General features: G+C 55.1%; 119 protein-coding genes and 2 pseudogenes (2 of these 121 cut by a window edge). 47 read left to right on the top strand and 74 right to left on the bottom strand.

Features of this window, described 5'->3' with window-relative positions; genetic code table 11:
* The 6 genes and pseudogenes from GNG27_RS09400 to GNG27_RS23865 all read right to left on the bottom strand — a co-directional run.
* Window positions 1-858, bottom strand: partial view of a phage portal protein gene (locus tag GNG27_RS09400; RefSeq protein ID WP_156263494.1) — the 5' portion only. 369 nt of this gene lie to the left of the window's left edge; 858 of the gene's 1,227 nt are visible here — the first part of the coding sequence; its start codon is at window positions 856-858; its stop codon lies off the left edge, out of view.
* Window positions 848-1,009 carry a hypothetical protein gene (locus GNG27_RS23480; RefSeq protein ID WP_032675082.1) on the bottom strand — a complete coding sequence of 54 codons (162 nt, stop codon included), beginning with the start codon at window positions 1,007-1,009 and terminating at the stop codon, window positions 848-850. The genes GNG27_RS09400 and GNG27_RS23480 overlap by 11 nt, the downstream gene beginning before the upstream one ends.
* Window positions 1,006-1,428: pseudogene (locus tag GNG27_RS09395) on the bottom strand (terminase TerL endonuclease subunit); the annotation flags it as partial. The pseudogene GNG27_RS09395 and the gene GNG27_RS23480, both read right to left, overlap by 4 nt.
* Before the next feature lie 55 nt (window positions 1,429-1,483).
* Window positions 1,484-1,903: a PerC family transcriptional regulator gene (locus GNG27_RS09390; RefSeq protein WP_156263493.1), complete on the bottom strand. Its 420-nt coding sequence runs from the start codon at window positions 1,901-1,903 to the stop codon at window positions 1,484-1,486.
* Window positions 1,904-1,918: 15 nt separating this feature from the next.
* On the bottom strand, window positions 1,919-2,464 hold the full coding sequence (locus tag GNG27_RS09385) for a replication protein P (protein WP_370462895.1): 546 nt from the start codon (window positions 2,462-2,464) through the stop codon (window positions 1,919-1,921).
* A complete protein-coding gene (locus GNG27_RS23865; RefSeq protein WP_370462889.1) occupies window positions 2,376-2,723 on the bottom strand; it encodes a helix-turn-helix domain-containing protein in 348 nt (115 codons plus the stop codon). The genes GNG27_RS09385 and GNG27_RS23865 overlap by 89 nt, the downstream gene beginning before the upstream one ends.
* A gap of 102 nt (window positions 2,724-2,825) precedes the next feature.
* Here GNG27_RS23865 and GNG27_RS09375 point away from each other — a divergent pair, with 102 nt between their 5' ends.
* The 6 genes from GNG27_RS09375 to GNG27_RS23640 all read left to right on the top strand — a co-directional run bounded on the left by GNG27_RS09375 (window position 2,826) and on the right by GNG27_RS23640 (window position 7,881).
* On the top strand, window positions 2,826-3,233 hold the full coding sequence (locus GNG27_RS09375) for a helix-turn-helix domain-containing protein (RefSeq protein ID WP_156263490.1): 408 nt from the start codon (window positions 2,826-2,828) through the stop codon (window positions 3,231-3,233).
* A gap of 282 nt (window positions 3,234-3,515) precedes the next feature.
* Window positions 3,516-3,638 carry a hypothetical protein gene (locus GNG27_RS23810; protein WP_255474660.1) on the top strand — a complete coding sequence of 41 codons (123 nt, stop codon included), beginning with the start codon at window positions 3,516-3,518 and terminating at the stop codon, window positions 3,636-3,638.
* The gene (locus GNG27_RS09370) at window positions 3,635-3,817 is read left to right on the top strand and encodes a DUF1482 family protein (RefSeq protein ID WP_156263489.1); all 183 of its coding nucleotides are present in this window, start codon (window positions 3,635-3,637) and stop codon (window positions 3,815-3,817) included. The genes GNG27_RS23810 and GNG27_RS09370 overlap by 4 nt, the downstream gene beginning before the upstream one ends.
* 165 nt (window positions 3,818-3,982) lie before the next feature.
* Window positions 3,983-4,318 (top strand): hypothetical protein, encoded by a 336-nt coding sequence (locus tag GNG27_RS09365; protein WP_156263488.1) that lies wholly within the window; start codon window positions 3,983-3,985, stop codon window positions 4,316-4,318.
* Window positions 4,319-4,321: 3 nt separating this feature from the next.
* Complete coding sequence (locus tag GNG27_RS09360) at window positions 4,322-4,663, top strand: Rrf2 family transcriptional regulator (protein WP_197090575.1); 342 nt, start codon at window positions 4,322-4,324, stop codon at window positions 4,661-4,663.
* Between the two features lie 137 nt (window positions 4,664-4,800).
* Window positions 4,801-7,881, top strand: coding sequence for a 3'-5' exoribonuclease domain-containing protein (locus GNG27_RS23640; protein WP_156263486.1), 3,081 nt, complete (start codon window positions 4,801-4,803; stop codon window positions 7,879-7,881).
* Between the two features lie 117 nt (window positions 7,882-7,998).
* Here the strand turns inward: GNG27_RS23640 and icd are convergent, their stop codons facing one another.
* Window positions 7,999-9,249, bottom strand: a complete 1,251-nt coding sequence (icd, locus tag GNG27_RS09350; RefSeq protein WP_142489119.1) for an NADP-dependent isocitrate dehydrogenase — start codon at window positions 9,247-9,249, stop codon at window positions 7,999-8,001.
* 117 nt (window positions 9,250-9,366) lie between these two features.
* On the opposite strand from icd, the gene rluE reads away from it, so the two are divergent.
* The 8 genes from rluE (at window position 9,367) to GNG27_RS09310 (ending at window position 17,172) form a co-directional block, all read left to right on the top strand.
* Window positions 9,367-10,038: a 23S rRNA pseudouridine(2457) synthase RluE gene (gene rluE / locus GNG27_RS09345; protein ID WP_156263485.1), complete on the top strand. Its 672-nt coding sequence runs from the start codon at window positions 9,367-9,369 to the stop codon at window positions 10,036-10,038.
* On the top strand, window positions 10,031-10,504 hold the full coding sequence (locus tag GNG27_RS09340; RefSeq protein ID WP_156263484.1) for an NUDIX hydrolase: 474 nt from the start codon (window positions 10,031-10,033) through the stop codon (window positions 10,502-10,504). Before rluE ends, GNG27_RS09340 begins: the two co-directional genes overlap by 8 nt.
* A gap of 41 nt (window positions 10,505-10,545) precedes the next feature.
* Window positions 10,546-11,655, top strand: a complete 1,110-nt coding sequence (mnmA, locus tag GNG27_RS09335) for a tRNA 2-thiouridine(34) synthase MnmA (RefSeq protein ID WP_142489116.1) — start codon at window positions 10,546-10,548, stop codon at window positions 11,653-11,655.
* Between the two features lie 27 nt (window positions 11,656-11,682).
* Window positions 11,683-12,312, top strand: a complete 630-nt coding sequence (hflD, locus tag GNG27_RS09330) for a high frequency lysogenization protein HflD (RefSeq protein ID WP_142489115.1) — start codon at window positions 11,683-11,685, stop codon at window positions 12,310-12,312.
* 19 nt (window positions 12,313-12,331) lie between these two features.
* Window positions 12,332-13,702 carry an adenylosuccinate lyase gene (gene purB / locus GNG27_RS09325; protein WP_142489114.1) on the top strand — a complete coding sequence of 457 codons (1,371 nt, stop codon included), beginning with the start codon at window positions 12,332-12,334 and terminating at the stop codon, window positions 13,700-13,702.
* Between the two features lie 123 nt (window positions 13,703-13,825).
* Window positions 13,826-14,497: a two-component system response regulator PhoP gene (gene phoP, locus GNG27_RS09320; RefSeq protein ID WP_032617646.1), complete on the top strand. Its 672-nt coding sequence runs from the start codon at window positions 13,826-13,828 to the stop codon at window positions 14,495-14,497.
* Window positions 14,498-15,961, top strand: coding sequence for a two-component system sensor histidine kinase PhoQ (phoQ, locus tag GNG27_RS09315; RefSeq protein WP_142489113.1), 1,464 nt, complete (start codon window positions 14,498-14,500; stop codon window positions 15,959-15,961).
* 89 nt (window positions 15,962-16,050) lie between these two features.
* Window positions 16,051-17,172, top strand: a complete 1,122-nt coding sequence (locus GNG27_RS09310) for a cupin domain-containing protein (protein ID WP_156263483.1) — start codon at window positions 16,051-16,053, stop codon at window positions 17,170-17,172.
* 93 nt (window positions 17,173-17,265) lie between these two features.
* Here GNG27_RS09310 and GNG27_RS09305 read toward each other — a convergent pair whose 3' ends face one another.
* Together GNG27_RS09305 and pepT are read right to left on the bottom strand one after the other, a co-directional pair.
* Window positions 17,266-17,757, bottom strand: coding sequence for a transposase (locus GNG27_RS09305; RefSeq protein ID WP_156263482.1), 492 nt, complete (start codon window positions 17,755-17,757; stop codon window positions 17,266-17,268).
* 92 nt (window positions 17,758-17,849) lie between these two features.
* Complete coding sequence (gene pepT, locus GNG27_RS09300; protein WP_197090574.1) at window positions 17,850-19,076, bottom strand: peptidase T; 1,227 nt, start codon at window positions 19,074-19,076, stop codon at window positions 17,850-17,852.
* Window positions 19,077-19,325: 249 nt separating this feature from the next.
* Here pepT and potA point away from each other — a divergent pair, with 249 nt between their 5' ends.
* From potA to potD, 4 genes are read left to right on the top strand one after another with little or no spacing between them, the layout of a single operon-like run.
* Window positions 19,326-20,462, top strand: a complete 1,137-nt coding sequence (potA, locus tag GNG27_RS09295) for a spermidine/putrescine ABC transporter ATP-binding protein PotA (protein WP_156263480.1) — start codon at window positions 19,326-19,328, stop codon at window positions 20,460-20,462.
* Window positions 20,446-21,303 carry a spermidine/putrescine ABC transporter permease PotB gene (gene potB / locus GNG27_RS09290; RefSeq protein WP_142489108.1) on the top strand — a complete coding sequence of 286 codons (858 nt, stop codon included), beginning with the start codon at window positions 20,446-20,448 and terminating at the stop codon, window positions 21,301-21,303. Before potA ends, potB begins: the two co-directional genes overlap by 17 nt.
* Entirely contained in the window at window positions 21,300-22,091 is a 792-nt protein-coding gene (gene potC, locus GNG27_RS09285) for a spermidine/putrescine ABC transporter permease PotC (protein ID WP_156263479.1), read from the top strand. The genes potB and potC overlap by 4 nt, the downstream gene beginning before the upstream one ends.
* Window positions 22,088-23,122 (top strand): spermidine/putrescine ABC transporter substrate-binding protein PotD, encoded by a 1,035-nt coding sequence (gene potD, locus GNG27_RS09280; RefSeq protein WP_156263478.1) that lies wholly within the window; start codon window positions 22,088-22,090, stop codon window positions 23,120-23,122. The genes potC and potD overlap by 4 nt, the downstream gene beginning before the upstream one ends.
* A 93-nt stretch (window positions 23,123-23,215) precedes the next feature.
* Here potD and cobB read toward each other — a convergent pair whose 3' ends face one another.
* The 5 genes from cobB to lolC are packed head-to-tail and all read right to left on the bottom strand — an operon-like array spanning window position 23,216 to window position 28,156.
* The gene (cobB, locus tag GNG27_RS09275; protein ID WP_156263477.1) at window positions 23,216-24,037 is read right to left on the bottom strand and encodes a Sir2 family NAD+-dependent deacetylase; all 822 of its coding nucleotides are present in this window, start codon (window positions 24,035-24,037) and stop codon (window positions 23,216-23,218) included.
* Window positions 24,038-24,052: 15 nt separating this feature from the next.
* Complete coding sequence (gene nagK, locus GNG27_RS09270; RefSeq protein ID WP_156263476.1) at window positions 24,053-24,964, bottom strand: N-acetylglucosamine kinase; 912 nt, start codon at window positions 24,962-24,964, stop codon at window positions 24,053-24,055.
* 54 nt (window positions 24,965-25,018) lie between these two features.
* A complete protein-coding gene (gene lolE, locus GNG27_RS09265) occupies window positions 25,019-26,263 on the bottom strand; it encodes a lipoprotein-releasing ABC transporter permease subunit LolE (protein WP_156263475.1) in 1,245 nt (414 codons plus the stop codon).
* The gene (gene lolD, locus GNG27_RS09260; RefSeq protein ID WP_142489102.1) at window positions 26,263-26,964 is read right to left on the bottom strand and encodes a lipoprotein-releasing ABC transporter ATP-binding protein LolD; all 702 of its coding nucleotides are present in this window, start codon (window positions 26,962-26,964) and stop codon (window positions 26,263-26,265) included. The genes lolE and lolD overlap by 1 nt, the downstream gene beginning before the upstream one ends.
* Window positions 26,957-28,156: a lipoprotein-releasing ABC transporter permease subunit LolC gene (gene lolC / locus GNG27_RS09255; protein WP_156263474.1), complete on the bottom strand. Its 1,200-nt coding sequence runs from the start codon at window positions 28,154-28,156 to the stop codon at window positions 26,957-26,959. The genes lolD and lolC overlap by 8 nt, the downstream gene beginning before the upstream one ends.
* A gap of 271 nt (window positions 28,157-28,427) precedes the next feature.
* Here lolC and GNG27_RS09250 point away from each other — a divergent pair, with 271 nt between their 5' ends.
* From GNG27_RS09250 to GNG27_RS09240, 3 genes are all read left to right on the top strand, one after another.
* The gene (locus tag GNG27_RS09250; protein WP_156263473.1) at window positions 28,428-29,501 is read left to right on the top strand and encodes an acyltransferase family protein; all 1,074 of its coding nucleotides are present in this window, start codon (window positions 28,428-28,430) and stop codon (window positions 29,499-29,501) included.
* Between the two features lie 119 nt (window positions 29,502-29,620).
* Complete coding sequence (gene mfd, locus GNG27_RS09245) at window positions 29,621-33,067, top strand: transcription-repair coupling factor (RefSeq protein ID WP_156263472.1); 3,447 nt, start codon at window positions 29,621-29,623, stop codon at window positions 33,065-33,067.
* A 152-nt stretch (window positions 33,068-33,219) separates the two neighbouring features.
* Entirely contained in the window at window positions 33,220-34,173 is a 954-nt protein-coding gene (locus tag GNG27_RS09240) for a L,D-transpeptidase family protein (protein WP_142489098.1), read from the top strand.
* Between the two features lie 78 nt (window positions 34,174-34,251).
* On the opposite strand, the gene bhsA is transcribed toward GNG27_RS09240, so the two are convergent.
* Window positions 34,252-34,509, bottom strand: a complete 258-nt coding sequence (gene bhsA / locus GNG27_RS09235; protein WP_142489097.1) for a multiple stress resistance protein BhsA — start codon at window positions 34,507-34,509, stop codon at window positions 34,252-34,254.
* Window positions 34,510-34,749: 240 nt separating this feature from the next.
* Here bhsA and GNG27_RS09230 point away from each other — a divergent pair, with 240 nt between their 5' ends.
* Complete coding sequence (locus tag GNG27_RS09230; RefSeq protein WP_156263471.1) at window positions 34,750-35,385, top strand: TetR/AcrR family transcriptional regulator; 636 nt, start codon at window positions 34,750-34,752, stop codon at window positions 35,383-35,385.
* Between the two features lie 481 nt (window positions 35,386-35,866).
* Here GNG27_RS09230 and GNG27_RS09225 read toward each other — a convergent pair whose 3' ends face one another.
* The 8 genes from GNG27_RS09225 to hinT form a co-directional block, all read right to left on the bottom strand.
* The gene (locus GNG27_RS09225) at window positions 35,867-36,406 is read right to left on the bottom strand and encodes a glycine zipper 2TM domain-containing protein (RefSeq protein ID WP_142489094.1); all 540 of its coding nucleotides are present in this window, start codon (window positions 36,404-36,406) and stop codon (window positions 35,867-35,869) included.
* Between the two features lie 197 nt (window positions 36,407-36,603).
* Window positions 36,604-37,908 (bottom strand): NAD(P)/FAD-dependent oxidoreductase, encoded by a 1,305-nt coding sequence (locus tag GNG27_RS09220; protein ID WP_156263470.1) that lies wholly within the window; start codon window positions 37,906-37,908, stop codon window positions 36,604-36,606.
* A 233-nt stretch (window positions 37,909-38,141) separates the two neighbouring features.
* The gene (gene ycfP / locus GNG27_RS09215) at window positions 38,142-38,684 is read right to left on the bottom strand and encodes an alpha/beta hydrolase YcfP (protein WP_103179108.1); all 543 of its coding nucleotides are present in this window, start codon (window positions 38,682-38,684) and stop codon (window positions 38,142-38,144) included.
* Window positions 38,685-38,718: 34 nt separating this feature from the next.
* Complete coding sequence (nagZ, locus tag GNG27_RS09210; RefSeq protein WP_156263469.1) at window positions 38,719-39,744, bottom strand: beta-N-acetylhexosaminidase; 1,026 nt, start codon at window positions 39,742-39,744, stop codon at window positions 38,719-38,721.
* A gap of 11 nt (window positions 39,745-39,755) precedes the next feature.
* The gene (thiK, locus tag GNG27_RS09205) at window positions 39,756-40,580 is read right to left on the bottom strand and encodes a thiamine kinase (RefSeq protein WP_156265096.1); all 825 of its coding nucleotides are present in this window, start codon (window positions 40,578-40,580) and stop codon (window positions 39,756-39,758) included.
* Complete coding sequence (gene lpoB / locus GNG27_RS09200; protein WP_156263468.1) at window positions 40,561-41,211, bottom strand: penicillin-binding protein activator LpoB; 651 nt, start codon at window positions 41,209-41,211, stop codon at window positions 40,561-40,563. Before lpoB ends, thiK begins: the two co-directional genes overlap by 20 nt.
* A 10-nt stretch (window positions 41,212-41,221) precedes the next feature.
* Window positions 41,222-41,596 (bottom strand): YcfL family protein, encoded by a 375-nt coding sequence (locus GNG27_RS09195; RefSeq protein ID WP_142489090.1) that lies wholly within the window; start codon window positions 41,594-41,596, stop codon window positions 41,222-41,224.
* A gap of 1 nt (window position 41,597) precedes the next feature.
* Window positions 41,598-41,957, bottom strand: coding sequence for a purine nucleoside phosphoramidase (gene hinT, locus GNG27_RS09190; RefSeq protein WP_142489089.1), 360 nt, complete (start codon window positions 41,955-41,957; stop codon window positions 41,598-41,600).
* 354 nt (window positions 41,958-42,311) lie between these two features.
* Here hinT and fhuE point away from each other — a divergent pair, with 354 nt between their 5' ends.
* Window positions 42,312-44,498 (top strand): ferric-rhodotorulic acid/ferric-coprogen receptor FhuE, encoded by a 2,187-nt coding sequence (gene fhuE, locus GNG27_RS09185; RefSeq protein WP_156263467.1) that lies wholly within the window; start codon window positions 42,312-42,314, stop codon window positions 44,496-44,498.
* 185 nt (window positions 44,499-44,683) lie between these two features.
* On the opposite strand, the gene ptsG is transcribed toward fhuE, so the two are convergent.
* From ptsG to yceD, 14 genes are all read right to left on the bottom strand, one after another.
* Complete coding sequence (gene ptsG, locus GNG27_RS09180; RefSeq protein WP_142489087.1) at window positions 44,684-46,117, bottom strand: PTS glucose transporter subunit IIBC; 1,434 nt, start codon at window positions 46,115-46,117, stop codon at window positions 44,684-44,686.
* 297 nt (window positions 46,118-46,414) lie between these two features.
* Window positions 46,415-47,209 (bottom strand): metal-dependent hydrolase, encoded by a 795-nt coding sequence (locus GNG27_RS09175; protein WP_156263466.1) that lies wholly within the window; start codon window positions 47,207-47,209, stop codon window positions 46,415-46,417.
* 10 nt (window positions 47,210-47,219) lie between these two features.
* Window positions 47,220-48,224 carry a DNA polymerase III subunit delta' gene (gene holB / locus GNG27_RS09170; RefSeq protein ID WP_156263465.1) on the bottom strand — a complete coding sequence of 335 codons (1,005 nt, stop codon included), beginning with the start codon at window positions 48,222-48,224 and terminating at the stop codon, window positions 47,220-47,222.
* A complete protein-coding gene (tmk, locus tag GNG27_RS09165) occupies window positions 48,221-48,862 on the bottom strand; it encodes a dTMP kinase (RefSeq protein WP_142489084.1) in 642 nt (213 codons plus the stop codon). Before tmk ends, holB begins: the two co-directional genes overlap by 4 nt.
* Window positions 48,852-49,874 (bottom strand): cell division protein YceG, encoded by a 1,023-nt coding sequence (gene yceG / locus GNG27_RS09160; RefSeq protein ID WP_156263464.1) that lies wholly within the window; start codon window positions 49,872-49,874, stop codon window positions 48,852-48,854. Before yceG ends, tmk begins: the two co-directional genes overlap by 11 nt.
* Before the next feature lie 2 nt (window positions 49,875-49,876).
* Window positions 49,877-50,686, bottom strand: coding sequence for an aminodeoxychorismate lyase (gene pabC, locus GNG27_RS09155; RefSeq protein ID WP_156263463.1), 810 nt, complete (start codon window positions 50,684-50,686; stop codon window positions 49,877-49,879).
* 141 nt (window positions 50,687-50,827) lie between these two features.
* Complete coding sequence (gene fabF, locus GNG27_RS09150; protein ID WP_142489081.1) at window positions 50,828-52,069, bottom strand: beta-ketoacyl-ACP synthase II; 1,242 nt, start codon at window positions 52,067-52,069, stop codon at window positions 50,828-50,830.
* Between the two features lie 90 nt (window positions 52,070-52,159).
* Window positions 52,160-52,396 carry an acyl carrier protein gene (acpP, locus tag GNG27_RS09145; protein ID WP_003857954.1) on the bottom strand — a complete coding sequence of 79 codons (237 nt, stop codon included), beginning with the start codon at window positions 52,394-52,396 and terminating at the stop codon, window positions 52,160-52,162.
* A gap of 154 nt (window positions 52,397-52,550) precedes the next feature.
* Window positions 52,551-53,285 (bottom strand): 3-oxoacyl-ACP reductase FabG, encoded by a 735-nt coding sequence (fabG, locus tag GNG27_RS09140; RefSeq protein ID WP_032617552.1) that lies wholly within the window; start codon window positions 53,283-53,285, stop codon window positions 52,551-52,553.
* Between the two features lie 13 nt (window positions 53,286-53,298).
* Window positions 53,299-54,228, bottom strand: a complete 930-nt coding sequence (gene fabD, locus GNG27_RS09135) for an ACP S-malonyltransferase (protein ID WP_142489080.1) — start codon at window positions 54,226-54,228, stop codon at window positions 53,299-53,301.
* A gap of 15 nt (window positions 54,229-54,243) precedes the next feature.
* Complete coding sequence (locus GNG27_RS09130; RefSeq protein WP_142489079.1) at window positions 54,244-55,197, bottom strand: beta-ketoacyl-ACP synthase III; 954 nt, start codon at window positions 55,195-55,197, stop codon at window positions 54,244-54,246.
* Between the two features lie 6 nt (window positions 55,198-55,203).
* Window positions 55,204-56,238, bottom strand: coding sequence for a phosphate acyltransferase PlsX (plsX, locus tag GNG27_RS09125; RefSeq protein WP_221888527.1), 1,035 nt, complete (start codon window positions 56,236-56,238; stop codon window positions 55,204-55,206).
* Between the two features lie 79 nt (window positions 56,239-56,317).
* The gene (gene rpmF / locus GNG27_RS09120) at window positions 56,318-56,491 is read right to left on the bottom strand and encodes a 50S ribosomal protein L32 (protein ID WP_055321340.1); all 174 of its coding nucleotides are present in this window, start codon (window positions 56,489-56,491) and stop codon (window positions 56,318-56,320) included.
* Window positions 56,492-56,507: 16 nt separating this feature from the next.
* On the bottom strand, window positions 56,508-57,029 hold the full coding sequence (gene yceD, locus GNG27_RS09115) for a 23S rRNA accumulation protein YceD (protein ID WP_142489077.1): 522 nt from the start codon (window positions 57,027-57,029) through the stop codon (window positions 56,508-56,510).
* 141 nt (window positions 57,030-57,170) lie between these two features.
* Here yceD and GNG27_RS09110 point away from each other — a divergent pair, with 141 nt between their 5' ends.
* Window positions 57,171-57,755, top strand: coding sequence for a nucleoside triphosphate pyrophosphatase (locus GNG27_RS09110; protein WP_142489076.1), 585 nt, complete (start codon window positions 57,171-57,173; stop codon window positions 57,753-57,755).
* A gap of 74 nt (window positions 57,756-57,829) precedes the next feature.
* Here GNG27_RS09110 and rluC read toward each other — a convergent pair whose 3' ends face one another.
* Window positions 57,830-58,777 carry a 23S rRNA pseudouridine(955/2504/2580) synthase RluC gene (gene rluC, locus GNG27_RS09105; RefSeq protein WP_142489075.1) on the bottom strand — a complete coding sequence of 316 codons (948 nt, stop codon included), beginning with the start codon at window positions 58,775-58,777 and terminating at the stop codon, window positions 57,830-57,832.
* Between the two features lie 571 nt (window positions 58,778-59,348).
* On the opposite strand from rluC, the gene rne reads away from it, so the two are divergent.
* Window positions 59,349-62,540: a ribonuclease E gene (rne, locus tag GNG27_RS09100; protein ID WP_156263462.1), complete on the top strand. Its 3,192-nt coding sequence runs from the start codon at window positions 59,349-59,351 to the stop codon at window positions 62,538-62,540.
* A gap of 40 nt (window positions 62,541-62,580) precedes the next feature.
* On the opposite strand, the gene GNG27_RS09095 is transcribed toward rne, so the two are convergent.
* A complete protein-coding gene (locus tag GNG27_RS09095; RefSeq protein ID WP_156263461.1) occupies window positions 62,581-63,519 on the bottom strand; it encodes a LysR family transcriptional regulator in 939 nt (312 codons plus the stop codon).
* A gap of 109 nt (window positions 63,520-63,628) precedes the next feature.
* Here GNG27_RS09095 and GNG27_RS09090 point away from each other — a divergent pair, with 109 nt between their 5' ends.
* A complete protein-coding gene (locus tag GNG27_RS09090) occupies window positions 63,629-64,843 on the top strand; it encodes an MFS transporter (RefSeq protein WP_156263460.1) in 1,215 nt (404 codons plus the stop codon).
* A gap of 80 nt (window positions 64,844-64,923) precedes the next feature.
* Here GNG27_RS09090 and flgL read toward each other — a convergent pair whose 3' ends face one another.
* From flgL to flgB, 11 genes are all read right to left on the bottom strand, one after another.
* A complete protein-coding gene (flgL, locus tag GNG27_RS09085; RefSeq protein ID WP_156263459.1) occupies window positions 64,924-65,877 on the bottom strand; it encodes a flagellar hook-associated protein FlgL in 954 nt (317 codons plus the stop codon).
* A 14-nt stretch (window positions 65,878-65,891) separates the two neighbouring features.
* Window positions 65,892-67,538, bottom strand: coding sequence for a flagellar hook-associated protein FlgK (flgK, locus tag GNG27_RS09080; RefSeq protein WP_156263458.1), 1,647 nt, complete (start codon window positions 67,536-67,538; stop codon window positions 65,892-65,894).
* A gap of 76 nt (window positions 67,539-67,614) precedes the next feature.
* Window positions 67,615-68,568: a flagellar assembly peptidoglycan hydrolase FlgJ gene (gene flgJ / locus GNG27_RS09075; protein ID WP_142489069.1), complete on the bottom strand. Its 954-nt coding sequence runs from the start codon at window positions 68,566-68,568 to the stop codon at window positions 67,615-67,617.
* On the bottom strand, window positions 68,568-69,665 hold the full coding sequence (locus tag GNG27_RS09070; protein ID WP_156263457.1) for a flagellar basal body P-ring protein FlgI: 1,098 nt from the start codon (window positions 69,663-69,665) through the stop codon (window positions 68,568-68,570). Before GNG27_RS09070 ends, flgJ begins: the two co-directional genes overlap by 1 nt.
* A 12-nt stretch (window positions 69,666-69,677) precedes the next feature.
* Window positions 69,678-70,376 (bottom strand): flagellar basal body L-ring protein FlgH, encoded by a 699-nt coding sequence (gene flgH / locus GNG27_RS09065; RefSeq protein WP_156263456.1) that lies wholly within the window; start codon window positions 70,374-70,376, stop codon window positions 69,678-69,680.
* A gap of 57 nt (window positions 70,377-70,433) precedes the next feature.
* Entirely contained in the window at window positions 70,434-71,216 is a 783-nt protein-coding gene (gene flgG / locus GNG27_RS09060; RefSeq protein ID WP_032617536.1) for a flagellar basal-body rod protein FlgG, read from the bottom strand.
* 11 nt (window positions 71,217-71,227) lie between these two features.
* A complete protein-coding gene (locus tag GNG27_RS09055) occupies window positions 71,228-71,983 on the bottom strand; it encodes a flagellar basal body rod protein FlgF (RefSeq protein WP_142489067.1) in 756 nt (251 codons plus the stop codon).
* A 20-nt stretch (window positions 71,984-72,003) separates the two neighbouring features.
* The gene (flgE, locus tag GNG27_RS09050; protein ID WP_156263455.1) at window positions 72,004-73,284 is read right to left on the bottom strand and encodes a flagellar hook protein FlgE; all 1,281 of its coding nucleotides are present in this window, start codon (window positions 73,282-73,284) and stop codon (window positions 72,004-72,006) included.
* 21 nt (window positions 73,285-73,305) lie between these two features.
* Window positions 73,306-74,010 carry a flagellar hook assembly protein FlgD gene (gene flgD / locus GNG27_RS09045; RefSeq protein ID WP_142489065.1) on the bottom strand — a complete coding sequence of 235 codons (705 nt, stop codon included), beginning with the start codon at window positions 74,008-74,010 and terminating at the stop codon, window positions 73,306-73,308.
* 11 nt (window positions 74,011-74,021) lie between these two features.
* A complete protein-coding gene (gene flgC / locus GNG27_RS09040) occupies window positions 74,022-74,426 on the bottom strand; it encodes a flagellar basal body rod protein FlgC (protein WP_142489064.1) in 405 nt (134 codons plus the stop codon).
* Window positions 74,427-74,428: 2 nt separating this feature from the next.
* The gene (gene flgB / locus GNG27_RS09035) at window positions 74,429-74,845 is read right to left on the bottom strand and encodes a flagellar basal body rod protein FlgB (RefSeq protein ID WP_142489063.1); all 417 of its coding nucleotides are present in this window, start codon (window positions 74,843-74,845) and stop codon (window positions 74,429-74,431) included.
* 161 nt (window positions 74,846-75,006) lie between these two features.
* Here flgB and flgA point away from each other — a divergent pair, with 161 nt between their 5' ends.
* From flgA to flgN, 3 genes are all read left to right on the top strand, one after another.
* Window positions 75,007-75,663 carry a flagellar basal body P-ring formation chaperone FlgA gene (flgA, locus tag GNG27_RS09030; RefSeq protein WP_156263454.1) on the top strand — a complete coding sequence of 219 codons (657 nt, stop codon included), beginning with the start codon at window positions 75,007-75,009 and terminating at the stop codon, window positions 75,661-75,663.
* Window positions 75,664-75,756: 93 nt separating this feature from the next.
* Window positions 75,757-76,044, top strand: a complete 288-nt coding sequence (flgM, locus tag GNG27_RS09025; protein WP_156263453.1) for a flagellar biosynthesis anti-sigma factor FlgM — start codon at window positions 75,757-75,759, stop codon at window positions 76,042-76,044.
* 7 nt (window positions 76,045-76,051) lie between these two features.
* Window positions 76,052-76,474 carry a flagella biosynthesis chaperone FlgN gene (flgN, locus tag GNG27_RS09020; protein ID WP_142489060.1) on the top strand — a complete coding sequence of 141 codons (423 nt, stop codon included), beginning with the start codon at window positions 76,052-76,054 and terminating at the stop codon, window positions 76,472-76,474.
* Between the two features lie 57 nt (window positions 76,475-76,531).
* Here flgN and murJ read toward each other — a convergent pair whose 3' ends face one another.
* From murJ to rimJ, 4 genes are all read right to left on the bottom strand, one after another.
* Window positions 76,532-78,067, bottom strand: coding sequence for a murein biosynthesis integral membrane protein MurJ (murJ, locus tag GNG27_RS09015; RefSeq protein WP_156263452.1), 1,536 nt, complete (start codon window positions 78,065-78,067; stop codon window positions 76,532-76,534).
* Between the two features lie 152 nt (window positions 78,068-78,219).
* A complete protein-coding gene (locus GNG27_RS09010; RefSeq protein ID WP_156263451.1) occupies window positions 78,220-79,143 on the bottom strand; it encodes a Gfo/Idh/MocA family protein in 924 nt (307 codons plus the stop codon).
* A gap of 2 nt (window positions 79,144-79,145) precedes the next feature.
* Window positions 79,146-79,796: a YceH family protein gene (locus GNG27_RS09005; RefSeq protein ID WP_156263450.1), complete on the bottom strand. Its 651-nt coding sequence runs from the start codon at window positions 79,794-79,796 to the stop codon at window positions 79,146-79,148.
* Window positions 79,797-79,805: 9 nt separating this feature from the next.
* Window positions 79,806-80,390 (bottom strand): ribosomal protein S5-alanine N-acetyltransferase, encoded by a 585-nt coding sequence (gene rimJ / locus GNG27_RS09000; RefSeq protein WP_039028904.1) that lies wholly within the window; start codon window positions 80,388-80,390, stop codon window positions 79,806-79,808.
* A 234-nt stretch (window positions 80,391-80,624) separates the two neighbouring features.
* Here rimJ and mdtH point away from each other — a divergent pair, with 234 nt between their 5' ends.
* The 9 genes from mdtH to GNG27_RS08955 all read left to right on the top strand — a co-directional run bounded on the left by mdtH (window position 80,625) and on the right by GNG27_RS08955 (window position 87,312).
* Window positions 80,625-81,833 carry a multidrug efflux MFS transporter MdtH gene (gene mdtH / locus GNG27_RS08995; protein WP_156263449.1) on the top strand — a complete coding sequence of 403 codons (1,209 nt, stop codon included), beginning with the start codon at window positions 80,625-80,627 and terminating at the stop codon, window positions 81,831-81,833.
* Window positions 81,834-81,938: 105 nt separating this feature from the next.
* Window positions 81,939-82,499 (top strand): lipoprotein, encoded by a 561-nt coding sequence (locus tag GNG27_RS08990; protein WP_156263448.1) that lies wholly within the window; start codon window positions 81,939-81,941, stop codon window positions 82,497-82,499.
* A 111-nt stretch (window positions 82,500-82,610) separates the two neighbouring features.
* A complete protein-coding gene (gene pyrC / locus GNG27_RS08985) occupies window positions 82,611-83,657 on the top strand; it encodes a dihydroorotase (RefSeq protein WP_156263447.1) in 1,047 nt (348 codons plus the stop codon).
* Window positions 83,658-83,731: 74 nt separating this feature from the next.
* On the top strand, window positions 83,732-83,977 hold the full coding sequence (gene dinI / locus GNG27_RS08980; protein WP_156263446.1) for a DNA damage-inducible protein I: 246 nt from the start codon (window positions 83,732-83,734) through the stop codon (window positions 83,975-83,977).
* Between the two features lie 269 nt (window positions 83,978-84,246).
* The gene (gene bssS / locus GNG27_RS08975) at window positions 84,247-84,501 is read left to right on the top strand and encodes a biofilm formation regulator BssS (RefSeq protein WP_142489051.1); all 255 of its coding nucleotides are present in this window, start codon (window positions 84,247-84,249) and stop codon (window positions 84,499-84,501) included.
* A 117-nt stretch (window positions 84,502-84,618) separates the two neighbouring features.
* Window positions 84,619-85,737, top strand: a complete 1,119-nt coding sequence (gene solA / locus GNG27_RS08970; protein WP_156263445.1) for an N-methyl-L-tryptophan oxidase — start codon at window positions 84,619-84,621, stop codon at window positions 85,735-85,737.
* Between the two features lie 56 nt (window positions 85,738-85,793).
* Entirely contained in the window at window positions 85,794-85,907 is a 114-nt protein-coding gene (locus tag GNG27_RS08965) for a YceO family protein (RefSeq protein WP_142489049.1), read from the top strand.
* A gap of 261 nt (window positions 85,908-86,168) precedes the next feature.
* The gene (locus GNG27_RS08960) at window positions 86,169-86,735 is read left to right on the top strand and encodes a cytochrome b (protein ID WP_156263444.1); all 567 of its coding nucleotides are present in this window, start codon (window positions 86,169-86,171) and stop codon (window positions 86,733-86,735) included.
* A gap of 1 nt (window position 86,736) precedes the next feature.
* Complete coding sequence (locus GNG27_RS08955) at window positions 86,737-87,312, top strand: YceI family protein (RefSeq protein WP_156263443.1); 576 nt, start codon at window positions 86,737-86,739, stop codon at window positions 87,310-87,312.
* 45 nt (window positions 87,313-87,357) lie between these two features.
* Here GNG27_RS08955 and GNG27_RS08950 read toward each other — a convergent pair whose 3' ends face one another.
* Window positions 87,358-88,407, bottom strand: a complete 1,050-nt coding sequence (locus GNG27_RS08950; protein WP_156263442.1) for a rhodanese-related sulfurtransferase — start codon at window positions 88,405-88,407, stop codon at window positions 87,358-87,360.
* Window positions 88,408-88,628: 221 nt separating this feature from the next.
* On the opposite strand from GNG27_RS08950, the gene GNG27_RS08945 reads away from it, so the two are divergent.
* The 3 genes from GNG27_RS08945 to GNG27_RS08935 all read left to right on the top strand — a co-directional run bounded on the left by GNG27_RS08945 (window position 88,629) and on the right by GNG27_RS08935 (window position 91,427).
* Complete coding sequence (locus GNG27_RS08945) at window positions 88,629-89,555, top strand: Kdo(2)-lipid IV(A) acyltransferase (protein WP_142489045.1); 927 nt, start codon at window positions 88,629-88,631, stop codon at window positions 89,553-89,555.
* Window positions 89,556-89,703: 148 nt separating this feature from the next.
* Window positions 89,704-90,954 (top strand): multidrug efflux MFS transporter MdtG, encoded by a 1,251-nt coding sequence (mdtG, locus tag GNG27_RS08940; RefSeq protein ID WP_156263441.1) that lies wholly within the window; start codon window positions 89,704-89,706, stop codon window positions 90,952-90,954.
* A gap of 98 nt (window positions 90,955-91,052) precedes the next feature.
* Window positions 91,053-91,427: a MysB family protein gene (locus tag GNG27_RS08935; protein ID WP_039032335.1), complete on the top strand. Its 375-nt coding sequence runs from the start codon at window positions 91,053-91,055 to the stop codon at window positions 91,425-91,427.
* Here the strand turns inward: GNG27_RS08935 and GNG27_RS08930 are convergent, their stop codons facing one another.
* The 3 genes from GNG27_RS08930 to mdoG all read right to left on the bottom strand — a co-directional run bounded on the left by GNG27_RS08930 (window position 91,428) and on the right by mdoG (window position 95,811).
* Window positions 91,428-91,655: a YceK/YidQ family lipoprotein gene (locus tag GNG27_RS08930; protein WP_114387444.1), complete on the bottom strand. Its 228-nt coding sequence runs from the start codon at window positions 91,653-91,655 to the stop codon at window positions 91,428-91,430.
* Between the two features lie 99 nt (window positions 91,656-91,754).
* A complete protein-coding gene (gene mdoH / locus GNG27_RS08925) occupies window positions 91,755-94,283 on the bottom strand; it encodes a glucans biosynthesis glucosyltransferase MdoH (protein ID WP_156263440.1) in 2,529 nt (842 codons plus the stop codon).
* A complete protein-coding gene (gene mdoG, locus GNG27_RS08920) occupies window positions 94,276-95,811 on the bottom strand; it encodes a glucans biosynthesis protein MdoG (RefSeq protein WP_142489042.1) in 1,536 nt (511 codons plus the stop codon). Before mdoG ends, mdoH begins: the two co-directional genes overlap by 8 nt.
* A 273-nt stretch (window positions 95,812-96,084) precedes the next feature.
* Here mdoG and mdoC point away from each other — a divergent pair, with 273 nt between their 5' ends.
* On the top strand, window positions 96,085-97,245 hold the full coding sequence (gene mdoC, locus GNG27_RS08915) for a glucans biosynthesis protein MdoC (RefSeq protein ID WP_156263439.1): 1,161 nt from the start codon (window positions 96,085-96,087) through the stop codon (window positions 97,243-97,245).
* 33 nt (window positions 97,246-97,278) lie between these two features.
* On the opposite strand, the gene GNG27_RS08910 is transcribed toward mdoC, so the two are convergent.
* The 6 genes from GNG27_RS08910 to csgB all read right to left on the bottom strand — a co-directional run bounded on the left by GNG27_RS08910 (window position 97,279) and on the right by csgB (window position 101,115).
* On the bottom strand, window positions 97,279-98,763 hold the full coding sequence (locus GNG27_RS08910; RefSeq protein WP_197090594.1) for a phospholipase D family protein: 1,485 nt from the start codon (window positions 98,761-98,763) through the stop codon (window positions 97,279-97,281).
* A complete protein-coding gene (gene ymdB / locus GNG27_RS08905) occupies window positions 98,699-99,241 on the bottom strand; it encodes an O-acetyl-ADP-ribose deacetylase (protein ID WP_156263437.1) in 543 nt (180 codons plus the stop codon). Before ymdB ends, GNG27_RS08910 begins: the two co-directional genes overlap by 65 nt.
* Window positions 99,242-99,325: 84 nt before the next feature.
* A complete protein-coding gene (locus GNG27_RS08900) occupies window positions 99,326-99,712 on the bottom strand; it encodes a type 1 fimbrial protein (RefSeq protein ID WP_231600438.1) in 387 nt (128 codons plus the stop codon).
* Between the two features lie 68 nt (window positions 99,713-99,780).
* On the bottom strand, window positions 99,781-100,107 hold the full coding sequence (gene csgC, locus GNG27_RS08895; RefSeq protein WP_142489038.1) for a curli assembly chaperone CsgC: 327 nt from the start codon (window positions 100,105-100,107) through the stop codon (window positions 99,781-99,783).
* 61 nt (window positions 100,108-100,168) lie between these two features.
* Window positions 100,169-100,624, bottom strand: a complete 456-nt coding sequence (csgA, locus tag GNG27_RS08890) for a curli major subunit CsgA (protein ID WP_142489037.1) — start codon at window positions 100,622-100,624, stop codon at window positions 100,169-100,171.
* Between the two features lie 41 nt (window positions 100,625-100,665).
* Window positions 100,666-101,115, bottom strand: coding sequence for a curli minor subunit CsgB (gene csgB, locus GNG27_RS08885; protein WP_142489036.1), 450 nt, complete (start codon window positions 101,113-101,115; stop codon window positions 100,666-100,668).
* A gap of 746 nt (window positions 101,116-101,861) precedes the next feature.
* On the opposite strand from csgB, the gene csgD reads away from it, so the two are divergent.
* Genes csgD through csgG form a run of 4 tightly spaced genes read left to right on the top strand, consistent with a single transcriptional unit; the run spans window position 101,862 to window position 104,196 of the window.
* The gene (csgD, locus tag GNG27_RS08880; protein WP_142489035.1) at window positions 101,862-102,512 is read left to right on the top strand and encodes a biofilm master transcriptional regulator CsgD; all 651 of its coding nucleotides are present in this window, start codon (window positions 101,862-101,864) and stop codon (window positions 102,510-102,512) included.
* A 4-nt stretch (window positions 102,513-102,516) separates the two neighbouring features.
* Complete coding sequence (csgE, locus tag GNG27_RS08875) at window positions 102,517-102,906, top strand: curli production assembly/transport protein CsgE (protein ID WP_142489034.1); 390 nt, start codon at window positions 102,517-102,519, stop codon at window positions 102,904-102,906.
* A gap of 13 nt (window positions 102,907-102,919) precedes the next feature.
* Window positions 102,920-103,336 (top strand): curli production assembly/transport protein CsgF, encoded by a 417-nt coding sequence (csgF, locus tag GNG27_RS08870; protein WP_142489033.1) that lies wholly within the window; start codon window positions 102,920-102,922, stop codon window positions 103,334-103,336.
* A gap of 26 nt (window positions 103,337-103,362) precedes the next feature.
* A complete protein-coding gene (gene csgG / locus GNG27_RS08865) occupies window positions 103,363-104,196 on the top strand; it encodes a curli production assembly/transport protein CsgG (protein ID WP_032617498.1) in 834 nt (277 codons plus the stop codon).
* Window positions 104,197-104,238: 42 nt separating this feature from the next.
* On the opposite strand, the gene GNG27_RS08860 is transcribed toward csgG, so the two are convergent.
* From GNG27_RS08860 to GNG27_RS08840, 5 genes and pseudogenes are all read right to left on the bottom strand, one after another.
* On the bottom strand, window positions 104,239-104,721 hold the full coding sequence (locus GNG27_RS08860) for a DUF1097 domain-containing protein (RefSeq protein ID WP_142489032.1): 483 nt from the start codon (window positions 104,719-104,721) through the stop codon (window positions 104,239-104,241).
* Window positions 104,722-104,820: 99 nt separating this feature from the next.
* A complete protein-coding gene (locus tag GNG27_RS08855) occupies window positions 104,821-105,372 on the bottom strand; it encodes a molecular chaperone (protein ID WP_156263436.1) in 552 nt (183 codons plus the stop codon).
* A 20-nt stretch (window positions 105,373-105,392) separates the two neighbouring features.
* Window positions 105,393-105,734 (bottom strand): annotated as a pseudogene (locus GNG27_RS08850) (phosphatase); the annotation flags it as partial.
* A gap of 123 nt (window positions 105,735-105,857) precedes the next feature.
* Window positions 105,858-106,136 (bottom strand): hypothetical protein, encoded by a 279-nt coding sequence (locus tag GNG27_RS08845; RefSeq protein ID WP_156263434.1) that lies wholly within the window; start codon window positions 106,134-106,136, stop codon window positions 105,858-105,860.
* A complete protein-coding gene (locus GNG27_RS08840) occupies window positions 106,133-106,579 on the bottom strand; it encodes a hypothetical protein (RefSeq protein WP_156263433.1) in 447 nt (148 codons plus the stop codon). Before GNG27_RS08840 ends, GNG27_RS08845 begins: the two co-directional genes overlap by 4 nt.
* Before the next feature lie 55 nt (window positions 106,580-106,634).
* On the opposite strand from GNG27_RS08840, the gene GNG27_RS08835 reads away from it, so the two are divergent.
* On the top strand, window positions 106,635-107,096 hold the full coding sequence (locus tag GNG27_RS08835; protein ID WP_156263432.1) for a glycoside hydrolase family protein: 462 nt from the start codon (window positions 106,635-106,637) through the stop codon (window positions 107,094-107,096).
* 18 nt (window positions 107,097-107,114) lie between these two features.
* Here GNG27_RS08835 and GNG27_RS08830 read toward each other — a convergent pair whose 3' ends face one another.
* The 5 genes in view from GNG27_RS08830 to GNG27_RS08815 are tightly spaced (at most 42 nt apart) and all read right to left on the bottom strand, a layout consistent with a single transcriptional unit that may run on beyond the window.
* A complete protein-coding gene (locus tag GNG27_RS08830; protein WP_156263431.1) occupies window positions 107,115-107,414 on the bottom strand; it encodes a hypothetical protein in 300 nt (99 codons plus the stop codon).
* Window positions 107,411-107,542, bottom strand: a complete 132-nt coding sequence (locus GNG27_RS23805) for a hypothetical protein (protein ID WP_255474656.1) — start codon at window positions 107,540-107,542, stop codon at window positions 107,411-107,413. The genes GNG27_RS08830 and GNG27_RS23805 overlap by 4 nt, the downstream gene beginning before the upstream one ends.
* A 42-nt stretch (window positions 107,543-107,584) precedes the next feature.
* A complete protein-coding gene (locus tag GNG27_RS08825) occupies window positions 107,585-107,908 on the bottom strand; it encodes a hypothetical protein (RefSeq protein WP_156263430.1) in 324 nt (107 codons plus the stop codon).
* Window positions 107,908-108,492, bottom strand: coding sequence for a hypothetical protein (locus GNG27_RS23465; RefSeq protein ID WP_197090573.1), 585 nt, complete (start codon window positions 108,490-108,492; stop codon window positions 107,908-107,910). The genes GNG27_RS08825 and GNG27_RS23465 overlap by 1 nt, the downstream gene beginning before the upstream one ends.
* 10 nt (window positions 108,493-108,502) lie before the next feature.
* Window positions 108,503-112,346 carry the 3' portion of a fibronectin type III domain-containing protein gene (locus GNG27_RS08815; protein WP_156263429.1) on the bottom strand. It continues 59 nt past the right edge of the window, so the window shows 3,844 of its 3,903 coding nt (coding positions 60-3,903); the start codon falls outside the window, past its right edge; the stop codon is at window positions 108,503-108,505.

Raw genomic sequence — 112,346 nt, 5'->3', positions numbered from 1 at the left:
ATTAATCATGTGCGCCGGCACGTTAAAGATCCCCGCAATCATCGAGCGGTTGAGCTTTGACATGTCGATGATCTGTGCGTCAATCGGCGACACGGTCAGCGCCTTGTAATCCAGATCTGCAGGCAGCAGCATGGTTTTGTTTTCCTGACTGCGTAACGCCTGCGATGCCTTCTGCCACTGTTCTTTAAGCCAGCCCCAGCTATCTTTGTTGAGCGCGCTTTTAACGGATACGATCCCGGCCGGGCGAGCATTTCCGCTGAAGAAGCTTTCCGTATACTTCTGCCCGCTCATGCCCATGCCGATTGTTTCGGCGTGCTGCATCACCGGACTGAGGCCCATTTTCTGGTTATTCCCCAGCGCCCGGATGTGGATCATGTCGTCGGGGCTGATGGCGAAAGCCCCCTCTTCGTTGTAGAGCCCGTAGGTATAGCGCCCGCCGGTATTAATCAGGGTTGTTTCCCACGGCATGCAGCAATCCATGGAGGTCACTTCACCGCGGCGGCTGCGCTTAACCCAAGTGTATCCGTTTCCCCAGCCGAGGATGTGACGTTGCTTCAGTTCGCGCCACTTATAGCTGGTCTGCCAGGTGTTCGGCTCATCGTGAACCAGATAAAACGCCGGGTGATCCCGCGCGGGCTCAACCTTGCCGTTGTGCTTTCGCATGACATGTAGCGGCATCTGGGCGAGGTTTGATGACAGGACGTATATGCAGGCATACACCGCCGCCAGCTTCATTGCCGTTTCAGGGCTTACGTATACATCCGCCCCGAATAGCCCCTCCATATCAACTGCATCACCCGTTATTGGCGTTCCGGGATTTTCGAGCGACTCACTTCTGAACAGAGAATCAAGCAGCACGCTTCCCCCTTCTGGCCATAACCAGTCCCGCCACCAGCAGGAGTCCGCCGGAGAACATCAGTGCCGGAGCCAACCCGAACTGCAGGTAAAATCCGGACGTGAGCAGGCCGTAACCGGCCAGCCCGATTACATCGGTGATAAGTGATTTCATAGAATTAAGAACTCTTCGTCTGGATCGAGAGATGAAAGGAAATCACCAGGCTCTTTGAGCATTGCCCGCCCGATAGCCATAATCAGCGCAACCGCGCCGTCGATTTTGTTTTCGTTCTGCTCTTTGATGGGTTTAACCACATCGTCATTGCCAGGCAGATACTTGCCGACGACGTTACTGATACACCAGCTCATGATCGGGTTACCGTCGTGATGAAAGCGGCCCGACTCAATGGCGGCTTCCAGCTCTTTCATCGGGTCAGACATATTGGTGTAGTTCTGGATGATGGTGACAGGGTTTAGCCCTTCATCGGCCAGATCGTGTGAAAGGCCGGTAGCGCCAAACGGGTCAATCGGTGACTCACTGACCGGGTTCAGCTTATTCGCCGCCTTCGCCTCTTCAAGGATGTAGCGGTAATCTCCCCGCCGTGCTGGATAGCGCGGATGATTGTCCAGAGGTTGTTGCTGGCCATCTTCACGCCCTCCTGGCCTGGCGCAGGCACTTTTCACGGCACTGTGCGAAGCGGGCCACCTCGAGCGAACTGCAGGCGATCGCCATCATGTCGGTATAAACCGTTGCAGCCCGGCGCCAGAGCCCTTTGCTCTCCAGCTCTTTGGCCTTCGTTTCAGCGGCAAGAATTTTCACCGGATCGCTTTTTTGCTCCATGCACGGCAGCACTTCATCAGGAATATCGGCGCGAGGATCCGCGGTGTAGCTGTACTGCGTACCGTTGTGGTTGCGGATAATGACGCCCTCTTCCGTCAGCGCGCGAAGATGTTTGCAGGCAGTGGTGCTGGCCATATCCAGCGCTTCAGCAACATCCTTGATGTCGCAGTTCGGCTGGTAGCGAACAAAGATCGCCACCTGGTCTTTCAGGGTTAGTGGTTTGGTCATTGGTCATCACTCGATTTAGTTGGTTAAACCTGCCGCTTTGCGGCGTTTGTACTCATCCATCAGCAGCTGCGCCGGAGTTGGCCCTGCCGGGTGCTGCGGTGCTGCCAGCTGGCGGCGAATCGGCGGTACCGAAAGGCCGTTACTGACGTGCTTGCTCCACTTGGTTAACAACTTCTCTGCCAGTTTCTTCAGTTCCCCCTCTGTCATCTGGCGCTCCACACCCGTTCTGCGCATCTCAACGCAGATGTGATACAGGACTGGTTGCGACCACGGATATTTATCGCTGCCTGAGTATCGATACGATTCGTTGCGCCAGCGACGGTACTCCGACATGACACATTCGGACGTCAGGCCGAAGTGGTTAGCGCCGCTCTCTGAAACGAGCGATACAAACTCAGCAAGATCCGGCGGCCATGTGTTTCCAACCGCGCAGCGCTCCATGCACTGCTGGCAAACAAGTTTGATCTGCGCCTCAGTCATCGAACCGATCTGAGCAATCCAGAGCGCCGACGGCTCGGCCCCATTCTTCTGCGTCCAACGGTTCGAGAATATTTCCCCCATGACCTGCCACAGGCGCCACGCCGTTTCCGTTGCCATCAAGTCCATTGCGACGTCTCCACTCTGCATGGGCTGACTGAATCTGCTGAACAGCCCTAGCTGCTGTAGGCTCTCCCCGAACTCCTGCATTGTCCTTACCTCCGGTTGGCGTTCTCAGATTCGATTCGTAGTTCGCCAAACGTGGTTGGTTCCAACCAATCTGTTGTGCAAGCGCCAGCTGGGAAATGTTTGCTTTTTTGCGATAGTGAGAAATTAGGTTCATCAGACTCTCCTGTAAGATGTGAACATTATTCACATATCGTGAATTGCATGTCAACATAATCGTGAATCGATAAAGATTCACTATGCGTGATAAAATCGAATCATGAAGACAATTGCAGAACAGATCGGCGAGCGTATTAGAACGCTGCGCATTCAAAAGGGATTGAGCCAGGCCCAAGCTGCAAAGTTATGCGGTTGGTCAGCTGCGTCTCGTCTCGCCAATTACGAATCCGGGTTGAGAAACGTTGGCGCTGACGATGCAATGGTTTTAGCCAGAATATTAGGCACTTCTCCTGGCGAACTGCTATTCGGTGAGCGCGGTGATGAAGATAAATGGCTTTCAGAAAAACAAAGAATAATGCTCAATTTGTTTAAACAATTACCTGAAACTGAGCAAGATAAAATGATTGATATCTTCCAGGTCAGGTTAAAAGAAATTGATGAATACGTTGAGAAGTACCTTCGCGGACGATTCAAGCCGATGGATGACCAGTCTGATACAAATAGCTAACTAACTCATACCATCCATAACCAGCCATCCGGCTGGTTTTTTTTCGTCCTTACACCCAAATCCTCACGTTATGTGAAAAATAAAATTCACTTTTTGTATTGACGAGATATTCACGCCATGTGAAACTTCGAGCACACCAAGCAGCAAGTAAGTCATCCAGGCAGGACGCCCACGTAGTAGCTGCCGGCGGCATATGAAACACCGGATGAGATGACAAAAACTATCGCGCAGCAGGCTTTACCGTTCCGTCGGCCAGACGTAAAGGGCAACAAGGAGATAACCATGATCGACTACGCACGTAACCCCGTTAAACAGCAGGCTATTCGCCTTAACATCGTTGAAGTCCTGATCCGCAAGTTCTGCTACTTCATGGCGCAGAAAGGTAATCCAGAGCTCAACGCATGAACTCGCTTTTCGCCTTAATCGTTACCGTCTGCGCCCTCACCGGGGAATGCTCAGACATCATGCTCGGGGTTTATAAGACCGAGACGGTTTGTGAAGCAGCTGCTGCAGAGCAGCACGTAAAAGGACAGTGTTACCCGTACAAATCGGCTGACGACCAACAGCCAGCGTTACATTTTTAATCGAGTTTCGACCAATGGCTGTTGCCAGCCTGATGCCAGGTGCACATGGCATCGTGATGGTAATCCCGCCATCAATACCAAACAGGAGACGAAGACCTGTTCTGGTTAAATTGGAAAAGTTCTCTTTGCCCGTCGCCCGTGGCGGGCCTTTTTTCCGGAGGATTTATGTCAGCGAACGAACTGGCATTGCGATTCAGCACCGCACCAGCCGAGAAGTTAATTGGCGTTCTGCCTGTTCTTGAAGTTAAAGAAGCGCTACGCGGTGAAGTTGAAGAAGACGTTATGGATGAGGTGTGGCAGGAGCACCAGTTTGAAATGGAGGCTATCGAGGAGCAAACCGAGGAAGCGAACCGCCTGGCGAGAAAGTTTGAGTTGGCAGCGGAGGAGCTTGGAACGGCGATCAAGCTGGCGCTGACCCTCCCATATGGTGAGGCGATCCAAGTGCTGCAGGATGCCATTGAAGATAACCCTGGCTACGGCCGGGATCCGGTGAAGGGATAGATCATGGAGTTTGGAATGAAACGAGTGATGGCATCCGTCCAGGCCGTTGCTGTTCTGGAAAGAATCTACTGCGGCAAGCCAGTGCCCCTCGCCACCCTGAGCAAAGAATCGAAGCTCTCGGTTTCCTACCTGGAGCAAATTTTTAAGCGGCTGCGCAGCGGCAAACTGGTTACCTCACACAGAGGGCCGGGCGGCGGATATAGTCTGCGCGAAGGTGATATCTCAGTTTTAGCAGTTATCCGCGCAGTGAGCAAGATCCCATCGAATACCACGTTCGACCCGGTTCTTGTTGCACTTGACGGAGTGCTTATCTCTCAGCTGGCGAACAAGCCCAGCGCCCAATAAGCACAAAACCCGCGCAAGGCGGGTTAAGTACCCGGTCAGCCGACCAAAGCTTTCCGGAATCGAGTTTTGACCAATGACCACTACCTAAGCAGCGCTCATTAGCTGTTGGGTATCTTACACCCAAAAGAGGCTCCACCATGGAATTTTTTTATCAGATTAAGGCAACCCAGAAATCAGGTAAGCAAGATGCAGTGATTTGGTTCACTGCGAAAAGCGAAGCGCGCGCCGCCCTGACGCTCGATGTTGCGCTGGAAGATGCTGGCATCGAAACTGGCCGCGGTAAGGACTACTCCAAACCTATCCGCACCGACATGCCAGTTATTAACGATCTGCCAGAGGAAGGTTCCGTCTGCTTTGAGTTCTGTAAGCGCTACGCTCTGGCCGACGACCAGCGCACCTGGAACGTGATCCCCAGCACTGCCCCACAGGATGAGACCGCCTCTACCCCGGCGACCACCAGCGATGCGGCTCTCCCCGCTACGACGGAAACTTCCACTGATACCGTGAATGCTGGCAAAACTTCCCTGCTGGAAAATCGGACCCCAGCTGTCCGCTTCGCCGTCCATCTGCTGGGTGACAAATACCTTTCTGAGATCAGCCAGGAGCAGCAAATCGTTGCCAACGAACTGGCGATCGATGAGGGTCATGCTTACTTCCAGAACCTGCTGCAGGCCAAAAATGACGTTGCTGATATTGGCGACCTCAGTCTGCATGCTGAGTGGAAACTGGTGCAGGCCGTCAAAGACGTTTTCCCGCAGGACAAAGAGCACGAACCCGCGCAGCTGGCCGCCTTCATGTCGAGCTGGATTGAAGCCGAAGCTGGCGATCGCAATCAGCTGGTTGATGACTGGAAGAGTGGAAAGCTCCCGGCTACTGCGGAGGACGAAGGTGGTACCACCTCCGAGAATGTCTGTGATGCAGTGAGAGAGTTCCGCGAACGTGAACTCCCGGCATTAACGACCGTTGCCACCCTGCCTTTCCGTCAGCGTCTTCTGGCGCAGTACATCGCCGACAAGAAGTATTTCTACCACGTCGACGAAGAGCAGAAGAAAGCCATTCTCGAGCTCGAACTGGATGTGGACAACAGCTACGTGCAGAACATGATTCTGGCCGCCGAAAATGTTGATGGCTTCAAGAAAGCTCATGAGCCCGACATCTGGAAAGTGGTCAATGCACTGAAAAATATCTTCCCAGTTGATGGAAAACGCACAGAGCTGTCTGTCGTCATCCAGTTCTTCAAAGCGTGGTTCAGCACTGAGCACATCGACCGCGGGATCCTGACGCGCGAATGGGCCGCCGGCAACCGCATCAGCAACGTACAGCGCACTGACGCCGGGACCAATGCCGATGGCGGGTACGTTACTGATCGCGGCGCTGACGCGCACCATACCCTGGACACCCTCGATCTGGAGATTGCCTGCGCCCTGCTGCCGATGGACTTCAACCATCGGGAAATCCCGGGCGGCATTCTCCGTCGTGCGAAAGAGATAGTGTCGAATAAAGAAGAAGACTGGAAGTGCTGGAGCAAAATCCTGCGCAACCAGCCTGGCGTTCTGGCAGTTAACCGCGCGGCCATCTTCAACCTGGTGCGTATCGCGCCGGAGAATATTCATCTGACGCCGGTTGCTCATCTGGAATTCGTGAACCATACGATGACGGCTGATTTCAATGCTGCAACCGAATTGCTACCACTGCCTGCGCCAGCTGCTGAAACTGAGGTACCGGCAGCACAGCCGGGCGGCGGCGGAAAAACCGATCGCCACCCGGGTTATACACACGATTTTGATACCCTTGACCGTGAAATCGCGTTAGCTATCCAGCCTGTGGGTTTTAATATTTACGATATTCCAAGTGAAGTACATCGTCGCTCAAAAGAGATCGTTGCAGCCCAAGAGAGTCCATTCAAAGAATGGTCTAAAGCATTGCGAGCAACGCCTGGCGTACTGGACTATTCACGCGCAGCCATCTTCGCGCTTATTCGAAGTGCTCACCCTGAGCACTACAAACAGCCTGGGCGTCTTGCCGGATACATCAACGCGAACCTGACCGAAACCGACCACGAGAATCCTACAGCGGAAATGCTGGCGGCGGCACGCCACACCCCTGAAGTGAGCTGGGAAAGTGAAGTTAACGAGCAAATCGAAGCGGAAAAGGCAGAGTTAGCCAGCCAGCCTCAGGTTGCGAACCTCGGCGGCGGAGTCTTCTCCATTGAGGGCCTGATGAACGAAAATCAACCAGAAAAAGATGACCGTTCACCGATTAATGAGGAGACCACCAGCAATGTGCAGATGGAAAAGATTGACCCGGCGGAAGGAGAAAATAGTGATGCGGTTTCACCAAGCGAAGGCGCTGATGCAGCTGCTGCGCAAACAGATGCCGTAGCGGGAACCATCTGCACTGGCTGTGGTACCGAAGGTGGCGGCGGTTGCCCTGACTGTGGCGCCGCGGTTGGCGATGCAACCTATGCAGTAATGGAAGCGGGTCTGAAAGAGGAACTGGAGGCGCTGGGGACTGATACCTCCAGCTCGGAAACCATGTTCACGCATCTGATGGTGGATCTCGAAACCATGGGCAATAAACCGGGTGCGCCGATCGTTTCAGTGGGGGCTGTATTCTTTGACCCGGCCAGCGGGAGAACCGGTGCTGAATACTATCAGGTGATTAGCCTGGAATCGTCGATGTCATTCGGGGCCAGGCCGGATGCCAGCACCATCCTCTGGTGGCTGAAACAATCGCCGGAAGCCCGATCTGCAATCGTGGTGGATGATACGGTCGGTCTGGTGGAAGCGCTGGAGCAATTCCTCGACTTCATCGCTGAAAACGCGGCTAACGGTTCGAAGAATGTTCAGCTCTGGGGGAATGGTAGTTCGTTTGATTGTTCTCTTCTGGAAGCGGCATTCGAGCTGGCCGACACACCATTCCCGATCCCGCACTGGAACTACCTAGTCCATTTTTTCAGGGCCACATCGCAAGCAGAGCGTGGTGCCCAGGTTAAAGCGAACACGCTCACAATGAATTTTAGTAAGGCCCGGGATAAGGCAGGGATCGACTGGAGGGAAGGAACGCCGGCGACATTCCATGAACAGCGATCGCTATCGGAACGTCTTTATAAGGAACAGGGAATTGACACTAAAAAGTTGCTCGGCCACAAGTCTCAGCAGCAGACCGATCGCTACAACGACGACCGCGGGAAGGATTGGACGACAATCGCAATTTAGGTTTTTGGGGTGGGGTTTTGATAACTTGTTTTGATAAACTTTTGATAACCGTTCGAAAGCTAATAATAAAAAACGGGAACCAACTGGCTCCCGTTCTCATACAACCCGAAAACCGGATTACATGTTTTCGATGATCGCGTCACCAAACTCTGAACATTTCAGCAGCTTAGCGCCTTCCATCAGACGTTCGAAATCGTAGGTTACGGTTTTGGCGTTAATCGCGCCTTCCATACCTTTAACGATCAGGTCTGCGGCTTCGAACCATTCCATATGACGCAGCATCATCTCTGCGGACAGGATGATAGAGCCTGGGTTCACTTTGTCCTGGCCTGCATACTTCGGTGCTGTACCGTGAGTCGCTTCGAACAGCGCGCACTCGTCACCGATGTTCGCGCCTGGTGCGATACCGATACCGCCAACCTGCGCCGCCAGGGCGTCGGAGATGTAGTCACCGTTCAGGTTCATACAGGCGATCACGTCGTATTCAGCCGGACGCAGCAGGATCTGCTGCAGGAACGCATCGGCGATCACATCTTTAATGATGATCTCTTTGCCGGTGTTCGGGTTCTTGATTTTCTGCCATGGGCCGCCATCGATCAGCTCACCACCAAACTCTTCCGTCGCCAACTGGTAGCCCCAGTCTTTGAAAGAACCTTCGGTGAACTTCATGATGTTGCCTTTGTGAACGATGGTCACAGAGTCACGGTCGTTGGTGATCGCGTACTCAATCGCTGCACGGACCAGGCGCTTGGTGCCTTCTTCGGAGCACGGCTTGATACCGATACCGCAATGTTCCGGGAAGCGAATTTTCTTCACGCCCATCTCTTCGCGCAGGAACTTGATTACTTTCTGTGCGTCAGCAGAGTCGGCTTTCCACTCAATACCCGCGTAGATATCTTCGGAGTTCTCACGGAAGATAACCATGTCGGTCAGTTCAGGGTGTTTAACCGGGCTTGGGGTGCCCTGGTAGTAACGTACCGGGCGCAGGCAGACGTAGAGGTCAAGTTCCTGACGCAGAGCAACGTTCAGGGAGCGAATACCGCCACCGACTGGGGTGGTCAGCGGGCCTTTGATGGCAACGCGGTAGTCACGGATCAGATCCAGCGTCTCCGCTGGCAGCCAGACGTCCTGGCCATAAACGTGGGTAGATTTTTCACCGGTGTAAATTTCCATCCAGGAAATTTTACGCTCGCCTTTATAGGCTTTCTCAACAGCGGCATCCACCACTTTCAGCATCGCTGGGGTTACGTCAACACCGATACCGTCACCTTCGATGAACGGGATAATCGGATTGTGTGGGACGTTCAGCTTACCGTCTTGCAGGGTGATCTTTTTACCTTCCGCCGGAACAACTACTTTGCTTTCCATTAACCTCTCCTTCGAGCGCTTCTGGTTGTTACTGATCTTATGTTAATAATTTGTAATGAGCCCATCGATAGTACCTGAATGTCTGGCGCCATGAAAGGCATTCGTTATTAGGCTATAATGCGGCAATTGATAACGTCTGAAAATACCATGCAGAAAACTTCTTTTAGAAATCACCGGGTTGAACGATTCAGCACGCGACAAGCGACCAAGCCGCGCAAGCAACGTGCGCCAACACGCGTCATTTTGTTCAATAAACCTTACGATGTCCTGCCGCAGTTCACCGACGAAGCCGGGCGCAGCACCTTGAAAGATTTTATCCCCGTTCAGGGGGTCTATGCTGCTGGCCGGCTCGATCGCGACAGCGAAGGGCTGATGGTGCTCACCAACGACGGCGAGTTGCAGGCAAAACTCACGCAGCCGGGAAAACGCACCGGTAAAATCTACTACGTGCAGGTTGAGGGCGTCCCGAACGACGAGGCGCTGGCGGCCTTGCGTCACGGCGTCACGCTGAACGACGGCCCGACCCTGCCCGCGGGCATTGAGCTGGTCAGCGAGCCTGAGTGGCTCTGGCCGCGCAATCCGCCGATCCGCGAGCGAAAGTCGATTCCCGTGTCGTGGATCAAAGTTACCCTTTATGAAGGCCGCAACCGCCAGGTGCGTCGCATGACGGCGCATGTCGGGCATCCGACATTACGTCTGATTCGCTACGCGATGGGCAGTTACACGCTGGATTCTCTCGCCAACGGTGAGTGGCGGGACGTTACCGATCAAGGAGAACCTCATGTTTAAGCCGCACGTTACGGTCGCCACCATTGTCCACGCCCAGGGCAAATTTTTAGTGGTGGAAGAGACCATCAACGGCAAAGCGTTATGGAACCAGCCGGCTGGCCATCTCGAAGCCGACGAGACGCTGGTTCAGGCCGCAAAGCGCGAGCTGTGGGAAGAGACCGGCATCCATGCCGAGCCGCAGCACTTCATCCGTTTACATCAGTGGATTGCCCCGGACAAAACGCCGTTCTTGCGTTTCCTGTTTGCCATTGAGCTTAGCGAAACGTGCGCCACTGAGCCGCACGACAGCGATATCGATCGCTGTCTGTGGGTGGATGCCGACACCATTCTGACCGCCACCAATCTGCGCTCGCCGCTGGTTGCGGAGAGCATTCGCAGCTACCTGACCGGCAATCGTCTGCCGCTGGAGACGATCGGCGAATTTAACTGGCCGTTTACAGAGGGTGTCAATGCCGGGGGCGCGTGATAGAATACGCCCCCTTGAAGTTCAATGTCGTGAGTATTCCAATGTCTGAAAGCCAAAAAAAAGTGATCGTCGGCATGTCCGGCGGCGTCGATTCTTCCGTCTCTGCCTGGCTGTTGCTGCAACAGGGCTATAAGGTTGAAGGCCTGTTCATGAAGAACTGGGAAGAGGACGATGGCGAGGAATACTGTACCGCTGCTGCGGATCTGGCTGATGCGCAGGCGGTTTGCGACAAGCTCGGCATTGAACTGCATACCGTCAATTTTGCCGCAGAGTACTGGGATAACGTGTTCGAGCATTTCCTGGAAGAATACAAAGCCGGCCGCACGCCGAACCCGGATATTCTGTGCAACAAAGAGATCAAATTTAAAGCCTTCCTCGAATTCGCCGCTGAAGATCTGGGTGCTGACTATATCGCGACCGGTCACTACGTGCGCCGCGCCGACGTTGACGGCAAAAGCCAGCTGCTGCGCGGTCTCGACGGCAACAAAGATCAGAGCTACTTCCTTTATACCCTCGGCCACGAACAGATTGCCCAGAGCCTGTTCCCGGTGGGCGAGCTGGAAAAACCGGAAGTGCGTAAAATCGCTGAAGAGCTGGATCTGATCACCGCGAAGAAAAAAGACTCTACCGGCATCTGCTTTATCGGTGAGCGCAAATTCCGTGAATTCCTTGGTCGCTATCTGCCTGCCCAGCCGGGCAAAATCGTCACCGTTGACGGCGACGTGATTGGCGAGCACCAGGGGCTGATGTACCACACCTTAGGCCAGCGTAAAGGGCTGGGGATCGGCGGTACCAAAGAGGGTAGCGAAGATCCGTGGTATGTCGTCGATAAAGACGTTGAAAACAATATCCTGATTGTGGCCCAGGGCCATGACCATCCGCGTCTGATGTCCGTCGGCCTGATTGCCCAGCAGCTACACTGGGTCGCCCGCGAGCCGCTGAAAGGCACGCTGCGCTGCACGGTGAAAACCCGTTATCGTCAGACCGATATCCCCTGCACCATTACCGCGCTGGACGACGAACGCATCGAAGTGCGTTTTGACGAGCCGGTCTCCGCCGTGACCCCGGGCCAGTCCGCTGTTTTTTACAGCGGTGAGATCTGCCTCGGCGGCGGTATTATCGAACAACGCCTGCCGCTGACTGCGGTTTAATGCGATTACACACAGAAAGGAGCCAGTGTGGCGAAGAACTTTTATGACATCACCCTGGCGCTGGCGGGAATTTGCCAGTCTGCCCGTCTGGTGCAACAGCTGGCACATCAGGGTCATTGTGACGCTGACGCGCTGCACGTTTCGCTCAACAGCGTCGTGGATCTGAACCCCAGTTCAACGCTCGGCGTCTTCGGTGGTAGCGAAGCGAATCTTCGCCTCGGTCTGGAAACCCTACTTGGTGTGTTAAATGCCAGCAGCCGTCAGGGGCTGAATGCGGAACTGACGCGCTATACCCTCAGCATGATGGTGCTGGAGCGCAAGCTGAACGCCGCCAAAGGAGCCATGGGTACCCTGGGCGATCGCATTTCGGGCCTGCAGCGTCAGCTTGATCATTTCGATTTACAGTCAGAGACCTTACTCAGCGCCATGGCCGGCATTTATGTGGATGTCATCAGTCCGCTGGGGCCGCGGATCCAGGTCACCGGCTCCCCTGCCGTCCTGCAAAGCCCGCAGGTACAGGCCAAAGTGCGCGCCTCGCTGCTGGCCGGTATTCGTGCCGCGGTGCTGTGGCATCAGGTCGGCGGTGGCCGCCTGCAGTTAATGTTTTATCGTAATCGCCTGACCACTCAGGCAAAACAAATTCTTGCTCATTGTTAACCTCCCGGAGTTGCGAATTATGGAATTATCCTCACTGACCGCCGTTTCCCCTGTCGATGGACGCTACGGCGATAAAGTCAGCGCGCTGCGCGGGATCTTCAGCGAATATGGTCTGCTGAAATTCCGTGTCCAGGTTGAAGTACGCTGGCTGCAAAAGCTGGCCGCACAGGCAGCGATCGCGGAAGTTCCTGCTTTTGACAGCCAGGCAAACGATTACCTTGATGCAATCGTCGCGCAGTTCAACGAAGAAGACGCCGCGCGCATTAAAACTATCGAGCGCACCACCAACCACGACGTGAAAGCGGTTGAGTATTTCCTGAAAGAGAAAGTGGCAAGCGTTCCTGCGCTGCACGCGGTATCTGAATTCATTCACTTCGCCTGCACGTCAGAAGATATTAACAACCTCTCCCACGCTCTGATGCTCTCTACCGCGCGTGAGGAAGTGGTGCTGCCGTACTGGCGCAAAATCATCGACGCGGTGAAAGCCCTGGCGGTAGAGTATCGCGATATCCCGCTGCTCTCCCGTACCCACGGTCAGCCAGCGACCCCGTCCACCATCGGTAAAGAGATGGCTAACGTCGCCTACCGTATGGAGCGTCAGTACCGTCAGCTGGAGCAGGTGGAGATCCTCGGCAAAATCAACGGTGCCGTCGGTAACTACAACGCCCACATCGCCGCTTACCCGGAAGTGGACTGGCACCAGTTCAGCGAAGAGTTTGTCACCTCTCTGGGCATTCAGTGGAACCCGTACACCACCCAGATCGAACCGCACGATTACATCGCCGAGCTGTTTGACTGCATCGCGCGCTTCAACACCATCCTGATCGACTTCGACCGTGATGTGTGGGGCTACATCGCCCTGAACCACTTCAAGCAGAAGACCATCGCCGGTGAAATCGGCTCGTCCACCATGCCGCACAAGGTGAACCCGATCGACTTCGAAAACTCCGAAGGCAACCTGGGTCTGGCGAACGCCATGCTGCAGCATATGGCCAGCAAACTGCCGGTATCCCGCTGGCAGCGCGACCTGACCGACTCCACCGTGCTGCGTAACCTCGGCGTAGGCATTGGCTACGCGCTGATTGCGTATCAGTCCACCCTGAAGGGCGTGAGCAAACTGGAAGTGAACCGCGAGCGTCTGCTTGACGAGCTGGATCACAACTGGGAAGTGCTGGCGGAGCCGATCCAGACCGTGATGCGCCGCTACGGCATCGAAAAGCCGTACGAAAAACTGAAAGAGCTGACCCGCGGCAAGCGCGTGGACGCCGAAGGCATGAAGCAGTTTATCGACGGTCTGGAACTGCCAGAAGACGAGAAAACCCGCCTGAAAGCGATGACCCCGGCCAACTATATCGGCCGCGCCATTGCGATGGTTGATGAGCTGAAATAACGCTTTAAGCCCTCTTTCCGCCCGGAAAGAGGGTTCCTTCCCTCCGGTTTACGAAATGTTTATCCCTGGCGCAACATAATCAGCTTAAACTATTCAGACCATTCATATTAGGGAGAAGCGATGATGCGCGTACTGGTTGTTGAGGATAATGCGTTGCTACGTCATCACCTGAAGGTCCAGCTTCAGGAAATGGGGCATCAGGTGGACGATGCCGAAGATGCAAAAGAAGCTGACTACTATCTCAATGAACACCTGCCCGATATCGCCATCGTTGACCTGGGTCTGCCTGATGAAGATGGCCTGTCGCTGATCCGTCGCTGGCGCAGCCACGATGTCTCCTTGCCGGTACTGGTCTTAACCGCCCGCGAAGGCTGGCAGGATAAGGTTGAAGTGCTGAGCGCCGGGGCGGATGACTACGTCACCAAACCCTTCCATATCGAAGAAGTTGCCGCCCGCATGCAGGCGTTGATGCGCCGCAACAGCGGCCTGGCCTCGCAGGTGATCTCCATTCCGCCGTTTCAGGTCGATCTCTCCCGCCGCGAACTCGCTATTCATGACGAGGTGATCAAGCTCACCGCCTTTGAATACACCATCATGGAGACGCTGATCCGCAACAGCGGCAAAGTGGTGAGCAAAGATTCCCTGATGCTCCAGCTCTATCCAGACGCGGAGCTGCGCGAAAGTCACACTATCGATGTCCTTATGGGGCGCCTGCGCAAGAAAATTCAGGCGCAGTACCCGGAGGATGTTATTACCACCGTGCGCGGTCAGGGCTATCTTTTCGAATTACGCTAAATGAAAAAACTCTTTCGCCACTTTCTGCCTCTGTCGCTGCGGTTTCGTTTTCTGCTGGCCACGGCGGTGGTGGTGCTGGTCCTGTCGCTGGCCTACGGGATGGTGGCGCTGGTGGGCTACAGCGTCAGCTTCGACAAGACCACCTTCCGTCTGCTGCGCGGGGAGAGCAACCTGTTCTATACCCTTGCGAACTGGCAAGACAATAAAATTACCATCGATATGCCGGAGCATCTGGATCGCCAGAGCCCAACCATGTCGCTGATTTATGATGAAAAAGGCAAGCTGCTGTGGGCCCAGCGTGATGTGCCCTGGCTGATTAAAAGCATCCGTCCTGAGTGGTTAAAATCCAACGGCTTTCACGAGCTGGAAGCGGACGTGGATGCCACCAGCGTGCTGGTGGGTAACGACCACAACATGCAGAAAGAGCTGGCCGAGATCCGCGAAGACGACGACGACAGCGAGCTGACCCACTCGGTGGCGGTCAATATCTACCCCGCCACCATGCAAATGCCGCAACTGACGATTGTGGTCATCGACACCATTCCGGTAGAGCTGAAACGCTCTTATACGGTGTGGAACTGGTTCGTGTACGTGCTGGCCGCCAACCTGCTGCTGGTGATCCCCCTTCTGTGGCTGGCCGCCTGGTGGAGCCTGCGGCCCATTCAGTCGCTGGCGAAGGAGGTGCGCGAGCTGGAAGAGCATCACCGGGAAAAGCTCAATCCTAACACCACGCGCGAACTTACCAGCCTGGTGCGTAACCTGAACCGGTTGCTGAAAAGCGAGCGTGAACGTTACGACAAATACCGCACCACCCTGACGGATCTGACCCACAGTCTGAAAACCCCGCTGGCGGTGATGCAAAGCACGATGCGCTCCTTACGCAGCGCAAAGCTGAGCGCCGATGAGGCGGAACCGGTGATGCTGGAGCAGATCAGCCGTATTTCCCAGCAGATCGGTTACTACCTGCACCGCGCCAGCATGCGAACCGGCAGCACACTGCTGAGCCGGGAGCTGCACCCCGTTGCCCCGCTGCTGGACAGCCTGACTTCGGCCCTGAATAAGGTTTATCAGCGTAAAGGGGTGAACATCACCCTCGATATCTCGCCTGAAATCAGCTTCGTGGGTGAAAAGAACGACTTTATGGAAGTGATGGGCAATCTGCTCGATAACGCCTGTAAATACTGCCTGGAGTTCGTCGAAGTGTCGGCCCGCCAGGGTGAAAATGAGCTGCACATTATCGTTGAGGACGACGGCCCGGGGATCCCGCAGGGCAAACGCGATCGGGTCTTCGATCGCGGGCAGCGCGCCGACACCTTACGCCCCGGTCAGGGGGTGGGCCTCTCCGTTGCGCGCGACATTGTTGAGCAGTACGACGGCCGGATCGACACCGGCGATAGTCTGCTCGGTGGCGCGCGCATGGAGGCGATTTTTGCCCGTCAGCATCTTACAAGCGACGAGAGTTAAGCTTCCGGGTGAAAAAAGCGTGATTCTCGCACGCAGGCCGCTGAGCTTCCGTTATAATCCGAGTCAGTAAAAGCCTGCGGAATATAAATATGGATTATCAATTAGCCCTTAACTGGCCCGACTTTATCGAACGCTACTGGCAAAAACGCCCTGTCGTTCTGAAACGCGGCATCACCAATTTCGTCGATCCGATCTCTCCCGATGAGCTTGCCGGCCTGGCCATGGAGAGCGAAGTCGACAGCCGCCTCGTCAGCCACAACGAGGGGAAATGGCAGGTCAGCCACGGCCCGTTTGAAAGCTTCGATCACCTGGGCGAAAGCAACTGGTCCCTGCTGGTGCAGGCGGTCAACCACTGGCACCAGCCCGCCGCAGCCCTGATGCAGCCATTCCGTGCCCTGCCCGACTGGCGAATGGACGATCTGATGATCTCCTTCTCCGTGCCGGGAGGCGGCGTTGGTCCGCATCTGGACCAGTACGACGTGTTTATCATTCAGGGTACCGGCCGCCGCCGCTGGCGCGTGGGCGAGAAGGTGCCGATGAAGCAGCACTGCCCGCATCCCGACCTGCTGCAGGTGGATCCTTTTGTCGGCATCATCGACGAGGAGCTGGAGCCGGGCGATATTCTCTATATTCCGCCGGGTTTCCCGCACGAGGGCTACTCCCTTGAGAACTCGATGAACTATTCGGTGGGCTTCCGCGCGCCAAGCGGCCGCGAGATGATCAGTGGGTTTGCCGATTACGTTCTGCAGCGCGAGCTGGGCAGCCATCGCTTCAGCGACCCGGACGTGCCGGCCCGTGAGCACCCGGCCGATATCCTGCCTGAAGAGCTGGATAAGCTGCGCGGGATGATGCTGGATATGATCAACCAGCCGCAGCATTTCAACCAGTGGTTCGGGGAGTTTATCAGCCAGTCCCGTCATGAGCTTGATGTCTCCTTGCCGGAGCCGCCGTATCAGCCCGATGAGATTTACGATGCATTGCAGCAGGGTGACAAGCTGGTGCGTCTGGGTGGCCTGCGCGTGTTACGCATTGGCGAAGAGGTGTACGTTAATGGCGAGCAGCTGGATTCCCCGCACCGTCCGGCGCTGGAATCCCTGGCCAGCCATACGGTGCTGACGGCCGACAAGTTTGGCGATGCGCTGGAAGATCCGTCGTTCCTCGCCATGCTGGCGGCGCTGGTTAACAGTGGGTACTGGTTCTTCGAGGACTGAGTCGGTTGTACTTTGCCGGGTGGCGGCTGCGCCTTACCCGGCCTACGGTATGGTTTTGTAGGCCCGGTAAGCGAAGCGCCACCGGGCGTTGTTTTACCGCCGCTCCCCGGCGTTAAAATCCCCCACCTCCCCCGCCCAATCTTCCGGGTATATCCCTTCCCGCACGTCACGATGAAACGTGGAATACGGCCACTCTTTAACGCGCGTCACGTAGCCATGTTTCAACGGGTTGATATGGATGTAATCCGTATGCCGCCGGAGGTCGTTTTCATCCCGAATGGTATGTTCCCAGAAGCGCGGCTGCCAGATGCCTGACATACCCAGCGCTCGGGTGAAGGTTTTTTTGATATCCCGCCAGCGGCCGGAGTAATCGGTGTCGTTTTCAGGCAACGTCCAGATGCAGTGCATATGTTCCGGCAGGATCACCCAGGCGTTAATCAGAAAGGGTTTTGTGCGTTTAACGCATTGCGTTGCCGCACGAAGCGTATCGATATGGCGGGTCAGCAGATCGCTGCGCCGGTTTTGCAGGTTAACGGTGAAAAACCAAGTTCCACCTGGCACATAATGACGACGGTAGTTTGACATATGAGGTTCCCTCCCCATTTGTGCAAGTGCCGGGCGGCACGTTGTTTGCCCGGCCTATGCGTAGGCCCGGTCAGCATCGCGCCACCGGGCAATTACTGCTGCTTCGCGGTAAGTTCGGCAATCCGCACAATCACCTGCACCGCTTTCTCCATCCCCTCGAGAGTCACGAACTCGTGCTTGCCATGGTAGTTGTAGCCGCCGGTAAACAGATTCGGGCACGGCAATCCCATAAAGGAGAGCTGCGCGCCGTCGGTGCCGCCGCGGATCGGTTTTAGCTGCGGTTCGACGCCGCAGTCGCGCATCGCCTGCTGGGCAACCTCGAGAATGTACGGATGCTCGATCACCTTTTCATGCATATTGTAATAGCTGTCCTCGATGATCAGCTCAATATAGCAATCCGGATGCAGCCCCTTGCCCACCTTTTTGGCGATATCCATCATCTTACGTTTACGCGCTTCAAACCCGTCGCGGTTAAAATCACGAATGATGTAGTGCATATCCGCGCGATCGACCGTCCCTTTGATGCTGGTGAGGTGGTAGAAGCCCTCATAGCCCTCGGTTTGCTCCGGGCTCTCATCTGCCGGGACTTCGGCATGAATGCGGGTCGCCAGCGACAGCGCGTTCACCATCACCCCTTTCGCCGTGCCCGGGTGGACGTTATTGCCGACGATGCGGATATTCACCGACGCCGCATTGAAATTCTCGAACTCAAGTTCACCCACGCCGCCGCCGTCAACGGTATAGGCCCAGCGGGCATCGAACGCCGCAACGTCGAAATGCTTCGCCCCTTTGCCCACCTCTTCATCCGGGGTGAAGGCGACACGGATATCCCCGTGCGGCACCTTGTTGTGCTTCAGCACCGCCAGCGCGGTCATGATCTCGGCCACCCCGGCTTTATCATCGGCCCCCAGCAGCGTTTTGCCGTCGGTAGTGATCAGCGTCTGCCCGAGCAGCTGGTGCAACACCGGGAACATCACCGGGGAGAGCACTTCGTCGCCAACCCCCAGCGCAATATCGCCGCCGCGATAGTTCTCAACAATCTGCGGATTCACGTTTTTACCGCTAAAATCCGGTGAGGTATCAACATGGGAAATAAAACCAATGGCCGGAATATCACCGCTCACGCTGGCCGGGAGCGTCCCCATCACCGTCCCTTTCTCACTTAACGTGACGTTGACCAGACCCAACTCTTCCAGTTGCGTCTTTAACAGCTGTAACAGTTTCCATTGTCCTTCGGTGCTCGGCACCTGGCGGACACCCGGTTTAGATTGGGTATCCAGCGATACGTACTGTAAAAAACGCTCAAGTAATTTATCCATGCAGTCACCTTCACTTTTTGTGACAACATTATCAGTAAGCATCAAAACCCAAATATTGCGTCAGGTCACTTTTATCCCGTAAACGAGAATATTTCCGTTTTATCGCAGCTTTCGCTAATAAATGTAGCTTATCAATGGGTAACAAGGATTGGCGATTACAGCGTATTCCCGTAGAATGTCCGCCCTCATTACGTTTCACCAAGGTGGCTAACCGCAAACCCCGCTGCGATAAGTCTCTGCAGCGTCGATATGGGACTGAATCAAAAATTGAATACACAACCAGCTTCACTGTCACCGTTGGTGCAACTGGCCGGAATTCGTAAAAGCTTTGACGGAAAAACCGTCATTTCCGACCTCGATTTGACCATCAACAACGGCGAATTTCTTACGCTGCTTGGCCCGTCGGGCTGCGGTAAAACGACAGTGCTTCGCCTTATCGCCGGGCTGGAAAACGTCGATCACGGCCATATTCATCATGAAAATCAGGATATTACTCAGGTTCCTGCTGAACACCGCCACGTCAATACCGTCTTTCAAAGCTACGCCCTGTTCCCCCACATGACGGTTTTCGAAAACGTCGCCTTTGGCCTGCGGATGCAAAAAACCCCGGCCAGTGAAATTACGCCCCGGGTCACCGATGCCCTGCGCATGGTACAGCTGGAGACGTTCGCCCAGCGCAAGCCGCACCAGCTGTCGGGTGGGCAACAGCAGCGCGTCGCCATCGCCCGCGCGGTGGTCAATAAGCCGCGGCTACTGCTGCTGGATGAGTCGCTTTCCGCGCTGGATTACAAGCTGCGTAAGCAGATGCAGAACGAGTTAAAGGCGCTGCAGCGCAAGCTCGGGATCACCTTTGTCTTTGTCACCCACGATCAGGAAGAGGCGTTGACCATGTCCGATCGCATCGTGGTGATGCGCGACGGCAAAATCGAGCAGGACGGCACCCCCCGTGAGATTTACGAAGAGCCGAAAAACCTGTTTGTCGCCAGCTTTATTGGCGAAATCAATATCTTCAGTGCTACCGTTATTGAACGCCTCGACGACCAGCGGGTGCTGGCTAATGTCGAAGGCCGCGCCTGCAACATCTTCGTCAACTTTGCCGTGGAACCCGGGCAACAGCTTAACGTCCTTCTGCGCCCGGAAGATCTGCGCGTCGATGAGATCCATGACGAGACCGAAGCGGAAGGGTTGATCGGCTATATCCGCGAGCGCAACTACAAAGGGATGACCCTCGAGTCGGTGGTCGAACTGGAAAACGGCAAGATGGTGATGGTCAGCGAGTTCTTTAACGAGGACGACCCTGATTTCGACCACTCGCTCAATCAGAAAATGGTTATTAACTGGGTAGAAAGCTGGGAGGTTGTGCTGGCTGATGAAGAACACAAGTAAGTTCCAGAATGTGGTGATCGCCACTATCGTCGGTTGGCTTGTGTTATTTGTCTTTTTACCCAACCTGATGATCATTGCCACCAGCTTTTTGACCCGCGACGACGCCCATTTCGTCTCGCTGGTCTTTACGCTGGATAACTACGCGCGCCTGCTCGATCCGCTCTATTTCCAGGTGCTGCTCCATTCGCTCAATATGGCGCTGATCGCTACCCTGGCCTGCCTGGTCCTCGGCTATCCCTTCGCCTGGTTTCTGGCAAAGCTGCCGCAGAAGGTGCGTCCGCTGCTGCTGTTTCTGCTGATTGTGCCCTTCTGGACTAACTCCCTGATCCGCATTTATGGCCTGAAGATCTTCCTCAGCACCAAAGGCTACCTGAATGCTTTTCTGCTGTGGCTGGGGGTGATCGACACCCCGATCCGCATTATGTTTACCCCCGGCGCGGTGATCGTCGGGCTGGTCTATATTCTGCTGCCGTTTATGGTCATGCCGCTCTACTCCAGCATTGAGAAGCTGGATAAACCCTTGCTGGAAGCGGCAAGAGATCTGGGTGCCAGCAAGCTGCAAACCTTTATCCGTATCATCATCCCGCTGACGATGCCGGGGATCATTGCCGGCTGCCTGCTGGTGATGCTCCCGGCGATGGGGCTGTTCTACGTCTCCGACCTGATGGGCGGCGCAAAGAACCTGCTGATTGGCAACGTCATCAAGAGCCAGTTCCTGAATATTCGCGACTGGCCGTTCGGCTCGGCCACCAGTATTACCCTGACCCTGGTCATGGGCCTGATGCTGCTGGTCTACTGGCGCGCCTCGCGCTTGCTTAATAATAAGGGTGAACTCGGATGATCGGTCGACTGCTTCGCGGCGGTTTTATGACCGCCATTTACGCGTATCTCTACATTCCGATCATTATTTTGATCGTCAATTCGTTTAACAGCTCGCGCTTTGGCATCAACTGGCTGGGGTTTACCACCCAGTGGTACAGCCTGCTGATGAACAACGACAGCCTGCTACAGGCGGCGCAGCACTCGCTGACGATGGCCATCTTCTCGGCCACTTTCGCCACCCTGATTGGCTCCCTGACCGCGGTGGCGCTCTACCGCTACCGTTTTCGCGGCAAGCCCTTCGTTAGCGGGATGCTGTTTGTGGTGATGATGTCCCCGGACATCGTGATGGCCATTTCGCTGCTGGTGCTGTTTATGCTGCTGGGGGTACAACTGGGCTTCTGGTCGCTGCTGTTCTCGCACATCACCTTCTGTCTGCCGTTTGTGGTGGTGACGGTTTACTCCCGTCTGAAGGGCTTTGATGTACGAATGCTGGAAGCGGCGAAAGATCTGGGTGCCAGCGAAATGACCATCCTGCGCAAAATTATCCTGCCGCTGGCGATGCCCGCCGTGGCTGCGGGATGGCTGCTCAGCTTTACCCTGTCGATGGATGACGTGGTGGTGTCGTCGTTCGTCACCGGACCCAGCTATGAAATTCTGCCGTTGAAGATCTATTCAATGGTGAAAGTCGGCGTCTCACCAGAGGTGAACGCGCTGGCGACCATTCTGTTGATGTTATCGCTGGTTCTGGTGATCGCCAGCCAGCTGGTTGCTCGTGATAAAACAAAATCTCAGGGGACAGTGAAATGAAAAAAATGCTTGCCGCCGCGGCACTGGTGCTCGGAATGGGCGCTGCCCACGCGGACGACAGTAAAACGCTCTACTTCTACAACTGGACCGAGTATGTGCCGCCTGGCCTGCTGGAGCAGTTCACCAAAGAGACCGGCATCAAGGTGATCTATTCCACCTACGAGTCGAATGAAACCATGTATGCCAAGCTCAAAACCTATAAAGATGGCGCCTACGATCTGGTGGTTCCGTCGACCTATTTCGTCGACAAGATGCGTAAAGAGGGCATGATCCAGAAGATCGACAAATCGAAGCTAACCAATTTTTCAAACCTCGATCCGGAGATGCTCAACAAGCCGTTTGATCCCAATAACGACTACTCCATCCCGTATATCTGGGGCGCTACAGCAATTGGGATCAACAGCGAGGCGATGGATCCTAAAACGGTCACCCGCTGGGCCGACCTGTGGAAACCGGAGTACAAAGGCGGTTTACTCCTGACCGATGACGCGCGCGAAGTGTTCCAGGTGGCGCTGCGTAAGCTGGGCTACTCCGGCAACACCACCGACCCGAAAGAGATCGAAGCGGCGTATCACGAGCTGCAAAAACTGATGCCAAACGTTGCGGCCTTTAACTCCGATAACCCGGCTAACCCGTATATGGAGGGGGAAGTCAACGTGGGGATGGTGTGGAACGGTTCGGCGTACGTGGCGCGTCAGGCCGGTACGCCGCTGGAAGTGGTGTGGCCTGAGGAGGGCGGGATCTTCTGGATGGACAGCCTCGCTATTCCGGCCAACGCCAAAAACGTGGACGGCGCGCTGAAGCTGATTAACTTCCTGCTGCGTCCCGATGTGGCAAAACAGGTGGCAGAAACCATCGGTTACCCGACACCAAACCTGGCTGCCCGCAAGCTGCTGAGTCCTGAGGTGGCGAACGACAAGTCGCTTTACCCGGATACGGCAACCGTCAGCAAAGGCGAGTGGCAGAATGATGTCGGCGATGCGAGCCGTCTGTATGAAGAGTATTACCAGAAGCTGAAAGCGGGACGTTAAGCCCGGCAACAACGCCCGGTGGCACTTCGCTTACCGGGCCTACAACGGCGTAAACCGTAGGCCGGGCAAACGCAGTGCCGCCCGGCGTTTTTTCTACAAACCTTTCAAAAGTTTATCCACAAACTCCGGCACCACTTCGCTCGCCAGTCCGTAGGTTTTTTCTTCAAACTCGCTGCCAACCTGGCTCGGCTCGAGGTTCAGCTCCACCGTGTGTGCCCCGTGCAGCTTCGCCTCGTGGACGAATCCCGCCGCCGGATAGACATGCCCGGAAGTGCCAATAGCGATAAACACATCCGCCATCGCCAGCGCGCTGTAGATTTCGTCCATCCCCAGCGGCATTTCGCCGAACCAGACCACGTGCGGACGCAGCGGGGACGGGAACTGGCAGCAGTGGCATTTGTCATCAAGAGTGACATCGCCGGTCCAGTTGAACACCTGGCCGCTGCCGGAACAGCGCACCTTCAGCAGTTCGCCGTGCATATGGATCACATTCTGGTTGCCCGCACGCTCGTGCAGGTTATCGATGTTCTGCGTGACCAGCAGAAAACGATCCCCCAGCGCCTCTTCCAGCTTTGCCAGCGCCAGATGCGCCGCGTTAGGAGTAATCTCCGGCGACTGCAGCTGTCGACGGCGGGCATTATAAAATTCCTGCACCAGCTGCGGATTACGGGCGAAGCCTTCCGGCGTCGCCACATCCTCTACGCGATGCTCCTCCCACAACCCGTCGGTGGCGCGGAAGGTTCGAATGCCCGACTCGGCGGAGATCCCCGCCCCGGTCAGGACCAACACTCTTGGTTTTTCCATCAATTCTGGCAGCGCCCCATCCTGAAAGAAAATTCGCTGGCGTAAGCGTTCACGCAAGCGGCGTTTGTTTTTGCGAAAACGAGTGAGTCGATGTGACCGGCGCGACAGCATAATAACCTCGAATGACTAACGGGTGAGATGGAGGAACGCGGCACCGCGCATCCCCCCGGCATCGCCATGTCGTGCGCGCTCAATGCGCGGCACGCGGGCGACCGGCAGCAGATGACGCGGCAACCGACCGGATAACCGCTCGGCGATGGCCGTAAAGTTCGATAATCCCCCGCCGATCACCAGCAGGTCAGGATCGACAATGGTCAGGATGTTGCCCAGACACACGGCAAGCAGATCGAGATAGCGCTCCACATGCTCAATGGCCTGTTCATCACCCTGCTCCCACAGCGTAATGATTTCTGGCGCCTGTCGTTTTTGATGATAGAAGTGTTCATAAAGCCACGCAAATCCGCCGCCTGAGAGGTAGTTTTCGATGCAGCCGTGCTGGCCGCAGCCGCAGCGGATTAGCGGGAAATCGCGCCCGACCACCTGCAGCGCATCCACCGGCAGGCGAATATGGCCGAACTCGCCGGTGATATAGCTGCGTCCGGTGATCGGTTTGCCGTCAACAACGATCCCGCCCCCAACGCCGGTGCCGAGGATCAACCCCATCACCAGCGGATACTGCTGGAACTCGTCATCCCAGGCTTCGGAGAGGGCAAAACAGTTGGCGTCGTTGTCGAGGCGCACGTCGCGCTCAAGGAGTCGCGACAGGTCGGCGCGCAGCGGCTTACCGCTGGCGGCAGGGACGTTGGCGGCATACAGCGTGCCGTCGTCGGTTTCCGGCATCCCCGGAATGCCAATGCCCACCGAACCCTTCACGCCGAAGCGCTCATCGGCCTGGGCCACCAGTGCGGCAATGGCGGTTAAGAATTCATCGTAGCTTTCGCGCGGGGTAGGAACCCGGGTTTCCCACTGCAATTTCAGGTTGGTATCAAATACGCCCAGCGCAATTTTGGTGCCGCCAATATCAAATCCATAATACATAGTGCATTCCTCTGTTTGATTCAGCGGCCAAAAAACCGCTAAACCATGACGTAATTACTGGCCACTTAATACCCTCGCCGGATCAATTCGGCTTGCGCGACGCGCCGGATACCAGCTTGCCAGCAGACTCAGTAAAAGTGCTGTAACCAGCACATAAAAAACGTCCAGCCAGTGCAGTTCAGACGGCAGGAAGTCAATAAAATAGATATCGCCCGACAGGAACTGATGGCCAATCAGGGCCTCAATGCCGTTGATAATTGGCGTCAGCTGCAGCGATACCACCACGCCGATGACCACGCCGCACAGGCTGCCAAACAGCCCCGCCAGCAGACCATACCAGACGAAAATGGCACGAATAAGACCGTCTTTTGCCCCCAGGGTACGCAGGACCGCGATGTCGCCACTCTTGTCTTTTACCGCCATCACCAGGGTAGAGACGATGTTGAAGCAGGCCACGCCGATCACCAGCACCATCGCCAGGTACATGATGGCGCGGATCATCTGGATATCACGATACATATAACCGTAAGTGCCAATCCAGCTCTTGATGTAGACATAGCTGTCGGTCACTTCCCCGGCGTCGCGCACCAGTTTGTTGGCGTTAAAGACGTCGTTTACCTTGATGGCGATCCCGGTGACGCTGCTGCCCATGTCCAGATACTGCCGCGCATCTTCCAGCGGCACCATGGCAAAGCTGTGATCCAGCTGGCCGCTGAGCTGCAGAATGCCGGCCACGTGCAGACGTACGCGCTTCGGCTGCTGCAGCTTATGATCGGCGCTGGCGTTCGGGATCATGATTGACACCCAGTCGCCCTGCTTCACTTTCAGCGCATCGGCCACGCCCTTACCGATAATGATCTGCTGATCGCCGGCTTTAAAGTTGGCCCAGGCATCCTTCTGGATAAACTGCGGCAGCGCGCTGAGTTTCTCTTCCTGACGCGGGTTGACCCCTTTCACCTGGATGGCGCGCAGGTTCGCCCCGCTCTCAACCAGCCCGGTAAAATTGATGTACGGCGCGGCGGCCGCAATACCCGGCACCTTTTCCACCTTGTTCAGCGCGTCATTCCAGTTATTCCACGGCTGGTTGACCGGCTCAATTTCACCGTGCGGCACCACCGCCAGAATACGGTTATTCAGCTCGCGCTCGAAGCCGTTCATGGCGCTGAGACCAACGATCAGCACCGCTACTCCCAGCGCAATGCCGATGGTGGAGATAACAGAGATCAGCGATACCATGCCGCCGCGACGGCGGCCCCGGCTGAAACGCAGGCCGATGAGTAACGATAACGGGGAAGCCATCAATCCGCTCCCATCAGGGTCAGCTCGGTATTCAGGTGCCCATCACGCATCTCCAGCTGGCGGGACATGCGTTTTGCCAGCTGCAGGTCGTGGGTCACCACCAGAAACGCTGTACCCTGGGAGGCGTTCAACTCCCCCAGCAGCTGGAAGATGCTGTCCGCGTTGCGGGCATCGAGGTTACCGGTCGGTTCATCCGCCAGCACCAGGCGCGGGTTGTTGACCAGCGCGCGGGCAATCGCCACACGCTGACGCTCGCCGCCGGAAAGTTCAGACGGACGATGATTACCGCGATGGCCGAGGCCGACCGCTTTCAGCATATCGCTGGCGCGGGCGTTAATTTCAGCCGGTTTCTTTTTGCCGATCAGCAGCGGCATCGCCACGTTTTCCAGCGCCGTAAAGTCCGGCAGCAGGTGGTGGAACTGGTAGATAAAGCCCAGAGAGCGGTTACGCAGATCGGCTTTGGCGCTCGATGACATCGTACTCAGCGGGGTGCCGGAGAAGACCACGTCGCCGGAAGTTGGTGTATCCAGCCCGCCGAGTAGGTGCAGTAAGGTACTTTTCCCGGAGCCGGAGGTGCCGACGATGGCCATCATCTCCCCTTCCCCGACGCTGAAGCTGACATTGTGCAGGACATCCGTCTGCACCGTGCCTTCCTGATAGCGTTTGCACAGGTTGTCGCATTGCAACAGGATCTTATTCATAACGTAAAGCCTCAGCGGGTTGGGTGGCGGCAGCGCGCCATGAAGGATAAAGCGTGGAGAGTAAGGCAATAACCATCGCCACCAGGGCGATGCCCACAACCTGCAGCGGCTCAATGGCGACCGGCAGCGCCGCGCCGTCGAGCAGCGCGCCGATGATCGGCATCAGATTGTTGAGCTGGCTGGCGAGCAGGGTGCCGAGTACCGCGCCAAGCAGCGCGCCGACAATCCCGGCGCTGGCGCCCTGGACCATAAATACCGCCATGATCTGCCGCGGCGTGAGGCCCTGGGTTTGCAGGATGGCCACTTCGCCCTGCTTCTCCATCACCATCAGGCCAAGCGAAGTAATAATGTTAAACGCGGCGACCGCCACAATCAGGCTCAGCAGCAGGCCCATCATGTTTTTTTCCATGCGCACGGCCTGGAACAGCTCGCCCTTACGTTCGCGCCAGTCCTGCCATTTGGTACCTTCCGGCAGGGTTTGCTGGCTCAGGACATCCACCTTCAGCGGTTCGTTGAGCCACAGACGCCAGCCGGTGATATTGCCGAGCGGGTAGCGCATCAGGCGCGACGCGTCCTGAATGTTGACCAGCATCTGGTAGCCGTCCACTTCGCTGTTGGCGGCGAAGGTGCCGATGACGTTAAACAGGCGCTGGCTTGGCAGACGCCCCATCGGGGTGAACTGGCTGGCGGAAGGGACCATCACCCGCAGCCGATCGCCGCGGTTAACGCCGAGCTGACCGGCAAGCTGTTCGCCAAGGATCACGTTGTACTGTCCGGGAGCCAGATCGCTCTGTTTGACGTTGACCAGATAAGGCGTGAGGGGATCTTTTTGCGCCGGGTCGATACCGAGCATCACCCCCACCGCCACGCTGCGCGCGCTCTGCAGCACCACGTCACCGGAGGTGATCGGCGCCACGCGGCTTACGCCCTGCAGCTTAACGGCGCTTTCTGGCAACTGCTGCGGGTTCACCGACCCGCTGCTGGATGAGAGGATAGCCTGCGGCATTAGCCCCAGAATGTTATTTTGCAGCTCGCGCTCAAAGCCGTTCATGACGGAGAGAACCGTCACCAGCGCCATCACGCCAAGCGTAATGCCAATGGTTGAAAGCCAGGAGACAAAGCGACCGAAACGGTCCGCGGCGCGCCCACGCATGTAACGTAAGCCTATGAAAAGTGCGACAGGTTGGTACATGAAATCCGTCTGTTTGCTGGTAGCAGACCCACGAGTATATAAGCGAATCCGCTAAGGGTAAATGACTGATACCCGACGCTTTGATAATCAATTATCCGAAAAAACAGGTTAAATCAATGCGGTAACCGCTGCCCGGCCCTCCCCTTCATTCCCATACCCTTTGCAGTTTTTCCGAAAATCGTCCGCTTACAGACTCTTACCCGTTACATCCCATCAGCCGCTCAACACACTTATCCCTTTCGATGACGATAAGTACAGGACCCGGTAAGCGATGAAACAAAAAGCACTATGGATTAACCAGATAAAGGGGCTGTGCATTTGCCTGGTGGTGATTTACCACTCGGTGATCACCTTTTATCCCCACCTTGAGGCGCTGCACGCCCCGCTTTCGGTGCTGCTCGCCAAATGCTGGGTGACGTTCAATCTTTATCTCGCCCCCTTCCGCATGCCGGTGTTCTTCTTTATCTCGGGGTATCTGGTCCGGCGCTATATTGACGAGGTTGAGTGGAAAACCTGCCTCGACAAACGGCTCTGGAGCATTATCTGGGTCCTGGCGCTGTGGGGTGTGTTGCAGTGGCAGGCCCTGACCCATCTCAACGCGTGGCTGGCGCCGGAGCGGGATCTCAATACCGCGTCGAACGCCGCCTATGCCGACTCGCTGAACGGCTTTATCACCGGGATGCTCACCGCCAGCACCAGCCTGTGGTATCTCTACGCCCTGGTGGTCTATTTTACCCTCTGCAAGCTGCTGAGCCGCTGGAAGCTGCTGCTTATCGGGCTGCTGGCGCTGGCCAGCATCGTGATCAACTTCCTGCCGCTGCCGTGGTGGGGGATGAACAGCGTGGTGCGCAATATGATTTATTACAGCCTCGGCGCCTGGTATGGCGTGCAGTTGATGGCGTGGATGCAGGCCCGGGTGTGGCGGCGTGATGCGCTGGCGGTGGCGGCGTTCGGAGTGGTCTCCGTCGTGCTGTGGTTCGTCGGCGTTCCCCTGCCGCTGTCGCTGCTGTCGATCCTGCTGATCATGGCCCTTTTCTACCGCCTTGAGCAGCGGTTTGCCGTCGGGCCTGATAACCTGCTGAACGTGGTGGGCTCGAACACCATTGCCATCTATACCACTCACCGCATCCTGATCGAAGGGGTCAGCCTGGTCATGATCCACCAGCTGAACAGCGGGGCATGGCCGGTATGGGCGGAGCTGACGCTGGTGCTGTTCTATCCCTTTGCCAGCCTGCTGGTCTGCACCCTCGTGGGGCTGGGGGCGCGTAAACTCTCCAGTGCGCTGACCGGGGATTTCTTCTTTACCCCGCCTGCCCGCCTGACGCCGGTTCAGGCCACGCGCTAGCGCCCCTGCGGGGGCCTCTTCACGCTGTGTGCGGTTACGATTTGCTAATGTAAAACGATCAAGGATAATAAAGACATTGTGTATCAGTGATATGCCCAATAAGAGATCCTGACAAAGCCATGCCTGAACAATATCGTTTTTCCCTGCCCGGCAAAGTGGGCGACCAACGCCAGTTGGGTGAACTGACCGGGGCAGCCTACGCCACGCTGGTTGCAGAAATTGCAGAGCGCCATCAGGGGCCGGTGGTGCTGGTCGCGCCGGACATGCAAAACGCCCTGCGCCTGCATGATGAGATCCGCCAGTTTACCGATCAGCTGGTCACCAGTCTCGCCGACTGGGAGACCCTGCCCTACGACAGCTTCTCCCCGCACCAGGAGATTATCTCCTCGCGCCTCTCCACGCTCTATCAGCTGCCCACCATGCAGCGCGGTGTGCTGATTGTGCCGGTCAATACCCTGATGCAGCGCGTCTGTCCGCACAGCTATCTGCACGGGCATGCGCTGGTGATGAAAAAGGGTCAGCGCCTGTCGCGGGATGCCCTGCGCGTCCAGCTCGACAGCGCCGGCTATCGCCATGTGGATCAGGTGATGGAGCACGGGGAGTATGCCACCCGCGGCGCCCTGCTCGATCTCTTCCCGATGGGCAGCGCGCTGCCCTATCGTCTGGATTTCTTCGATGACGAAATCGACAGCCTGCGCCTGTTTGACGCCGACACCCAGCGCACGCTGGAGGAAGTGGAGGCCATCAACCTGCTGCCAGCCCACGAGTTTCCGACTGACAAAACCGCTATCGAGCTGTTCCGCAGCCAGTGGCGCGATAAGTTTGAGGTCAAGCGCGACGCCGAGCATATCTATCAGCAGGTGAGCAAAGGCACCCTGCCGACGGGGATCGAGTACTGGCAGCCGCTGTTCTTCAGCGAGCCGCTCCCCGCCCTGTTCAGCTACTTCCCGGCTAATACCCTGGTGCTGAATACCGGCGATCTGGAGGCCAGCGCCCACCGTTTTGAGAGCGAAACCCGCGCCCGGTTTGAGAATCGCGGGGTGGATCCGATGCGCCCCCTGCTGGAGCCTGAGCTGCTGTGGCTGCGCACCGACGAGCTGTTCAGCGAGCTGAAACGCTGGCCGCGCATGCAGCTCAAAACCGAAAACCTGCCGGATAAAGCCGCTAATACCAATCTGGCGTATCAGCCGCTGCCGGACCTCGCGGTGCAGGCGCAGAATAAATCCCCGCTGGACAACCTGCGTAAATTCCTCGAAGCCTTTACCGGCCCGGTGATCTTCTCCGTCGAAAGCGAAGGCCGTCGCGAAGCGCTGGGCGAGCTGCTCAGCCGCATCAAAGTGGCGCCGAAGCGGATCCTGCGTCTGGACGAGGCCAGCGGCACCGGTCGCTATCTGATGATTGGTGCCGCCGAGCACGGCTTTATTGATACGCTCAATAACCTGGCGCTGATCTGCGAAAGCGACCTGCTGGGCGAGCGCGTGGCGCGCCGCCGCCAGGACAGCCGCCGCACCATCAACCCGGATACGCTGATCCGTAACCTGGCGGAGCTGCACCCCGGCCAGCCGATTGTCCATCTCGAGCATGGCGTGGGACGTTATGCGGGAATGACCACCCTGGAAGCCGGGGGCATCAAGGGCGAATACCTGATGCTGATGTACGCCAACGACGCCAAACTCTATGTGCCGGTGTCGTCCCTGCATCTAATCAGCCGCTACGCGGGCGGCGCGGAAGAGAATGCGCCTCTGCATAAACTTGGCGGTGACGCCTGGGCGCGGGCGCGGCAGAAAGCGGCGGAAAAAGTACGCGACGTGGCGGCAGAGCTGCTGGATATTTACGCCCAGCGCGCGGCCAAGTCCGGCTACGCCTTTAAACACGATAAAGAGCAGTACCAGCTGTTCTGCGACAGCTTCCCGTTTGAAACTACGCCGGACCAGGCCCAGGCGATCAATGCCGTGCTCAGCGACATGTGCCAGCCGCTGGCGATGGACCGGCTGGTGTGCGGCGACGTGGGCTTCGGGAAAACCGAAGTGGCGATGCGCGCCACCTTCCTCGCGGTTGAGAACAACAAGCAGGTGGCCGTGCTGGTGCCGACCACCCTGCTGGCGCAGCAGCACTACGATAACTTCCGCGACCGCTTTGCCAACTGGCCGGTGCGCATTGAGATGATGTCGCGTTTCCGCAGCGCCAAAGAGCAGGCGCAGATCCTGGAGCAGGCCAGCGAGGGCAAAATCGATATTCTCATCGGCACCCATAAGCTGCTGCAGAGCGACGTGAAGTGGAAAGATCTGGGGCTGTTAATTGTCGATGAAGAGCACCGCTTTGGCGTGCGCCACAAAGAGCGGATCAAAGCGATGCGTGCCGATGTCGACATCCTGACCCTCACCGCCACGCCGATCCCGCGCACCCTGAATATGGCAATGAGCGGCATGCGCGATCTGTCGATTATCGCCACCCCGCCGGCCCGTCGCCTGGCGGTGAAAACCTTTGTCCGTGAATACGATAACCTGGTGGTGCGCGAGGCGATCCTGCGTGAAGTCCTGCGCGGTGGCCAGGTCTATTATCTCTACAACGATGTGGAAAATATTCAGAAAGCGGCCGACCGGCTGGCAGAGCTGGTGCCGGAGGCGCGGATCGCCATCGGCCACGGGCAGATGCGCGAGCGCGAGCTGGAGCGGGTGATGAACGACTTCCACCACCAGCGGTTTAACGTGCTGGTGTGTACCACGATCATCGAAACCGGGATCGATATTCCTACCGCCAATACCATCATCATTGAGCGGGCGGATCACTTCGGCCTGGCGCAGCTCCACCAGCTGCGTGGTCGCGTCGGCCGTTCACACCATCAGGCCTATGCCTGGCTGATGACTCCACATCCGAAAGCGATGACTACCGATGCGCAAAAACGTCTCGAAGCCATCGCCTCGCTGGAAGATCTGGGGGCCGGCTTTGCGCTGGCGACGCACGATCTCGAGATCCGCGGCGCGGGTGAGCTGCTGGGTGAAGATCAGAGCGGATCGATGGAAACCATCGGCTTCCAGCTGTATATGGAGCTGCTGGAAAATGCCGTCGATGCACTGAAGGCGGGGCGCGAGCCGTCGCTGGAAGATCTCACCAGCCAGCAGACGGAGGTGGAGTTGCGGATGCCGGCCCTGCTGCCGGATGACTTTATCCCGGATGTTAATACGCGTCTGTCGTTCTATAAACGCATTGCCAGCGCCAGGGACGAAGCCAGCCTCGACGAGATTAAGGTGGAGCTGATTGACCGCTTTGGCCTGCTGCCGGATGCGGCGCGTAACCTGCTGGATATCGCCCGTTTACGCCAGCAGGCGCAGAAGCTGGGGATCCGCAAGCTGGAAGGGAATGACAAAGGCGGCATGATTGAGTTTGCCGAGAAGAATCATGTCGATCCGATGTGGCTGATTGGTCTGCTGCAGAAACAGCCTCAGCACTACCGTCTGGACGGTCCAACGCGTCTGAAATTTACCCAGGATCTGGCGGAACGGAAAACCCGCATGGACTGGGTACGTAACTTTATGCGACAGCTCGAAGAGAACGCCGTCGCCTGACCCACCGCCGGGCGGTCCTGCAATCGCCCGGCCTCGTTCCCCGTTAATTTACAACTCTTTGCAATACACCTGGATTTCCCGACACGTCCATTCGCCATAATTATCAATTAACTTTCAGATAATAATAATCTTTATTGCTATGGATTCTGGTGATGATAACGACTTCGCGTTTTACCCGTTGGATATCGTTGGTTGCGCTGCTCGCTACCCTGGCGCTTGCCCTACCTGCCCGGGCCAATACCTGGCCCCTTCCCCCGCCGGGCAGCCGTCTCGTGGGCGAGAACCGCTTTCACGTCGTGGAAAATGACGGCGGCTCGCTGGAAGCAATTGCCAAAAAATATAACGTCGGCTTTCTGGCGCTACTGCAGGCTAATCCCGGCGTGGATCCCTACGTTCCCCGCGCGGGCAGCGTGCTGACCATCCCGCTACAGACCCTGCTCCCCGATGCGCCGCGGGAAGGGATTGTCATTAACCTGGCCGAGCTGCGTCTTTACTATTACCCGCCGGGTAAAAATGAGGTCACGGTCTATCCGATCGGCATTGGTCAGTTGGGCGGTGATACCCTGACGCCAACCATGGTGACCACGGTGTCAGATAAGCGCGCCAACCCCACATGGACGCCAACTGCCAATATTCGCGCCCGTTATAAAGCCCAGGGCATCGATCTGCCTGCGGTGGTGCCCGCCGGACCGGAAAACCCGATGGGGCATCATGCGATCCGCCTTGCGGCCTACGGTGGGGTCTACCTGCTACACGGCACCAACGCCGATTTTGGCATCGGCATGCGCGTCAGCTCCGGTTGTATTCGCCTGCGTGACAATGACATCGAGACGCTGTTCCGCGTCATCCAGCCCGGCACCAAAGTGAATATCCTGAATACGCCGATCAAGGTGTCAGAGGAGCCCGGTGGCGTGCGGCTGGTGGAAGTACATCAACCGCTGTCGAAGCAGCTGAATGACGATCCTCAGACCCTGCCGATTGTGTTGAATGCCGCCCAGCAGGGCTTTAAAGCCAGCTCAGACGAAGCAGTGATGGAGCGCGCGATGGAAGCCCGCTCCGGCATGCCGGTGGACGTTACCCGTCATCCTGAAGCCCAGACGTTGTAAGCCGAAACGATAAAAAAAACGCTCTGCAATTGCAGAGCGTTTTTTTTCGCAGTGGCATTAATGAGGGTTAAGCCATGCTTATTTGTAGATCACCGCAGTACCGTGCAGGGTGTTCGGACCGCTAACGGAGGTGATACGGAAAGATTTTGCGCCCATTTCGTCCGCTTTTTGCGCTAGCTGGCTTTCCAGAGAACCCAGGTTAGTCCCACCATTTGCGGCGATAGTGCCCACTTTTTGTTGATCGGCAGGGGTAGACTGAACCTGTACAGCGGCGAAGCTGGCAAACGAGAGTGAGCTGAGTACAGCAGCGGCGATGAGCGTTTTTACGTTTTTCATTTTATGAACCTTATGCAAGTGACAGGTGGTCGTAAGCATTAACTTAACGATCGATAACTAAATGATAAATGTGATCTACATCACGGTCAAATTCTTTTTATAACGATCGTTAAAATAAATTTAAAATCTTTAAAATTCATATTGATATGATGAAAATAATTTTATGAATTCAGCGCTGGCTGCAAGAAGGGATTATTTTTATAATGGTCGTTCAACAAACCAACAGAGGTACAACGGCTCATGACAACCGATGACACGCGTTGCGCTAAAAAAAGCCGTGGCCGACCAAAAGTGTTCGACAGGGACGCGGCGCTGGATAAGGCCATGACGCTGTTCTGGCAGCATGGGTATGAAGCCACATCGCTGGCCGATCTGGTCGCAGCAACCGGGGCCAAAGCCCCTACGCTGTATGCAGAATTTACCAATAAAGAGGGGCTGTTCCGTGCGGTGCTGGATCGCTATATCAGCCGCTTCGCCGCCCGCCATGAAGCGCAGCTGTTCTGCGAAGAGAAGCGTGTTGAAGAGGCGCTGGAAGATTACTTCACCGCGGTGGCGACCTGCTTTACCAGCAAAGACACGCCTGCGGGCTGTTTTATGATTAATACTTCAGCGACGCTGGCGGCATCGTCAGAAGAGATCGCCCATACGGTCAAATCTCGCCATGCGATGCAGGAAGAGACGCTATGCCGGTTCTTAGAGCAGCGTCAGCAGCGCGGTGAGATCCCCGCCCAATGCGATCCGCAAAAACTTGCCCAGTATCTGAGCTGCATTTTGCAGGGGATGTCTATCAGCGCCCGGGAAGGCGCCAGCCTGGAAAAACTGCAGGCCATCACGCAAATCACCCTGCGCCTGTGGCCTGAGCTCCTTAAAGCCTGACCAGCAGGGCGGTAAACCGCCCTGCTCTCCCCGCCACTTTCAGACAAATCTGTTTAAAGATAGGTAAAAACTATCACCACCTCTCTGCCGCTTGCTATCCTTAACGAGTAATTATTGATGTGCTAATGATTAGGCGTATGAGTCATAACGGAGCTGTTCTGGCTATTCACATTCAGAAGGAGAATAAAATGATTTTGCTATTACCATTTTTTAAGGTGTTAATAGTCATTACATTGTTATTCGGTCTCTGGGTTTTATGTGGTGGGTCAGTTTTATTTGCTTTCCTTTCCGTACTGATAACAGGATTTATGTTACTCCGCCAGTATCACGAATTTGACCTGTAACCACTGTTACCTCGCAGTATCCCTGAGAAGACCTTAATCCCGACGCGAACGATGCGGGCGTTAAGGTCTTTTTTTATGGACAAAAAAAGCTCCCCAGCCTGAGCGAATGGGGAGCTAAATGCAGAGAACAGATTTTTTTATGCTTTGTTATTCAGTACCAGCTGACCATCGCTGTTGAGGGGGATTTGCGTGCCGGGATCTTTATCCATCCGGATCTTGCCCTGCTGATCGCCAATTTTGTATGTCACATCGTAGCCGAGCATTTTCTCTGATTTGTCATACACCGTTTTACAACGCTGCTGCGTGGAGGTGTAGGTGTCGCGCTCCTGCAGGGCTCCCTGCGCCTGATTGCCGGCATAACCACCGCCCAGCGCGCCCACGACCGTGGCAACATCTTTACCGCGCCCGCCACCAAACTGATGACCAATCACGCCGCCTGCAACCGCACCAAGCACGGAACCGGCAATGCGGTTTTCATCCTGCACCGGACGACGATGCGTCACGGTCACGTTATGGCACTCCTGACGCGGTGTTTTCACCGTCTCTTTAATCGGTGTCGCCGAAACTACCTGCGCGTATTGTGGGCCACGTTCAAAGACATTCAGACTGGCAACTGCCGCCACGCCTAACGCGGCAACCACGCCAATCCCTATACCTGCCACCATGGATTTATTCATGGGACAACCTCCTTTTTATTGCTATTGGTAACAATTTTGCAACTAAAGCGGCGTGTAAGCAAATCAGAGAAAGGATTAAAAATGTGGCGATAAACGCAAAACAGACGTGTTTAGGAGGACTCTTAGTCCGTCAGAGCGCGATTCACAGAAGGATATGCTGAAAAAGCCCCTCCGGCGAGTGCGGAGGGGCGCGGGTCTTAGTGCAGTTTCAGTCGCGGTCGGATCACGCGGTTGATGCTGCCTACCACCATCATTAGCCCGGTTTTGAAGTAACCGTGCAGCGCAACCTGATGCATACGGTACAGCGAGATGTAGACGAAGCGCGCAATACGCCCTTCCACCATCATCGAGCCACGCATCAGGTTGCCCATCAGGCTGCCGACGGTAGAGAAGTTAGAGAGCGACACCAGAGAACCATGGTCTTTATAGACATAGTTCTTCAGGGACTTTCCTTTCGCCTGCGCCAGAATATTATGCAGCGCCAGGCTGGCCATCTGGTGAGCGGCCTGAGCGCGCGGTGGTACGAATCCACCTTCCGGGCGGGCACAAGAGGCGCAGTCGCCAATCGCATAAATGTCCGGATCGCGGGTAGTTTGCAGCGTCGGCTCTACCACCAGCTGGTTGATGCGGTTGGTTTCCAGGCCGCCAATCTCTTTCATGAAATCAGGCGCTTTAATACCCGCCGCCCAGACCATCAGATCGGCTTTAATGTGTTCGCCATCTTTGGTGTGCAGGCCATGCTCATCGGCGCTGGTGACCATAGTCTGGGTCAGAACGCGTACGCCCAGTTTGGTCAGCTCACTGTGGGCTGCGCCAGAGATGCGCGGCGGCAGCGCAGGCAGAATACGCTCTCCCGCCTCCACCAGGGTCACGTTCAGCGCGTCGTTGGTTAACCCTTTGTAGCCGTAGCTGTGCAGCTGCTTCACCGCGTTATGCAGTTCGGCAGAGAGCTCAACGCCGGTCGCGCCGCCGCCGACGATGGCGATATTCACCTTGCCGCTTGCGCCGAGATTATTGGAGTACTTAAGGAACAGGTTAAGCATCTCCTGATGGAAACGACGCGCCTGATGCGGGTTGTCGAGGAAGATGCAGTTCTCTTTCACGCCCGGGGTATTGAAGTCGTTAGAGGTGCTGCCCAGCGCCATCACCAGCGTGTCATAAGCCAGCTTACGCTCCGGCACCAGCAGTTCGCCCTTCTCATCGCGCAGCTCGGCCAGGGTAATGGTTTTGCTTTCACGATTGATATCCATCACCGAGCCCAGCTGGAACTGGAACCCGTGGTTGCGCGCATGCGCCAGATAGCTCAGTGCGTCAACGCCTTCATCCAGAGAACCGGTAGCCACTTCGTGCAGCAGCGGTTTCCACAGGTGGCTGTGGTTGCGATCGACGAGCGTAACTTTAGCTTTTTTACCGCGTCCGAGCTTCTTACCCAGCTGCGTAGCCAGTTCCAGACCGCCAGCACCACCACCCACAATCACTATCTTTTTCAATGGTGTAGTCAACGTGACCCCCTAAATTATTAACCAATTGTTAACTAAAAGTTATGAAAATAACCTTTAGTTAACAACAAGTTACAGCACTGAAACCATTCAACGGACATGAGAATAACATGTTCGGTGCATTGGTCATACCAAAATTGATGTGCATCAAGTTTTGCCGCTTAAAATTCACACAAGCTTAGCAAAAAGAAAGCCCGGCTCACGTTACGTGGCCGGGCTCAGGATGAAATCAGGAATTAACCTAAAGTCTTGAACGCCTTAATGCGTTGCAGATGAGGGGCAATATTCTTGAACTTATGCGTCTGCTCTTCATCCCAGACAATTTCGTAGTAGTGGTGCAGCAGTTCCGCAGCGCGGGGGCTGTTCAGCGCCTCATCGTTGCGAGAAAGGATCACCAGACAGCGATCGCGGTTCTTTTCACGGAAGTTGCTTACGCACTTGGTGGCGATATCAACATACTCTTCCGGTCTGTCGATCTTGCCTTCCATATTCTCGTTCGGGAACAGGTTGGGGTTGAACACCACCTGGCGAATATCACACAAGAACCCAATGCGCTCCGCCCAGTACCCACCCAGGCCGACGCCGCAGATCAACGGACGCTCGTCAACATTCAGCTGCAACATTTTGTCCACTTCCTTCAGCAGATGCTGCATATCATGCTTCGGATGACGTGTGCTGTAGCTAATCAGCCGCACATCCGGATCGATAAACTGCAGCTGCAGTACTTTCTCGTGATTACCGGGACTGTTCGAATCAAAACCGTGCAAATAGATGATCATCGTATCCTCGCCACACTACGCTTGCCAGGAGGGGTTATTGCCCCGCTTTATGCGCTTGCCAGCGCTCATGAAGCGCCTCAAGCTGCGCATTCACGGTTTTCCAGCGTGCCGTATCCCGCAGCTCCTGACGGCTAAAAGAACCTTTATGATACAATTGTGTAACACGTTCAGCCTTGATCGGCGACAGGTTATCTAACACGCTGACTGCGCCTTTACGATTATTGCAGACCAGGATCATATCGCAACCCGCATCCAGCGATGCCTGACCGCGTTCCGCGTAGCTGCCCATGATCGCCGCCCCTTCCATCGATAGATCGTCAGAGAAAATCACGCCGTTGAAGCCCAGCTCCTGACGCAGCACGGTTTTTAGCCAGTGCGGCGAGCCGCTGGCCGGACGCGGATCAACATCGGTGTAGATCACATGCGCAGGCATAATGGCGTCGAGCTTGTTGTCACTGATAAGCGATTTGAAAATCGACATGTCCCGGGCGCGGATCTCTGCCTGTGGGCGTGGGTCGCGCGGGGTCTCTTTGTGGGAATCCGCCGTGACGGCACCATGCCCCGGGAAATGTTTGCCGGTGGTTTTCATTCCCGCCTCGTGCATCCCGTCGATAAAGCGGGTCGCCACCTGCAACGCTTTCTGCGGATCCTCATGATACGCGCGCTCACCGATGGCGGCACTGATATGGCCCACGTCCAGCACCGGCGCGAAGCTGATATCAATGTCCATAGCGATCATCTCGCTGGCCATCAGCCAGCCGGCCTCCTGCGCCAGTTTGCCACCCTCTTCCAGCCCGAGTAACGCTGCAAAGGACTGGGCTGCAGGCAGACGAGTAAAGCCTTCGCGAAAACGCTGCACGCGGCCGCCTTCCTGATCAACGGCTACCACCAGGCGGTGACGGGAAGCCTCGCGGATCTGGCGTACCAGCTCCCGCAGCTGCGCAGGATCGTGATAATTGCGCGTAAACAGGATCAGGCCACCCACCAGCGGATGCGCCAGAATCTCGCGCTCCTCCGCATCCAGCTCATAACCTTCCACATCCAACATGACCGGACCCACACGAACCTCTCTTATTCTGTCGTTTCTAACTGGCGCCAGATCTCATCGGCCAGCGCAATAAAATGTTTGTCTTGTGATTGTTGCCAGCGCAGCTCAAACCAGCCAGCCATCAGCATCAGCACCCAGGGGCGCCAGCGTTTCACCTGACGTTGCAGCCGGGACAGATCGAGCTGCGCGATCTCGCCGTAGGCGGCAAGCAGTTGCTGACGCTGGACTTCACTCTCAGTCCAGACGCTGGCCAGCTCCAGGGCAACGTCGCCGTCTCCGGCATATTCCCAGTCCAGCAGCCGACTGCCGGCAGGCGTGTGCACGATATTACCCGCATGAACGTCCATATGCAGCGGCACGAGGCGCAGCGGGCGCGGCTCGCCCCCTTTTTGCAGACGCTTATGCCAGCGCAGCCATAACGGTGTACGCCGGGACGGCGAGGCCTGCAACCAGTACTGCTCCAGCAGCGGGGCCAGGGTGATGCGCCAGCCGAACCTGGGCTGCTGATGCAGATGATACAGCATCGCGGCCAGCACGGGTGCGGCGGGTAACGTGGTTTTGACCTCACCCGCCAGATAATCGACCGCTATCCATCCAGGACTGTAAAAATGCGGCTGGGGAGCAATGTCGGCGGGAAGATGGCGTAGCGCATGGTACTGGCGGCGAAAATGGGCCGGCGTGGCCAGCGCGGCATGATACTGGCGCAGCACCAGCCGCTGCCCGGCGTGCTCAATAATGCAACTCGCGCCGCTCAACCCGGTTTGGGTCTGCGGCGCGATAAGGCGATACTGCGGGAAAAAGCGCGACAGCAATGTGTCGCGCGTCAGATTACTGTTGCTGAACTGCACCTTTACCCGACCAGATAATTTCACCTGTCTGAACCAGCATCAGCTGCATTTGCAGCGCTGGTGAGTTGACGTTGCCGGTCGCGCTGGAGTAGAGCACATACTGCGCCCCTACGTTGCGGGCAATGCCGATGGCTTTACTGCGCGAGCCCAGGCTGTCCTGCGGAGAAAGGCCCAACTGCTGCTTGGCCACGGAGAGCTGCTGCGCCGATACCAGGGTGAATTTGCCATTGTTCGCCAGCGCATTGCGTAGCGTTTCGGTGGCTTCCCCGGCATTCAGGCTGCCGTTCGTGCGGTTGTTGACGCTGTCCACCAGCAGCACGCTGCCTGCGGTAACGCCCTGAGCCTGCAACATTTTATTGACCATCGGCTGCATCGCGCCGTTCCAGTCGTAATGACGTTCACGCGGCGCAGGCTGAGCGCTTTCTTCCTGATGCTCGATAGGACCGGGTTGCGCAGGCACGGACGGCACGGTAGGCACGGTTGGTACAGGCTGTGTTGGCTGGACCGGCTGCTCTGCGCCCGGCTTCACCTCTTCGACCGGTGCAGGCGGCTGCTCAGTACGACTGATACAACCCGAGAGGAACAGTGCAAAAGCCGTGACCAGCGCGTAACGACTGAAATTTTTAATCAAGGATCACCCCTTACAGATAGAGATAAAGTCTGACCTTATGCGCACCCAGATAATTGGCGCTGCCGTAGAGCGTGACCGACGAATTCGCCGGGATGGTCACGCTGCGCGGCGCCTCAAGCGGGTGCATTTCCAGGCCTCTGGCGTCATACCAGAAAAAACGGTAATGGACGGTTATGGACTCTTGTCTTTCATTAAACAGCGTGGAGGAGGCAGACGGCTGGATCTCGCTGATGGTCAGCGACGGTTTATCGGCGGTAATGCCCGCCGCCAGTACAGATGACTCCATCACTAATGTTTGCTCATCATTGACGGGGATGGCGGGCTGAGATTTACATCCCGCCAGCAGCACCATCATGAACAGCATCGCAATCCGTCCACCGGGCATTTTAAAGACCTTTATGCGCAAGCATCGGCCCCAGCGGACGACCGCCGAGCAGATGCATATGAATATGATAAACTTCCTGACCACCGTGGCGGTTACAGTTCATGATCAAACGATAACCGTCTTCGGCCACGCCTTCCTGCTCAGCAATTTTCGCTGCTACTGTCAGCATACGGCCTAATGCCAGTTCATGCTCAGTTTTCACGTCATTTACTGTCGGAATCAGAATATTAGGAATAATGAGGATGTGGGTCGGCGCCTGCGGAGAGATGTCGCGAAAAGCGGTAACCAGCTCATCCTGATAGACGATATCCGCAGGTATCTCGCCGCGGATAATTTTACTGAAAATGGTTTCTTCAGCCATGGGGTTTTCCTTATTCATTAATCTGGCGACGTGCCCGGAGACAACCCACTCGGTGCAGGCGCATTCTTATGTGATACGACTCAAGAGTATGAGCGACTTTCTCTAATCCTTTCAACCTTATCCCTCGAATTCTTTCCTTATAGCGCAATTTATACGCAGCCGTTCCTCGCGCCCTGCCCTGAAATCTTAAAACATAATTTCATATACGGCTGAAACCCTTGTTTACAGGTTTAATCACAATGCGTATATTTCGCATTTGCATTTACATGCGCATTTTATACCTAGAAAACGACCTCAGACTGTGCTTACGGAACTGGGGCATAACATTCACACTTCACTCAGAAAGGTTTGTTGATGTCTTTCATGAATTATACCAGGGACGGGCAACGCCAGCCTGTCGCTAAACCCTCGCTGCTCGCAGCCTGTATTGCTTTCGCATTGACGCCCGTCGCCAGCTTCGCCGCCCCGGCCGAAGAGACGGTCATTGTTGAGGGTTCATCGCAGCCGGATGCCGCTGATGAAAGCCAGGACTACAGCGTAAAAACCACGACCGTGGGCACCAAAATGCAGATGGTCCAGCGTGACATTCCGCAATCGGTCACGATCGTCAGCGAACAACGCATGGAAGACCAACAGCTGCAAACCCTGGGCGACGTGATGGATAACACGATGGGGATCAGCAAAAGCACCACTGACTCCGATCGCAGCAACTTTTACTCCCGCGGGTTCGAAATCGACAACTACATGGTCGATGGCATTCCAACCTATTTCGAATCACGCTGGAACCTGGGTGATTCTCAGTCTGACACGGCCCTGTTTGAGCGGGTGGAAGTGGTGCGTGGCGCCAACGGTCTGATGACCGGCACAGGCAACCCGTCTGCGGCGATCAATATGGTGCGTAAGCATGCCACCAGCCGCGAATTCAAGGCCAATCTGTCGGCAGAATACGGCAGCTGGAACAAACAACGTTATGTCATGGACATGCAAAGCCCGCTGACGGAAGACGGCAATCTGCGCAGCCGCATCGTGGCGGGTTATCAGGACAGCGACTCCTGGCTCGATAACTACAATCAGAAGCGCACCTTCTTCTCCGGTATTCTGGACGCCGACCTGGGCACCAGCACCTCCCTGTCCGCCGGCTACGAATACCAGCGTATCGACATCAATAACCAGACCTGGGGTGGTTTGCCGCGCTGGAACACCGACGGCAGCACCAAACATTACGATCGCGCCCACAGCACGTCTCCAGACTGGGCTTACAACGACAAAGAGTTCAATAAGGTCTTCTTCACCCTGAAGCAGCGTTTTGCCGACGACTGGCAGGCCACCCTGAATGCGACCCATACCGAAGCGAAATTCGACAGCAAAGCGATGTACATCGATGCCTTTGTGAATAAGAGCACCGGCATGCTGGAAGGCCCTTATTCGAACTATGGTCCGGGCTTTGATTACATTGGCGGCACCGGCTGGAACAGCGGTAAACGTAAAGTGGATGCGGTGGATCTGTTTGCAGACGGGGGCTACGAGCTGCTGGGCCGTCAGCACACTATGATGGTGGGCGGCAGCTTCAGTCGTCAGACCAACCGTTACACCAACTCATGGGCTAACGTCTACCCGGATGAGTTCGGTAGCTTCTACGACTATAACGGTAACTTCCCGGAAACCAACTGGGGATCGCAGTCGCTGGCTCAGGATGACACCACCAATATGAAATCGCTGTACGCCGCGACGCGCATTTCACTGGCCGATCCTTTGCATTTAATTCTTGGCGCCCGTTATACCAACTGGAGTGTTAACACCCTGACCAGTGACATGGAGAAAAACCACACCACGCCTTACGCGGGTCTGGTTTACGACATCAATGACAACTGGTCTGCCTACGCCAGCTATACCTCCATCTTCCAGCCGCAAAACTACCGCGACAGCTCGGGCAAGTATCTTGACCCGATCACCGGGAATAACTACGAAGCGGGCCTGAAATCCGACTGGATGAACAGCCGTCTGACCACCACGCTCTCCGTGTTCCGCATTGAGCAGGATAATCTGGGGCAAAGCACCGGCCGGACCATTCAGGGTTCCACTGATGTGGCTTACGAGAGCGTTGACGGTACCGTGAGTAAAGGCGTTGAGTTTGAAATCAACGGCGCGCTGACGGATAACTGGCAGATGACCTTTGGTGCAACGCGCTACGTTGCGGAAGATAACGAAGGCAAGGCGGTAAACCCGCAACTGCCGCGTACTACCGTAAAACTGTTTACCAGCTACCGTCTGCCGGCTATGCCTGAGCTGACCGTTGGCGGCGGCGTTAACTGGCAAAACAGCGTCTATACTTATCAGGACACGCCTTACGGCACCTGGCGCGCATCACAGGGCAGCTACGCGCTGGTGGATCTCTTCACCCGTTACCAGGTCACGAAGAACTTCTCCCTGCAGGGTAATCTGAATAACCTCTTCGATAAGACTTACGACACCAACGTCGAAGGTGAAATTGTGTATGGCGAACCGCGTAACGTGAGCCTGACCGCAAGCTATCAGTTCTGATAAATCATCAGACGTCTAAGGGAGCCAAATGGCTCCCTTTTTTGTGCCGGGTGGCGCTACGCTTACCCGGCATACGGTCTGAGCTTTAGTAGGCCGGGTAAGGCGCAGCCGCCACCCGGCATTTCACAAACCATAGATATAAAAAAGGCAGCCATTCGGCTGCCTTAGTCTCCCCAGGTCACAACTTAGTTGCTGCGGATGTACTCATCCATTTCGGTTTTCAGGTTATCGGATTTAGTACCGAAGATAGCCTGTACACCGGAACCTGCAACAACTACGCCAGCTGCGCCCAGTTTTTTCAGACCCGGCTGGTCAACTTTCGCGATATCAGCAACGCTCACACGCAGACGAGTGATACACGCGTCCAGGTTGGTGATGTTCTCTTTACCGCCGAACGCTGCAACCAGTGCAGGAGCCATTTCGCTGGTCGCGCCAGCTTTAACGTCGTCTGTTGCATCTTCACGACCCGGAGTTTTCAGGTCCAGTGCTTTGATCAGCACGCGGAAGATGGTGTAGTACGCAACCGCGTAGCACGCACCAACGATTGGGAACAGCCACAGCTTGCTGCTGTTACCGGACAGAACGATAAAGTCGATCAGACCGTGCGAGAAGGAGGTACCGTCACGCATACCCAGCAGGATACAGATTGGGAACGCTAGGCCAGCCAGAACCGCGTGGATAATGTACAGAATCGGCGCAACGAACATGAAGGAGAACTCGATCGGCTCGGTGATACCGGTCAGGAACGAGGTCAGCGCTGCGGAGATCATGATACCGCCCACTTTGGCACGGTTCTCTGGTTTAGCAGAGTGCCAGATTGCAATCGCAGCAGCCGGCAGGCCGTACATTTTGAACAGGAAGCCGCCAGACAGTTTGCCTGCAGTTGGGTCGCCTGCCATGTAACGTGGGATATCGCCGTGGAAAACCTGACCTGCTGCGTTGGTGTATTCGCCGATCTGCATCTGGAAAGGAACGTTCCAGATGTGGTGCAGACCAAACGGCACCAGGCAACGCTCAATGAAGCCGTAGATACCGAACGCCACAACCGGGTTCTGGTATGCAGCCCACTGGGAGAAGGTCTGGATCGCAGAACCAATCGGAGGCCAGATGAAGGAGAGGATCACACCGGTGAAGATCGCCGCCAGACCAGAGATAATTGGAACGAAACGCTTACCTGCAAAGAAGCCCAGGTACTCAGGCAGCTTGATGCGATAGAAGCGGTTAAACATATATGCCGCAATTGCACCCGAGATGATACCGCCCAGAACCCCGGTATCAGCCAGGTGTTTAGCAGCGATCTCTTCCGGTGGTAAGTGCAGCACCAGAGGTGCAACCACAGCCATGGTTTTAACCATGATGCCGTAGGCAACTACAGCGGCCAGTGCAGATACGCCGTCGTTATTGGTGAAGCCAAGCGCAACGCCGATAGCGAAGATCAGTGGCATATTAGCAAAAACAGAACCGCCTGCTTCGGCCATCACATGAGAAACTACGGCTGGCAGCCAGCTGAAGTTTGCAGAACCGACGCCCAGCAGGATACCTGCGATAGGCAGTACGGATACTGGCAGCATCAGCGATTTACCGACCTTCTGCAGGTTAGCAAATGCATTCTTAAACATAATTGAGAGTGCTCCTGAGTATTTGTGCTTTTTTTACGTTTTCACGCATTGGCCCGGGGGGAGAACCGTGCCGTGGACAGGACATCTAAGCGCCCTTTATTTATTACACAGAGTAAAATAAATCCGCGTATCTTTGTTTGACGGCTATCACGTTTCAGCGCAAGGCAGCTGAAAAACTTTCAGACTTTTACAAAACAGATTGCCAAATGTTTCCATAACGGTCATCACCGCCCCAACCTGGGCGGTGAACTTTACTCTTTTCGGCTATTAATTACGAGCCATAAAAAAATAGATTAATCAGGCAGATTGCAGGCGGGAGGGATCGATGTGAAACAGGCTGGCAAAGTTGGTGGTGGTAATGCGTGCCAGTTCTTCAACGTCGACGCCTTTTAATACGGCCATGTACTCGGCCACATCCCGTACCATCGCGGGTTGATTTTCTTTACCGCGATGCGGTACCGGAGCCAGATAAGGGGAATCTGTTTCCACCAGCAGACGATCGAGCGGCACGTAGCGCGCAGCATCACGAAGCTGCTCGGCGTTACGGAACGTCACGATCCCGGAAAACGAGATATAAAAACCCAAATCCAGCAGCTTGCCCGCTGTTTCTCTGTCTTCTGTGAAACAGTGTAGTACGCCCCCGCAATCCGTCACGTTTTCTTCTGTCAGGATTGCCAGCGTATCGGCGCGCGCGTCGCGGGTGTGGACGATCACCGGTTTATTCAGTTCCCGGCCAATGCGGATATGGTCGCGGAAAGATTCCTGCTGGCGAGCTTTGGTTTCCGGAGTGTAGAAATAATCCAGCCCGGTTTCACCCATCGCCACCACGCCCTCTTCCGCCGCCAGACGGCGTAAATCTTCGACGTCGTAAGGTTCATCCTGGTTCAGCGGATGCACGCCGCAGGAGAACACCACATTGTCGCGGACGCCCACCAGCTCACGCATGGTGCGATAACCCGGTAACGTCGTGGCGACCGCCAGACAAAATTTCACATCGCGGGCGGCGGCTTTCGCCAGCACGTCATCGACGTTTTTATGCAGGGATTGATAATCCAGGCCATCGAGATGGCAGTGTGAGTCGACTAAAAACATAATGTCTCTCTCAGAGATGGGATACAGGCAACGTCGTGCCCGGTTGCAGGTAATGCTCAATAGTGAGTAACAGGTCGGTCAGGACAAGCTCCCGATTCAGCCCCGTTACGCTGAGTAGTTGTTCGCGGCACTGGCAGACATCATGAAGGATAGCCCGCAATGCCACGCCCGGCAGGCGTTGCGCCAGGGTATTCACGAGCGGCCAGGCATCAGCATTGCTAAGCAGAGTCGCTCCCTGCTGAATTTTAAGGGCATCCAGCAGCAGGGCTGCCAGCCAGTGCAGACGGTCTGGCACTTGCTCGTGGTTCAGAACCGGAAGCAGGCTCAGCCAGTCGCCGCTGTCCGGCACCGCGCCGAGCGCCTGACAGAGTTGTTCCCGTTGTGTCTGGACGTTGGGCTGCAGCAAGGCCAACGCCGCGGCAGGTGCTCCGCCGCACAGACGCAGCGCGCTCAGCGCAGCTTCTTGTGACGTTGTCACTTCTCGCGCCAGCCAGCTGAGAGCCCAGGCCTCCTGCGGCACGCTGAGATGATGCAAACGACAGCGGCTACGCAGGGTTGCCAGCAGCCGTCCGGGTTCACGACAGGCCATCAGGAACCAGGTATTTTCCGGTGGCTCTTCGAGGGTTTTTAACAAAGCGTTCGCCGCCGCCTCAGTAAGCTGAGCGGCATCCTTCAGCCAGACGACCTTCGCCCCGCCGAGCCGCGCACGCTCGTAGAGCTTTTCACTGACCGTACGCACCGCATCGATGCCCAGCGTGGTCTTGCCTTTCTCCGGCTCCAGCGCGTAATAATCCGGGTGCGTCTCCGCCTGCATCAGCTGACAGCTGCGGCATTGACCGCAGCTTTTATGCCCCTGCGGCTGCTGGCACATCAAAAAACGGCTGATGGCGTAAATCAGGGCCTCATCGCCCATGCCCGGCAGCGACTGGATCAGTAACGCATGATGCCCCCGACCGGACTGATAGCTGTTCACCAGCTGTTCAAAGTGCGGGCGCAACCATGGGTACCATTTCATGCCTGTTGTTCCTTCAGCCAGTCAGTGACCGTCTGGCGAATGTCGTTCATCACATCCTCCAGCGGCTGGGTTGCATCGATGGTGCGGATCGAACTGTCCTGGGCGGCCAGCTCGCGGTAACGCGCGCGGGTGCGGTTAAAGAAGTCCAGCGACTCCTGCTCGATACGATCCAGTTCGCCGCGGGCGCGGGCGCGTTTCAGACCCACTTCAGGCGTCACGTCGAGATAGAGCGTCAGGTTCGGGCGGAAATCACCGAGGACCGCATCGCGCAGCGTGCCGAGCATCTGCTGGTCAATACCACGTCCGCCGCCCTGATACGCCTGGGTCGAGAGATCGTGGCGGTCGCCAATCACCCAGCATCCCCGCGCCAGAGCAGGCTTGATGACGGTTTCGACCAGCTGGACGCGCGCGGCGTAAAACATCATCACTTCGGCTTTATCGGTGATGACTTCATCCCCGACCGATTTGATGTCCAGTACCAGGCTGCGCAGTTTTTCAGCCAGCTGGGTACCGCCCGGTTCACGGGTAAAGATCATCTCTTCGATACCACACTGTTTGAGCGTCTCGACCACTACATCACGTGCGGTCGTTTTCCCGGCGCCTTCCAGCCCCTCAATGACAATGTAATTACTGCGCATTTTTTTCCTTAAGTGCCTTCAGATAGTCCTGGACCGAACGATTATGACTGGCAAGATTGGTGTTAAAAGTATGTCCACCCTTTCCGTCGGCGACGAAATAGAGATACGGCGTCTTAGCCGGATGCGCGGCGGCATTCAACGATGCCTGACCCGGTGTGGCAATCGGCCCCGGGGGTAAACCGCTAATGACATAGGTATTATAATCGGTTGGGGTTTCCAGGTCTTTACGTGAAATTTTGCCCTTGTAATTCTCACCCATTCCGTAAATTACCGTCGGGTCGGTCTGCAAACGCATACCGGTGCGCAGGCGATTGATAAATACCGAGGCAACCTGATCCCGCTCACTCGCTACCGCCGTCTCTTTCTCGACGATCGAGGCCATGGTCACGAACTGGTTCTGATCTTTATACGGCAGGTTCTCCATCCGCCCTTCCCAGGCTTTATCCACCGCTTCAACCATCTTTTTATGCGCGCGTTGCAGCAACGCCACATCCGTGGTGCCTGCGGTATACATCCAGGTATCCGGCCAGAACCACCCTTCTACCCACTCCGGATGCTCAAACTTCAGGGCCTCGGCGACGGTGGCATAGCTGTCGTCTTTAAGAGTGTGTTTGATGTAAGGGGCGTCGCGGAGCTGCTTCAGGTAGTCGCTCAGGCGCATCCCTTCCACAAAACGCAGCGGGAACTGCGCCTCTTTGCCGCTCTCAAGCAGCTCCAGCATCTCTTTGACGGTCATCCCCGGCGTAAAACGGTAGGTACCGGCTTTAAAATGCGACAGTTCCGGCTGCACGCGTAATAACCACTGGAACACCCGCGGGCGGTTAATGATCTTCTCGCCATACAGCTGCTCACCCAGCGCCAGACGCCCGGTGCCCGGTTTCAGGGTGAAGACCGTCTCTTCGGCGATCAGAATTTGACTGCCCGCCAGCTGGCGAACTTTCCACATCCCCACGCCAGCGGCAATGCCCAGCACAACAAGGATGAGGAGAATAAAGCGCAACATTTTCTTCATGACTATCTGGTTTGCTCACACAGAGGGGCTAATAATGCGTACAACTCACGCGATAAAAAACGTTGAGAACCATACTGACGAACCGGCACAACGGGCATTAGCGCATTGCAGACCACCATCTCGTCGGCCTCAGCCAGCACAGCCTCTTGGGCATACACTTCGACAACGCGATACCCGGAGTGTGCCAGCTGTTGCAGACAAAACTGGCGCATCAGTCCATTAACGCCTGCCTGATCCAGCCGGGGAGTAAAAACCTCCTTCCCCTGACGCCAGAATAAATTCGCCGCACAGCATTCCGTAATGAACCCTTCGCTGTCAAGAACCAGCGCCTCGTCGGCACTGGTCTGTTCGAGATGGGTGCGGATCAGCACCTGTTCAAGACGGTTAAGGTGTTTTATCCCGGCCAGCTGCGGGTTACGTCCCAGCCGCACCGGGCTTAAGGCCAGCGCAATCCCCTCACGACGCCAGCCATCATAATGAGCGGGATACGCCGACACCGAGAGGAGTCGAACCGGATGCAGGCAGTTCGCCGGGCTGTATCCCCTGCCGCCGCTTCCCCGGCTGATAATGACCTTCAGCACGCCACGGTCATTCCCCTGGGCGAGCTCAACCATTTCACGTTCCAACTCTGCCCATGCCACATAGGGGATAAGCAGTTTTTCACAGGCTTTCTGCAAGCGTTGCAGATGGGCATCCAGCAGACAGACCTGGCCCGCAGCAATGCGTGCCGTCGTGAAGCAGCCGTCACCAAACTGAATAGCTCTGTCGCTCGCCGGCAATGTCTCCTGGGGTATGCCATTGATCAAGAACATGATGGCTCCTTTTAAATGGTCGAATAGTCTGGCAGGAAGGCGGGCCGCGGACAAGGGAATAAAACCGAATAAAAAAGGCCCGACAAGCGGACCTTTTTTATCGATGTGCCGGGAAGGCGTTAAACCGCCCGGCTGTCAGCCTCAGACCTTTTTAAAGATCAGAGAGCCGTTGGTGCCACCAAAGCCGAAGGAGTTACACAGGGTGTACTCCAGACCGCTGACCTGACGTGCTTCGTGCGGAACGAAGTCCAGATCGCAACCATCATCCGGGTTATCCAGGTTGATAGTCGGCGGAACTGCCTGATCGCGCAGCGCAAGGATAGAGTAGATTGATTCTACTGCACCCGCCGCACCCAACAGGTGGCCGGTCATGGATTTGGTGGAGCTGACCATCACGCGGCGGGATGCATCGCCAAACACAGACTTAACGGCCTGCGCTTCAGCTTTGTCGCCTGCTGGCGTGGAAGTACCGTGCGCGTTCACATAGCCAATCTGGCCCGGTTCGATACCCGCATCGCGGATCGCGTTAACCATTGCCAGCGCAGCACCTGCCCCGTCTTCCGGCGGAGAGGTCATGTGATAAGCGTCGCTGCTCATGCCGAAGCCAATGATTTCAGCATAAATTTTCGCGCCGCGCTTCTTCGCATGCTCGTACTCTTCCAGCACGACCATACCCGCACCGTCACCCAGCACGAAACCATCACGGTCTTTATCCCACGGACGGCTTGCCGCCTGAGGATTATCGTTGCGGGTAGACAGGGCACGCGCTGCACCGAAGCCACCCACACCCAGTGGGGTACTGGCTTTTTCTGCACCGCCTGCAACCATCGCATCAGCATCGCCATAAGCGATGATACGCGCCGCCTGGCCGATGTTATGCACGCCGGACGTACAGGCAGTAGCAATCGAGATGCTTGGACCACGCAGGCCAAACATGATGGTCAGGTGACCTGCCACCATGTTAACAATCGTTGACGGAACGAAGAACGGGCTAATTTTACGTGGGCCACCATTCACCAGAGAGGTGTGGTTTTCCTCAATCAGGCCAAGACCGCCAATCCCGGAGCCAATAGCGGCGCCAATACGGGTTGCGTTCTCTTCCGTAATTTCAAGGCCAGAATCCTGCATGGCCTGAACGCCAGCGACAATTCCATATTGAATGAAGGCATCCATCTTGCGCTGTTCTTTGCGCGAGATGATCTCTTCACAGTTAAAATCCTTTACTAAGCCAGCAAATTTCGTTGCATAGGCGCTAGTATCGAAATGGTCGATTAGGCTGATGCCACTCTGACCGGCAAGGAGAGCGTTCCAGGTAGACTCTACGGTATTGCCGACAGGAGATAACATGCCAAGTCCGGTCACAACTACACGACGCTTAGACACGCTTGTCCTCCAGGGAGGGATAAAAAAGAAAATCGAGGGACTACAAAAGAAAAAACACAGGCGGTCGAATGACCGCCTGGAGATGCTCACTTACGCCTGGTGACCGTTGATGTAATCAATGGCAGCCTGAACGGTGGTGATTTTCTCAGCTTCTTCGTCCGGAATCTCAGTATCAAACTCTTCTTCCAGAGCCATTACCAGCTCAACGGTGTCAAGAGAATCTGCGCCCAGGTCTTCAACGAAGGAAGCGGAGTTCACAACTTCTTCCTGCTTAACGCCCAGCTGTTCGCCAATAATTTTCTTAACGCGTTCTTCGATAGTGCTCATACTCTTAAATTTCCTATCAAAACTCGCTTTCGCGATGGTTTTCGTAGTGTATAAAATGTTGAAAAATTTGCAACTAAATCCCGGCAGGTCTTACCACGATTTTACGTTATTTTGAGGCCATTCGCCCTAATAACGCAAATATTTTCTAACGTGATTAAACCATGTACATTCCGCCGTTGACGTGGAGAGTTTCACCAGTGATGTAACTCGCTTCGTCAGAGGCTAAAAATGCAACCGCGCTGGCGATTTCTTTAGGGTCGCCTAAACGACCCGCCGGAACTGCCGCCAACGTACCCGCACGCTGCTCATCGGTCAGCGCACGCGTCATGTCCGTTTCAATAAAGCCCGGAGCAACAACGTTTACAGTAATTCCGCGGGACGCAACTTCGCGTGCCAGCGACTTACTGAAACCGATCAGACCTGCTTTCGCCGCAGCGTAGTTAGCCTGACCAGCATTTCCCATGGTACCAACCACAGAACCGATAGTGATAATACGCCCATGACGCTTCTTCATCATAGCTCGCATTACCGCTTTTGACAGACGGAACACAGATGACAGGTTGGTTTCGAGAATATCGCTCCACTCATCATCTTTCATTCGCATCAGTAAGTTGTCGCGAGTGATTCCGGCATTATTGACCAGAATATCCACTTCGCCAAATTCTGCGCGAATATTTCCCAGAACAGATTCGATAGATGCAGGATCGGTCACATTCAACATCAGACCTTTACCGTTCGCACCCAGGTACTCGCTGATCGCCTGCGCGCCGCTTTCGCTGGTCGCGGTGCCGATCACTTTCGCGCCGCGCGCGACGAGGGTCTCAGCGATAGCACGGCCAATACCGCGGCTTGCACCAGTGACCAGTGCGATTTTTCCTTCAAAACTCATGGTATTCCTCTTCTTACTGCGCGAGTGCCGCTGACAGTGCTTCTGGCTCATTAATGGCCGATGCGGTCAGGGTATCAACAATACGTTTGGTCAGACCGGTAAGAACTTTACCCGGGCCGACTTCATACAGGTGTTCAACGCCCTGGGATGCCATAAACTCAACCGTTTTGGTCCATTGAACCGGGCTGTACAGCTGGCGAACCAGCGCATGGCGGATGGCTTCTGGCGCGGTTTCGCACTGCACATCAACGTTATTCACCACCGCAATGGTCGGCGCGTTGAAGGTGATTTTTTCCAGCTCGACCGCCAGCTTCTCGGCAGCAGGCTTCATCAGCGCGCAGTGCGACGGTACGCTCACCGGCAGCGGCAGCGCACGTTTGGCGCCCGCAGCTTTACAGGCTGCGCCTGCACGTTCAACCGCTTCTTTATGACCGGCGATAACCACCTGGCCCGGCGAGTTGAAGTTAACCGGAGAAACCACCTGGCCTTCTGCCGATTCTTCACAGGCTTTGGCAATGGAAGCATCATCCAGACCAATAATGGCCGACATGCCGCCCGTACCTTCCGGCACCGCTTCCTGCATAAATTTGCCGCGCATTTCAACCAGACGCACGGCATCAGCAAACGCAATCACCCCTGCGCATACCAGCGCAGAATATTCACCCAGGCTGTGACCGGCCAGCAGCGCTGGCGCTTTGCCGCCCTGCTGTTGCCATACGCGCCACAATGCGACCGATGCGGTCAGCAGTGCAGGCTGGGTCTGCCAGGTTTTATTCAGCTCTTCGGCTGGCCCTTGCTGGGTCAGCGCCCAAAGATCGTAGCCCAGGGCATCCGACGCTTCACGGAAGGTCTCTTCGATGACCGGATACTGCTCCGCTAAGCCGGACAACATTCCAACGGCCTGAGAACCCTGACCGGGGAACACAAAAGCAAATTGCGTCATTTTTTTATCCTTATACTAGAAACGAACCAGCGCAGAACCCCAGGTGAAACCGCCCCCGAAGGCTTCGAGCAAGACCAGTTGGCCTCGTTGAATTCGTCCATCGCGTACCGCTTCGTCAAACGCGCAGGGCACTGATGCTGCAGACGTATTGCCATGACGATCCAGGGTCACCACAACGTTATCCATAGACATGCCAAGTTTCTTCGCCGTGGCGCTGATAATACGCAGGTTCGCCTGATGCGGCACCAGCCAGTCGAGGGCGGAACGCTCCAGATTGTTTGCTTCCAGCGTCTCGTCAACGATATGCGCCAGCTCTGTTACCGCCACCTTGAAAACTTCGTTGCCGGCCATGGTCAGGTAGATGGCATTGTCCGGATTAACACGATCGGCGTTTGGCAGCGTCAACAGTTCGCCGTAGCTACCGTCCGCATGCAAATGCGTTGAGATGATGCCTGGCTCTTCAGATTGTCCTAACAGGACAGCTCCTGCACCATCACCAAAAATAATGATCGTTCCGCGATCGGCTGGATCGCAGGTACGCGCCAGCACGTCAGCACCGATCACCAGCGCATGCTTCACTGCACCGGATTTCACGTATTGATCGGCGATGCTCAACGCATAGGTAAAGCCTGCGCAGGCAGCGGCAACGTCAAACGCCGGGCAGCCTTTAATGCCCAGCATGTTCTGAACCTGGCACGCTGCGCTTGGGAAAGCATGCGTGGCAGACGTAGTGGCAACGATAATCAGGCCGACGTCGTCTTTATCGACACCCGCCATCTCCAGCGCGCGCTGGGCGGCTTCATAGCCCATGGTGGAAACTGTTTCATCTGGCGCGGCAATACGACGTTCGCGGATACCTGTACGGGTGACGATCCACTCGTCAGACGTATCTACCATTTTTTCCAGATCGGCGTTGGTTCGCACTTGCTTTGGCAGATAGCTGCCGGTACCTAAAATCTTCGTATACATGTACGCTCAGTCACTTTTTGCTAATACAGATCCCAGGCGAGCGGCAATCCGCTGTGGGACTTGTCGCTGCACCGCCTGCACTGCCTGTTCAATCGCGACGGCAAACGCTCGCTGATTGGCCGCACCGTGACTCTTAATCACAATGCCGCGCAATCCTAACAGACAGGCGCCATTATACTGGTCGGGGTTGAGGTGACTGAATCGCCGCGCCAGGCTCTTTTGTAACCAACGCTTTAATAAAATCAGCCACCATGACCGTTTTTTCCCCTCTCCCTGCGATTTAAGCAGAGAAAGAAACATTCTCACCACCCCTTCCATGGTTTTTAATGTAACGTTTCCTGTAAACCCGTCACATACCAGTACATCCGTTTTTCCGGTCAATAATTCGTTGGCTTCGAGATATCCAATATAGTTGATGGATGGCTCATTTTTTAGCCGCTCGGCCGCCTCGCGGATGCTGTCGAGACCTTTGGTCTCTTCCTCACCTATATTCAGCAAAGCCACGCGGGGATGAGAGATCCCCACGACTTCCTCTGCCAGCACCGAGCCCATTACGGCAAACTGCGCCAGCATAACACTGTCGCAATCGACGTTGGCACCTAAATCCAGCACCACCGTTTTGCCCTTTTGCTGGTGGGGCAATACGGTCACCAGCGCCGGGCGCTCAATACCCTCAAGGGGTTTAAGCAGTAATTTTGCCAGCCCCATCAGCGCGCCGGTATTGCCGGCGCTGACGCACGCCTGCGCGCGCCCTTCTTTCACCAGCTCCAGCGCGATGCGCATTGAGCTTCCGCGACTGCTGCGGATCGCCTGTGAGGCCCGGACATCACTGGCAATAACTGACTGGGCAGGAATAATCTGCAGACGTGAACGTTGTTCGAAGTCAGCTTTTGCAAGTAATGGCGTGATAGCGTCGGGATTGCCGACTAAAAGGAGAGTGAGTTGCGAATTAGAGTTCAGTGCCTGCAATGCTGCAGGCACTGTCACGGAAGGGCCAAAATCTCCCCCCATGACATCTAACGCCAGGGTTAGACGTGTCAAGGTATCGTCGCAGCCTGGTTCGGTATATCCCCGTTTGCACGGGGAAACCCTCACTAAGCCTAATCACGCAAACGCGTGATTACTTAGTGATAACCTTGCGGCCGCGGTAGAAACCGTCAGCAGTGATGTGGTGACGCAGGTGTTTCTCACCAGAAGCCTTGTCTACAGACAGGCTGGTAACTGCAGTCAGCGCGTCATGGGAACGACGCATGCCACGTTTGGAACGGGTTGGTTTATTCTGTTGTACGGCCATGGACCTTACTCCTTAATTACTTACGCTTTAAACTGGCTAATACGGCAAATGGGTTTGGTTTTTGCGCTTCATCAGGCAGTTCCCCAAAGACCATGTCCGCCTCGGACACTTCACAGTGTTCAGAATCATGCACCGGAACTACAGGCAAGGTGAGGATGATTTCATCTTCAACCAGCGCCAGCAGATCGATTTCACCGAATTCGTTAACCTCAATCGGCTCATACGCTTCCGGGAGTGCTTCAGCCTGTTCGTCTGAACGAACCGGACTAAAACAATATGTTGTGTGAACATGAAGTGGGAACGGTTTCCCGCAACGCTGACATTCGAGCGTGACCGACACCTTTGCATCACCGGTAATAACGGCAAGGCGCTGGGGATCGATCTCAAACGACATGGAGCATTCCACATCACTGTCCACACTGACTACGGATTCGGCGACACGCTCAGCCTGATCACGAGTATAGATACCTTCGTAATCAAGGCGTTTTTGAGCCGTACGAACCGGATCAAGAGTCAGGGGTAATTTTACCTTTTGCATAGGGCGCGCATATTAACTTTGTAACGTCATAGAGTCAAAGAAAAAGGCAACCTCAGGCTGCCTTTTGCCATTTATTCGCACACATTGCGGCCCGTAGTTTAAAATGGCTGGCATCGATACGCTATATCTGGTGAAAAAAATATGCCAAATCTCATTCTCGCCTCCACATCACCCTACCGCCGCGTGTTGCTGGAAAAGCTGGGCGTCCCCTTCGAATGCGCCGCGCCGAACGTGGATGAAACCCCACAGCCCGGTGAATCGCCACGCCATCTGGTGGTCCGTCTGGCTCAGGAAAAGGCGAAAAGTCTGGCAGCGCGATTTCCTGACCATTTAATTATAGGTTCCGATCAGGTTTGCGTCCTGGATGGAATGATTACCGGTAAACCGCACACCGAAGAGAACGCCCGCCAGCAGCTGCTGAAAGCGCGCGGCAGTATTGTCACCTTCTACACCGGCCTGGCCCTTTATAATTCGTCTACGGGCCATTTACAGACGGAATGCGAGCCCTTTGACGTGCACTTCCGCCATCTCAGCGAACAGGAAATTGACGACTACGTGCGAAAAGAGCGGCCGCTAAACTGCGCGGGCAGCTTTAAAAGCGAGGGGCTGGGAATTGCATTGTTTGACAGGCTGGACGGGCGCGACCCGAACACGCTGGTGGGACTACCGCTGATTGCGCTGTGCCAGATGCTGCGCCGGGAGCATTACAACCCATTGATGGCGTAATTTATGCCGGCTGGCGCTACGCTTACCCGGCCTGCAAGACCGTAGGCCCGTGCAAGCGCAGCGCCGCCGGGCAACTACCCGCGCAGAACTTTCAGACAGCGCTTCAGCTGCTCATCCAGCGGGGCTTCGATACGCATCACTTCGCCGGTACCCGGGTGGGTAAACTTCAGCGCGGCGGCATGCAGGAACAGGCGGGACAAGCCTGTACCGGCCAGCTGCTTATCGAACTCACGGTCGCCATAGCGATCGTCGAAGGCAATTGGATGGCCAGCATGCTGTGTATGAACGCGGATCTGGTGGGTACGTCCGGTCACCGGGCTGCAGCGCACGAGGGTGGCAAATTCATAACGCTCTTCCACCTTGAACCGGGTTTCAGACGGTTTGCCTTCCTGACTCACTCGAACGATACGCTCACCGCTTTGCAGAATGTTTTTCAGCAGCGGCGCCTGCACCACTTTGACATGGGATTGCCACTGTCCGCGCACCAGCGCCAGATAATCCTTTTGCATTCCTTTCTCACGCAGCTGCTCGTGCAGCGAACGCAGCGCGGAACGCTTTTTGGCGACCAGCAGTACGCCGGAGGTGTCGCGGTCAAGGCGATGAACCAGCTCAAGGAAGCGGGCTTCCGGGCGCAGCGCGCGCAAACCTTCAATCACGCCGAAGCTCAACCCGCTGCCGCCGTGTACGGCTGTACCTGAGGGTTTGTTGAGCACCAGAATATGATCGTCTTCATATAAAATCACATTCGTCAGCGCGGCGACTTTATTCAGATGCGGCGACACCGCTTCCTCTTCCCGCTCGGCGACGCGCACCGGCGGGATGCGCACTTCATCACCCGCTTCAAGTTTGTATTCAGGTTTAATGCGCTTCTTATTTACCCGCACCTCACCCTTACGCAGGATGCGATAAATCATGCTCTTTGGCACGCCCTTCAGTTGGGTGCGCAAAAAGTTGTCGATGCGTTGCCCCGCTTCATCTTCGGTGATGGCAACCATTTTTACGGCTGGAGTCTCTGTTTTCATGGGGGGCGATTCTAATTATCGCCAGCCATTAGCGCCACTCATTTTTCTATGCTTATATTTACCTTTACCCGGTCAGGGTTTCGTTCACGCAATCGATTTGGTGGTTATTAAACCAATCATTCGAAAGAAGTGAAGAAACTGTGAGTAACCGGGTGATAATTGGTAAAAGTCATCTTGCTATAACCCGGTTAGCAATGGAATAATGCTGCTGTTTTCCGCGTTAAATCCGGGTTTTGTAAGGATATCGACGGAATGACCAATTTTGTCTGACCGATCATCCACGCAGCAATGGCGTAAGACGTATTGATCTTTCAGACAGTTAGCGGGCTGCGGGTTGCAGTACTTACCGGTAAATGGAATCTTCTCTGGAGAGTTTTACCCAGGCTATTCCCCTGATAATCGCGCTGTATTTCCGTATGAAATACAGGCAACCGACACTTTGCGCCTCTTAAGCGAGCGACAACCGTGAGGTTGGCGACGTGAATAGACACGAGGCCATCGGTTCATACCCCGGAAAGCGTCACCTTGCCCGCAGCTTAGTCGTCAATGTAAGAATAATGAGTAAGTTACGATGAAAAGAATGTTAATCAACGCAACTCAACAAGAAGAGTTGCGTGTCGCCCTTGTGGATGGGCAGCGTCTGTACGATCTGGATATCGAAAGTCCTGGACACGAACAGAAAAAAGCGAACATTTACAAAGGCAAAATCACCCGCATTGAACCCAGCCTTGAAGCCGCATTCGTTGACTACGGTGCCGAGCGTCATGGTTTCCTCCCCCTGAAAGAGATCGCTCGCGAGTACTTCCCTTCCAGCTATAACGCCCATGGCCGCCCAAACATCAAAGATGTGCTGCGTGAAGGCCAGGAAGTTATTGTTCAGATCGATAAAGAAGAGCGTGGCAATAAAGGCGCCGCGCTGACCACCTTTATCAGTCTGGCAGGCAGCTATCTGGTACTGATGCCAAACAACCCGCGCGCGGGTGGTATCTCACGCCGGATTGAAGGCGACGACCGTACCGAGCTGAAAGAAGCGCTGGCCAGTCTCGAACTGCCAGATGGCATGGGCCTGATTGTTCGTACCGCAGGCGTAGGCAAATCTGCCGAAGCGCTGCAGTGGGACCTCGGCTTCCGCCTTAAGCACTGGGAAGCCATTCAGAAAGCCGCTGAAAGCCGCCCTGCTCCATTCCTGATCCACCAGGAAAGCAACGTCATCGTGCGTGCCTTCCGCGACTATCTACGTCAGGACATCGGTGAAATTCTGATTGATAACCCGAAAGTGCTTGAGCTGGCTCGCCAGCACATTGCCGCGCTGGGTCGTCCGGATTTCACCAGCAAAATCAAACTGTACACCGGTGAAATCCCGCTGTTCAGCCACTACCAGATCGAATCGCAGATTGAATCCGCCTTCCAGCGTGAAGTGCGTCTGCCTTCCGGTGGCTCAATCGTTATCGACAGCACCGAGGCGCTGACCGCTATCGATATCAACTCCGCGCGTGCAACCCGCGGCGGCGATATCGAAGAAACGGCGTTCAACACCAACCTCGAAGCGGCCGATGAGATTGCGCGTCAGCTGCGTCTGCGTGACCTGGGCGGCCTGATCGTTATCGACTTCATCGACATGACGCCGGTACGTCACCAGCGTGCGGTAGAAAACCGCCTGCGTGAAGCAGTGCGTCAGGATCGTGCGCGTATCCAGATCAGCCATATCTCCCGTTTTGGTCTGCTGGAGATGTCCCGTCAGCGTCTGAGCCCGTCCCTCGGTGAATCCAGCCACCACGTCTGCCCACGCTGTAGCGGCACCGGCACCGTGCGTGACAACGAATCTCTGGCGCTTTCTATCCTGCGTCTTATCGAAGAAGAAGCGCTGAAAGAGAACACCAAAGAAGTACACGCCATTGTGCCTGTGCCGGTGGCCTCCTACCTGCTGAACGAAAAACGTGCCGCGGTAAGTGCGATCGAAGCCCGTCTGAGCGGCGTACGCTGCGTGATCGTGCCTAACGACCAGATGCAAACCCCGCACTACTCCGTGCTGCGCGTGCGCAAAGGCGAAGAGACATCCACCATCAGCTACATGCTGCCTAAGCTGCATGAAGAGGCGATGGCTCTGCCGTCCGAAGAAGAATACACCGAGCGTAAACTTCCGGAGCAGCCAGCGCTGGCGGCATTTGTCATGCCAGAAGCCCCACCTGCGCCTGCGCAGGAGAGCGTGGTAGCCCAACCAACAGCAGCTAAACCGGCAGTAGAAGTGAGCCAACCGGCTGCGCAGCCAGGTCTGCTGAGCCGCTTCTTCAGCGCGCTGAAGAAGATGTTTGCCGGCGAAGAGCCGCAGCCAGCCCCTGCGCCGGTTGAGAAGAAAGAAGAGAAACAAGAGCGTTCACCGGATCGTCGTAAGCGTCAGAACAACCGTCGTGACCGCAACGAGCGCCGCGATAACCGTTCCGAGAATAACGAAGGTCGTGAAGGCAGCGAAAGCCGTGACAATCGCGAAAGCCGTGATAATCGTGACAACCGCGAAGGTCGTGAACGCCGCGAAGGTCGTGACGATAACCGCCGCAACCGTCGCGAGAAGCCGCAGCAGAACGCGGAAGATCGTGAAATTCGCCAGCCGGTCAGCGAAGAGGCTGATAAAGGCAGACAGCGTGATGAGCAGCAGCCACGCCGCGAGCGCAACCGTCGTCGTAATGATGACAAGCGCCAGGCGCAGCAGGAAGTTAAAGCGCTGAATCGCGAAGAAGAGACCGTGCAGGATGGCGAGCAGGAAGAACGCGTTCAGGTCATGCCGCGCCGTAAGCAGCGTCAGCTGAACCAGAAAGTGCGTTTCGAGTCTCAGACCGAAGAAGCGGCTGTTGAAGCAGTAGCGCCGCAGGTTGAACCGGCCCAGAGCACCGAGCTGGCGAAGGTTGATCTGCCAGCGGTTATTGAAAATGCACCTGAGCAGGAAGAGACCAGCGAAGGCCGTGACAACGCCGGTATGCCGCGTCGTTCACGTCGCTCCCCGCGTCACCTGCGCGTAAGCGGTCAGCGTCGTCGCCGTTATCGTGACGAGCGTTACCCGCTGCAGTCACCGATGCCGCTGGCTATCGCCTGTGCGTCACCAGAAATGGCCTCCGGTAAAGCCTGGATCCGTTATCCGGTTGCTCGCCCTCAGGAGCAGCAGTTTGACGAGCAGAACGCTGCTGTCGAAGCGGTTGTCCCGGTAGCGCCGGTCGTTGATGAGGTTATCACCGAGGCTGCGGCAGTCGTTATCCCTGAGCCGCAGGTTGTTGAAGTTGAAACTTCACATCCGGAAGTGATTGCCGCGCCTGTAACCGAACAGCCGCAAATCATCGCCCCTGAAGACGTGGTTGTCGCAGAACAGGTTGTGGAAGACGTTAAGGCTGCCGAGCCGGTTGAAATCACCGTGGAAGCCGTTGAGCCACAGCCGGTAGTGGAAGTTGAAGTGGAAACTGACGTTCAACCTGAAGTTGAAATTGAGGTTGAACCTGTTGCTGAAGCTGAACCTGAAGTCGCTGAAGTGAAAGCGCCAGAAGTGAAGCCAGAGCCAGAAGTGAAGCCAGCGCCAGCTGCTCAGGTTAACGCGGATCTTCACCACGCCACTGCGCCAATGACCCGCGCGCCGGCTCCGGAATATGTTCCGGAAGCACCGCGTCACAGCGACTGGGTACGCCCGGCGTTTGATTTCGACGGTAAGGGCTCTGCGGGTGGTCACAGCGCCACCCACCAGGCCACCGCGCCTGCCACGCGTCCACAGTCGGCTGAATAAGCCCGCTTAAGCGCAAAAGCCGACCTTCGGGTCGGCTTTTTTATTGCTTCTGCTCAGGCCTGCGCATCCCCGCGATTTCAGGCATCACCTCTCGCATCATCTCCAGAAAGCGGCGCAGACGTGCCGGATAGTAGCGTGACCACGGATAGACCAGATGTACCGGCAACGCGGCCGGCTGCCAGTCGGGCAGCAGATGCACCAGCCTGCCCTCACGGATGTCGGCTTCCACCGTCCAGCTTGATACCACGGCAACGCCCAGTCCGGTTAATGCGCTTTTACGTGCCACGTACAGGCTGTCGGTACTGAGCCGGGGAGAAATAGCCACCCGCAACGGTTGCGACGCCCCCGTGCTGAACAACTCCACGTGCTGACGATAAAAGGTATTAAGTGCCACCCAGGGCAGCGCAGAGAGATCCTCCGGCTTCCCGACCGGCGCATAACGTTCGAGCAGTCCGGTCGAGGCAACGATACTGCGCGGAACCTCGGCCAGTAGCACCGACACCGTACCCGGGTCGATCTCCGCCCCGACCCGGATGGCGCAGTCGATATTATCGCTCATGAAATCGGCCGAGCGATCGTTAAGCATCCACTCCACATTCAGCCGGGGATAGCGCAGCAGAAACGCCGTTAACGGCTCCAGCAGCTGCTCCTGCCCGAAGGCATGGGGGGCGCGAACGCGAAGCACGCCTACCGGTTCATCTTCCGTCTGCCCGACTTCATCTTCCAGCGCATGCCAGCTATCGATCACCTTTCGGGCATGCTGATAGCAACGTTCCCCGTCATCGGTCAGCTTCATGGCATGGGTGGTGCGCAGGATCAGACGCACGCCGAGCAGTGTCTCCAGCGATTGCAGGCGGCGACTCACGGTGGCTTGGGTGGTTGCCATCTGCACGGCAGCGGCGGAGAGGGAGCCTGTCTCAATGATGCGCACGAAGGTTCGCATCAGCTCGACCCTGTCTATACGCTCTGAACGTTTCATGATTTATCCGGTTATACGTTACACGTATAAGTGTTTTAACACTGCCCCCGCTACCACCGCAAGCAGGGCTGGTAAAGAATAGCGACACACCCGAAATGAGGAACTGCATATGAACACCAGCACCCTAACCCCAACCGTCAGCCGTTGGGTCATTTTTATCCTCGCCATTGGCGCAGGATTTAGCGTCGCCTCCATCTATTATGCCCAGCCGCTGCTGCCGCTGATGGGTACCGATCTGCATCTCAGCATTGAAGGGATGGGGATGGTGCCTACGCTCACCCAGGCAGGCTATGCGCTGGGGATCCTGTTCCTCCTGCCGCTGGGCGATCGCTATGACCGTCGCACCCTGATAGTGGTAAAAAGTATCGCCCTGGCGGGGCTGCTGCTGGCCTGTAGCCTGACGGGGCAGATTCACTCCCTGCTGTTGGTCAGTCTGCTGATTGGGATGGCGGCCACCATGGCGCAGGATATCGTTCCGGCGGCGGCTATTCTTGCCCCGGCAGGCAAACAGGGGAAAACCGTCGGGACGGTCATGACCGGCCTGTTGCTGGGGATCCTCCTCTCCCGTACGGTAAGCGGCGTGGTGGGTGAAGCCTTCGGCTGGCGTGTGATGTATCAGCTGGCGGCAGTTAGCATTGCGATCCTTGCCGCAGTCATGTGGCTGATTCTGCCCCGCTTCGCGGTTCCTTCGAACCTGCGTTATCCGGAGCTGATGCGTTCCATGGCGCACCTGTGGCGTCGCTACCCGGCTCTGCGCCGTGCCGCCCTGGCTCAGGGCTTCCTTTCCGTCGCCTTCAGCGCCTTCTGGTCTACGCTGGCGGTAATGCTGATGGAACACTATGGGCTTGGCAGCGCAGTTGCCGGAGGATACGGCATTGCCGGTGCTGCAGGTGCCCTGGCCGCCCCGCTTGCAGGTGGTCTGGCCGACAAACTCGGTGCCGGTAAAGTCACCCAGCTTGGTGCCGCGCTGGTGACCGTTTCTTTCGCCCTGATGTTCCTGATGCCCGCTCTGGGTGTACAGGGCCAGTTAGTCCTGATTGCGGTCTCCGCGGTGGGCTTTGATCTCGGCCTGCAGTCAAGCCTGGTCGCTCACCAGAATCTGGTTTATGGTCTGGAGCCGCAGGCACGTGGCCGCCTCAATGCCCTGCTCTTCACCGGCGTGTTTATCGGGATGGCGCTGGGTTCAGCGCTGGGTAGTCAGCTGTATACGATGGCAGGCTGGCCGGGCGTGATTGCTCTTGCGACGGTGACGGCAGGCGTGGCGCTCGTTATTCGTCTCACCGAAAGCGCACGTACCCAAACCTCAGTAATGCAGAATTCCTGAAAAAAAATGCCCAATCCGCGAAAACGGGTTGGGCATACAGAACATAACCAGTTTCAAGTCATGTCCAAAGGTCAAGTCAGTTATTTATTAAGCTGGAACAGAGACATACCCTGCATATCGCTGAACGCTTTATAGGACGCCTGAAGCGCAGCCTGCTGCATCACATAGGATGAAATCGCTGAGTTCCAGTCAACGTCCACCAGGTCACTCATCTGCTGGGTAAGACCTAAAGCACGGTCGCTGCCCAGGGAATCGAGCGAACTAAGCTCGGTCAGTTTAGTTCCGAGATCGGCGCGCACGGTCAGCACATTGTCCAGTGAATTACGCAATCCGCGGTTTGCCTTATCAATATCCAACGTCATCTGATCGGCTTTATCCTGATCGCCTTCAACCGGGGTTTTCAGTGCAGCAATCACGTTATCCAGAATTTTAAACATATTTTTTTCTGGCGTAGCATCACCCGGTTCTGGTGCGGCATTACTGGTAAAGGATTCAAACACGTCGCTACCGGTATGGCTAATCTGCATGGTACGCGCAGAATCGACCTGCTGACTGATTGGCGTGTCGCCGCCAGCATACTCGCCGGTAGCTTGATCGAACGCCGCAGTATCGGTTTTATAGCCCGCAAAAATATAGCGGCCATTGCCGTCGGTACTGTTCGCCAGGTTTACCAGCTGATCGCGAATACCCTGCAGATCGGTGGCAAGCGAGTTGCGGTCGTTGTCACTCAGGGTGCCGTTGCCCGCATAGACAATCTTTTCCTGCGCCGATTGCAGCGCCGTGGTCACCTGGCCCAGCACGTTCTCTTCCAGGGATACCTTCTGCGTGGCAAAAGAGCGGGCCAGGGTGTACTGGCTGTTTTGCGCCTGTGACTGGGAAACAACTACCGCCTGCGACGCGGCAATCGGATCGTCTGAAGGACGGTTAACACGTTTGCCGGTGGACATCTGCTCACCATAACTCAGCCACTTGCTCTGGGATTCGGTAACCCCACGCATGTTCTGCTCATACATCATCTGGGTACTGATACGCATCGTTGACCTCGGCCTTAGCGGATATTAATTAACGCGTCGAAAAGCGTGCTGGCAGTTTGCAGCACCTGGGCATTAGCCAGGTAGTACTGCTGGAAACGCTGCAGGTTGCCATACTCTTCATCGAGGTTAACCCCGGAGATCGACTGCTGTTGGTTGCTCAGCTGCGTCGCCACGTTTGCCTGGGTGGTGCTGCTGGTTTTCAGCGTCGCGGTTTTGCTGCCAACGGTACTGACCAGAGAGGCATAGGAGTCGTTAAAGGTTTTGTTGCCGCCGACCACTTTGCTGCTTTGCAGATCCAGCAGTGCCTGCCCGTTGCGGTTATCACTTTCGCCACCTTCAGCGTCAGAGGCGAGAGCCAGTTTTGACTCATCGCTGATCGCCACGTCCATATTCACAATGGCGTTAACGACGGGCTTGATAACAAAGCTGTCTTTATTTTTTGCCGCACCCGATACGTTGACCGTCAGGCCATCGAAGGAGAGGTTCCCCTTACCGTCATTGGTGGCGGTGACCGTGGTTTTATCCGAGAGGCGAGTGATCTTCCAGCTGCTGCCGTCAAACTCCATCTTGTAGTCGGTGGCCTGTACTTTGGCGCTGTCTGCAACATTGACCTTCGCGGTGACGGAGGCCGAACCGGTATTTTTGGTGTTGCCCAGCACCGCCGGGGCACCGATATCAAATAATTCGCCGCCCGCTTTGCCTTCTGGATCAAAGCCCTTCTGGTGCTGGGTGTTCATCGCGTTAGCAAAAGAGAGCGCCAGCTGGTTAAGGGTGTTGCGCGCAGCGTCGAGTTCTTCGGCACGGAAGGTCAACATTCCGCCCAGCGAGCCGCTGGTCATCAGTTTTTCCGGGATCTCGACCGGGCCTGAGGTGCCATCAACAAACGCTACCGTGGTACGGGACGGATCGGCGCTGGACTTCACGGCCGCCAGCTGATTGGCGGTGCTGCCCTGGACCAGGTTGTAGCCATTACCGAAGGAGACGTTATAGGTGCCACTGTCCTGGACTGCGACTTCAACCCCCACGATCTGGTTCAGCTCGCTGACCAACTGGTCACGCTGATCGAGCAGGTTGTTCGGGGAGGCCCCGGCACCCACGCCGGTCAGGCGGGAAATCTGGTCATTCAGGTTGGCAATCTGCTTAGCGTAGTTGTTGATCTGATCAACGCTGGTGCCAATCGCGGTATTGATCTGCTTATCCTGATCGCGCAGGTACTGATCGTTCACCTTGAACTGGTTCACCAGGCCATCGGCCTTGCCCAGCACCGTCTGGCGCGCAGCCGGATCTTCGGCATTGCTGACCAGGGTCTGCAGGCTGCTGAAGAAGTCCTGCAGGGTGGTGGCGAGGCTGTTGGTGCTGCCGGACAGAATGTCGTCAATTTTGGACATCTGCTGGTAACGGGTAGTCAGGGCGCTGCTCTGGTTCTGTGCGGTGCGCAGCTGGTTGGTGATAAATGAATCATATTCGCGCTGTACCCCGGAGACATACACGCCGTTGCCAACCCAACCACCGCCGGTCAGGGTGCTGTTTGAGGCGCTCAGCACCGTGGTCTGACGGGTATAGCCCGCCACGTTGTAGCTTGAAATGTTATTACTGGCGGTATTCAGCGCAGCCTGTGCCGCGCTGAGGCCACTCATGGCGCTGTTGATCAAACTGGACATGGGGGTTCCTTTTATACTTTCAGACACGAGTCCTGCTGGAGATTATCGGCAGACCCCAGCCGGACTTGAGAACTTTTCAGAACAGATTTTCGATATCGTTGCTGTACGCTTTGCTGACTTTCTCACCCATCGCTTTAAGCTGCTGGATCATGCTGGTCAACTTGCGGGCGTACTGCGGATCGGTGGCGTAGCCCGCTTTCTGCAACGCTTGTGCGCCCTGCTCTGCCGTTGCGGCCTGGGTTACTGCCGCATAGCGTGGGTTACGACTCAGCACCCCGACATAGTCTGAAAGCGCTTCCAGATAGGAGCTGTAGACGCGGAACTTAGCCTTAACCTTCTTCGCTTCACCGTTTTCATATTCGGTGGTGGTGATCTCGGTGGTTGGCCCTTTCCAGCTTCCCGAAGCCTTCACGCCAAAGATGTTGAAGCTCGGATCGCCGTTTTCACGACGGATCTGCCGTTGCCCCCAGCCGGATTCCAGCGCCGCCTGGGCCAGAATCAGGTGATGCGGCACCCCGCTCTGCTGGCTGGCAAGACGCGCCGGCAGCGAGAGCTGAGCCAGGAAGTCTTTGCTGTCGCCGGTAAGCGGCTCATCGTTACTTTCTGGCGCTTTCGGCACGGCTTTACGCACCATCTGCGTCAGGGCCTGGTTTTGATAGCTGGTCACTTTTTCCAGATCGAACTTCATCGGCACCTGCTGCGGTGCCTCTTCCGGCGGCACGCCCTGGGCGGCCGCCATCTGCTTAACGATCACATCGGCCAGCCCCAGCCCTTTGCCGGAAGTCATCTGCTGCGCAATCTGCTGGTCATACATGCTGGTGTACAGACGCGTTGAGTCGCTGCTGAAGATACCGTCTTTCGGCAGCGCCTCACGCATGCTTTTCAGCATCATCTGGACAAACATCCCTTCCACCTGGCGGGCCACCGGGCGGATATTCCCCGCCGGATCTTTGCCCGCTTTGGACTTCAGTTCGTTGAGCGACTGGGTATCCCAGGCCGCGCTGCTCAGCAGTTTGCTATCGGTCAGCATCAGATAATTTCCACTTTGGCGCGCAGACAGCCCGCGCTCTGCATGGATTGCAGAATCGACATCAGATCGATCGGGGTTGCGCCCAGCGCATTCAGCGCCCGCACCACGTTGTTCAGGTTGGCGCTGGAGCGCACGCTCTGCAGCGAACCCCCGCTCTGACGCATATCAATCTGGGTCTGCGGCGTCACCACGGTTTCGCCCCCGCCAAACGGCGTGTCCGGCTGGCTGACGTTAGCCGTGCGGTTGACGGTCACCGAGAGGTTGCCCTGCGCGACGGCACAGTTATCCAGCGTCACTTCACGGTTCATCACCACAGAACCGGTACGGGAGTTGATGATGACTTTGGCATCCTGCGGCGTGACGTTCACCTCCATGTTCTGGATATCCGCCAGCAGGCGAACCTGATTGCTGCCTCCGGTGGAGACGCGGATCTGCACCGTGCGGGCATCCAGCGCCGTGGCGCTGCCATAGCCGCGGCCACGGTTAATGGTGTCAGCGATCTGCTGCGCCATGGTGAAGTCGTCCTGATTCAGCTGCAGGTTGATGGTGTTGCCGGACCCGAACTGAGTCGGCAGTTCACGCTCAATGATCGCCCCGTTGGTAATACGGCCGCCGTTAAGCTGGTTAACCTGCACGCTGCTGCCGCCTGCGGACGCACCTGCCCCGCCGACCAGAATGTTACCCTGGGCAAGAGCATATACCTGGCTGTCCACCCCTTTCAGCGGGGTCATCAGCAGCGTACCGCCGCGCAGGCTCTTGGCGTTACCCATGGAGGAGACCACCACGTCGATAGTCTGCCCCTGGCGGGAAAAGGCCGGGTAGGAGGCGGTGACCATCACCGCCGCCACGTTTTTCAGCTGCATGTTGGTCCCGGCCGGCACCGTGATGCCGAGCTGGGAGAGCATGTTGTTCAGGCTCTGAGTGGTGAACGGGGTCTGCGTCGTCTGGTCACCCGTGCCGTCCAGCCCCACCACCAGGCCGTAACCGATCAGTGAGTTTTCCCGCACGCCCTGTACGCTTGTGAGATCGCGGATACGGTCGGCCTGGGCAACGGTTGCCACCAGCACCAACAGGATCCCGAAGAGGGATTTAAACATAGGTCACCTCGCTTACATCGGTGATAAATTAAGGAAGAAACGCTGCAACCAGCCCATATTCTGCGCTTCATTGATATAGCCGTTGCCGACGTATTCGATGCGCGCATCGGCCACCTGGGTGGACGGTACGGTGTTGGAGCCGCTGATGGTGCGAGGGTTAACCACACCCGAGAAGCGAATGAACTCAGTGCCTTGATTGATGGCGATCTGTTTTTCACCCACGACATGTAAATTGCCGTTCGCCAGCACCTGGTCAACGGTCACCGTCAGGGTGCCGCTAAAGGTGTTGCTGGCATTGGCACCGCCTTTGCCGTTAAAGGAGTTGCCGCCAGAGGTCTCGACATCGGCGCGGGCATTACCGAAGAGACCTTCGAGGTAACGCGGCACAGTATCGAAGCCAAAATTGGTCTTCCCGTCGCGGCTGGCATTCGCGGACGAGCTCTTGCTGGCGCTGACGTTTTCCTGAAGCTGGATGGTCAGCGTGTCGCCGATATTACGCGGGCGACGGTCTTCAAACATCGGCTGATAACCGTAATTAATCGGCTGCGCTGTCTGGAAAATAGAGCCATTCGCGACCGGCGTCGGGCCAGGAACGGGTTGGGCGGAAGTCGCACCCTGCACCAGAGGTTGAGACGGTACCCAGGCGCAACCGGTAAGGGTAACGGCCAGGAGGGTCACTATCGGATAACGAATCGCCGCGAGTTTTTGCATTGCCTTCATCTTCGAAAACAGGGAGCCGGTACGGCGTGAACCGCACCGGACTACACCTTAGAGTTGCGTCAGTTTCTGCAGCATCTGGTCGGTCGTCGACACTGCTTTACTGTTAATTTCGTACGCACGCTGGACCTGGATCATATTCACCAGCTCTTCCGCGACGTTGACGTTTGAGGTTTCCACATACCCCTGATACAGCAGACCTGAACCGTTCAGACCCGGCGTACTCTCGTTCGGCGCACCGGAGGACTGGGTTTCGATGTACAGGTTCTCACCGATGCTTTCCAGACCGGTGTCGTTCATAAAGGTAGTCAGGTTAAGCTGGCCAACCTGTACCGGTGCAGCCTGGCCCTGCTGGGTCACGCTTACGATCCCGTCACGCCCGATGGTAATGCTCAGGGCGTTAGCCGGAATGGTGATCGCTGGCTGTACCTGGAAACCGCCCGCCGTCACCAGCTGGCCGTTCTGATCCACCTGGAACGAGCCGTCACGGGTGTAGGCCGAAGTACCGTCAGGCAGCTGCACCTGGAAGAAGCCCTGGCCTTTGATCGCCACGTCTTTGCTGTTGTTGGTCTGGGACAGGTTGCCCTGGCTGTGCAGACGCTCGGTCGCCACCGGACGAACACCGGTACCAATCTGCAGACCGGATGGCAGCGTGGTCTGTTCAGACGACTGCGCGCCCGGCTGGCGGATGGTCTGGTAAAGCAAATCTTCGAAAACTGCGCGCTGACGTTTAAACCCATTGGTGCTGACGTTCGCCAGGTTGTTGGCGATGACATCCATATTGGTTTGCTGCGCGTCGAGGCCCGTTTTCGCGATCCATAAAGAACTGATCATAAGAAGTCCTGTTAACTCATTGACAGCAGTTGGTTAGCTTTGCCCGCGTTTTCATCAACGCTGGAGATCACCTTCATCTGCATTTCAAAACGGCGCGCGCTGGCAATCATGTCGGTCATCGCCGCCACCGGCTTAACGTTACTGCCTTCCAGCACGCCAGACATGACGCGAATGCTCGGGTCAGCCTGTAAGGTCGCGCCACGGGTGGCCTGCGCCGCCTGGGTCAGACGGAACATACCGTCGTCGCCACGCTGCACTTCGCTGCCTTCAGCTTTGACCAGCTTCAGGCGGCCAACCGGTGCCACGGTGTTCGGCGGGTCGCCCGGGTTCAGGGCCGAGATGGTCCCGTCTGCCGCGATGGTGATCTCCGAGCCTTCCGGCACGGTGATGGGACCGCCTTCGCCGATAACCGGATGTCCCTGGATGGTCAGTTGCCCGACCGCATCCACCTGGATGTTCCCGTTACGGGTGTAGCCTTCACTGCCGTCGGCCGTTTGCACCGCCAGCCAGCCGTCCTGCTGCAGCGCCACGTCGAGCGGGCGCGAGGTGTAGTCCATCTGTCCTGGCGTCATGTCGGCGCCCGGCGTGGATGCCGTGACCAGCGTACGCGTCGGCAGGGAGAGCCCTTCCACCGGGACGGCGCGCATGGCATTGAGCTGCGCACGAAAACCCGGCGTCGAGGCGTTCGCCAGGTTGCTGGCGGTGACGGCCTGCTGATTGAGCGTCTGGCTGGCGGCGCCCATCGCGGTATATATTGCGTGATCCATTAAGCTATCCCGTCAGCCACTTAGCGGAGGTTAACCAGCGTGTTGAGGATCTGGTCCTGGGTTTTGATGGTCTGCGCGTTAGACTGATAGTTACGTTGCGCGACGATCATATTGACCAGCTCTTTACTCAGGTCGACGTTGGAGGCTTCCAGCGCGCCGTTGGTCAGGGTACCGAAGTTACCGGAGCCCGCGGTGCCCAGCAGCGCCACGCCCGAAGACTGGGTAGCAGACCAGACGTTGTTCCCTTCAGACTGCAGGCCTTCGTTGTTGGCGAAGTTCGCCATCACGATCTGACCCAGCACCTGGCTCTGTTCGTTGGAATAGTTACCTACCACGGTACCGTCATCGTTGATCTGATAGCTCACCAGGTCGCCCGGCTTGTAGCCGTTCTGGTTGGTCGCCACGATGTTGTTCGCCCCGGTGTTCTGCTGCATGGAGTTCAGGAAGCTCAGGGAGAAAGTAACCGGCACCGCGCCGCTCAGCGCTGCGGTGGTGATGTCGATAGACGGACTGGTATTTTGGTCGTCAGCCAGGTTCCAGGTTTCTGGCGTGGTATTCTGAGCGATGTAGTTAGTCACCCCTTGCAGGTTACCGTTGGGGTCGAAACTCATCTGCGCGGCTTTGCTGATCTTGCCATTTGCTACACTGCCGTCCTGGGTATAGAGATCCCATTTGTTGTCTGCCGTTTTCACGTAGTAGACATACATGTTGTGGGCGTTACCCTGGTTGTCGTAAACGGTGATGGTGCCTTTCTTGTTGAAGCTGTCTGAATCCGGGTTGGCGTTGGTGACGTCAAACGGAATGGTCGGCACGCTGTCGGTGGAGTTCAGGTTAATCTGCTGCGCAGCGGTGCTGGTGGCTTTTGCCGACATCAGGGTGTTTGGAATGTTGATCGCCTGCGGGTTGGCACCGGTCTGCACCGTTGGCGGGCTACCTGCTGCCGGATAGCCGGTCAGCTGCAGACCCTGCATGTTCACCAGGTTGCGGTTTTCGTCCATGCTGAACTGGCCGTTACGGCTGTAATAGACCGAACCGTTGCTGTCGAGCATGCGGAAGAAGCCGCTCTGGCTGATAGCCACATCCAGGCCACGCCCGGTGTTGGTGGTGGTACCGTCTGAAAAGTCCTGGGTGATCCCGGCGACTTTAACGCCCAGACCCACTTTGGAACCGGCGAACATATCTGCGAACGACGCGCTACCGGACTTAAAGCCATAGGTCGCGGAGTTGGCAATGTTGTTACCAATGACGTCGAGGTTAGTGGCTGCAGCATTCAGGCCGCTGACCGCTTGTGAAAAGGCCATGAGTTACTCCTGGTAATGGTTTTAAATAATCTGCCGAACTTCGTCGAGCGTGGTAGTACCGTATGTGCCGAGATCCAGCGTGTTACCGCTGCTGCTGCGGATCACGCCCTGCACCATGGCAAACTGCAGTGGCTGTGCCACCAGCTGCGTGCTGCCGCTACTGGCGGAAATGGCCACGTTGTAAGAACCGTTTGGTGCCGTGGTGCCGTCGGTCAGGGTCCCGTCCCAGGTAAAGGTGTGAACACCCGCTTTCAGCTCGCCAATATCAATGGTACGCACCACCGCACCGTTCTTATCGGTGATGGTGGCGGTTACTTTGTCCGCGCTCTGCTGCAGCTCCACACCAAACGGGGTGGTTGAGGTGGTCGTCGAGCCTTCGGCACCGCTGGTGCCTGCCAGAACGGTCGAGCCCGGGATCATCACGCCATGGCCAATCAGCGTGCTGGCCTGCATCGACTGGCTGCTGTCGATCTGCCCGGAAATGGAGCCCAGCGTGGTGTTGAGTTTCTCGATGCCGCTCACCGTACTGATCTGCGCAAGCTGCGTGGTCAGTTCGTTATTCTGCATCGGGTTGGTCGGATCCTGGTTTTTCAGCTGCGCAACCAGCAGCGTCAGAAAGCTGCCCTGGAGATCGGAAGCGTTGCTTCCGGTAAGCGAGCTGCTGCCGGTGGCGCCGCTGACGCCAGTAGCAGTCGATCTGTCATTAACATTTACGGCAATGGACATTGATCTCTCCTTTACTGGCCCAGAGTGAGCGTTTTAAGCATCATGGCCTTCACGGTGTTCAGGACTTCTACGTTGGCCTGGTAGCTGCGGGACGCCGACATGGTGTTCACCATCTCACCGACCACATCCACGTTTGGCATTTTGACGTAGCCACTGGCGTCGGCCAGCGGGTTGCCCGGCTCGTACACCAGTTTGTCCGGTGCCTGGCTCTCAATCACGCTGGCCACTTTGACCCCGCCGGTTTGCGCACCCGGTGCTGCATCCACCTGGAACACCACCTGTTTGGCGCGGTAAGGTTGACCGTCCGGGCCCGCCACGCTGTCAGCGTTCGCCATGTTACTGGCGGCGACGTTCAGACGTTGGGACTGCGCGGTCAGCGCGGAACCCGCGATATCAAAGATATTGAGTAAGGCCATTACTAGTTGCCTCCCTGCAGAACGTTCATCATGCCTTTAATCTGCCCGCCGAGAACGGTCAGTCCCATCTGGTACTTGAGGCTGTTATCGGCGAACTGCGTACGCTCCCGGTCCATATCGACGGTGTTGCCGTCGAGGGATGGCTGATCGGGGATGCGATAAAGTAAATCGGTATTCGGTGTCGTCACGGTCTCTGCCGGAATATGGCGTGCAGAGGTCAGCGCAAGGGCGACACCGCTATTTTCGGCCCGACCACGCTCCATCACTTTCTTTAATTCACTGGAAAAATCGATATCGCGCGCCTGAAACCCGGGGGTATCGGCGTTAGCGATATTGGCGGCCAGAATCTCCTGACGCTGGGCGCGTAAGTTGAGCGCTTCCTGCTGAAAACGTAGCGCGGCGTCGAGTTTATCGAGCATGTCTCCTCCGCTGATGGCAAAATTTCAGTGGATAGCTTAAATCTCAACCCGTCTCCGTCATCGACGGAATAAGCGCAAAATGCGTCGCTATTTATTGCGTTGATGCCCACCCGCTACAGGTAGAATCCTGCTCATTCTGTAATCCGACGGTAACGGGCGATATGGCACTTAAACGTGGTTTGACCGCAATCCTGCTCCTCTGGAGCGCCTCCACTCTGGCGCAGGATCTTGATGCCCAGCTGACGGCGTTTTTTGCCCAGCGTCTGGCAGGGTTCAGCGATGAGGTTTCGGTGCAGATCCGCACGCCTGCCACCATGCTGCCCTCCTGTGAAACACCCGAATTCAGCGTCCCTGGAAACACCAGGCAGTGGGGCAACGTCAGCGTCACGGCACGATGTGACAATGAAAAACGGTTTATACAGGTTGCAGTTCAGGCGACGGGCGATTATGTTGTCGCGTCCCGGAACATCCCACGTGGTGCGGCCTTGCAGCCGGGTAGCGTTGCGCTGAAGCGAGGCAGACTGGATCAGCTGCCTCCGCGCACGATGCTGGATATTAACCAGGCGCAGAATGCCATTAGCTTGCGCGATCTGGTGCCCGGGCAGCCTCTGCAACTGTCGATGCTGCGCCAGGCCTGGCTCATTAAAGCCGGACAGCGGGTAATGGTGATCGCCAGCGGCGAGGGCTTTAGCGTTAACAGCGAAGGACAGGCGCTGAACAATGCGGCCGTGGCGCAAAACGCCCGCGTCAGGATGACCTCAGGCCAGGTCGTGAGCGGCACCGTCGATTCTGATGGGAATATTCTGATTAACCTATAATCTTTTTAAAGATTATGCGGCGACTGCCGATAAATCATTAACAAGTGATAATGTCAGGCGCTAACGCCGCCAACCCTCGATGAGGACAACACAATGAGCATTGATCGTACATCGCCCCTGAAGCCGGTTAGCACTGTACAACCTCGCGAACTGAGTGAGACTGCGACGGCAAAACCGCGCCCGCAAAAATCGGCCGCGGCTAACAGCACCAGCGTTACGCTGAGCGATGCCCAGGCGAAACTGATGCAGCCGGGCAGCAACGATATCAACATGGAACGTGTTGAAGCGCTGAAAACCGCGATCCGTAACGGTGAGCTGAAAATGGACACCAGTAAAATCGCTGACGCGCTGATTCAGGAAGCGCAAAGTTTCTTAGAGTAATCGCCGTATGAGTCGTCTGACGGAAATTATGGATCAAATGACGGTCGTCTTAAACGACCTGAAAACGGTGATGGACGCCGAGCAACAACAGCTCTCTGCCGGGAATGTGAACGGCAGCGCGCTGCAGCGCATTACAGAAGATAAAAGCTCCCTGCTGGCAACTCTGGATTATCTGGAGCAGCAGCGCCGTACCGAACAGTCCGCGCGCCAGAGTGCCAATGATGATGTCGCCGATCGCTGGCAAACTATTACTGAAAAAACACAGCGTCTGCGCGATCTCAATCAGCATAACGGCTGGTTACTCGAGGGGCAAATCACCCGCAACCAGCAGGCGCTGGACGTGCTGAAGCCGCATCAGGAGCCGGCACTGTACGGTGCCGATGGCCAGACTTCCAGCTCACGCAGCGGCGGGAAGAAGTTTTCGATTTAATTGTTGTGAGACAGACAGAAAAAGGGGAGCACCGACAGGCGCTCCCCTTTTTTGGCTTTACGCCGTGCGGCGGGCGAACTCTTTCACCTTAAAGCCCAGCACCGCGAGAGTCGCGAAGTAGGCCACGACGCCCACCACCACCACCGCCATCAGGCGCAGCAGACGATAAGGCATGGTGCCCAGCGACCAGTCAGGCATCACGTACAGCATGCCCACCAGCGCTGCGGCCATCACCAGCACCGCGATCACCAGACGTAACAGGAAGCTCGCCCAGCCCGGCTGCGGGGTAAAAATCTGCTGCTTTCTCAGCTGCCAGTAGAGCAGCCCGGCATTCAGACAGGCTGCCAGACCGATGGAGAGCGACAGGCCGGCGTGCTTCATTGGGCCAATAAACGCCAGGTTCATCACCTGGGTCATGATCAGGGTCACGATGGCAATCTTCACCGGCGTCTTGATGTCCTGGCGCGAGTAGAAGCCCGGGGCCAGCACTTTCACCACAATCAACCCCATCAGCCCGACGGAATAGGCCACCAGCGCCCGCTGGGTCATCAGGGCATCGAAGGCGCTAAATTTACCGTACTGGAACAAGGACACCACCAGCGGTTTCGCGAGGATCCCCAGCGCCACCGCGCTCGGCAGCGCCAGCAGGAAGCAGAGGCGTAACCCCCAGTCCATCAGACGACAGTACTCATCCTGGTTGCCGCTGGCGAAGCTGCGTGAGAGCGACGGCAGCAAAATAGTGCCCAGTGCCACCCCGAGTACCCCGGACGGGAACTCCATCAGGCGGTCGGCGTAGTACATCCAGGAGACGGAACCGGAGACCAGGAAAGAGGCGAAGATGGTGTTGATGATCAGCGAAATCTGGCTCACCGAGACGCCAAGAATGGCCGGGCCCATCTGCTTCACCACCCGCATCGCCCCGGCATCGCGCAGGTTAATACGCGGCAGCACCAGCATGCCGATCTTTTTCAGGTGCGGCAGTTGATACGCCAGCTGCAGCACGCCGCCCACCGTCACCGCCCAGGCCAGCGCCAGCACCGGCGGATGGAAGTGCGGTGCGGCGAACAGCGCAAAGCCGATCATGCTGACGTTGAGGAACGTCGGCGCAAACGCCGGGACCGAGAAGCGGTTCCAGGTGTTAAGGATCGCCCCCGCCAGCGACGCCAGCGAGATCAGCAGAATATAGGGGAAGGTGATGCGCAGCAGCTGTGAGGTCAGGGCAAATTTGTCGGCGGTATCGGCAAAGCCGGGGGCGGTGACCATGATCACCCAGGGCGCCGCCAGCATCCCGATTACCGTGACGATCGCCAGGGCGAGGGTCAGCAATCCAGAGACGTAGGAGACAAACACTTTCGTCGCGTCTTCCCCCTGCTTGCTTTTGTATTCCGCCAGAATGGGGACAAAAGCCTGGGAGAACGCGCCTTCGGCAAAGATACGGCGCAGCAGGTTAGGCAGTTTAAAAGCAACAAAAAAGGCGTCAGTCGCCATCCCTGCGCCAAAGACCCTTGCCACAATGGCGTCGCGCGCAAAGCCCAGCACGCGCGAAAACATGGTCATTGAGCTGACGGCAGCCAGCGATTTTAATAGGTTCATTAACGTGAATTTCCACTACCAGACGGCAAAACGCCTGCAAAGCAGGCGTGATTCTCGCCGGGTGGCGCTGCGCTTACCCGGCCTACAAGACAATAAAAGCGCCTAGTCTACTCGTAAAAAAACGAATTGCTATGGGCAGATGTTACAGCGGGTTATTCGCTCATGGCATCGCGCCAGAGCTTCTCCACGATACGCTGGGCGCGGATCGCCTGTTCACCCGCGGTTTCAGGAACCGTCTGATTTTGCACGCATTCGATGAAGTGACGCGCGCAGCCCGCAAAGCCGCGCTGTTCAAGAGTACTCTGCCAGCCCGGGATGGCCGGCGTAACGACATCTGCGCCGCGCTCCTCACGCCACTCGCGCATGTCGGTGATGTCCAGCAGCGCGCCGTCCGTTACCGCCTGGATCCACTCGCGCTGGCTGCCCGCCCGGCGGTGCATGGAGGTGGTGATCTGCAGATTGCCCGCACTGAAATGGTGCTCGGCATAGACCATCGCCCCCTGCTCGTTGGTTTGCAGCGTGCCGCCGGTCAGTTGGACATTATCGCCCGCCAGCCACAGGGCAGTGTCCACCACGTGCAGATAATCATCCAGCAGGGTAAAGCGCAGATCGTTGGGCCCGATGCTGTCGGCGCGGTGTTTATCCATCCGCAGCGAGGCCGCATCGTTCAGCTGCGGTTTCAGCTGCTGGTAGAGCGGCGCGAAGCGGCGGTTAAAGCCGACCATCAGGGTGAGCTTCTTCCGCGCAGCGAGCTCAATCAGGCGCTCGGCGTCGGCCAGGTTGTCAGCCAGCGGTTTATCGACGCAAACATGAACACCGGCCTGCAGCAGCTCGCTGACCACCTGATAGTGGGTGACGGTGGAGGTGTGGACAAAGACCACATCACACTCCCGGGCCAGATCCTGTAACGATGAATAATAAGGCATGCGTACGGACTCGCAGATCCTTAGCGCCTTATCCCGCGACGGCGACCAGGCGCCCTGTAACGTCCAGTCTGTCGCGGCGCTCAGCACCGGCAACCAGGCTTTCTGCGCGATACCGCCCAGCCCTACAACGCCTACACGTAATTTTGCCACCGTTAATCCCCCAGATGTGCCAGCAGCGAATCGAGTCGCTGTTTCAATTCTTCGACTTCATTCTCCAGCGCCTCAACGCGGGCCAGCAAGGTTTCATCCGCAACCGGCGCTGCGGCCTCTGACGTCGCAACGGAGGTATCAACCTCGCCGCTGAAGAGGTGCATATAGCGGCTTTCGCGCTTGCCCGGCTCGCGCGCCAGACGCAGGACAAAGGGCCCATCTTCACGGGCAGCAAGCCCCTCAAGCGCCTGCTCTACCTCCTGCATATCGGCGAACTCGTGCATGCGCGCGGCTCGGGTGCGCAGCTCGCCGGGCGTCTGCGCCCCACGCAGTAGCAGAGTGGCGATCAGCGCCACTTCGGCAGAGTTCAGCTTCAGGGCGCCAAACTCGGAGTTGCAAAAACGCTGCTCATATTTGGTGACGCGATTGCCAAAGCCGCTGACGGTGCGCAGATAGTGGCGTTTAACCAGCGCATCAAGCTGATCCTGCACCTCATGCTCGGCGAGGTTCATCACCGGTTCACGGTTGGTTTTCTGATTACAGGCCAGGGTGACCGCATTCACCGAGAGCGGATACTGTTCCGGCGTGGTGACCTGCTTTTCCAGCAGACAGCCAATGACGCGCGCTTCTGTGGCGGTTAATTGGTATTTCATCTCTGTTCCTTAGCGCCCCGCGCTCCACTCTTTGGTTGTCAGCGCCGTCAGGACATGATCGCGCCATTCGCCATCAATCAGCAGATAGTCTTTGGCGTAGCCCTCTTTTTCGAACCCGAGGCGCGCCAGCAGATCCCCGCTGCGCTGATTGTGCGGCATGTAGTTGGCCATAATGCGGTGCATATGCTGGGTACGCTGCATATAGCGGATTGCCGAGGTTAAGGCCTCAAACATCAGCCCCTGCCCCTGCCATTTTTGTCCGATGGAGTAGCCCAGATAGCAGGCGTGAAACGATCCCCGCACCACGTTAGAAAAGTTGGCGATCCCAATGATCTCTTTCTCATCAGGATCGAGCAGGGCAAAATAGAACGCCGAACCCTGCTTGTGGAACTCGGCAATCATGCTCAGCCGGGCCTGCCAGCCGGAAGGATAACAGTGGCTTTCATCCCGCACGGGTTCCCAGGGTTTTAAAAACTGACGATTCTCGGCGTAGTAGTCCGCCAGACGCCAGGCATCACGCTCATGAACCAGACGAACCACCAGCCGGTCAGTCGTGAGGCGCACTTTCGGCACATTACTGCGATAGCCAAACATGGATACAACTCCTTCCTGTTACAACCTTGACCCGTTAGCTTTACTATACCTGCGCCGTTGCCGTCTGGGAAAACAGTGACATACCATTTTGAAGACTTTTCACATTTTTCGATGAAAAGCCTCAATCAAAGTACCCTTTTGATAAAAAAATATTGTCGCCTGCGCTGTGGGAAAAACTCCGGCGAAACCGCAGAATATTAGCGCGCTTATCATCTTTATTCCCCTGGAGGGGAAATGTCCCGTATCTCACAGGCCCGGAGTCTGGGTAAGTACTTCCTGCTCGTCGATAACATGCTGGTTGTGCTCGGCTTTTTTGTCGTTTTCCCGCTTATTTCGATTCGCTTTGTCGATCAGATGGGCTGGGCGGCGCTGATGGTCGGCATTGCCCTGGGGCTGCGCCAGTTCGTTCAGCAGGGGCTGGGGGTGTTTGGCGGCGCAATTGCCGACCGCTTCGGCGCTAAACCGATGATCGTCACCGGCATGCTGCTGCGGGCGGCGGGGTTTGCCACCATGGCGATCGCCCATGAACCATGGCTGCTGTGGGTCTCCTGCTTTATCTCCGGTCTTGGCGGCACGCTGTTCGACCCACCGCGCACGGCCTTAGTGGTCAAACTGATCCGCCCTCAGCATCGCGGACGTTTTTTCTCCCTGCTAATGATGCAGGACAGCGCCGGGGCGGTGGTGGGCGCGCTGCTGGGCAGCTGGCTGCTGCAGTATGATTTTCGTCTGGTCTGCGCCACGGGCGCGGTGCTGTTTATCCTCTGCGCGGCCTTCAACGCCTGGCTGCTGCCCGCCTGGAAACTCTCCACCGTCAAAGCGCCGGTGCGTGAGGGATCGGATCGGGTCTGGCGCGATAAACGCTTTATCACCTATGTGCTGACCCTGGCGGGCTATTACATGCTGGGAGTACAGGTGATGCTGATGCTGCCGATCATGGTTAACGATGTGGCGGGCTCCCCGGCGGCGGTCAAATGGATGTACGCCATTGAGGCCTGTCTCTCCCTGACCCTGCTCTACCCCATTGCCCGCTGGAGCGAAAAACGCTTCCGCCTTGAGCACCGCCTGATGGCGGGCCTGCTGCTGATGTCCCTGAGCATGCTGCCCATCGGGATGGTGGGCTCCCTGCAGCAGCTGTTTATGCTGATCTGCACCTTCTATATCGGCTCAATTATCGCCGAACCGGCCCGCGAAACCCTGAGCGCCGAGCTGGCCGACCCGCGTGCGCGGGGCAGCTATATGGGTTTCAGCCGACTCGGGCTGGCGATTGGCGGTGCGCTGGGGTATGCCGGGGGCGGCTGGTTGTTCGATGCCGGAAAAGCCTTCCACCAGCCTGAGCTGCCGTGGGTGATGCTGGCGTTAATCGGCGTGATCACCTTCTTTGCGCTGGGCTGGCAGTTCAGCCATAAACGCCGCGTGCCCGGCATCCTGGAGCCTGGCGCCTGATCGATACCGCAGACGGATATCAGTTTTTTCTGCTGGTCTGACTCACTCTCCCCTGACATACTGGCGCGTCAGGATTGAAGCGCTGACATTATGTCGAGGAAAACCATGAAGAAGATCGTTATTGCCACTGCGTTGATCGTCAGCGGCCTGCTGGTTGGTTGTAATCAGCTCACCCAGTACACCGTCAGTGAACAGGAGATCAACCAGGCACTGCAAAAGCGCAATAACTTTGCGAAAGATATTGGCGTTCCGGGCGTGGCGGATGCGCATATTGTCCTGAGCAACCTTGCCAGCCAGATTGGCCGCGAGGAGCCGAATAAAGTGATGCTCTCCGGGGATGCCAGCCTGGACATGAACTCGCTGTTCGGCAGCCAGAAAGCCAATATCAAACTGAAATTAAAAGCGCTGCCGGTCTTCAATAAAGATCAGGGCGCCATCTATCTGCAGCAGATGGAGATCACCGACGCCGTAGTGTCGCCGGACAAGATGAAGCCGGTTCTGCAAACCCTGATGCCCTACCTGAACCAGTCACTGCAGAATTACTTTAATCATCAGCCGGCCTACATCCTGAGCGAAGATAACAGCAAGGGTGAAGCGCTGGCGAAAAAATACGCTAAAGGCATCGAAGTGAAGCCGGGTGAGATTGTTATCCCCTTCGTCGATTAACCTCCAGGGCGCTCCGGCGCCCTTTTTTTTGCGGAAAAGAGTGCAAACGAAAACGTTTCCCCCTATCCTTTGTGTCCGGCAAAAATCATCTCACTCAGCCGGAGCCTATCCATGACTGCACCATCCCAGGTTTTGAAAATTCGCCGCCCAGACGACTGGCATATCCATCTTCGCGATGGCGATATGCTGAATACCGTCGTGCCTTATACCAGTGAAATCTATGGCCGCGCGATTGTTATGCCAAACCTGGTGCCGCCCGTCACCACGGTCGATGCGGCGATTGCCTATCGCCAGCGCATTCTTGATGCCGTGCCTGCCGGTCAAGATTTTACCCCGCTGATGACCTGTTATCTTACCGACACGCTCGATCCTAATGAGATTGAACGCGGCTTTAACGAAGGGGTCTTTACTGCCGCCAAACTCTACCCGGCTAACGCCACCACTAACTCCAGCCACGGCGTGACCAGCATTGATGCCATTATGCCGGTGCTGGAGCGTATGGAGAAACTGGGGATGCCGCTGCTGGTGCATGGCGAAGTGACCCATGCCGAGATCGATATCTTCGACCGTGAGGCGCGCTTTATCGACACCGTGATGGAGCCGCTGCGTCAGCGCCTGCCGGGTCTGAAAGTGGTGTTTGAACACATCACCACCAAAGATGCAGCCGAGTACGTGCGCGATGGCAACGAGCTTCTGGCTGCCACCATCACCCCTCAGCACCTGATGTTCAACCGCAACCACATGCTGGTGGGCGGCGTGCGCCCTCACCTCTACTGCCTGCCCATCCTCAAACGCAATATCCACCAGCAGGCGCTGCGTGAACTGGTCGCCAGCGGCTTTGAGCGCGCCTTCCTCGGCACCGACTCCGCCCCGCACGCCCGTCATCGCAAAGAGGCTAGCTGCGGCTGTGCAGGCTGCTTTAACGCCCCTACGGCGCTGGCCAGCTATGCCCAGGTGTTTGACGAGATGAACGCCCTGCAGCATTTTGAGGCCTTCTGCTCCCTGAACGGCCCTCGCTTCTACGGCCTGCCGGTCAATGAAACCTTCGTTGAACTGGTGCGCGAAGAGAGCAGCGTGGTGGATTCTATTGCGCTGACGGATGACACCCTGATCCCGTTCCTCGCGGGTGAAACCGTGCACTGGACGGTAAAACGCTAAAAATTGTTGGCCCCCTGTTGTAAGTTCAATAATATAACTGTATAAATAACCAGTATATTACACAGGGGGCAACTATGCGTATCGAAGTGACCATTGCCAGAACAACTGCTTTGCCTGCCGGCGCGCTGGATGCGCTGGCGGGTGAATTATCCCGCCGTATAAATGATTCCTTCCCCGAACGCGAAGGTGCTGTCACCGTGCGTTATGCCGGGTCAAACAATCTGTCGGTCATCGGTGGCGCCAAAGAAGATAAAGCGCGCATCAGCGAAATTTTACAGGAAACCTGGGAGAGCGCTGACGACTGGTTTATTACCGATTAATTTTATCCCTCTTTGTTTTTTTTGCCGGGTCGCCCCGGCTTTTTTTCGTCTGTTCAACGTTAGTACGAATAATCTGACTAACTTCCTCAAAAATCATCAGCAAGATGATGTTTTAATGTTCAAACAATCCTAAAACGCACAAATTTGTTGTGCTGCCTGTTTCTTTTTCCCTTCAGAAGCCTTATTTATTGATATACTGAAATTGCTTCAGAAAAACACGCATTGAACCTCACAGTCGTTGTCTTTTAACACGTATTCAGGGGGTTATGATGGAAAAGAATAATGAAGTCATCCAGACACATCCGCTTGTTGGCTGGGATATCAGCACTGTAGATAGCTACGACGCACTGATGCTGCGTTTGCATTACCAGACCCCAAATCACCCTGACACCGAAGAAGCGGAAGTTGGGCAAACGCTATGGTTAACAACAGACGTTGCACGTCAGTTTATTTCTATTTTAGAAGCCGGTATTGCAAAAATAGAATCCAGTGACTACCAGGCAAATGAGTACCGGCGACATTAATGTCATGTCTAAACCTCACCCAAAAAGGCACCTTACGGTGCCTCATTTATTTCGCCCTTGTATAACCGTCACGTCTTAATTACCCTGCTAAGCAACGAAACGCGTAAAGAGAATCTGATGAAATACGATTTAATTATTATTGGCAGCGGATCTGTCGGTGCAGCGGCAGGTTATTACGCAACACGCGCCGGTCAAAACGTCCTGATGATTGATGCCCATATGCCGCCCCACACCGAAGGAAGCCATCACGGCGACACCCGCCTGATGCGTCACGCTTACGGGGAAGGTGAACGCTATGTGCCGCTGGTTTTACGCGCGCAGGCGCTGTGGGATGAGCTGGCCGACATCAGCGGCGAACCGCTCTTCGAACGCACGGGGGTGGTCAATCTGGGACCGTCGGATTCCTCTTTCCTGGCAACCGTTGAGCAGAGCGCCCGCCAGTTCAATCTTAATCTTGAGCGTCTGGACGCGGCGGCGGTGATGAAGCGCTGGCCTGAAATCCAGGTTCCTGAGGGTTATATCGGTCTGTTTGAGGCCGAGTCCGGGGTCCTGCGTAGCGAGCTGGCGATCAAAACCTGGATTGCGCTGGCAAAAGAGGCGGGCTGCGCGCAGCTGTTTAACTGCCCGGTCACCGCGATTTCCCATCAGGACGACGGCGTCACCGTCGAAACCCCGGAGGGTCCGTATCGTGCGGATCGCCTGCTGGTAAGCGCCGGTACCTGGGTATCGCGTCTGGTGCCCGGCCTGCCGATCCAGCCGGTGCGCAAGGTCTTCTCCTGGTTCCAGTCCGACGGGCGTTACAGTCATCAGAATCGCTTCCCGGCCTTCACTGGCGAACTGCCAGATGGAGATCAGTTCTACGGCTTCCCGTCAGAGAAAGATGCGCTGAAGATCGGTAAACACAACGGCGGGCAGGTTATCAACTCCCCGGAAGAGCGCAAACCGTTCGGTGCCTGGCCTGGCGACGGCTCTGAAGCATTCAAATTCCTGCGCAACGTGCTGCCGGGTATCGGCGGCCTGTTATACGGGGCAGCCTGCACCTATGACAACACGCCGGACGAAGACTTCATCATCGATACCCTGCCGGGCCATGATAATACGCTGCTGATCGCCGGCCTGAGCGGCCACGGGTTCAAATTTGCCAGCGTGCTGGGTGAGATTGCCGCGCAATTCTCACAGCAGATCGCCCCGCCGTTTGATCTCACGCCTTTCTCCCTGTCGCGCTTTAGCCGATAATGCTGTCAGGCTTCGGGTTGCCGAAGCCTTTCATCATCTCCATTACCGGTACCCTCATGCGTCGTATTGTTAATTATGTGGTCAATAATATTCGCGAGCATCTGATGCTCTATATTGTGCTGTGGTCGTTACTGGCGATCCTCGATATTCTGTACATTGTATTTTTCTGATGAGACATATTGACAAAAACTGACGATTCTTAAGATAACTATAATTTCACAATAAATTATTTGAACATCATTAAATCGTCATAACCCGCCTTAAATCAGCCTATATCACAAAGCATTAACAGCCACATTGACCATCTTTACTTATTTTTATTCGAAATAATTGAACGAATAAAATTAATAATGAATATCTGTAAATATCATTTGCATTAATGTTTCCTCCACGCCATTTTGAGCGCTTACTTATTAATGACGGTATTCTCAATGCAGGTGCGTAATTCCCCCACACGCTATGGCGTTATTTCCATGAGTTTACACTGGCTGATGGCTATTGCGGTGTATGGCATGTTTGGCCTTGGATTATGGATGGTGACCCTCAGCTATTACGATGGTTGGTATCACCAGGCACCAGAGCTGCACAAAAGCATCGGTTTTATGCTGATGCTGGCGCTGGTAGTGCGTCTGCTGTGGCGCCGTTTTTCCCCGGTGCCGCCTGCGCTGAAAAGCCAGTCGCGCGTCACGCGTCTGAGCGCCGCCGCCGCGCATTTTGCCCTGTATGCGGTGCTGTTCGCCATTCTCATCAGCGGCTATTTAATTTCCACCGCCGACGGCAAGCCGATCAGCGTCTTTGGCCTGTTTGACGTCCCTGCCCTGCTGGCGGATGCCGGGGCGCAGGCCGATCTGGCCGGGACCGTCCACCTGTGGCTGGCCTGGGGCGTGGTCTCGTTATCTGCACTGCATGGTCTTGCGGCCATCAAACACCACTTTATCGACAAAGACGCCACCCTGACACGAATGTTGGGTAAAGCGTCACCTGACTCTGGAGCGTAAAATGAAAAAAAGCCTGCTGGGATTAACCTTAAGTTCTCTGCTGTTCACCACCGGCGCGGCGGTGGCAGCCGACTACAAAATTGATAAACAAGGTCAGCACGCCTTTGTGAATTTCCGCATCCAGCATCTGGGCTACAGCTGGCTGTATGGCACCTTCAAGGATTTCGACGGCTCCTTCACCTTTGATGAGGGTAATCCGGCGGCCGATAAGGTCAACGTGACCCTGAATACCAACAGCCTGGATACCAACCACGCCGAGCGCGATAAGCACCTGCGCAGCGCAGATTTCCTCAACGTGGCGAAATACCCGCAGGCGACCTTTACCTCGACCGAGGTGAAGAAGGATGGCGAGGGTCTGGATATCACTGGCGATCTGACGCTGAACGGCGTAACCAAGCCGGTTAAGCTGGATGCAAAACTGATTGGTCAGGGTGATGACCCGTGGGGCGGCAAACGTGCCGGGTTTGAAGCGACAGGCAAAATCCACCTCAAAGACTTTAACATCACCACCGATCTGGGCCCGGCGTCGCAGGACGTGGAGCTGATTATTTCGGTGGAAGGGGTACAGCAGAAGTAATGCCCTCGCCCGGTCAGCATGGCGCGACCGGGCAAGGTTACAGGGTTATTCCGGGTCAGGAATACCCAGGCGGGTGTTCAGACGCCCACGCGATTTATTAAAGATCTTATTGCCGTTCTCGCGGCCCGCACGGCGGCGGCGCTGCTCCTCTTCCGGCAACATACTCTCCTCGCTACACAGCTCGCTGCAGCAGCCGTTGAACTTCTCAGCGCAGGCAGGACACTGAATAAACAGCAGGTGACAGCCGTCGTTTTTGCAGTTGGTATGGGTGTCGCAGGCAGTGCCGCACTGATGGCAATGGGCGATCACATCGTCAGAGATACGCTCCCCCATCCGCTCGTCAAAGACGAAGTTCTTGCCGATAAAACGCACCGGCAGCCCCTGTTCACGCGCGCGACGGGCATACTCAATGATCCCGCCCTCGATATGCCAGACTTTATTGAAGCCCTGATGCTTCATGTATGCGCTGGCTTTTTCGCAGCGGATCCCCCCGGTGCAGTACATGACAATTTTCTTGTCCTTATGCTCCTGCATCATCTCAACCGCTTTCGGCAACTGCTCGCGGAAGGTATCTGCCGGGATTTCAAGCGCGTTTTCAAAATGGCCCACTTCATATTCGTAGTGGTTACGCATATCGATAAACACGGCGTCGGGATCGTCGAGCATGGCGTTAACGTCGGCCGCTTTCAGGTACTCACCCACATCGCTGGCGTCAAACGTCGGGTCGTCAATGCCGTCGGCCACAATGCGTTCGCGCACTTTCAGGCGCAGCACCCAGAAAGATTTGCCGTCATCGTCGAGGGCAACGTTCAGGCGCAGGCCGTCCAGCGCCGGGTCAAAGGCGTACAGGAAGTCACGCAGGGCCTCGACGTTGCTTTCAGGCACGCTGATCTGCGCATTGATACCTTCGTGCGCCAGATAGATGCGGCCAAAGACGTTCAGGGCAGTTAACGCCTTATACAGTGCGTCACGCGTGGCCTGTGAGTTAACGACGGTGAAATATTTATAGAACGAGATCGTCGTGCGCGGCTCGGTTTCAGCCAACATGCGCGCTTTCAGCTCTTCGTTCGAAATGAGGTTGTGTAACACTGGCATGGTGTACGGTTCCTGCAATCGTAGTGAGAATGAAAATCGGGCGGCATCATATAGCAAACAATGAGAATTTACATCCCTTCATTTTGCGCTACATTTCATACCTCTTAATGCCCGGGCAATAACATTTGACGTTTTTATGAACATTCCGTTGTCATCCGTTTTGGATATGAAACGAATAATGCGACAATCTGCCGACAGGACGTATTAAAAACAGGAACGACATGACTCAATTACCTAAATTTTCCACTGCGCTATTACATCCTCGTTACTGGCTGACCTGGGCTGGCATCGGTTTATTATGGTTACTGGTGCAGCTGCCCTACCCGCTGATCTACCGTCTCGGCTGCGGCCTGGGTCGCCTGGCGATGCGCTTTATGTCCCGCCGCGCCTGGATCGCCCGACGCAATCTGGAACTCTGTTTTCCTGAGATGAGCGAGCAAGAGCGTCACGACATGGTGGTCAAAAACTTTGAATCCGTCGGCATGGGGCTGATGGAGACCGGGATGGCCTGGTTCTGGTCCGATAAACGCATGGCGCGCTGGACCGAAGTGACCGGCACCGGCATGGAGCCCGTGCATCAGCTCCAGGCGCAGAAAACCGGCGTACTGCTGATTGGCGTCCATTTTCTGACCCTGGAGATCGGCGCGCGGATGTTCGGCATGCAGGCCCCCGGCATCGGCGTCTATCGCCCGAACGACAATCCGGTGATCGACTGGCTGCAAACCTGGGGCCGGATGCGCTCCAACAAGAGCATGATCGACCGTAAAGATCTCAAGGGGATGATCCGGGCGCTGAAATCCGGCGAGGTGATCTGGTATGCGCCGGACCATGACTACGGCCCTGGCGCCAGCGTCTTCGTTCCGTTCTTTGCCGTCGATGAAGCGGCCACTACCACAGGTACCTGGACGCTGGCCCGTCTGTCGCAGGCGGCAATTGTGCCCTTCGTACCGCGCCGCAAATCCAACGGTAAGGGCTATGAGCTGATGATGCTGGAACCAGAGTGTTCCCCACCGCTGGACGATGCGAAAACCACCGCCGCGTGGATGAATGAGGTGGTTGAGAAGTGCATCCTGCTGGCACCGGAACAGTATATGTGGCTGCATCGCCGCTTCAAAACCCGCCCTGAAGGCGTACCTTCCCGCTATTAACGTTCTGCCCTGCGGCCTCTCCGGCCGCACCACCCTTTTGACTTATCATGCTTTCCCGCATTGCAGCAACCATCACCCAGGCGCATAATTAGCAGGCTTATTACTTCTTTAAATGATGATGCCGCTGCGCATCATAATGCGGATAGCTATGTCTCCCTCAGAAACGCCAATTAACTGGAAGCGGAACCTCATGGTGGCCTGGCTGGGCTGCTTTCTCACCGGGGCCGCCTTTAGCCTGGTCATGCCTTTCCTGCCGCTGTATGTCGAACAGCTGGGCGTCAGCGGCCACAGCGCCCTCAACATGTGGTCGGGACTGGTCTTCAGCATCACCTTCCTCTTCTCCGCCATCGCGTCTCCGTTCTGGGGTGGGCTGGCCGATCGCAAGGGGCGTAAGATTATGCTGCTGCGCTCGGCGCTGGGGATGGCGATTATCATGCTGCTGATGGGGATGGCGCAAAACATCTGGCAATTTCTGATCTTACGCGCCGTGCTGGGGCTGCTGGGCGGGTTTGTGCCCAATGCCAACGCGCTTATCGCCACGCAAATTCCTCGCCATAAAAGCGGCTGGGCGTTAGGCACCCTCTCCACCGGTGCGGTGAGCGGCGCTCTGCTCGGCCCGTTGGCCGGCGGGCTTCTGGCGGACAGCTACGGTCTGCGCCCGGTCTTTTTCATCACCGCGGGCGTCCTGTTTGCCTGCTTCCTGCTGACCTTTTTCTGCATTCGGGAAAATTTTACTCCGGTGCCCAAAAAAGAGATGCTGCATGCCCGCCAGGTGTTCGCCTCGCTGAAAAACCCCCGACTGGTAATCAGCCTGTTTGTCACCACCATGATCATTCAGGTAGCGACCGGGTCCATCGCGCCGATCCTGACCCTGTATGTACGCGACCTCGCCGGCCACGTCAGCAATATCGCCTTTATCAGCGGCTTAATCGCCTCGGTGCCGGGCGTGGCCGCGCTGATCAGCGCCCCGCGGCTGGGAAAACTGGGGGATCGTATCGGCCCGGAAAGGATCCTGATTGTCGCCCTGGCGATCTCCGTCCTGCTGCTTATCCCGATGTCCTTCGTGCAATCGCCGTGGCAGCTGGGCGTACTGCGCTTTTTACTCGGGGCGGCCGATGGTGCCCTGCTGCCTGCGGTCCAGACCCTGCTGGTCTATAACTCCACCAATCAGATTGCCGGCCGTATCTTCAGCTATAACCAGTCGTTCCGTGATATCGGCAACGTCACCGGCCCGCTTCTCGGGGCCGGTATCGCGGCCAGCTACGGTTTTCGCGCGGTGTTTATTGTGACCGCCTGCGTGGTGATGTTTAACGTCTTTTACTCCTGGGTAAGTCTGTCGCGGGCCGTTCGCCAGCCGCGGTCTGTCCACGAGCCGGATAGGGTATCTGCGACAGATTAAGACAACTTCGTGAATGCTTTTACGGCTTTCATACTTGCAATTATGGAGAATCAGCTATTCTTTCCCTGAACACCATGTCAAATCACAGGGAGACGCCGATGACTATGTTTGCCACTCTAGAGGAAGCGATTGATGCCGCGCGCGAGGAGTTCCTCGCTGATAATCCCGGCATTGAGGAAGATGACGCGAATATTGAGCAACTCAATATCCAGAAATATGTCATGCAGGATGGGGACATTATGTGGCAGGCCGAATTTTTTGCCGATGACGGCGAAGACGGCGAATGTCTGCCGGTGCTGAGCGGTGAAGCGGCTCAGGCAGTGTTTGATGGCGATTATGACGAAATTGAGCTCCGTCAGGAGTGGCTGGAAGAGAACACCCTGCATGAATGGGATGAGGGTGAATTCCAGCTTGAGCCGCCGCTGGATACCGAAGAGGGCCAAACCGCAGCGGATGAGTGGGATGAGCGTTAGTTACTCATAGGGCCCATGCTGAGCGTCGATGGGCAGCAGCAGGGTATCGAAAACCAGCGAGAATGGCAGATCCAGCACCGTCAGGTAACGCCACGCGGAGTCGCGAACGTCCCACTGCACGCCCGGATAGTATTGATTGCCGTGTCCCTGCCCCGGGATGGTCCGGCTGATAATACTCCCGCAGCCGCTCAGTAATAACGCCATCGTAATGACGATGAAAAATCGCATTTAATACCTCAAAGATAAAAATACCGGCCCTGGAGCCGGTATTTATTTGCCGGGTGGCGCTACGCTTACCCGGCCTACACGTCATGCAACACTGACGGCTTATTTGGTCTTCAACGCCTGCGGGTTCATCTTCAACGTCTGATAATGGTTCACCCATGAAGAGTATTTCTCCGGGGCGGACCAGACACGATAATGCAGGCGCGACAGGGTGACCGGGTCGCTCAGCAACACCAGACGACGATCGCGGTTCAGCTTCTCCGGGGTCTCGTTCAGCGCCTGCTCAACGTGACGATCGCGGGCGATCTCCAGCACATGGCTGGCACGGTGACGGGCAGTCGCCATGGCGGTGGCCAGCGCGTTGAACGATGGGTTAAACACGGCGTGCATAAAACCATCTTCCAGCGAACGGCTGCGGTTGAGCTCCAGATACCTGTCGGTATCCACCAGCACCTGCGGCGGGGAATACTCTTCCGGGATCAGGAACAGCTTCCAGCGTTTGGTGCGCAGACCCACGGTCGACCGGCTGGAGATCACCGACACGAACGGCGACAGGATCAGCGAGAAGACAATCGGTGCCAGCCAGAACAGGAAGCGCAGATCCAGCCACGCCATCCCTACGGCCCACACCAGGCCAAGCAGCATCTGCGAGCCGTGGCGCATAAAGGCTTCACTCCACGGGGTGGAGTCATCGTCACGCTGCGGTGAGTTCCAGACCACTTCCCAGCCGAGGAACGCGCTGACCACGAAGACGGTGTGGAACAGCATACGCACCGGTGCCAGCAGTACCGAGAACAGCACTTCCAGCAGCAGGGAGAGCGTTACGCGGAAGAAACCGCCGTACTCTTTCGAGCCCTTACACCAGATCAGCACGATACTAAGCAGCTTCGGCAGGAACAGCAGCACCATCGTCGAGGCAAAGAGCGCGATCGCCAGCTCGGGACGCCACTGCGGCCACACCGGGAACAGCTGGCGCGGTTGCAGGAAGTACTGCGGCTCGGTCAGGGCGTGCACCACCTGCAGCGCGGTCGACAGGGCCAGGAACATAAACCACAGCGGCGCGGAGAGGTAGGACATCACGCCGGTCAGGAACACGGCACGGTGTACCGGGTGCATCCCTTTGACGAGGAACAGGCGGAAGTTCATCAGGTTACCGTGACACCAGCGGCGGTCACGCTTCAGCTCATCCAGCAGGTTCGGCGGCAGCTCTTCATAGGAGCCCGGGAGGTCGTAGGCAATCCACACCCCCCAACCAGCACGACGCATCAGCGCGGCTTCCACGAAGTCATGCGACAGGATCGAGCCCGCAAAGGAGCCTTCGCCCGGCAGCGGCGCCAGGGCACAGTGCTCGATGAACGGCTTCACACGGATGATGGCGTTATGCCCCCAGTAGTGGGATTCACCCAGCTGCCAGAAGTGCAGACCGGCGGTAAAGAGCGGCCCGTACACGCGCGTCGCAAACTGCTGGCAGCGCGCATACAGCGTGTCCATGCCCGACGCTTTTGGCGAAGACTGGATGATCCCGGCGTTGGGGTTGGCTTCCATCAGGCGCACGAGACCCGTCAGGCAGTCACCGGTCATCACCGAGTCCGCATCCAGCACCACCATGTAGCTGTACTGGTTGCCCCAGCGACGGCAGAAGTCATCGATGTTGCCGCTTTTACGCTTCACGCGACGACGGCGACGACGGTAGAAGATCTGCCCTTCGCCCTGCACTTCGGCGATCAGCTCCATCCAGGCTTTCTGTTCCGCCACGCAAATGTCGGGGTTGTAGCTGTCACTCAGGATGTAAACGTCGAAGTGTTCGCCGTTACCGGTAGCTTTCACCGACTCCCAGGTAGCGCGCAGGCCGGCGAAGACGCGATCGACGTCTTCGTTACAGATAGGCATGATCAGCGCCGTGCGGTGCTCAGGGTTGATAGGTTCATCCCCCACCGTCGACGCAGAGATGCTGTATTTGTCACGGCCGATCAACAGCTGCAGGAAGCCCATCAGCGCGGTCCAGAAACCGGCCGATACCCAGCAGAAGAGAATGGCGAACAGCAGCAGGATGCCGCTCTGCAGAATATACGGCAGCAGCTGCATAAACGAGACCAGCAGATCCTGGCCGAACATATCGGCCGGATTGATCAGCGCCCAGCCCTGGTAAGGCAGAATGGTCTTCATATACCAGGTGGCGACGACGGTCTGCGCGATGGTCAGCAGCAGCAGGATGTAGCGGCGAATACTGCCGACGGTGCGCCATTTTTCCTCGCTGGCCTGCTGCTCTTTGGTCAGGCGAGAGAGGTAGCGCGGGGTCACGTCGCGGCCACGCAGGCGATCCCAGAAACGGCCCACCGGGTTGGTGCGCCAGGGATCCGGGAACATTGAGGAGCGCGTCGCTTTCGGCATCGCCTCAAGCTGGGTACGCCCTTCGTCATCGCGAATCAGCTGGCCTTCGGCCAGTGAGTCGGGCCAGGCCTGCTCAAGGCGGCTTTTAACCGAGCCCAGCGGGGTATCATCTTCACGGGTAAACGGATGATGATCGGCATCCAGCGCGGTATGCACCGAGCTGATGTCACCCTTCGGCAGTGCCGCCTTCTCGATATCGGTCAGCGGCATGGCATCGATATACTCAGTTGTCTTATTCATTGGCAGGTAGCTGATAGCTCCAGGTTTCACTCAGCGGCTGGTCAGCGTTCACCAGAGAGGCACGCATCTCAGTCGGTTGTTTCGCGTCTTTCAGTTTCACACGCAGGGTTAAACGCCAGCCTTTAGTGACCGGGTTATAACGCACGTTGTTTTCAACGATTTCACCGTTATCACCGATGCTTGCCTGCGCGGTGACCGGGGTTTCCGGCGCCAGTTTAGCCATCTCCTGACCGGTGAAGTCCACCACGAACGCGATAGTGCCATCCGGCTGACGGATAAGATTCGACTGCTTCACGTCACCGGTTGAACGGCGCGTCTGCAGCACATACGCGTTTTCTGGCGCATGCAGTTTGTCTTCATCGCGGCTCATGGTGATGGAGTAGTTGAAGTTCATCTCTTTCCCGGCTTCCGGAAGCTGATCCGGCGTCCAGTACGCGACGATGTTGTCGTTGGTTTCGTCGTTGGTCGGGATCTCTACCAGCTCAACTTTACCTTTGCCCCACTCGCCTTTCGGGGTGATCCAGGCGCTTGGGCGCAGATCGTAACGATCGTCCAGATCTTCAAAGCGAGAGAACTGACGACCGCGCTGCAGCAGGCCGAACCCCTGTGGGTTTTCCATGCTGAAGCTGCTTACCGCCAGATGTTTCGGGTTGTTCAGCGGACGCCAGATCCACTCGCCGTTCCCGGCAAGAATCGACAGACCGTTAGAGTCATGCAGTTCCGGGCGGAAGTTGGTGGCGGACGACGGCTGGTTAGGCCCGAACAGGAACATACTGGTTAATGGCGCAACGCCCAGCTTGCCGACTTTATCGCGCAGATAGACTTTTGACTGCACGTCAACCACGGTGTCTCGGCCCGGAATAATGACGAAACGATAGGCACCGGTCGCACGCGGAGAATCCAGCAGGGCATAGATAGTCAGGCGTTTGTCGGTCGGTTTTGGACGCTCAATCCAGAACTCGCGAAAACGAGGGAACTCTTCCCCGGAAGGCAGGGCGGTATCGATCGCCAGACCACGCGCAGAGAGGCCGTACACCTGGCCGCCGCCGATCACGCGGAAATAGCTCGCCCCCAGCATGCTGACAATTTCGTCGTTCTTATCTTTACTGTTGATAGGATAAAGCACTTTAAAGCCCGCAAAGCCCAGATCTTTCACGGTGTCTTTATCGTGTTGCACATTGCCGAAATTAAAATAATCCGGGCTGTATTTGATCTTACGTACCGCATTGGCTGTCACTTCATTAATAGTAACAGGCGTGTCGAAGTACATCCCCTGATGATAAAATTCAAGCTTGAATGGGGTCTTAATCTTATTCCAGTACGCTTTATCGTGATTAAACTGGATCTGCTGATAGTCCGCATATTTCATGTCGCGGAAAACGGAGGGCAAGTTACTTTTTGGCGCTTCGTACCCTTTACCCGCCATCGATTTTGCCTGTTTTGCGACGTCGTCGATGGTAAAGGCCAGGGCCGATGAGGTATACAGAGACAACAAGACGGCTGCCCCTAACCAACGCATTTTCATCATATGTGGTGTATGTTTCATAATAAGTAAGCACTTCCCCCTTTGTGTGCTTATATCGATCCGATCCATTTTAATGGAAAATCAGGCATTCCGACAACATAATCACCGCTTTGTTCAGCGTGCTGGCTCATGGATTAAGCAAATGAAAGTAACCCGTTTTCACTTTGCGTGCTTATCCTGGAGACAGTATGTCGGACTTCGTGTAGGGTTGGCCCCGAATGTAACCACTATTGGTCTTAGGGATAAGGCGATAAGTCTGAGAATGCGCAACGTCATATGAGTACCGTACCCGCACAACGCGAATATTTCCTTGATTCTATTCGGGCCTGGCTCATGCTGCTGGGGATCCCATTTCACATCTCATTGATCTATTCGAGCCACGTCTGGCACGTCAATAGCGCCGAGTCCTCGTGGTGGCTGACGCTATTCAACGATTTTATCCATTCCTTCCGGATGCAGGTCTTTTTCGTTATTTCGGGCTATTTTTCCTACATGCTTTTTCTGCGCTACCCGCTTAAACGGTGGTGGAAAGTGCGCGTCGAGCGCGTCGGCATCCCGATGCTCACCGCTATTCCCCTGCTCACGCTGCCGCAATTTATTATGCTGCAGTACGTAAAAGGCAAAGCGGATACCTGGCACAACCTGTCGCTGTACGAAAAATATAACACCCTCGCCTGGGAACTGATCTCGCACCTGTGGTTCCTGCTGGTGCTGGTGGTGATGACCACGATCTGCCTGTGGCTGTTCAGCCGCATGCGCCGCCATCTCAGTACCCGGACGGAGACGTTTTTTGCCAACATCAGCTGGGGCAAACTGTCGATTCTGTTTTTACTGCTGGGCATTGCCTATGCCGCGCTGCGCCGCACGCTGTTAATGGTTTACTCGCCGATCCTCAGCGACGGTCTGTTTAATTTTGTGGTGATGCAGACGCTCTTCTATCTTCCTTTCTTTATGATTGGCGCGCTGGCATTTGTGCATCCCAAACTGAAAGCCCTGTTCACTACCCCATCGCGCGGCTGCACCCTCGGGGCGGCGCTGGCGTTTGTCGCCTATCTGCTGAATCAGCGTTATGGCAGCGGTGATGCGTGGATGTATGAAACCGAAAGCGTGATCACCATGCTGCTGGGGCTGTGGATGGTAAATGTGGTCTTTGCCCTGGGGCACCGCCTGCTGAACTTTAAATCCGCGCGCGTGACCTATTTTGTCAACGCCTCGCTGTTTATCTATCTGGTGCATCACCCGTTGACGCTGTTCTTTGGCGCTTATATCACGCCGCATATCAGCTCAAATCTGCTGGGCTTTATCTGCGGGCTGGTGTTCGTGGTCGGTATTGCGATTGCGCTGTATGAAATTCATCTGCGTATTCCGCTGCTGCGCTTCTTATTTTCCGGTAAACCGGCCAGCAAACCCAATAACACCCCGCAGGCCACCAGCTAAATGTTGTGCGCCGGTCACTGAACCGGCGCCGCTTTACAGCAGCCACTCTACGGGTAGCCAATAGGCCAGCCGCACCAGCATCCGCTGCCAGAAACGGGTTTTGGGTTCCTTTGTGTGCACAATTTCCTGTCCATCCTTGCGCTCAATCCAGTTCAGTCGTCCCAGACTGTCCAGCTTTATCTGCCAGGCCTCATGGCGTTGACTGCGGACAAAACGGGTATGGATCAGTCTCGCCAGCACCTCGCTTTCAATGACAAAGCCCATCTCGGTATTGAGCATGGTTGACCGGGGATCAAAATTAAGCGAACCAATAAACACTTTCTCACCGTCGATACTGAACGTCTTGGCATGCAGGCTGGAACCGGAGTTCCCGGTAATACCGCGGTCGTGCACCACCGGTACGCCATCCTGGGTCGGCTTAAGTTCGTACAGTTCAATGCCGTGGCGCAACAGCTTCTTGCGCCAGCGGGCATAGCCTGCATGCACCACGGCGACATCGTTAGCCGCCAGGGAATTGGTCATAATGGCGACTTTTACCCCTTTACGTACCATCTGCAGCAGCAGGGCTACCCCCGCCCGGGTCGGAACAAAATAGGCGGAGATAATCGCAATTTGCTCCACCGGCGAGCCCATGACGTCCAGCAAACGCTGCGGCAGCAGCGAATGGCGTTTTGCCCTGCCCTGCCCTTTACGCGGATCGTCACTGAGCAACCGGGTTTTCGCCCAGATCAGCGGCAAATTACCGGCCTCGAGGCGGGTAATAAACTCGCTGGACTGGAGTTTATCCAGATAGCGGCGGGTGATATCGTCCCGATACCACTCTTCAGGCGGGTGAATTTTATCCTCGATCTCGGTCTCCGACAGCTCCAGCACCTGCTGGAGCGTGGAAACCGAGGCGCAGTTCCAGTAGCGTTCAAAATCATCGGCCACGTCCTGAACTACCGGACCTGTTGCCATCACATCCAGATCGGAGAATAAAGGCTCCTCGCCCGCGCCAAAATAGGCATCTCCGATATTTCTGCCACCAACAATAGTGACCTCCCCATCCACGGTAAAACTCTTGTTATGCATTCGCCGGTTGAGTCGGGCGAAGTCCGTGAGGTAACCAAGGGCGCGCAGGGTACGAAATGAGAAAGGGTTAAACAGACGAACGGAGAAATTGGGATGCGCGTCCAGCAGGCGCAGGATAGCGTCCAGCCCCTGCGTATTGTTGTCATCCAGCAGCAGACGCACCCGCACGCCGCGCATGGCGGCGGAGAGCAACACGGAAAACAACAGTCTTCCGGACATGTCATCTTCCCAGATGTAGTACTGCACATCGAGGGTCTTTTCCGCCATCTCCGCCAGCCGGTAACGGCAGGCGAAGGCGTCAAGACTGTTATCAAGAGGGAGAAGACCACAAAGGCCAGGATGAGCAGAGCTGACCGGCGCAATAGCGCGCCCAAGTCGCGTGTTATGCGTCGGTTTCCTGTCCTCGTTGGGTAAGCAGTCGCTTGTATAGCCGGGCATTTTCTTCATCATAGCAGACAAAGTATACCCGCTCCGGCAGAGGCTTGCGGGTGAGATAATCCGAAACCGTATTAACGGCGATTTCTGCCGCTGCGGCACGCGGATAACCGTACACGCCGGTGCTGATTGCCGGGAATGCGAGGGTGTGATAGCCGTTGGCTGCCGCCAGGTTCAGGCTGTTGCGATAAGCCTCTTCCAGGATCCGGGCTTCATGACGATCGCCTCCATGCCAGACGGGGCCAACGGTGTGGATCACCGCTTTGGCTGGCAGGTCGCCTGCCAGCGTAATGACCGCCTGGCCCGGCGCGCATTCGCCCTGCTGCTGACGTACCACCTTGCAGGCCTCCAGCAGTGCGGGCCCGGCCGCCCGGTGAATGGCGCCATCCACGCCGCCACCGCCCATCAACGAGGGATTGGCGGCATTGACCACCACATCGACGTGCAGGGTGGTGATATCACCGAGAAAAACTTCAATACGCGAGTTCATAATCAACCTCTGCTGACGTTTTTTTCTTAAGTGTATCGCAGAGGATGGGGTGTGTAAGCCCTGCAATCAGAAAACCGCCCCGCCTTAGCGGTAATCCACCTGAACAATAGCCAACGATTTTTCAGGGTTAATGTATTTCATACTGATGGCCGCGCGATCCGTTACAGCAGCCTCATATAAGGCATCTGAATAGCTCACCTGTTGGGTATGCATTTTTGTATTCTGCGGACAGGTCACCGAAATGGTGTGCGACGCCGGGGAGATCACGCAGGGATCTTCGACAACCTGTCCGGTGAAATGGATGACTGTCGCGGCATAAGCCGGGGTGAACGTCACCGCCATCACGAGCGCGGCGGAAAGTTTGATACGGGACGAGATCATCGGTGCGATCCTTAATGAAAATCGTCCTTGATGATAATAAGACAGGCCCCGGGCTGGGCTGTCGACTGGCATCGACGATGCCAGCAACATCAGAATAACCACACACAAACATTTACGCTACATTAATCAATCCATTGATTTCATGAATATTTTACCCATTATGCTTTTGACGGCGGCCACTGCTGCGACAGGTGCAGTGATTTGCCATCCGACACCGTAACAATGACATTCACTTTGTCGTTGGGTCCCGAGTTAACGGTCATTCGGGAAAGATTGACCGTTTTATTAGCCGGTAATGAGACGGTATTTTGCTGCCGCGAGGTACTCTGCCCACCGGGTCCGCTGCGCGAGGTGAGGATCTGCACCTGGCATAAACAGGGTTCGGTCACCGTTACCTGAGGAATAATGGTCAACATTTCGCCTTCAGTGGCCGTCTGAAAGGTAATCTGGCTGGTGAGCGCAGCAAGCAGTAAAAGTGTATTCATGATCTTCTCCCAAAAAAAAACAGGGCCTCAGCCCTGTTTTTTCGTCGTACGGACGTCAGCGTTAGTACTGGCCAGCTGTAACGGTGTTGCCGAAGCCAACCTGAGTGATGTTAGCGGTAGCACCGTTAGAGGTCTGATTCAGACTCACTTCGTTACGACCACCAGACTGACGAACGTTAGCGGTGAGGTCACGACCACTCCACTGGCTGATGGTCGCTTCGTTACCCTGGCCACGCTGGTTCAGGTCGATTTCGCTGTTATCAGCGCCCTGTGACAGGTCAGCATCGTTACCGAAACCGTTCTGAGTTACGGTGATTTCAGACCCACGAGCGTCGCTCTGCAAAGCGTCTACGTTGTTACGACCACCGTACTGATAAACAGTCAGGGTTTCTGGGCTAACGTTATTTCCACCATTGTTGCCGCCGCCATGATTATTGCCCCATTGTGGAATGGAGCCAGCCATAGCACTGCCAGAAACCACGATTGCTGCAATTACTGCCACTTTTAAAAGTTTCATTGTAAAGCCCCCATCGGATTGATTAATTCATCACTCAATAGCTAGCGTTGGATTACGCGAATCGCCATTTGTGACTGTCTCTGCACTACAACTGCCGTTTTTTGCGTACCGTACTGCGTAATATTCGCTCTGTTACCAGAACCTTTCTGAATAATCATTGCGGTATTACCATATGCACCTTGATTAATACTCGCACTGTTCGAGTTCCCTTTTTGATCAACGTAGGCAAGGTTATAACTGCCTGATTGTTCAATGTTCGCCCGATTATTTCCGCCTTCCTGGGAAACGACAGATAACAATTTCGTGCCCTGCTGGAGAACAGTTGCGTTATTATTAACGCCCTGCTGTCCAATAATAGCGGCCTGGTTATAGGATGATTTACTCAATTCATTAACCGCAAAATTGTATTCTGAAGCTGCCAAATCAGGGGTAGCGAAAACAAATCCAGGTGCACCCAGTAATGTAAACATCAATAACAACTTGTTCTTCATGTTATCACCCTGGACCTGGTGGTAAAATAACTTGCGTTAACAAGGTGAAATATTTTGTTAACCCGGCGTTACGATGAAGAGTATGTCTGCCGAAACAATTTTAATATCTCACCCGCCAGTTGTATTTTTATTTTCATCGTCACCCCAAAGTATTAAAAAAAATTAAACACCCCGGTGATACAGCGGTTTGACAGGCCTTTTAAAAAGCGCATATACAGATTTCGGAAATGGATAGCGGTGAAAATGCTGATTTGCCGTTTCGCCTGCCTTGCAGGGGAGTTTGACGATATATCCATGAATGCGTGACAAACTCCGTGATTTCTTAAGACGTTTACACATTGTAAAAATAGGCTTAGCGTTTTGACCAGGCTCATACCTTATCCTTAACAGTGCCTTAAATATATATCTCTTAATAATCAATAAGATAATATAATTTGTATGATTTTTAAAATGTGTGCATCAATATGTTTGTGTACAACTTTTTGATGAAGTCTCATCAATTCATGAACTCAAATTTTACAATTTAATATTGATTTTTACATCTTGTTACACGTTTAACACTTGCTTTAAAAATCGTAATAGCTAGATTGAAAACAGAAGTTCGGCATTGTTATTTTATTTTCCCTTACTTCAAGGGATATGGTCTTTCTTCTACACACAGCAGTGCAACATCTGTCAGTGCTTCTGGTGCCCCCAATAATATTATTGGGGGCAGCTGCCAGATGTTTCAAAAAAGGGGTTTCATCATGTTTAATGAAGTCCAAAGCTTTCATGGTCAGACATTATTGTTAGTGACCAAGCCTTCTTTACAGGCGACAGCCTTACTACAGCATTTAAAGCAAAGTCTTACATTGAGCGGAAAATTGCATAGCATTCAACGCTCTTTCGATGACATTGCGCCTGGCAGTATTATTCTTTTCGATATGATGGAAGCGGATAAAAAACTTATCCAATACTGGCAAGATATTTTAAGCAGAAAAAACAACAATATCCGTGTTCTATTGTTGAATACGCCTGAAGAGTATCCTTTCAGGGATATTGAAAGCTGGCCGCATATCAATGGTGTCTTTTATGTCAACGAGGACGAGACGCGCGTGGTTGATGGCCTGCAGGGCGTTCTGCGTGGTGAATGCTACTTTTCGCAAAAACTTGCCAGCTACCTCATAACGCATTCCGGAAATTATCGCTATAACAGTTCAGAGTCTGCGTTGCTGACCCATCGCGAAAAAGAGATTCTGAATAAATTACGCATCGGAGCTTCAAATATTGAAATCGCCCGTTCGTTATTTATCAGCGAAAATACGGTTAAGACCCATCTTTATAATCTTTTCAAGAAGATAGCTGTTAAAAACCGGACGCAGGCGGTTTCATGGGCGAACGATAACCTCAGGCGTTAACAGTATGAAACGCACAATGAGTTGGATTGCCGCAGCAGGCTTTTGGCTTGCTGCCGGGAATCTGCATGCGGTTGAAGTTGAGGTTCCAGGATTGTTAACCGACCACACTGTCTCGGCAGTTGGACACGCTTTTTATCGCGAGTTCAGCGACAAATGGGAAAGTGACTATCCTGGGAACTTAACGATTAATGAACGGCCCAGTGCGCGATGGGGAAGTTGGATCACCATAACGGTCAATCAGGACGTTATATTCCAGACATTTTTATTCCCAACGAAAAAAGACCTCGATCAAAACGTGGTCTTCGCTCTGGCTCAAACCGAAGAAGCAATAAATCGTCTGCAGATCGATAAAGCTCTGCTCAGTACCGGCGATTTAGCGAAAGACGAATTTTAATTCGGAGGCATTCATGCGTGTTGTCCATGCAGCTATTGCTTTAATGCTCATTCCATCGTTGAGCTGGGCCGGAAATATGACCTTCCAGTTCCGGAACCCTAACTTCGGTGGTAACCCCAATAACGGCTCTTTTCTTTTAAACTCGGCCCAGGCGCAAAATTCCTATAAGGATCCGAGCGCCGACGATGACTTCGGTATTGAGACCCCAAGCGCCCTGGATAACTTTACCCAGGCGATCCAGGCCCAGGTTCTGGGCGGATTATTGACCAACATCAACACCGGTAAACCGGGCCGTATGGTGACCAGCGACTTTATTGTCGACATCGCCAATGCGGACGGACAAATGCAGTTAAATGTCACGGACCGGAAAACGGGGAGAACGTCCACCATTCAGGTTGCTGGCTTGCAAAATAACTCTACCGACTTCTAAGCAATGTCGAGATAAGGACAATAATCATGCAGCGCTTTCTCATACTTGTTGCAGTATGCTTATTGAGCGGTTGTTTAACTGCTCCCCCGAAACAGGCGGCAAAACCGACATTAATGCCTCGCGCCCAAAGCTATCGTGATTTAACCCAGTTACCACTGCCAACGGGTAAAATCTACGTGTCGGTTTACAATATTCAGGATGAAACGGGTCAATTTAAACCTTATCCGGCAAGTAACTTCTCCACTGCTGTCCCGCAAAGCGCCACCGCGATGCTGGTCACGGCGTTAAAAGATTCTCGCTGGTTTATTCCTCTGGAACGCCAGGGGCTGCAAAACCTGCTCAACGAACGCAAAATCATTCGTGCAGCGCAGGATAACGGCACCGTGGCGATGAACAACCGTATTCCGTTGCACTCACTCACGGCGGCAAACGTCATGGTTGAAGGCTCGATTATCGGTTACGAAAGTAATGTGAAATCGGGGGGCGTGGGGGCGCGCTACTTCGGTATCGGCGGTGACACCCAGTACCAGCTTGACCAGATCGCGGTGAACCTGCGTGTGGTCAACGTCAGTACCGGGGAGATCTTATCCTCCGTCACCACCAGCAAAACGATTCTCTCTTACGAGGTTCAGGCCGGGGTGTTCCGCTTTATCGACTACCAGCGACTGCTGGAAGGCGAAATCGGCTATACCTCGAACGAACCGGTGATGCTGTGCCTGATGTCGGCTATCGAAACCGGGGTAATCTTCCTGATTAACGACGGTATCGATCGCGGCCTGTGGGACCTGCAAAACAAGAACGAAGTGAAAAACGATGTTCTGGTGAAATACCGCGAGATGTCATCGCCGCCAGAATCCTGACAGAAAGCGCATTAAAAAGGCGAGACCGGGGTCTCGCCTTTTTTATTTGCTTAACGCCGTGACGTTTCGCGTCCTGTCTCTGCGCGCCGCCAGCCACAGGCCGCTGTTTTTCATCGCGTAGCCAAACACCAGCCCTAAGGCCAGCGAAGGGACCACCAGCCGCCAGTCCCCCTGCCCTGCAAAGGTGGCGCAGGCGCCCATAAAGGTGCCGGGTACAAACGACAGCAGCAGATGTTTCGCCTGGATACACATCAAAAACGCCACCACGCCGGTCATGACGTAGCCGACAATCTCCAGATGGGGTGCCAGCGCGCTGCCGTGGATAATAATCATTGCCCACACCACACCGCTGATCAGCGTACACGCCGAGATAAACAACCCCTTCACGCCACCCTGTGGGCAGGCGAAATAGGCCGTGCAGCCCAGAAAACCCGCCCAGCTCAGGAGGCCAAGGGAGACGGCGACCCATCCCCATATGCCGGAGAGGATCCCTGTTGTGATTGCAATAGAAAGTAATATGTTCATGGCGCGCATCTTAGCAGATACGCGGCCATGAAATGAGATCAAGAACACATAATATGCAAATTGAGATTTGCTGTTACATTAATAAAGTGATCCAGATCACTATTCATTCTCTTCCTGCAGTTCGTCCCACATAGCGGCAACGGCGTCGCGGGTGAGAGGTGCCATAGTGCGCCAGAACGGCGACGCAGCATGCGCCTCTACCTTGCCGAGAAACGCCCCACACCAGGGTAAAATGTACTCCCCAAAGAGCGTTTCCAGCGCCTCGTTTTCGTCTTCTGCCGCGTGATCTTCAATCCACGATGCCGCTAGCAGCAGCGTGCCGATATGATCGGCTGGCGTATCGGTCAGCGGCATACCGCGTGAAGAGAGAAACGCACGTACTTCAGCTTCGGTAGCCCCCTCTTCCCAGGCGGAGCGATAAGGCGACACGCGACACTCTTCCCCGACAAACAGCGCATTGTAATCGGCTGCAATCTGCTGCATGTCGCAGCTGTTTTGCAGACGCAGCAGCAGCTCATCCTGCTCAAGCGGCCAGCTCTGGGCCAGCTTGCCTTCGCGGATCAGGGTAAACAGCGGCACCAGCAGCGGATCCTGCGGCTGACGATAGTAGAGGGAACCCAGTACGCGGCAGAGGATGGAAAACTCGTTCATTTATTTAGTCCATTACACAGTTAAAATTCAGCAAATTCGGCGATCGGCGCCATACCACGCGACGCCAGGAAGTCGAGTAAACGACGTGGCGTCACGTTCAGAATGCGATCTTCAGGGAAGCCTACCGCATCGAGGATCTTGCGGCACTCGCTAAAATCACCCAGCGTAAAGGCGGTATGGGAGTCGGATCCCAGAGCCACGTATCCGCCGGCGTCACGCACCGCCGCCGCGACGTCACGGCAGTTCGCTTCACTGCCCTTGCGGGAGTGAATAAACGAGGAGTTGTTGATCTCCAGCGCTACGCGATGCTCTGCCGCCGCACGGGCGACGGCCTGAATGTCGATAGGGTATTTCGGGTTGCCCATTAGCCAGCCAGTAGATAAATGCATTTAATCCCCGTCATGACCACCGAAACGTTCTTAGTTATTATAACCAGTACTGCCAGCATCCCCTAACACAGCCTGACTTACCACAGTACTACCCTGTTAAACCCCGCTCAAAATCAGTACTAGCATTTTGATCACATCGTCCAGTACTACAGGTGGCAGATACACACCGAACACCACCAATACCACCGGAATGATCACGTAGTTGTACACAATCAAAAAAACGAACACATAGGCGATGTAATGCTTCCAGGACGTGTCTATAGACTTAACTGTAGTCTGCCTCTTGTTTGTAACGTTCTCCTTGCTATGAGCTTCCTGTGAAGGGATAGCGTTACCTGTCATTTTACTGATCAAACCCTTGATGAACTCAATCATGCCAAGTCCTCCAATAGTCCTCTGATTTTTTGCATATGCTCCTTATCCATTCCTGCTGTGAATTTGAATTTCGCCATCAGTGCTTTATTCAAACTGCCCCACTGAGAACACAACATACAAATAAGTGCTGACTCACAATGCAATGCTTCGGCGTATGTTGGATAACACGCTAGGATGCTCTTTTTAAATGGTTCACCCGCTTCGATCATATCATTCACTGATTTACTGGAACTGGTGTAATCGTTCCAGTTTGACTGTTTAGAAGTACTTTTAATCTCTGAGACATTTTTAACTGACTTCCATACTCGTTTCTGACCAATATAGAATTCACCGCTGTTAGGAAACTGAATTATGTAGACGAAACACGCTGTTTCTTCTGGGATGAAATCTTCATCTCTGTACCACATTGCCCATTTCATATCTTGTTCGTCATTTGACGCCATTTTTATCACTCCTTGATAAATACATTCATACACATATTTATGAGGAAACATCAAAATGAGCATCGAAACAGACGTAATCGAGTTACTGAAAAAACTTGAAGGCACTAAACAATACCAGACCAAAATGAAGTACTTCAGAAATGGTATGTTCCATATCTATAAAGATTCAGAAGGTTTTGAAACCATCGGGTACGGTCATCTGGTTAAACAAAGTGAACGTAGTAAGTTCGTGAACGGAATTACAGAACAACAAGCCGATCAATTACTCCTGGTCGATTACCAGAAAGCAAAGCGTGATGCTGATTCATTCAATCTGGATTTACCTGAACGTTGGAATGCATTAGTTTCTATTCTTGTATTCCAGTTGGGTAAAGCTGGTTACTCTAAGTTCGTGAAACATCTTGCAGCATTGAAGAACCGCAATTATGCAACTGCAATTGTAGAACTGAAAAACAGCAAACTGTACCAACAGACCCCGAACCGTATCGATCAATTACTGTACTGGGTAACAAACTAAAACAACTAAGGCCAGCTATTATGCTGGCCTTAGTTGTTTTTCATGCTGCAATTCTAAAATGGTCAATACACGTGAAAGTTTCACATCAATTTCGTTGATTTTCATCTGAACGTTTTTCAATTCGCTTTCTAATACAACCTGCTCATTTTCAATCTTGTCTAAACGTTGTTTCAGTAATTTCTGTTCAGATTGCAAGTCACCAATGCGACGTTCCAGAGCCTCTGTATCCTGTTTAAATTCACGGTATCGCGTGAATACAAAACCCAGTACTGCCACGGTCGCACTTACACCTGCAATTAATGTACCTGTAATCATCATACGCAAATCCCGAGAAATAGACTCAGCGTAACGATTGTCCATAATGGCAAGCCAACAGTATGCAGTGCAGCAAGTCCTACTACTGCTGCTGCATAAATGCCAAACTTGATTATTTTTTCTTTATCCATATTATTATCCTCTCTCAATTGTACTGAGAGTATTTATTATTTTTATTCCAAAAACGGCTGTTTTAACTGCACAAGATAGTATTGAATGCCTAAACCTTTAACGAACAATTTGTATACGTCAATTACCTGCACCTGGTACACATCATCGTAATATTGCCAATTAACAATATCACCCCGGTTCAGTACTGGCATATCGCCACCCATGAATGCAATATTCATGAAGTCATGCCCCATTACATCTACCCCATAATCTTTGAAATACTTAGAATCGATGAATGCCTGATTGAATGGACGGTTACACATCAGCACTTCATAACCGTCTAATGTGATGTTTTCTGTTACTTCTTCACTAAAATGCTCTTGCATTAGTTTCTCCTGAATATGAATGTTCCTTTCATATTATTTATAATGAGTCGGGCTTGATGTTCCGTCTCTGAAAAGAAGTCGTAAATCATTTTGCGTCGTTTCTTCTCATACTTACCGATAATACGTTTACTGCGTTTCTTCTTTTTCAGACTGGTATCAATCAAATACTTCTTGCCGTTCTGTTCCACTACTTTGTACTTCTTACCCATCTGGGTATGCAGTCCTGCAATGTTGCCTTGTGCAGTCATACGAGCGTTAGCCGTTGGGATAATTTTGTTAAACGTTGCCGGATCATCTGTCAGTACTGAACGTAGGTATGCAGCCTGTGAACCACGTACAATGATTTGGTTAGTCCGGGTTCCATTACCGTGCTGAATGAAATTGAAGAATATCGCCCGTTTGGTGAATGCAACAGAACCACCCTCAACACTGTTGTTGATGTCATCCTGAATCTGTTTCGATAATGCACGGCATCGTTTTGTTAATTCTGACTGAAAATCTGTGATAAACACTTTGCCCTGACTATTCAGTACTCGTACTGCGTCGGCGGGAGTTGCCCCCCGCCTAAAATCGCCTGTTATCATTTTATTCTCCTTATGCTCTACCCACGATTACAGTTAAATCCATACCACTGTACGTACTCACTGTACCGTTATAAACAGACCTGAGCGTAATCGTAACCGACACACCTGCCGGGATGATCATTGCAGCCATACCAGTATTGATTGCAGAATTACCTAAACCAGATGCAGATGCAGTAACGCCGCCGATTTGAGTACCATTAGCAAATACCTGTACTGCACGAACATTCGTAATATCCCGAGGTGGGATTACAGATCTATCCTCAGAACCAGACACGGTAGCGGAAATTACTGGTATCGATAACAGGCGGGAGAATTGACTCTCAGCCGGAATAGTTAAACCACCGCTGTTAATCAACCACATACGCATGATATCGCCCTGAATGCTATTTGCTTTCAGATTGTCGATAGTACAGTTACTGAAATAGCCATTCGTGAATGAACCGCCAGACGCATATACAGTACCTTTGAAATGACCGCTCTCTGCGTAAACGTCGCCTTTGAAATAACCATTCTCCGCAAAAACACTACCCCTGAAATAACCATTATTGAAATAACTTGTGCCGTCCTTACGGATACACCATCCCTGACCACCATTAGCAGGCCAGGCGTCATTCCAGTTGTTCGAACTAATCTGATTACCAATTTTCGCGTTATTAATACTACCGTCCTGAATTTTGCCAGTACTGATACTTGCATCAGCAATATGTGCCTGTCCAATACTGGCATTAGCAATCATTGCACTATTGATGTAAACGGTATTGTTCTGAACTGCAAACGGAATGACCGGGTTAGATACTGCACCAGATGTTTTAGCAGTGATAATCTTGAAATCATCTGCTACAAAATATACTGCTGATGCTTTAGTATTTGCATCTGCATAGATACCCATACCTGCAATAGTACCATTAGCGTTTACCTTCAATTCGTAATGGCTATTAACAGTATTTTTTAGTGCGTCGATATTGGTAGTCATGGCAGTACTGACACTGCTGATAGAACCGTTCAGTTCAGATTTTGCCTGAGTTAATGCGGTTGATTGAGCCGTATCTTTAGAAGTGATAGTACTGTTAAGTGTCGCAACCTGGGACGTAATATTACTGTTGATACTGCTTACCTGTGCATTCAGTGCCTGTGTCTGAGCGGTGTCTTTAGTCGTAATAGTCTGATTCAGTGTTGTGACTGCTGCACTGATATCTGTAGCTGTTTTACTGGTTAGCTGGGTAATACTGGTACTGTTTGCAGTGTCACCGTCTGTGATGGCCTTATTCAGCGTAGTTACCTGTGCTGATAAGTTCGCTGCTGTAGTTGCCTGTAAATTGGTAATTGCCGTTGCGTTAAGTTTATCGCCATCAGTAATCAACTTTGTCGTTTTAGTTTCTGATGCACCCACTTGAGTAGTGGTGTTCACGTTAGCCTGCGTTACTGCGTCGTCAATAGCAGTACTGATCTTGTCGTCCAGATGTAGAAAATCGTTCAGTGACTGTTCATCCTGTGCAGACCAGTTCACCTTACTCTGCAAATCAACATAGATCCCTGCTGTATAGATAATCGAATCCTGGCCGAACTCGTCATAGGCTCCTGCACGTACATAGTACTTCCCATCTGCAACAGGGAATGAGTGCATGAATGGACTGTTAGTACCGAACGATTTCAGGTTCTGTGTGAACGTGCTGTTCGTGGCAACCTGTACCTGTACACCTGCGAAATCACTCACACCTGCCTCTGGATTATCGTAAGTAACAAATATGCTCTGATAACCAGCATTTGCCGTAAAACCTGTTAATCCCGGACATTGTGGGTTAGTCACCGTGATACGTGCTTCTGCACTGTAGATACTGCTGTTATGACCCCACGCCACGACACCGAAAGTACGGGTACGGCTGAGAGTATCCAGCTTGTTCATTGCATAGGTGTACGTGAACTGGTTAGCCTGGATGAAGTACGACCGCTTCTTAACCATCCCGGTATCGTAGATGATGATTTCGTATTTGTTGAAATAGCTGCTGAACGGCTTCCCGTTCACGTTCAGATATGACTGATCATCCCAACCGATTATGAAGTCCAGAGCATCTGTAGTATTGGCAGTACTGCCACGGTTAATCAGATTCAGGCCAGTAATAGCAGGCAGGGTAAACGCGAAATCAGGTACAACACCGTTCTGTGTCACCTTGTCTGACACAATGCCGAGATTGTTGAATGCTGCTACTGCAAAATCATATTGAACGCCTGTGGATAATCCATATAGCTCGTAACTCAGTACGTATTGGTTCGTGCTTCCGCCATACGTCCAGGTTTGTGTACCCGTCTGACGGTAGTACACGTAGTAACCACGCAGGTACTGATCGACACTCGCCGCCCATGTCAGTACTACAGTCTGCCCCTGACTCGTTGCACCCTTCTTAACAACAGATAGGTTTGACGGTGGCAGTACTGCTACTGGCTTCGGTAATGTACCTTCCCAGGAGTACATCGGAACGTCCACGCCTTCATAAATGCCCTGGTGATACTCAACACATTGCAAGTTAACCATGCCGATACTGTCGGTATTCGTACTGATACTTTTACCCGCAACCCTGAACAACTTATTATCGTAGCCATGTTCCGGGAGAGTAACCGTAATTACATCCCAAACTTTGAGATCCCAGCCTGAGTCAGTAGTGAAAGAAATCGTATTATGTGAATATTTTCCTTTTAGCAATTCGATGTTAATCAGGTGTTCAACCTGGTCTTTGTCATATACCCATGAATAATCCAGACTCTTAGCAATAACAAGGCCGTCACTGGTAAGTACATCACTGGCAGGAATATCTGATGGAATACGTAAAATGTCATCACTATAATTGTTAGTGGTGTTCTTCCATGTTGCATCAATGGTATTGAAATAGTCACTGATGCCACTTGTAGTACTGACAAACTCACCGAAAATTGTTGATTCGTCAAATGTCTGTACTGACAGTGCCGGAATATCTACAGTCAAATACAGTTTGCCGCAATGAATACTGGTGATACCGCCAAATGTCATCAACATCTTTTCAATGTTTGCTTTATAAGTGGACTGATAATCAATAGCACCATTACTGAACATCTGATAACGGGTACAGTACTGTGCTGCTGTCTGGAATGATGGTAAATCAATATTACCAGGACTGACACCGAGGCCATACTCTGTATTAGTCACATAATCGTACAGTTGGTTCACAGGGTTATTACTGACAATAGTAGTGCCAGACACTAAATCATAAATTTTCTTACCTGAACATTCAGCCGTTAATACGTAACTATCGTTGACCAGTAAGTTGTCTTCTAATGACTTTTGAGTTTTCTTGATAACGGTATAAATCTGTACGATCCCGTTACCCTTGAAAGTACTGTTATTCCACTGAGAACCACCATAAGTACCTGCCAGTACTTTACCCGCCGTGTAATTAGGCTTCCCGAAATATACCTCTAATTGCAGAATATCACGATATTTCGCATCGATACTGGTATTCGGTACTACCCCTTCAACAGTGACAGGAGTAGTCAGTACTGGTTCGTCATCAAGCCAGATTTGACTGACCTTGTTGATCTCACCCATTGCCAGGGCATGACTCGTAAACAGGTACTGACTGCTGCTGTTCTGGACGTTGTACCAGTTAACGATACTGCCGCATTTGACCTTTTCACCGTACAAGATAGGTATACCCGTTTGTGGGCTTGTAGAACGGCTTAGAGTCGTTGCACTGTCTGTATGAGGTGTAATACCCGGCATCTGTGACAACATCGAGGTTGCCACTAATGACGCTGCACCAGCTCCTGCACCCCACGCTGCCGCCGCTGAAAGACTTGCACCGCCCGTATAGACCGCTGCGGCT

Origin of the sequence: Leclercia sp. 119287, from assembly GCF_009734485.1 — a bacterium.
Taxonomy (GTDB): Bacteria; Pseudomonadota; Gammaproteobacteria; order Enterobacterales; family Enterobacteriaceae; genus Enterobacter; species Enterobacter adecarboxylatus_C.
The sequence above is the reverse complement of the archived record's forward strand: the minus strand, read 5'-3'. Positions and strand labels throughout refer to the sequence as shown.

Excerpts from the sequence above, each read along its gene's own strand:
- csgA (WP_142489037.1), bottom strand. The coding sequence starts at position 100,624 with ATGAAACTTTTAAAAGTGGCAGTAATTGCAGCAATCGTGGTTTCTGGC.
- potA (WP_156263480.1), top strand. The coding sequence starts at position 19,326 with ATGGGACTGAATCAAAAATTGAATACACAACCAGCTTCACTGTCACCG.
- GNG27_RS08840 (WP_156263433.1), bottom strand. The coding sequence starts at position 106,579 with ATGGCGTCAAATGACGAACAAGATATGAAATGGGCAATGTGGTACAGA.
- mdoC (WP_156263439.1), top strand. The coding sequence starts at position 96,085 with ATGAGTACCGTACCCGCACAACGCGAATATTTCCTTGATTCTATTCGG.
- GNG27_RS08965 (WP_142489049.1), top strand. The coding sequence starts at position 85,794 with ATGCGTCGTATTGTTAATTATGTGGTCAATAATATTCGCGAGCATCTG.
- lolD (WP_142489102.1), bottom strand. The coding sequence starts at position 26,964 with ATGAATAAGATCCTGTTGCAATGCGACAACCTGTGCAAACGCTATCAG.
- GNG27_RS09095 (WP_156263461.1), bottom strand. The coding sequence starts at position 63,519 with ATGAAACGTTCAGAGCGTATAGACAGGGTCGAGCTGATGCGAACCTTC.
- GNG27_RS08935 (WP_039032335.1), top strand. The coding sequence starts at position 91,053 with ATGACTATGTTTGCCACTCTAGAGGAAGCGATTGATGCCGCGCGCGAG.
- rpmF (WP_055321340.1), bottom strand. The coding sequence starts at position 56,491 with ATGGCCGTACAACAGAATAAACCAACCCGTTCCAAACGTGGCATGCGT.
- csgG (WP_032617498.1), top strand. The coding sequence starts at position 103,363 with ATGCAGCGCTTTCTCATACTTGTTGCAGTATGCTTATTGAGCGGTTGT.
- GNG27_RS08945 (WP_142489045.1), top strand. The coding sequence starts at position 88,629 with ATGACTCAATTACCTAAATTTTCCACTGCGCTATTACATCCTCGTTAC.
- GNG27_RS09340 (WP_156263484.1), top strand. The coding sequence starts at position 10,031 with ATGTTTAAGCCGCACGTTACGGTCGCCACCATTGTCCACGCCCAGGGC.
- csgF (WP_142489033.1), top strand. The coding sequence starts at position 102,920 with ATGCGTGTTGTCCATGCAGCTATTGCTTTAATGCTCATTCCATCGTTG.
- csgD (WP_142489035.1), top strand. The coding sequence starts at position 101,862 with ATGTTTAATGAAGTCCAAAGCTTTCATGGTCAGACATTATTGTTAGTG.
- rne (WP_156263462.1), top strand. The coding sequence starts at position 59,349 with ATGAAAAGAATGTTAATCAACGCAACTCAACAAGAAGAGTTGCGTGTC.
- lolE (WP_156263475.1), bottom strand. The coding sequence starts at position 26,263 with ATGGCTTCCCCGTTATCGTTACTCATCGGCCTGCGTTTCAGCCGGGGC.
- pyrC (WP_156263447.1), top strand. The coding sequence starts at position 82,611 with ATGACTGCACCATCCCAGGTTTTGAAAATTCGCCGCCCAGACGACTGG.
- tmk (WP_142489084.1), bottom strand. The coding sequence starts at position 48,862 with ATGCGCAGTAATTACATTGTCATTGAGGGGCTGGAAGGCGCCGGGAAA.
- GNG27_RS09250 (WP_156263473.1), top strand. The coding sequence starts at position 28,428 with ATGAAACAAAAAGCACTATGGATTAACCAGATAAAGGGGCTGTGCATT.
- GNG27_RS09370 (WP_156263489.1), top strand. The coding sequence starts at position 3,635 with ATGAACTCGCTTTTCGCCTTAATCGTTACCGTCTGCGCCCTCACCGGG.
- rimJ (WP_039028904.1), bottom strand. The coding sequence starts at position 80,390 with ATGTTTGGCTATCGCAGTAATGTGCCGAAAGTGCGCCTCACGACTGAC.
- GNG27_RS08960 (WP_156263444.1), top strand. The coding sequence starts at position 86,169 with ATGCAGGTGCGTAATTCCCCCACACGCTATGGCGTTATTTCCATGAGT.
- GNG27_RS08825 (WP_156263430.1), bottom strand. The coding sequence starts at position 107,908 with ATGCAAGAGCATTTTAGTGAAGAAGTAACAGAAAACATCACATTAGAC.
- GNG27_RS09225 (WP_142489094.1), bottom strand. The coding sequence starts at position 36,406 with ATGAATAAATCCATGGTGGCAGGTATAGGGATTGGCGTGGTTGCCGCG.
- phoP (WP_032617646.1), top strand. The coding sequence starts at position 13,826 with ATGCGCGTACTGGTTGTTGAGGATAATGCGTTGCTACGTCATCACCTG.
- GNG27_RS08950 (WP_156263442.1), bottom strand. The coding sequence starts at position 88,407 with ATGCCAGTGTTACACAACCTCATTTCGAACGAAGAGCTGAAAGCGCGC.
- mnmA (WP_142489116.1), top strand. The coding sequence starts at position 10,546 with ATGTCTGAAAGCCAAAAAAAAGTGATCGTCGGCATGTCCGGCGGCGTC.
- flgJ (WP_142489069.1), bottom strand. The coding sequence starts at position 68,568 with ATGCTGACCGATAGCAAACTGCTGAGCAGCGCGGCCTGGGATACCCAG.
- GNG27_RS09130 (WP_142489079.1), bottom strand. The coding sequence starts at position 55,197 with ATGTATACGAAGATTTTAGGTACCGGCAGCTATCTGCCAAAGCAAGTG.
- GNG27_RS09090 (WP_156263460.1), top strand. The coding sequence starts at position 63,629 with ATGAACACCAGCACCCTAACCCCAACCGTCAGCCGTTGGGTCATTTTT.
- mdtG (WP_156263441.1), top strand. The coding sequence starts at position 89,704 with ATGTCTCCCTCAGAAACGCCAATTAACTGGAAGCGGAACCTCATGGTG.
- GNG27_RS09240 (WP_142489098.1), top strand. The coding sequence starts at position 33,220 with ATGATAACGACTTCGCGTTTTACCCGTTGGATATCGTTGGTTGCGCTG.
- csgB (WP_142489036.1), bottom strand. The coding sequence starts at position 101,115 with ATGAAGAACAAGTTGTTATTGATGTTTACATTACTGGGTGCACCTGGA.
- rluC (WP_142489075.1), bottom strand. The coding sequence starts at position 58,777 with ATGAAAACAGAGACTCCAGCCGTAAAAATGGTTGCCATCACCGAAGAT.
- fabD (WP_142489080.1), bottom strand. The coding sequence starts at position 54,228 with ATGACGCAATTTGCTTTTGTGTTCCCCGGTCAGGGTTCTCAGGCCGTT.
- GNG27_RS09310 (WP_156263483.1), top strand. The coding sequence starts at position 16,051 with ATGGATTATCAATTAGCCCTTAACTGGCCCGACTTTATCGAACGCTAC.
- GNG27_RS08990 (WP_156263448.1), top strand. The coding sequence starts at position 81,939 with ATGAAGAAGATCGTTATTGCCACTGCGTTGATCGTCAGCGGCCTGCTG.
- yceD (WP_142489077.1), bottom strand. The coding sequence starts at position 57,029 with ATGCAAAAGGTAAAATTACCCCTGACTCTTGATCCGGTTCGTACGGCT.
- GNG27_RS09070 (WP_156263457.1), bottom strand. The coding sequence starts at position 69,665 with ATGTTTAAATCCCTCTTCGGGATCCTGTTGGTGCTGGTGGCAACCGTT.
- pepT (WP_197090574.1), bottom strand. The coding sequence starts at position 19,076 with ATGGATAAATTACTTGAGCGTTTTTTACAGTACGTATCGCTGGATACC.
- GNG27_RS09390 (WP_156263493.1), bottom strand. The coding sequence starts at position 1,903 with ATGACCAAACCACTAACCCTGAAAGACCAGGTGGCGATCTTTGTTCGC.
- GNG27_RS23865 (WP_370462889.1), bottom strand. The coding sequence starts at position 2,723 with ATGAACCTAATTTCTCACTATCGCAAAAAAGCAAACATTTCCCAGCTG.
- GNG27_RS08955 (WP_156263443.1), top strand. The coding sequence starts at position 86,737 with ATGAAAAAAAGCCTGCTGGGATTAACCTTAAGTTCTCTGCTGTTCACC.
- nagK (WP_156263476.1), bottom strand. The coding sequence starts at position 24,964 with ATGTATTATGGATTTGATATTGGCGGCACCAAAATTGCGCTGGGCGTA.
- purB (WP_142489114.1), top strand. The coding sequence starts at position 12,332 with ATGGAATTATCCTCACTGACCGCCGTTTCCCCTGTCGATGGACGCTAC.
- rluE (WP_156263485.1), top strand. The coding sequence starts at position 9,367 with ATGCGGCAATTGATAACGTCTGAAAATACCATGCAGAAAACTTCTTTT.
- GNG27_RS08835 (WP_156263432.1), top strand. The coding sequence starts at position 106,635 with ATGAGCATCGAAACAGACGTAATCGAGTTACTGAAAAAACTTGAAGGC.
- GNG27_RS09385 (WP_370462895.1), bottom strand. The coding sequence starts at position 2,464 with ATGGGGGAAATATTCTCGAACCGTTGGACGCAGAAGAATGGGGCCGAG.
- holB (WP_156263465.1), bottom strand. The coding sequence starts at position 48,224 with ATGAAATGGTACCCATGGTTGCGCCCGCACTTTGAACAGCTGGTGAAC.
- potB (WP_142489108.1), top strand. The coding sequence starts at position 20,446 with ATGAAGAACACAAGTAAGTTCCAGAATGTGGTGATCGCCACTATCGTC.
- flgM (WP_156263453.1), top strand. The coding sequence starts at position 75,757 with ATGAGCATTGATCGTACATCGCCCCTGAAGCCGGTTAGCACTGTACAA.
- mdoG (WP_142489042.1), bottom strand. The coding sequence starts at position 95,811 with ATGATGAAAATGCGTTGGTTAGGGGCAGCCGTCTTGTTGTCTCTGTAT.
- GNG27_RS23805 (WP_255474656.1), bottom strand. The coding sequence starts at position 107,542 with ATGGATAAAGAAAAAATAATCAAGTTTGGCATTTATGCAGCAGCAGTA.
- potD (WP_156263478.1), top strand. The coding sequence starts at position 22,088 with ATGAAAAAAATGCTTGCCGCCGCGGCACTGGTGCTCGGAATGGGCGCT.
- mdtH (WP_156263449.1), top strand. The coding sequence starts at position 80,625 with ATGTCCCGTATCTCACAGGCCCGGAGTCTGGGTAAGTACTTCCTGCTC.
- GNG27_RS08830 (WP_156263431.1), bottom strand. The coding sequence starts at position 107,414 with ATGATGATTACAGGTACATTAATTGCAGGTGTAAGTGCGACCGTGGCA.
- mfd (WP_156263472.1), top strand. The coding sequence starts at position 29,621 with ATGCCTGAACAATATCGTTTTTCCCTGCCCGGCAAAGTGGGCGACCAA.
- pabC (WP_156263463.1), bottom strand. The coding sequence starts at position 50,686 with ATGTTCTTGATCAATGGCATACCCCAGGAGACATTGCCGGCGAGCGAC.
- acpP (WP_003857954.1), bottom strand. The coding sequence starts at position 52,396 with ATGAGCACTATCGAAGAACGCGTTAAGAAAATTATTGGCGAACAGCTG.
- bhsA (WP_142489097.1), bottom strand. The coding sequence starts at position 34,509 with ATGAAAAACGTAAAAACGCTCATCGCCGCTGCTGTACTCAGCTCACTC.
- yceG (WP_156263464.1), bottom strand. The coding sequence starts at position 49,874 with ATGAAGAAAATGTTGCGCTTTATTCTCCTCATCCTTGTTGTGCTGGGC.
- GNG27_RS23480 (WP_032675082.1), bottom strand. The coding sequence starts at position 1,009 with ATGAAATCACTTATCACCGATGTAATCGGGCTGGCCGGTTACGGCCTG.
- fabG (WP_032617552.1), bottom strand. The coding sequence starts at position 53,285 with ATGAGTTTTGAAGGAAAAATCGCACTGGTCACTGGTGCAAGCCGCGGT.
- flgL (WP_156263459.1), bottom strand. The coding sequence starts at position 65,877 with ATGCGTATCAGTACCCAGATGATGTATGAGCAGAACATGCGTGGGGTT.
- solA (WP_156263445.1), top strand. The coding sequence starts at position 84,619 with ATGAAATACGATTTAATTATTATTGGCAGCGGATCTGTCGGTGCAGCG.
- GNG27_RS09195 (WP_142489090.1), bottom strand. The coding sequence starts at position 41,596 with ATGCCCGGTGGACGGATTGCGATGCTGTTCATGATGGTGCTGCTGGCG.
- GNG27_RS23465 (WP_197090573.1), bottom strand. The coding sequence starts at position 108,492 with ATGATAACAGGCGATTTTAGGCGGGGGGCAACTCCCGCCGACGCAGTA.
- GNG27_RS08855 (WP_156263436.1), bottom strand. The coding sequence starts at position 105,372 with ATGAACGAGTTTTCCATCCTCTGCCGCGTACTGGGTTCCCTCTACTAT.
- flgN (WP_142489060.1), top strand. The coding sequence starts at position 76,052 with ATGAGTCGTCTGACGGAAATTATGGATCAAATGACGGTCGTCTTAAAC.
- flgA (WP_156263454.1), top strand. The coding sequence starts at position 75,007 with ATGGCACTTAAACGTGGTTTGACCGCAATCCTGCTCCTCTGGAGCGCC.
- GNG27_RS09365 (WP_156263488.1), top strand. The coding sequence starts at position 3,983 with ATGTCAGCGAACGAACTGGCATTGCGATTCAGCACCGCACCAGCCGAG.
- lolC (WP_156263474.1), bottom strand. The coding sequence starts at position 28,156 with ATGTACCAACCTGTCGCACTTTTCATAGGCTTACGTTACATGCGTGGG.
- murJ (WP_156263452.1), bottom strand. The coding sequence starts at position 78,067 with ATGAACCTATTAAAATCGCTGGCTGCCGTCAGCTCAATGACCATGTTT.
- GNG27_RS09375 (WP_156263490.1), top strand. The coding sequence starts at position 2,826 with ATGAAGACAATTGCAGAACAGATCGGCGAGCGTATTAGAACGCTGCGC.
- csgE (WP_142489034.1), top strand. The coding sequence starts at position 102,517 with ATGAAACGCACAATGAGTTGGATTGCCGCAGCAGGCTTTTGGCTTGCT.
- GNG27_RS09005 (WP_156263450.1), bottom strand. The coding sequence starts at position 79,796 with ATGAAATACCAATTAACCGCCACAGAAGCGCGCGTCATTGGCTGTCTG.
- phoQ (WP_142489113.1), top strand. The coding sequence starts at position 14,498 with ATGAAAAAACTCTTTCGCCACTTTCTGCCTCTGTCGCTGCGGTTTCGT.
- GNG27_RS08845 (WP_156263434.1), bottom strand. The coding sequence starts at position 106,136 with ATGATTGAGTTCATCAAGGGTTTGATCAGTAAAATGACAGGTAACGCT.
- cobB (WP_156263477.1), bottom strand. The coding sequence starts at position 24,037 with ATGCTGTCGCGCCGGTCACATCGACTCACTCGTTTTCGCAAAAACAAA.
- GNG27_RS09055 (WP_142489067.1), bottom strand. The coding sequence starts at position 71,983 with ATGGATCACGCAATATATACCGCGATGGGCGCCGCCAGCCAGACGCTC.
- GNG27_RS08910 (WP_197090594.1), bottom strand. The coding sequence starts at position 98,763 with ATGAAGAAAATGCCCGGCTATACAAGCGACTGCTTACCCAACGAGGAC.
- bssS (WP_142489051.1), top strand. The coding sequence starts at position 84,247 with ATGGAAAAGAATAATGAAGTCATCCAGACACATCCGCTTGTTGGCTGG.
- flgE (WP_156263455.1), bottom strand. The coding sequence starts at position 73,284 with ATGGCCTTTTCACAAGCGGTCAGCGGCCTGAATGCTGCAGCCACTAAC.
- flgD (WP_142489065.1), bottom strand. The coding sequence starts at position 74,010 with ATGTCCATTGCCGTAAATGTTAATGACAGATCGACTGCTACTGGCGTC.
- GNG27_RS09305 (WP_156263482.1), bottom strand. The coding sequence starts at position 17,757 with ATGTCAAACTACCGTCGTCATTATGTGCCAGGTGGAACTTGGTTTTTC.
- GNG27_RS23810 (WP_255474660.1), top strand. The coding sequence starts at position 3,516 with ATGATCGACTACGCACGTAACCCCGTTAAACAGCAGGCTATTCGCCTT.
- fhuE (WP_156263467.1), top strand. The coding sequence starts at position 42,312 with ATGTCTTTCATGAATTATACCAGGGACGGGCAACGCCAGCCTGTCGCT.
- potC (WP_156263479.1), top strand. The coding sequence starts at position 21,300 with ATGATCGGTCGACTGCTTCGCGGCGGTTTTATGACCGCCATTTACGCG.
- mdoH (WP_156263440.1), bottom strand. The coding sequence starts at position 94,283 with ATGAATAAGACAACTGAGTATATCGATGCCATGCCGCTGACCGATATC.
- ymdB (WP_156263437.1), bottom strand. The coding sequence starts at position 99,241 with ATGAACTCGCGTATTGAAGTTTTTCTCGGTGATATCACCACCCTGCAC.
- flgB (WP_142489063.1), bottom strand. The coding sequence starts at position 74,845 with ATGCTCGATAAACTCGACGCCGCGCTACGTTTTCAGCAGGAAGCGCTC.
- flgG (WP_032617536.1), bottom strand. The coding sequence starts at position 71,216 with ATGATCAGTTCTTTATGGATCGCGAAAACGGGCCTCGACGCGCAGCAA.
- hinT (WP_142489089.1), bottom strand. The coding sequence starts at position 41,957 with ATGGCTGAAGAAACCATTTTCAGTAAAATTATCCGCGGCGAGATACCT.
- csgC (WP_142489038.1), bottom strand. The coding sequence starts at position 100,107 with ATGAATACACTTTTACTGCTTGCTGCGCTCACCAGCCAGATTACCTTT.
- GNG27_RS08930 (WP_114387444.1), bottom strand. The coding sequence starts at position 91,655 with ATGCGATTTTTCATCGTCATTACGATGGCGTTATTACTGAGCGGCTGC.
- flgK (WP_156263458.1), bottom strand. The coding sequence starts at position 67,538 with ATGTCCAGTTTGATCAACAGCGCCATGAGTGGCCTCAGCGCGGCACAG.
- GNG27_RS09175 (WP_156263466.1), bottom strand. The coding sequence starts at position 47,209 with ATGTTTTTAGTCGACTCACACTGCCATCTCGATGGCCTGGATTATCAA.
- GNG27_RS08860 (WP_142489032.1), bottom strand. The coding sequence starts at position 104,721 with ATGAACATATTACTTTCTATTGCAATCACAACAGGGATCCTCTCCGGC.
- GNG27_RS09360 (WP_197090575.1), top strand. The coding sequence starts at position 4,322 with ATGGAGTTTGGAATGAAACGAGTGATGGCATCCGTCCAGGCCGTTGCT.
- GNG27_RS08900 (WP_231600438.1), bottom strand. The coding sequence starts at position 99,712 with ATGTTGCTGGCATCGTCGATGCCAGTCGACAGCCCAGCCCGGGGCCTG.
- GNG27_RS23640 (WP_156263486.1), top strand. The coding sequence starts at position 4,801 with ATGGAATTTTTTTATCAGATTAAGGCAACCCAGAAATCAGGTAAGCAA.
- ptsG (WP_142489087.1), bottom strand. The coding sequence starts at position 46,117 with ATGTTTAAGAATGCATTTGCTAACCTGCAGAAGGTCGGTAAATCGCTG.
- dinI (WP_156263446.1), top strand. The coding sequence starts at position 83,732 with ATGCGTATCGAAGTGACCATTGCCAGAACAACTGCTTTGCCTGCCGGC.
- flgC (WP_142489064.1), bottom strand. The coding sequence starts at position 74,426 with ATGGCCTTACTCAATATCTTTGATATCGCGGGTTCCGCGCTGACCGCG.
- ycfP (WP_103179108.1), bottom strand. The coding sequence starts at position 38,684 with ATGATCATCTATTTGCACGGTTTTGATTCGAACAGTCCCGGTAATCAC.
- GNG27_RS09230 (WP_156263471.1), top strand. The coding sequence starts at position 34,750 with ATGACAACCGATGACACGCGTTGCGCTAAAAAAAGCCGTGGCCGACCA.
- icd (WP_142489119.1), bottom strand. The coding sequence starts at position 9,249 with ATGGAAAGCAAAGTAGTTGTTCCGGCGGAAGGTAAAAAGATCACCCTG.
- flgH (WP_156263456.1), bottom strand. The coding sequence starts at position 70,376 with ATGCAAAAACTCGCGGCGATTCGTTATCCGATAGTGACCCTCCTGGCC.
- GNG27_RS09110 (WP_142489076.1), top strand. The coding sequence starts at position 57,171 with ATGCCAAATCTCATTCTCGCCTCCACATCACCCTACCGCCGCGTGTTG.